96 protein-coding genes, 1 tRNA gene, 2 pseudogenes and 2 riboswitches (1 of these 101 running past the window's edge) are annotated in these 115,343 nt (G+C 67.5%); of the genes and pseudogenes, 60 read left to right on the top strand and 39 right to left on the bottom strand.

Annotated elements, in window-relative coordinates:
• The 21 genes from LGN10_RS22685 to LGN10_RS22585 all read left to right on the top strand — a co-directional run.
• Positions 1-118 carry the 3' end of a branched-chain amino acid ABC transporter permease gene (locus LGN10_RS22685; protein ID WP_059580695.1) on the top strand. Its footprint begins 860 nt before the window's first position, so 118 of the gene's 978 nt are visible here — the last part of the coding sequence; the start codon falls outside the window, past its left edge; its stop codon occupies positions 116-118.
• A 770-nt stretch (positions 119-888) separates the two neighbouring features.
• On the top strand, positions 889-1,170 hold the full coding sequence (locus LGN10_RS22680; RefSeq protein WP_226225090.1) for a hypothetical protein: 282 nt from the start codon (positions 889-891) through the stop codon (positions 1,168-1,170).
• The gene (locus LGN10_RS22675) at positions 1,171-2,328 is read left to right on the top strand and encodes an ABC transporter substrate-binding protein (protein ID WP_059580480.1); all 1,158 of its coding nucleotides are present in this window, start codon (positions 1,171-1,173) and stop codon (positions 2,326-2,328) included.
• A 200-nt stretch (positions 2,329-2,528) separates the two neighbouring features.
• Positions 2,529-3,584 carry a branched-chain amino acid ABC transporter permease gene (locus tag LGN10_RS22670; protein WP_060966452.1) on the top strand — a complete coding sequence of 352 codons (1,056 nt, stop codon included), beginning with the start codon at positions 2,529-2,531 and terminating at the stop codon, positions 3,582-3,584.
• Between the two features lie 4 nt (positions 3,585-3,588).
• Positions 3,589-5,373, top strand: a complete 1,785-nt coding sequence (locus tag LGN10_RS22665; RefSeq protein WP_099315912.1) for an ABC transporter permease subunit — start codon at positions 3,589-3,591, stop codon at positions 5,371-5,373.
• Positions 5,373-6,128: an ABC transporter ATP-binding protein gene (locus LGN10_RS22660; RefSeq protein WP_059580489.1), complete on the top strand. Its 756-nt coding sequence runs from the start codon at positions 5,373-5,375 to the stop codon at positions 6,126-6,128. Before LGN10_RS22665 ends, LGN10_RS22660 begins: the two co-directional genes overlap by 1 nt.
• Before the next feature lie 390 nt (positions 6,129-6,518).
• Positions 6,519-8,489, top strand: a complete 1,971-nt coding sequence (gene mnmG / locus LGN10_RS22655; RefSeq protein WP_226225089.1) for a tRNA uridine-5-carboxymethylaminomethyl(34) synthesis enzyme MnmG — start codon at positions 6,519-6,521, stop codon at positions 8,487-8,489.
• Complete coding sequence (gene rsmG / locus LGN10_RS22650) at positions 8,486-9,172, top strand: 16S rRNA (guanine(527)-N(7))-methyltransferase RsmG (protein WP_099315915.1); 687 nt, start codon at positions 8,486-8,488, stop codon at positions 9,170-9,172. Before mnmG ends, rsmG begins: the two co-directional genes overlap by 4 nt.
• Before the next feature lie 51 nt (positions 9,173-9,223).
• On the top strand, positions 9,224-10,003 hold the full coding sequence (locus LGN10_RS22645; RefSeq protein WP_059580499.1) for a ParA family protein: 780 nt from the start codon (positions 9,224-9,226) through the stop codon (positions 10,001-10,003).
• Between the two features lie 31 nt (positions 10,004-10,034).
• On the top strand, positions 10,035-10,928 hold the full coding sequence (locus LGN10_RS22640) for a ParB/RepB/Spo0J family partition protein (RefSeq protein ID WP_006482728.1): 894 nt from the start codon (positions 10,035-10,037) through the stop codon (positions 10,926-10,928).
• A gap of 10 nt (positions 10,929-10,938) precedes the next feature.
• Positions 10,939-12,069, top strand: a complete 1,131-nt coding sequence (locus LGN10_RS22635) for an SLC13 family permease (protein ID WP_226225088.1) — start codon at positions 10,939-10,941, stop codon at positions 12,067-12,069.
• Positions 12,070-12,625: 556 nt separating this feature from the next.
• The gene (locus LGN10_RS22630; protein ID WP_059580504.1) at positions 12,626-13,150 is read left to right on the top strand and encodes an ATP synthase subunit I; all 525 of its coding nucleotides are present in this window, start codon (positions 12,626-12,628) and stop codon (positions 13,148-13,150) included.
• A 110-nt stretch (positions 13,151-13,260) separates the two neighbouring features.
• Entirely contained in the window at positions 13,261-14,112 is an 852-nt protein-coding gene (gene atpB, locus LGN10_RS22625) for a F0F1 ATP synthase subunit A (RefSeq protein WP_012492242.1), read from the top strand.
• A 75-nt stretch (positions 14,113-14,187) separates the two neighbouring features.
• Complete coding sequence (gene atpE / locus LGN10_RS22620) at positions 14,188-14,457, top strand: F0F1 ATP synthase subunit C (protein WP_006482730.1); 270 nt, start codon at positions 14,188-14,190, stop codon at positions 14,455-14,457.
• 129 nt (positions 14,458-14,586) lie between these two features.
• Positions 14,587-15,057 (top strand): F0F1 ATP synthase subunit B, encoded by a 471-nt coding sequence (locus LGN10_RS22615; protein WP_006477283.1) that lies wholly within the window; start codon positions 14,587-14,589, stop codon positions 15,055-15,057.
• Positions 15,058-15,059: 2 nt separating this feature from the next.
• Positions 15,060-15,599, top strand: a complete 540-nt coding sequence (locus LGN10_RS22610; RefSeq protein WP_034188172.1) for a F0F1 ATP synthase subunit delta — start codon at positions 15,060-15,062, stop codon at positions 15,597-15,599.
• 44 nt (positions 15,600-15,643) lie between these two features.
• The gene (atpA, locus tag LGN10_RS22605; protein ID WP_124658505.1) at positions 15,644-17,185 is read left to right on the top strand and encodes a F0F1 ATP synthase subunit alpha; all 1,542 of its coding nucleotides are present in this window, start codon (positions 15,644-15,646) and stop codon (positions 17,183-17,185) included.
• Between the two features lie 119 nt (positions 17,186-17,304).
• A complete protein-coding gene (gene atpG, locus LGN10_RS22600) occupies positions 17,305-18,180 on the top strand; it encodes a F0F1 ATP synthase subunit gamma (protein ID WP_034209645.1) in 876 nt (291 codons plus the stop codon).
• A 66-nt stretch (positions 18,181-18,246) separates the two neighbouring features.
• Entirely contained in the window at positions 18,247-19,641 is a 1,395-nt protein-coding gene (gene atpD, locus LGN10_RS22595; protein WP_011350527.1) for a F0F1 ATP synthase subunit beta, read from the top strand.
• A 151-nt stretch (positions 19,642-19,792) separates the two neighbouring features.
• Positions 19,793-20,218, top strand: a complete 426-nt coding sequence (locus LGN10_RS22590) for a F0F1 ATP synthase subunit epsilon (protein WP_006477288.1) — start codon at positions 19,793-19,795, stop codon at positions 20,216-20,218.
• A 287-nt stretch (positions 20,219-20,505) separates the two neighbouring features.
• Positions 20,506-22,233 (top strand): AMP-binding protein, encoded by a 1,728-nt coding sequence (locus LGN10_RS22585; RefSeq protein ID WP_226225087.1) that lies wholly within the window; start codon positions 20,506-20,508, stop codon positions 22,231-22,233.
• A 388-nt stretch (positions 22,234-22,621) separates the two neighbouring features.
• Here the strand turns inward: LGN10_RS22585 and LGN10_RS22580 are convergent, their stop codons facing one another.
• Both LGN10_RS22580 and LGN10_RS22575 read right to left on the bottom strand, forming a co-directional pair.
• Positions 22,622-22,951: a hypothetical protein gene (locus LGN10_RS22580; protein WP_226225086.1), complete on the bottom strand. Its 330-nt coding sequence runs from the start codon at positions 22,949-22,951 to the stop codon at positions 22,622-22,624.
• 6 nt (positions 22,952-22,957) lie between these two features.
• A complete protein-coding gene (locus LGN10_RS22575) occupies positions 22,958-23,758 on the bottom strand; it encodes a transporter substrate-binding domain-containing protein (RefSeq protein ID WP_059580514.1) in 801 nt (266 codons plus the stop codon).
• Positions 23,759-23,907: 149 nt separating this feature from the next.
• Here LGN10_RS22575 and hemE point away from each other — a divergent pair, with 149 nt between their 5' ends.
• The 4 genes from hemE to LGN10_RS22555 all read left to right on the top strand — a co-directional run bounded on the left by hemE (position 23,908) and on the right by LGN10_RS22555 (position 33,275).
• Positions 23,908-25,002, top strand: coding sequence for a uroporphyrinogen decarboxylase (gene hemE, locus LGN10_RS22570; RefSeq protein WP_302107369.1), 1,095 nt, complete (start codon positions 23,908-23,910; stop codon positions 25,000-25,002).
• Positions 25,003-25,453: 451 nt separating this feature from the next.
• Positions 25,454-27,715, top strand: a complete 2,262-nt coding sequence (locus LGN10_RS22565) for a primosomal protein N' (protein WP_226225084.1) — start codon at positions 25,454-25,456, stop codon at positions 27,713-27,715.
• A gap of 403 nt (positions 27,716-28,118) precedes the next feature.
• Positions 28,119-32,051 carry a trifunctional transcriptional regulator/proline dehydrogenase/L-glutamate gamma-semialdehyde dehydrogenase gene (gene putA / locus LGN10_RS22560; RefSeq protein ID WP_060310235.1) on the top strand — a complete coding sequence of 1,311 codons (3,933 nt, stop codon included), beginning with the start codon at positions 28,119-28,121 and terminating at the stop codon, positions 32,049-32,051.
• An 84-nt stretch (positions 32,052-32,135) separates the two neighbouring features.
• Positions 32,136-33,275 carry a branched-chain amino acid ABC transporter substrate-binding protein gene (locus LGN10_RS22555; RefSeq protein WP_089464428.1) on the top strand — a complete coding sequence of 380 codons (1,140 nt, stop codon included), beginning with the start codon at positions 32,136-32,138 and terminating at the stop codon, positions 33,273-33,275.
• 213 nt (positions 33,276-33,488) lie between these two features.
• Here LGN10_RS22555 and LGN10_RS22550 read toward each other — a convergent pair whose 3' ends face one another.
• From LGN10_RS22550 to LGN10_RS22525, 6 genes are all read right to left on the bottom strand, one after another.
• Positions 33,489-33,899 (bottom strand): hypothetical protein, encoded by a 411-nt coding sequence (locus LGN10_RS22550; RefSeq protein WP_089464429.1) that lies wholly within the window; start codon positions 33,897-33,899, stop codon positions 33,489-33,491.
• Complete coding sequence (locus LGN10_RS22545) at positions 33,892-34,560, bottom strand: M35 family metallo-endopeptidase (RefSeq protein ID WP_226225083.1); 669 nt, start codon at positions 34,558-34,560, stop codon at positions 33,892-33,894. The genes LGN10_RS22550 and LGN10_RS22545 overlap by 8 nt, the downstream gene beginning before the upstream one ends.
• Before the next feature lie 4 nt (positions 34,561-34,564).
• Positions 34,565-35,110 carry a hypothetical protein gene (locus LGN10_RS22540; protein WP_089464431.1) on the bottom strand — a complete coding sequence of 182 codons (546 nt, stop codon included), beginning with the start codon at positions 35,108-35,110 and terminating at the stop codon, positions 34,565-34,567.
• A 10-nt stretch (positions 35,111-35,120) separates the two neighbouring features.
• Entirely contained in the window at positions 35,121-35,780 is a 660-nt protein-coding gene (locus LGN10_RS22535) for a PAAR domain-containing protein (RefSeq protein ID WP_089464432.1), read from the bottom strand.
• A gap of 170 nt (positions 35,781-35,950) precedes the next feature.
• Entirely contained in the window at positions 35,951-37,459 is a 1,509-nt protein-coding gene (locus LGN10_RS22530) for a class I adenylate-forming enzyme family protein (RefSeq protein ID WP_226225082.1), read from the bottom strand.
• A 50-nt stretch (positions 37,460-37,509) separates the two neighbouring features.
• The gene (locus tag LGN10_RS22525; RefSeq protein ID WP_226225080.1) at positions 37,510-39,162 is read right to left on the bottom strand and encodes an acyl-CoA dehydrogenase family protein; all 1,653 of its coding nucleotides are present in this window, start codon (positions 39,160-39,162) and stop codon (positions 37,510-37,512) included.
• Between the two features lie 118 nt (positions 39,163-39,280).
• Here LGN10_RS22525 and LGN10_RS22520 point away from each other — a divergent pair, with 118 nt between their 5' ends.
• From LGN10_RS22520 to LGN10_RS22505, 4 genes are all read left to right on the top strand, one after another.
• Positions 39,281-39,949, top strand: coding sequence for a TetR/AcrR family transcriptional regulator (locus LGN10_RS22520; protein WP_226225078.1), 669 nt, complete (start codon positions 39,281-39,283; stop codon positions 39,947-39,949).
• 208 nt (positions 39,950-40,157) lie between these two features.
• Positions 40,158-41,312 carry a pyridoxal phosphate-dependent aminotransferase gene (locus tag LGN10_RS22515; RefSeq protein WP_059580538.1) on the top strand — a complete coding sequence of 385 codons (1,155 nt, stop codon included), beginning with the start codon at positions 40,158-40,160 and terminating at the stop codon, positions 41,310-41,312.
• A gap of 48 nt (positions 41,313-41,360) precedes the next feature.
• Positions 41,361-42,149 (top strand): ABC transporter substrate-binding protein, encoded by a 789-nt coding sequence (locus tag LGN10_RS22510; protein WP_059580541.1) that lies wholly within the window; start codon positions 41,361-41,363, stop codon positions 42,147-42,149.
• Positions 42,150-42,163: 14 nt separating this feature from the next.
• Positions 42,164-43,594, top strand: a complete 1,431-nt coding sequence (locus tag LGN10_RS22505) for an FAD-binding oxidoreductase (protein WP_226225077.1) — start codon at positions 42,164-42,166, stop codon at positions 43,592-43,594.
• A 52-nt stretch (positions 43,595-43,646) separates the two neighbouring features.
• On the opposite strand, the gene LGN10_RS22500 is transcribed toward LGN10_RS22505, so the two are convergent.
• Positions 43,647-44,219, bottom strand: a complete 573-nt coding sequence (locus LGN10_RS22500) for a PadR family transcriptional regulator (RefSeq protein ID WP_226225075.1) — start codon at positions 44,217-44,219, stop codon at positions 43,647-43,649.
• A gap of 68 nt (positions 44,220-44,287) precedes the next feature.
• Complete coding sequence (cadR, locus tag LGN10_RS22495; protein WP_006477300.1) at positions 44,288-44,719, bottom strand: Cd(II)/Pb(II)-responsive transcriptional regulator; 432 nt, start codon at positions 44,717-44,719, stop codon at positions 44,288-44,290.
• Positions 44,720-44,800: 81 nt separating this feature from the next.
• Here cadR and LGN10_RS22490 point away from each other — a divergent pair, with 81 nt between their 5' ends.
• Entirely contained in the window at positions 44,801-47,371 is a 2,571-nt protein-coding gene (locus tag LGN10_RS22490) for a heavy metal translocating P-type ATPase (protein WP_226225073.1), read from the top strand.
• Between the two features lie 10 nt (positions 47,372-47,381).
• Entirely contained in the window at positions 47,382-47,738 is a 357-nt protein-coding gene (locus tag LGN10_RS22485; protein ID WP_226225071.1) for a zinc ribbon domain-containing protein, read from the top strand.
• Between the two features lie 168 nt (positions 47,739-47,906).
• Here LGN10_RS22485 and LGN10_RS22480 read toward each other — a convergent pair whose 3' ends face one another.
• Positions 47,907-48,788 carry an AraC family transcriptional regulator gene (locus tag LGN10_RS22480; protein WP_124658514.1) on the bottom strand — a complete coding sequence of 294 codons (882 nt, stop codon included), beginning with the start codon at positions 48,786-48,788 and terminating at the stop codon, positions 47,907-47,909.
• A 276-nt stretch (positions 48,789-49,064) separates the two neighbouring features.
• Here LGN10_RS22480 and LGN10_RS22475 point away from each other — a divergent pair, with 276 nt between their 5' ends.
• From LGN10_RS22475 to eutC, 4 genes are all read left to right on the top strand, one after another.
• The gene (locus tag LGN10_RS22475; protein WP_043888647.1) at positions 49,065-50,528 is read left to right on the top strand and encodes a mechanosensitive ion channel; all 1,464 of its coding nucleotides are present in this window, start codon (positions 49,065-49,067) and stop codon (positions 50,526-50,528) included.
• A gap of 235 nt (positions 50,529-50,763) precedes the next feature.
• Positions 50,764-52,176, top strand: a complete 1,413-nt coding sequence (gene eat, locus LGN10_RS22470) for an ethanolamine permease (RefSeq protein ID WP_226225069.1) — start codon at positions 50,764-50,766, stop codon at positions 52,174-52,176.
• Between the two features lie 100 nt (positions 52,177-52,276).
• On the top strand, positions 52,277-53,674 hold the full coding sequence (locus LGN10_RS22465) for an ethanolamine ammonia-lyase subunit EutB (RefSeq protein WP_059638468.1): 1,398 nt from the start codon (positions 52,277-52,279) through the stop codon (positions 53,672-53,674).
• Positions 53,671-54,468, top strand: coding sequence for an ethanolamine ammonia-lyase subunit EutC (gene eutC / locus LGN10_RS22460; RefSeq protein WP_226225067.1), 798 nt, complete (start codon positions 53,671-53,673; stop codon positions 54,466-54,468). Before LGN10_RS22465 ends, eutC begins: the two co-directional genes overlap by 4 nt.
• Here eutC and LGN10_RS22455 read toward each other — a convergent pair.
• The gene (locus LGN10_RS22455) at positions 54,461-55,345 is read right to left on the bottom strand and encodes a LysR family transcriptional regulator (RefSeq protein WP_059580572.1); all 885 of its coding nucleotides are present in this window, start codon (positions 55,343-55,345) and stop codon (positions 54,461-54,463) included. The genes eutC and LGN10_RS22455 overlap by 8 nt on opposite strands.
• Before the next feature lie 154 nt (positions 55,346-55,499).
• Here LGN10_RS22455 and LGN10_RS22450 point away from each other — a divergent pair, with 154 nt between their 5' ends.
• Positions 55,500-57,113, top strand: a complete 1,614-nt coding sequence (locus LGN10_RS22450) for an MFS transporter (protein ID WP_226225066.1) — start codon at positions 55,500-55,502, stop codon at positions 57,111-57,113.
• A 393-nt stretch (positions 57,114-57,506) separates the two neighbouring features.
• Here LGN10_RS22450 and LGN10_RS22445 read toward each other — a convergent pair whose 3' ends face one another.
• Entirely contained in the window at positions 57,507-57,935 is a 429-nt protein-coding gene (locus tag LGN10_RS22445) for a pyridoxamine 5'-phosphate oxidase family protein (RefSeq protein WP_059580579.1), read from the bottom strand.
• Positions 57,936-58,255: 320 nt separating this feature from the next.
• On the opposite strand from LGN10_RS22445, the gene LGN10_RS22440 reads away from it, so the two are divergent.
• The 3 genes from LGN10_RS22440 (at position 58,256) to LGN10_RS22430 (ending at position 61,755) form a co-directional block, all read left to right on the top strand.
• Positions 58,256-59,782, top strand: coding sequence for an aldehyde dehydrogenase family protein (locus tag LGN10_RS22440; protein ID WP_059580582.1), 1,527 nt, complete (start codon positions 58,256-58,258; stop codon positions 59,780-59,782).
• A gap of 178 nt (positions 59,783-59,960) precedes the next feature.
• Positions 59,961-60,509, top strand: a complete 549-nt coding sequence (locus LGN10_RS22435; RefSeq protein ID WP_124863064.1) for a hypothetical protein — start codon at positions 59,961-59,963, stop codon at positions 60,507-60,509.
• A 229-nt stretch (positions 60,510-60,738) separates the two neighbouring features.
• On the top strand, positions 60,739-61,755 hold the full coding sequence (locus LGN10_RS22430) for a helix-turn-helix domain-containing protein (RefSeq protein ID WP_059638453.1): 1,017 nt from the start codon (positions 60,739-60,741) through the stop codon (positions 61,753-61,755).
• Positions 61,756-61,984: 229 nt separating this feature from the next.
• Here LGN10_RS22430 and LGN10_RS22425 read toward each other — a convergent pair.
• Both LGN10_RS22425 and LGN10_RS22420 read right to left on the bottom strand, forming a co-directional pair.
• Positions 61,985-63,080: pseudogene (locus tag LGN10_RS22425) on the bottom strand (ADP-heptose--LPS heptosyltransferase).
• Positions 63,077-64,780 (bottom strand): thiamine pyrophosphate-binding protein, encoded by a 1,704-nt coding sequence (locus LGN10_RS22420; RefSeq protein ID WP_226225065.1) that lies wholly within the window; start codon positions 64,778-64,780, stop codon positions 63,077-63,079. Before LGN10_RS22420 ends, LGN10_RS22425 begins: the two are co-directional and overlap by 4 nt.
• A 294-nt stretch (positions 64,781-65,074) precedes the next feature.
• Here LGN10_RS22420 and LGN10_RS22415 point away from each other — a divergent pair, with 294 nt between their 5' ends.
• The 4 genes from LGN10_RS22415 (at position 65,075) to LGN10_RS22400 (ending at position 66,574) form a co-directional block, all read left to right on the top strand.
• Positions 65,075-65,536, top strand: a complete 462-nt coding sequence (locus LGN10_RS22415) for a hypothetical protein (RefSeq protein WP_124658521.1) — start codon at positions 65,075-65,077, stop codon at positions 65,534-65,536.
• Entirely contained in the window at positions 65,533-65,817 is a 285-nt protein-coding gene (locus LGN10_RS22410) for a type II toxin-antitoxin system RelE/ParE family toxin (RefSeq protein WP_124658522.1), read from the top strand. The genes LGN10_RS22415 and LGN10_RS22410 overlap by 4 nt, the downstream gene beginning before the upstream one ends.
• A 119-nt stretch (positions 65,818-65,936) precedes the next feature.
• Complete coding sequence (vapB, locus tag LGN10_RS22405; protein ID WP_059580709.1) at positions 65,937-66,173, top strand: type II toxin-antitoxin system VapB family antitoxin; 237 nt, start codon at positions 65,937-65,939, stop codon at positions 66,171-66,173.
• Positions 66,173-66,574: a type II toxin-antitoxin system VapC family toxin gene (locus LGN10_RS22400; protein ID WP_059580596.1), complete on the top strand. Its 402-nt coding sequence runs from the start codon at positions 66,173-66,175 to the stop codon at positions 66,572-66,574. Before vapB ends, LGN10_RS22400 begins: the two co-directional genes overlap by 1 nt.
• A 66-nt stretch (positions 66,575-66,640) precedes the next feature.
• Here LGN10_RS22400 and LGN10_RS22395 read toward each other — a convergent pair whose 3' ends face one another.
• From LGN10_RS22395 to LGN10_RS22360, 8 genes are all read right to left on the bottom strand, one after another.
• On the bottom strand, positions 66,641-68,029 hold the full coding sequence (locus tag LGN10_RS22395; protein ID WP_059638442.1) for an L-serine ammonia-lyase: 1,389 nt from the start codon (positions 68,027-68,029) through the stop codon (positions 66,641-66,643).
• Between the two features lie 30 nt (positions 68,030-68,059).
• Positions 68,060-69,202: an alginate lyase family protein gene (locus LGN10_RS22390; protein ID WP_226225064.1), complete on the bottom strand. Its 1,143-nt coding sequence runs from the start codon at positions 69,200-69,202 to the stop codon at positions 68,060-68,062.
• A gap of 154 nt (positions 69,203-69,356) precedes the next feature.
• A complete protein-coding gene (gene gcvP / locus LGN10_RS22385) occupies positions 69,357-72,284 on the bottom strand; it encodes an aminomethyl-transferring glycine dehydrogenase (RefSeq protein ID WP_226225063.1) in 2,928 nt (975 codons plus the stop codon).
• A gap of 58 nt (positions 72,285-72,342) precedes the next feature.
• The gene (gcvH, locus tag LGN10_RS22380) at positions 72,343-72,723 is read right to left on the bottom strand and encodes a glycine cleavage system protein GcvH (protein WP_059580605.1); all 381 of its coding nucleotides are present in this window, start codon (positions 72,721-72,723) and stop codon (positions 72,343-72,345) included.
• Positions 72,724-72,850: 127 nt separating this feature from the next.
• Positions 72,851-73,969 carry a glycine cleavage system aminomethyltransferase GcvT gene (gene gcvT / locus LGN10_RS22375; RefSeq protein ID WP_089464446.1) on the bottom strand — a complete coding sequence of 373 codons (1,119 nt, stop codon included), beginning with the start codon at positions 73,967-73,969 and terminating at the stop codon, positions 72,851-72,853.
• A gap of 83 nt (positions 73,970-74,052) precedes the next feature.
• A riboswitch (glycine riboswitch) is annotated at positions 74,053-74,186 on the bottom strand.
• Between the two features lie 33 nt (positions 74,187-74,219).
• Positions 74,220-74,322, bottom strand: a riboswitch (glycine riboswitch).
• A gap of 114 nt (positions 74,323-74,436) precedes the next feature.
• Positions 74,437-74,802 (bottom strand): hypothetical protein, encoded by a 366-nt coding sequence (locus LGN10_RS22370; RefSeq protein ID WP_027811833.1) that lies wholly within the window; start codon positions 74,800-74,802, stop codon positions 74,437-74,439.
• Positions 74,803-75,016: 214 nt separating this feature from the next.
• A complete protein-coding gene (locus LGN10_RS22365) occupies positions 75,017-76,069 on the bottom strand; it encodes an oxidoreductase (protein WP_059580610.1) in 1,053 nt (350 codons plus the stop codon).
• 328 nt (positions 76,070-76,397) lie between these two features.
• Entirely contained in the window at positions 76,398-77,105 is a 708-nt protein-coding gene (locus LGN10_RS22360; RefSeq protein ID WP_226225062.1) for an SGNH/GDSL hydrolase family protein, read from the bottom strand.
• 312 nt (positions 77,106-77,417) lie between these two features.
• Between LGN10_RS22360 and LGN10_RS22355 the strand changes: the two genes are divergently transcribed.
• Positions 77,418-79,505, top strand: a complete 2,088-nt coding sequence (locus LGN10_RS22355; RefSeq protein WP_060966419.1) for a UvrD-helicase domain-containing protein — start codon at positions 77,418-77,420, stop codon at positions 79,503-79,505.
• A gap of 111 nt (positions 79,506-79,616) precedes the next feature.
• On the opposite strand, the gene LGN10_RS22350 is transcribed toward LGN10_RS22355, so the two are convergent.
• Positions 79,617-80,504 (bottom strand): c-type cytochrome, encoded by an 888-nt coding sequence (locus LGN10_RS22350; RefSeq protein WP_226225061.1) that lies wholly within the window; start codon positions 80,502-80,504, stop codon positions 79,617-79,619.
• A 251-nt stretch (positions 80,505-80,755) separates the two neighbouring features.
• Between LGN10_RS22350 and LGN10_RS22345 the strand changes: the two genes are divergently transcribed.
• Positions 80,756-80,831, top strand: a tRNA-Arg gene (locus LGN10_RS22345).
• Positions 80,832-80,885: 54 nt separating this feature from the next.
• On the opposite strand, the pseudogene LGN10_RS22340 reads toward LGN10_RS22345, so the two are convergent.
• Positions 80,886-81,044, bottom strand: a pseudogene (locus tag LGN10_RS22340) (site-specific integrase); the annotation flags it as partial.
• A gap of 217 nt (positions 81,045-81,261) precedes the next feature.
• Between LGN10_RS22340 and LGN10_RS22335 the strand changes: the two are divergent.
• The gene (locus LGN10_RS22335) at positions 81,262-81,747 is read left to right on the top strand and encodes a hypothetical protein (protein ID WP_059638428.1); all 486 of its coding nucleotides are present in this window, start codon (positions 81,262-81,264) and stop codon (positions 81,745-81,747) included.
• Between the two features lie 314 nt (positions 81,748-82,061).
• Here LGN10_RS22335 and LGN10_RS22330 read toward each other — a convergent pair whose 3' ends face one another.
• The 6 genes from LGN10_RS22330 to LGN10_RS22305 are packed head-to-tail and all read right to left on the bottom strand — an operon-like array spanning position 82,062 to position 90,193.
• Entirely contained in the window at positions 82,062-85,430 is a 3,369-nt protein-coding gene (locus LGN10_RS22330) for a glycosyltransferase (protein WP_226225059.1), read from the bottom strand.
• A gap of 2 nt (positions 85,431-85,432) precedes the next feature.
• A complete protein-coding gene (gene rffA / locus LGN10_RS22325; RefSeq protein ID WP_060008829.1) occupies positions 85,433-86,590 on the bottom strand; it encodes a dTDP-4-amino-4,6-dideoxygalactose transaminase in 1,158 nt (385 codons plus the stop codon).
• 58 nt (positions 86,591-86,648) lie between these two features.
• On the bottom strand, positions 86,649-87,296 hold the full coding sequence (locus LGN10_RS22320; RefSeq protein ID WP_226225057.1) for a class I SAM-dependent methyltransferase: 648 nt from the start codon (positions 87,294-87,296) through the stop codon (positions 86,649-86,651).
• A 10-nt stretch (positions 87,297-87,306) separates the two neighbouring features.
• A complete protein-coding gene (locus tag LGN10_RS22315; protein WP_089464449.1) occupies positions 87,307-88,029 on the bottom strand; it encodes a WbqC family protein in 723 nt (240 codons plus the stop codon).
• Complete coding sequence (locus tag LGN10_RS22310; protein ID WP_226225055.1) at positions 88,026-89,411, bottom strand: NAD(P)/FAD-dependent oxidoreductase; 1,386 nt, start codon at positions 89,409-89,411, stop codon at positions 88,026-88,028. Before LGN10_RS22310 ends, LGN10_RS22315 begins: the two co-directional genes overlap by 4 nt.
• Positions 89,408-90,193, bottom strand: a complete 786-nt coding sequence (locus LGN10_RS22305) for a class I SAM-dependent methyltransferase (RefSeq protein WP_059638416.1) — start codon at positions 90,191-90,193, stop codon at positions 89,408-89,410. The genes LGN10_RS22310 and LGN10_RS22305 overlap by 4 nt, the downstream gene beginning before the upstream one ends.
• A 405-nt stretch (positions 90,194-90,598) precedes the next feature.
• On the opposite strand from LGN10_RS22305, the gene LGN10_RS22300 reads away from it, so the two are divergent.
• The 3 genes from LGN10_RS22300 to LGN10_RS22290 all read left to right on the top strand — a co-directional run bounded on the left by LGN10_RS22300 (position 90,599) and on the right by LGN10_RS22290 (position 97,309).
• Positions 90,599-92,386, top strand: a complete 1,788-nt coding sequence (locus tag LGN10_RS22300; protein ID WP_059580644.1) for a tetratricopeptide repeat protein — start codon at positions 90,599-90,601, stop codon at positions 92,384-92,386.
• Positions 92,387-92,627: 241 nt separating this feature from the next.
• Positions 92,628-94,826, top strand: a complete 2,199-nt coding sequence (locus LGN10_RS22295; protein WP_226225053.1) for a tetratricopeptide repeat protein — start codon at positions 92,628-92,630, stop codon at positions 94,824-94,826.
• Entirely contained in the window at positions 94,823-97,309 is a 2,487-nt protein-coding gene (locus tag LGN10_RS22290) for a tetratricopeptide repeat protein (RefSeq protein WP_226225052.1), read from the top strand. The genes LGN10_RS22295 and LGN10_RS22290 overlap by 4 nt, the downstream gene beginning before the upstream one ends.
• Before the next feature lie 241 nt (positions 97,310-97,550).
• On the opposite strand, the gene LGN10_RS22285 is transcribed toward LGN10_RS22290, so the two are convergent.
• The 3 genes from LGN10_RS22285 to LGN10_RS22275 form a co-directional block, all read right to left on the bottom strand.
• Complete coding sequence (locus LGN10_RS22285; RefSeq protein WP_059580649.1) at positions 97,551-97,847, bottom strand: flagellar protein FliT; 297 nt, start codon at positions 97,845-97,847, stop codon at positions 97,551-97,553.
• A gap of 33 nt (positions 97,848-97,880) precedes the next feature.
• Entirely contained in the window at positions 97,881-99,299 is a 1,419-nt protein-coding gene (fliD, locus tag LGN10_RS22280) for a flagellar filament capping protein FliD (protein ID WP_089464457.1), read from the bottom strand.
• 194 nt (positions 99,300-99,493) lie between these two features.
• Positions 99,494-100,312, bottom strand: coding sequence for a flagellin domain-containing protein (locus tag LGN10_RS22275; RefSeq protein WP_059580654.1), 819 nt, complete (start codon positions 100,310-100,312; stop codon positions 99,494-99,496).
• Positions 100,313-100,854: 542 nt separating this feature from the next.
• Here LGN10_RS22275 and rpsU point away from each other — a divergent pair.
• On the top strand, positions 100,855-101,067 hold the full coding sequence (gene rpsU, locus LGN10_RS22270) for a 30S ribosomal protein S21 (RefSeq protein ID WP_226225050.1): 213 nt from the start codon (positions 100,855-100,857) through the stop codon (positions 101,065-101,067).
• Positions 101,068-101,236: 169 nt separating this feature from the next.
• Here rpsU and LGN10_RS22265 read toward each other — a convergent pair whose 3' ends face one another.
• On the bottom strand, positions 101,237-103,360 hold the full coding sequence (locus tag LGN10_RS22265; RefSeq protein ID WP_226225048.1) for a TonB-dependent siderophore receptor: 2,124 nt from the start codon (positions 103,358-103,360) through the stop codon (positions 101,237-101,239).
• Positions 103,361-103,589: 229 nt separating this feature from the next.
• Between LGN10_RS22265 and LGN10_RS22260 the strand changes: the two genes are divergently transcribed.
• Positions 103,590-104,825 (top strand): PepSY-associated TM helix domain-containing protein, encoded by a 1,236-nt coding sequence (locus LGN10_RS22260; protein WP_226225046.1) that lies wholly within the window; start codon positions 103,590-103,592, stop codon positions 104,823-104,825.
• 98 nt (positions 104,826-104,923) lie between these two features.
• Here the strand turns inward: LGN10_RS22260 and LGN10_RS22255 are convergent, their stop codons facing one another.
• Positions 104,924-105,526, bottom strand: coding sequence for a DNA-3-methyladenine glycosylase I (locus LGN10_RS22255; RefSeq protein WP_059580665.1), 603 nt, complete (start codon positions 105,524-105,526; stop codon positions 104,924-104,926).
• A 142-nt stretch (positions 105,527-105,668) separates the two neighbouring features.
• Here LGN10_RS22255 and LGN10_RS22250 point away from each other — a divergent pair, with 142 nt between their 5' ends.
• Entirely contained in the window at positions 105,669-106,550 is an 882-nt protein-coding gene (locus LGN10_RS22250) for a BadF/BadG/BcrA/BcrD ATPase family protein (protein ID WP_060008812.1), read from the top strand.
• Positions 106,551-106,853: 303 nt separating this feature from the next.
• On the top strand, positions 106,854-107,678 hold the full coding sequence (locus LGN10_RS22245; RefSeq protein ID WP_059578077.1) for a Cof-type HAD-IIB family hydrolase: 825 nt from the start codon (positions 106,854-106,856) through the stop codon (positions 107,676-107,678).
• A gap of 130 nt (positions 107,679-107,808) precedes the next feature.
• Here LGN10_RS22245 and aqpZ read toward each other — a convergent pair whose 3' ends face one another.
• Positions 107,809-108,552: an aquaporin Z gene (gene aqpZ / locus LGN10_RS22240; RefSeq protein WP_006489324.1), complete on the bottom strand. Its 744-nt coding sequence runs from the start codon at positions 108,550-108,552 to the stop codon at positions 107,809-107,811.
• Positions 108,553-108,851: 299 nt separating this feature from the next.
• Between aqpZ and LGN10_RS22235 the strand changes: the two genes are divergently transcribed.
• Entirely contained in the window at positions 108,852-109,148 is a 297-nt protein-coding gene (locus tag LGN10_RS22235) for an H-NS histone family protein (protein WP_021162849.1), read from the top strand.
• A gap of 103 nt (positions 109,149-109,251) precedes the next feature.
• Here the strand turns inward: LGN10_RS22235 and LGN10_RS22230 are convergent, their stop codons facing one another.
• Both LGN10_RS22230 and LGN10_RS22225 read right to left on the bottom strand, forming a co-directional pair.
• Complete coding sequence (locus LGN10_RS22230) at positions 109,252-110,316, bottom strand: glycosyltransferase family 4 protein (RefSeq protein ID WP_059578080.1); 1,065 nt, start codon at positions 110,314-110,316, stop codon at positions 109,252-109,254.
• A 316-nt stretch (positions 110,317-110,632) separates the two neighbouring features.
• On the bottom strand, positions 110,633-110,983 hold the full coding sequence (locus LGN10_RS22225; RefSeq protein WP_226225096.1) for a hypothetical protein: 351 nt from the start codon (positions 110,981-110,983) through the stop codon (positions 110,633-110,635).
• Here LGN10_RS22225 and flhD point away from each other — a divergent pair.
• The 6 genes from flhD to LGN10_RS22195 form a co-directional block, all read left to right on the top strand.
• The gene (gene flhD, locus LGN10_RS22220; RefSeq protein ID WP_059578082.1) at positions 110,982-111,302 is read left to right on the top strand and encodes a flagellar transcriptional regulator FlhD; all 321 of its coding nucleotides are present in this window, start codon (positions 110,982-110,984) and stop codon (positions 111,300-111,302) included. The genes LGN10_RS22225 and flhD overlap by 2 nt on opposite strands.
• Before the next feature lie 92 nt (positions 111,303-111,394).
• On the top strand, positions 111,395-111,949 hold the full coding sequence (gene flhC, locus LGN10_RS22215; protein ID WP_059578085.1) for a flagellar transcriptional regulator FlhC: 555 nt from the start codon (positions 111,395-111,397) through the stop codon (positions 111,947-111,949).
• 191 nt (positions 111,950-112,140) lie between these two features.
• Positions 112,141-113,001, top strand: coding sequence for a flagellar motor stator protein MotA (gene motA / locus LGN10_RS22210; RefSeq protein WP_060310200.1), 861 nt, complete (start codon positions 112,141-112,143; stop codon positions 112,999-113,001).
• A gap of 13 nt (positions 113,002-113,014) precedes the next feature.
• The gene (gene motB / locus LGN10_RS22205; protein WP_059638390.1) at positions 113,015-114,034 is read left to right on the top strand and encodes a flagellar motor protein MotB; all 1,020 of its coding nucleotides are present in this window, start codon (positions 113,015-113,017) and stop codon (positions 114,032-114,034) included.
• Positions 114,035-114,050: 16 nt separating this feature from the next.
• On the top strand, positions 114,051-114,428 hold the full coding sequence (locus tag LGN10_RS22200; RefSeq protein ID WP_059578092.1) for a response regulator: 378 nt from the start codon (positions 114,051-114,053) through the stop codon (positions 114,426-114,428).
• A 33-nt stretch (positions 114,429-114,461) separates the two neighbouring features.
• On the top strand, positions 114,462-115,343 hold an 882-nt coding region (locus LGN10_RS22195), incomplete at its 3' end, for an Hpt domain-containing protein (RefSeq protein WP_226225045.1).

Here is a 115,343-nt window from a genome sequence, read left to right as displayed (position 1 = left end):
CGGCGAATCGGCGACGATCGTCACCGGACTGATCTTCATCGCATGCGTGCTCGCGTTCCGGCGCGGCATCGTCGGCGAGATGGTCGCGCGGATCAAGCCGCTCAGGGCGACGTCGTGAGCATGCCGTGCGCGTCGCCGCGCGTTGATGCGCAGCACCATCCGGCCCGCCCGGGAAGGGCGGCGCGGCGGCTGGGGCCTGCACCGCGCGGCACGCTGGTGCCCCATTTTCGTGCGGCGATGCACCATAGGGGTAAATGCTAAGTTGTCGTGGTGCTTAAGCCTCTTTAAGATTCAACCTAGTTCTGATGCACCGCGAAACGAATTTGCAGGTGGAGAACGAGGAGACAATCGAGGCACAAAGTGCCCGGACCCTAAAGCGCTGTTGGACGGAATCCAACAGCGCTTTTTCATTTGCGTGCACGGATTCCATCGATGGTGCATCGGCCGGCGTGACGGCCGCTTCCCGCGTTTGCGTTCGCACCGCGTCTTTTCCGCGCTTCGCGCGTCTCCGTTCTTCCTTTCCCGCGATTCGTTCGCCGACGATGCGTAATCCTGCACAGGCGCTTCGGGCTTACCCGGTTGGCGTGCGCGAAAGGCGTCCGTTACACTCGGCTTTCACCGACCGTGCGGTCGGGAAAATCGGTCGGCAGTTCTCCTACAAGCACAATGCAGAAGAGGGAGTACGGTTGGATGAGCAGCGCAGCACGGTGGATCGGGGCAGCAGAGGCGGCGGGCGCCGTTCGTGCGTCACGGGGTGCGCGACGGGGCATCGCGGCATTTCCGAGCCGCTCCGCGGCCTGTATGCGCGTCCCGGCGCCCGTGTGGGTCGTTGCACTCGCATCCGTCTCTGCATCCGTATTCGCATTCGCATGAGCGGCCGGCTTCCCGATGGTGCATCGCTCGCCGCGCGTGCCGACCATCGATGCGCGCGCAACCAGCTTCCGCACGCTTTCTCATTTCTTCGCCTTCTTCATCCTGACGACACCGCTGCTGCGCATCGTGACGGTCGAACGGCCGTTTCGATCGGCATGCGGCGCATGGGTGCGGCGTTTCACGGGAAAACGAGCATGGGCGCGGATGGGCGAGATAATTAAGATATTAACTTGTTTGGGGACCGGGAGCCGCCCGAGCAACCGTGGTTTTTTCGAGCAGCGTTTGGAGACAACGTAAATGAAGATGAATCGATGGATGGAGGCCCTGCTTGCCGCGGGCCTCGTGTGTGCGGCGGCCACGGCGTCGGCGCAGGTGAAGATCGGCGTGACGCTGTCGGCCACCGGGCCGGCCGCGTCGCTCGGGATTCCGGAAAAGAACACGATCGCGCTGCTGCCGAAGGAAATCGCGGGCAAGAGCGTGCAGTACATCGTGCTCGACGACGCGTCCGACACGAGCCGCGCGGTGCAGAACGTGCGCAAGCTGATCGACGAGGATCACGTCGACGCGATCATCGGTTCGTCGGTCACGCCGAACTCGCTCGCGATGCTCGACCCCGTGTCGCAGGGCAAGACGCCGACGATCTCGCTCGCGGCGAGCGCGCAGATCATCGCGCCGATGGACGCGAAGCGCGCGTGGATGTTCAAGGTGCCGCAGAACGACCAGCTGATGGCCGACGCGATCGCCGGCTACATGGCGAAGCACGGCGTGAAGACGGTCGGCTTCATCGGCTTCGCCGATGCGTACGGCGACAGCTGGTACAAGACGTTCGACGCGGCAGCCGCGAAGAACGGGCTGAAGCTCGTGTCGAACGAGCGCTACAACCGGACCGACGCGTCGGTGATGGGGCAGGTGCTGAAGCTGCTGGGCGCGAACCCGGATGCGGTGCTGATCGCCGGCTCCGGCACGCCGGCGGCGCTGCCGGCCAAGACGCTGAAGGAGCGCGGCTACAAGGGCAAGGTGTACCAGACGCACGGCGTCGCGAACAACGATTTCCTGCGCGTGTGCGGCAAGGATTGCGAAGGCGAGATCCTGCCGGCCGGCCCCGTGCTCGTGACCGACCAGCTGCCCGATTCGAATCCGGTGAAGAAGCCGGCGCTCGGCTACAAGGCCGCGTACGAGAAGGCGTACGGCGCGGGTTCGCTGTCGACGTTCGGCGGCCATGCGTGGGACGCGGGCCTGCTGCTGCAGCGGGCGATTCCGGAAGCGCTGAAGAAGGGCCAGCCGGGCACTGAGGCGTTCCGCGAAGCGCTGCGCGCATCGATCGAAAGCGTGAAGGATCTGCCCGTCTCGCACGGCGTGATCAACATGACGGCGACCGATCACAATGGCTTCGACACGCGTGCGCGCGTGATGGTGCAGATCGTCGACGGCAAGTGGAAGCTGCAGGCCGAGTAAGCATCACGTGAAACCGGCATGCACGGCGCGAACGGCGCCGCGCATGCCGTCGGCAGGGTGGCGCGCATGACGGCTCGCACCCGTGCCGCCTGGAACCCCGGGGCCCGCCGCGTGGCGCGCGACGTGCCGATCGTGTCGCGCGCGCCCCGGCCGTTTCCGCCTTTCGTTTCTCCGCAGCATTCTCTCGATACACGAAACGTATGGATCTCTCGATTGCGGCGATCCTCGCGCAAGACGGCATCACGACCGGCGCCATTTATGCATTGTTGTCGCTGGCGCTCGTGCTGGTATTTTCCGTCACGCGGGTGATCTTCATTCCCCAGGGCGAATTCGTCGCCTACGGTGCGCTGACGCTGGCCGCGTTGCAGGCGCAGAAATTCCCCGCCACCTGCTGGCTGCTGTTCGTGATGGGCATCGCATGCTTCCTGCTCGAGGCCGGCGGCCTGATCCGGCATCGCGAACGCCGCCATCAGCTCGGCCGCACGCTCGCGACGCTCGGCAGCCGCTACGTGCTGCTGCCGCTTGCGGTGTTCGCGATCACGCGCAGCTTTGCCGCGCAGCCGATGCCGATGCTCGCGCAGATCGCGCTGACGCTCGCGATCGTCGTGCCGATGGGGCCGTTCGTCTACCGGCTCGTGTACCAGCCGATCGCCGAAGGCACGACGCTGCTGCTGCTGATCGTGTCGGTGGCCGTCCATTTCGCGATGGTCGGCCTCGGCCTCGTGATGTTCGGCGCGGAAGGCTCGCGCACCAACGGGTTCTCGGACGCGTCGCTCGCGATCGGCAGCCTGACGGTGTCGGTGCAGAGCATCCTGGTCGTCGTCACGGCGCTCGTGCTGATCGGCGCGCTCTACGTGTACTTCGGCCGCACGATCGCCGGCAAGGCGCTGCGTGCGACGTCGGTGAACCGGCTCGGTGCGCGGCTCGTCGGCATCGGCACCACCGAAGCCGGGCGGCTCGCATTCACGTTCGCGGCGGGGCTCGGCGTGCTGTCCGGGATCCTCGTCGGCCCGTTGACGACGATCTACTACGACTCGGGCTTCCTGATCGGCCTGAAGGGCTTCGTCGGCGCGATCATCGGCGGGCTCGTCAGCTATCCGCTCGCGGCCGCCGGCTCGCTACTCGTCGGCGTGCTCGAATCGTATTCGTCGTTCTGGGCGAGCGCGTACAAGGAGGTGATCGTGTTCACGCTGATCATTCCGGTGCTGCTGTGGCGCAGCTTCGTGACGCCGCATGCGGAAGAGGAAGAGGAGTGACGCGATGAAGACGATGGTACGCAACAAGGCCTTCTGGCTGTTTCTCGTGGTGCTGTTCGCGCTGCCGGTGCTGCCCGGCGCGCTGCAGGTGCCCGAGTACTGGATCACGCTGCTGAACTACATCGGCCTGTATGCGATCGTCGCGATCGGGCTCGTGCTGCTGACGGGCGTCGGCGGGATGACGAGCTTCGGGCAGGCCGCGTTCGTGGGCATCGGCGCATATGCGACCGCGTTCCTGACGACGCGGTACGGCGTGTCACCGTGGCTCGCGCTGATCGTCGGCGTGGTGCTGACGGCGCTCGTGGCGCTCGTGCTAGGCGCCGTGACGATGCGGCTGTCCGGGCATTTCCTGCCGCTCGGCACGATCGCGTGGGGGCTCGCGCTGTTCTACCTGTTCGGCAACCTCGAACTGCTCGGCAAGTACGACGGGATCAACGGGATTCCAGCGCTGAACCTGTTCGGCATCGTGCTCGAAAGCGGGCGCAGCCTGTATTTCCTGATCTGGGCCGTGGTGCTGGCCGCGATCGTGTCGGTGCAGAACCTGCTCAACAGCCGGCCCGGCCGCGCGATCCGCGCGCTGCGCGGCGGCGGCGTGATGGCCGAGGCGATGGGCGTGAATACCGCGTGGATGCGCGTCGTGATCTTCGTCTACGCGGCTGTGCTCGCGGCCGTGTCCGGCTTCCTGTATGCGCACCTGCAGCGCGCGGTGAACCCGACGCCGTTCGGCCTGAACCACGGGATCGAATTCCTGTTCATGGCCGTGGTCGGCGGCGTGTCGCACGTGTGGGGCGCGGTGCTCGGCGCGGCAATCCTGACCGTGCTGCAGGATTATCTGCAGACGCTGCTGCCGAAGCTGCTCGGCTCGGAAGGCAACTTCGAGATCATCGTGTTCGGCGTGCTGATGGTGCTGCTGCTGCAGTACGCGCGCCAGGGCGTATGGCCGTTCGTCGCGAGACTGTTCCCACGCGGGCCGCGCGCGCACGTGCCGGCGCAGGCCGACCCGCTGCCGCAGCGCGCCAAGCCGGTGGCCGGCGAGCCGCTGCTCGTGGTCGACAACGCACGCAAGCAGTTCGGCGGGCTCGTGGCCGTCAACGACGTCAGTTTCGACGTGAAAGCGGGGCAGATCATCGGGCTGATCGGCCCGAACGGCGCGGGCAAGTCGACCACGTTCAACCTCGTGACCGGCGTGCTGAAGCCGACCGGCGGCGCGATCACGTTCCGCGGCGAGCGTATCGACGGGCTGACGTCGCGTCAGATCGTCCGCCGCGGCATCGGTCGCACGTTCCAGCATGTGAAGCTGCTGCCGGCGATGACGGTGCTCGAGAACGTCGCGATCGGTGCCCATCTGCGGGGTCATACGGGCGTGTGGCGCAGCATTGCTCGGCTCAATGCGCATGAGGAAGCGCAGTTGCTGGCCGAAGCCGCGCGCCAGATCCGCCGCGTCGGGCTCGAGAAGCACATGTACGACGAAGCGGGCAGCCTCGCGCTCGGCCAGCAGCGGATTCTCGAAATCGCGCGGGCGCTGTGCTGCGATCCGACGCTGCTGCTACTCGACGAGCCGGCCGCGGGCCTGCGTTACCAGGAGAAGCAGCAGCTCGCCGACCTGCTGCGGCGGCTGAAGGCCGAGGGCATGAGCGTGTTGCTCGTGGAACATGACATGGATTTCGTGATGAACCTCACCGACCGGCTGGTGGTGATGGAATTCGGCACGCGGATCGCGGAAGGGCTGCCGCAGGATGTGCAGCAGGACCCGGCCGTGCTCGAAGCGTATCTGGGCGGGGTGGAGTGATGACGGACACGACGATGCCGATTCTCGAAGTACGCGGGCTGGCGGTGCGGTACGGGAAGGTGGAAGCGCTGCACGGTGCGGCGATCAAGGTCGGGGCGGGGCAGATCGTCAGCGTGATCGGCCCGAACGGTGCCGGCAAATCGACGCTGCTGAACGCGATCATGGGGGCACTGCCGGTAACGGGGCACGCGTCGGGGGCGGTCGTATATCGCGGCAACGATGTTGGCGCCTTGCCGGTCGAGCAGCGCGTCGCGCGCGGGATGTGCCTCGTACCGGAAAAGCGTGAGCTGTTCAGCACGATGACGGTCGAGGACAACCTCGTGCTCGGCGCGTACCGGCGCAAGCAGGCGGGCGAAGCGAACTTCCTCGATCAGCTCGACCACGTGTTCGCGCTATTCCCGCGGCTGAAGGAGCGCCGCAGGCAGGCGGCCGGCACGCTGTCCGGCGGCGAGCGGCAGATGCTGGCGGTCGGTCGTGCGCTGATGGGCAAGCCCGACCTGCTGATGCTCGACGAACCGAGCCTCGGGTTGGCGCCGCTGATCGTGAAGGAGATTTTTCATATCATCAGCGCGTTGCGCGGCACCGGCGTGGCGACGCTACTGATCGAGCAGAACGCACGGGCGGCGTTGCAGATCTCCGACTACGGCTATGTGCTGGAGACGGGCGAGTTCGCGTTGGAAGGGGCGGCTGCCGAGCTTGCGCAGAATCCGCGGGTGATCGAGACGTATCTCGGGTTGACGAAGAAGACGGCTTGATCGCTGATGCGGTGGGGGAAACGGGCGGCGTGTTTCACGTGAAACACGCCGTTTTTGTTTGTGACGTTGGCGGGGGCGCTCGATGCATCGGTCGCTCGGGATTGGGGGATAAGTCCCGAGGTAATCGAGAGAAATACTGTGTCCTTGCCACGGACGCGGATCAGACGAACCAGCGGGGTTGTGCACATGCACGACAATGTGCGTCGAACCACGCGTCACACCGCCCAAGCAGGTCCGCCACGACAAATTGGCCCGCCCACAGCGAAAAAATCGCGGAAATGCACAGGCCCTACCATTCGGACGGCCTTCGGGCGAAAAGCGAACCCGCTATAATTCGGCCCATACATTTCTCTGATAGGTTCGTGCGCAGCTCTGCGTACGGAATCCACCATGCTTTTTCCCACAGAATTTGACGTCATCGTCGTCGGTGGCGGTCATGCCGGCACGGAAGCCGCGCTGGCGTCCGCCCGCATGGGCGCAAAGACCCTGCTGCTGACCCACAACATCGAAACACTCGGGCAGATGAGCTGCAATCCGTCGATCGGCGGTATTGGCAAGGGCCATCTGGTCAAGGAAGTCGACGCGCTGGGCGGCGCGATGGCCGCCGCGACGGACGAAAGCGGTATTCAGTTCCGGATCCTCAATTCATCGAAGGGCCCGGCCGTGCGCGCGACGCGTGCGCAGGCCGACCGCATCCTGTACAAGGCCGCGATCCGCCACAGGCTCGAAAATCAACCGAACCTGTGGCTGTTCCAGCAGGCCGTCGACGACCTGATGGTCGAAGGCGACCGCGTGGTCGGCGCCGTCACGCAGATCGGCATCCGTTTCCGCGCGCGTGCGGTCGTGCTGACGGCCGGTACGTTCCTCGACGGCAAGATCCACGTCGGCCTGAACAACTACACGGGCGGTCGCGCGGGCGATCCGGCGGCCGTGTCGCTGTCGTCGCGCCTGAAGGAACTGAAGCTGCCGCAGGGGCGCTTGAAGACCGGTACGCCGCCGCGTATCGACGGCCGCACGATCGACTTCTCGAAGCTCGATGAGCAGCCGGGCGACCTCGATCCGATCCCCGTGTTCTCATTCCTGGGCCGCGCGGAGCAGCATCCGCGGCAGTTGCCGTGCTGGGTCACGCATACGAACGAGCGCACGCACGACATCATTCGCGGCGGTCTCGACCGGTCGCCCATGTATACAGGCGTGATCGAAGGCGTGGGCCCGCGCTATTGCCTGTCGATCGAAGACAAGATCCACCGGTTCGCGTCGAAGGAATCTCACCAGATCTTCCTGGAGCCGGAAGGGCTGACGACCAACGAGTTCTATCCGAACGGAATCTCGACGAGCCTGCCGTTCGACGTGCAGCTCGAGCTCGTGCATTCGATGCGCGGCCTGGAAAACGCGCATATCCTGCGCCCCGGTTACGCGATCGAATACGACTACTTCGACCCGCGTGCGCTGAAGGCGTCGCTCGAGACGAAGGCGATCAACGGGCTGTTCTTTGCGGGCCAGATCAACGGTACGACCGGCTACGAAGAAGCGGCTGCGCAGGGCTTGCTGGCCGGCCTCAATGCGGGCCGCTACGTGCAGGAGAAGGATGCGTGGTGCCCGCGTCGCGACCAGGCCTATCTGGGCGTGCTGGTCGACGATCTCGTCACGCGCGGCGTGGCCGAGCCGTACCGGATGTTCACGAGCCGGGCCGAATACCGCCTGAGCCTGCGTGAAGACAATGCCGACATGCGCCTGACCGAGATTGGCCGCGAGCTGGGGCTGGTCGACGACGTCCGCTGGGACGCTTTCAGCCGGAAACGCGACGCTGTTTCACGTGAAACCGAACGCCTGAAGTCGACGTGGGTCACGCCGAAGACGCTGCCGGCGGAAGAAGCGACGGCGTTGCTCGGCAAGGCAATCGACCACGAATACAGCCTCGCAGAGCTGCTGCGTCGCCCGGGTGTCAGCTACGACGGTGTGTGCGGGCCGAAGGGCGGAAAGTGTGGCCCCGCGGAGCCGCTGACGGACGACCCGGTGCTGCTCGAGCAGATCAAGGAACAGGTCGAGATCGGCATCAAGTATCAGGGCTATATCGAGCGCCAGGCATCCGAGATCGAACGCAACGACGCGAACGAGAACACACGCCTGCCGGACGGTATCGATTATCGCGAGGTCCGTGGTTTGTCGTTCGAGGTCAGCCAGAAGCTCAACGAGTTCCGGCCGGAAACGATCGGGCAGGCGTCGCGTATCTCGGGCGTCACGCCGGCAGCAATCTCGCTGCTGATGGTGCACCTGAAGCGTCGCGGCCTGGGCCGCCGTAACGGCATGGCCGCAGAGGCCGCGGAGCAGGGGGACGGCACCGTCCCGACACAACGATGACGGCGCGTCGCGCGCCGGCGGTTAACCGGGACGTACTGGAACAGATGCTCGTCGAAGGCACGACGGCACTGGACCTCGCGCTGACGGATACGCAGCGCAACCAGCTACTCGACTATGTCGCGCTGCTCGGCAAGTGGAATGCGGTCTACAACCTGACCGCGATCCGCGACCCGAAGCAGATGCTGATCCAGCATATCCTCGACTCGCTTTCCATCGTCCCGCATCTGCGTGGCCGTGCGTCGGCGCGTGTGCTCGACGTCGGCTCGGGTGGCGGGCTGCCCGGTATCGTGCTGGCGATCGTCGAGCCGGGCTGGCAGGTCACGCTGAACGATATCGTGCAGAAGAAGTCTGCCTTCCAGACGCAGATGCGCGCGGAGCTGAAGCTCGCGAACCTGTCGGTCGTGACCGGCCGCGTCGAATCGCTGCGGCCGGGTGTCGAAGTGCCGGAAAAATTCGACATGATCGTATCCCGCGCTTTCGCGGATCTGTCCGACTTCGTTAAACTTGCTCGTCATCTGGTCGCGCCGGGCGGATCGATCTGGGCGATGAAGGGCGTTCACCCGGACGACGAGATTGCGCGGTTGCCGGAAGGCAGCCGCGTCAAGCAGACGATCCGGCTGGCGGTACCGATGCTCGATGCGGAGCGGCATTTGTTCGAAGTGGCCGTCGACGACGCGAATTGAAGGCGCGCGGTAGCGCGCCGTTTGTTTGAAGGTAAAGGGAACACACCAACGATGGCAAAGATCTTCTGCGTTGCGAACCAGAAGGGGGGCGTCGGCAAGACGACGACATCGGTCAATCTCGCCGCAAGCCTTGCAGCGCAGGAGCAACGCGTCCTGTTGATCGATCTCGACCCGCAGGGCAACGCGACGATGGGCAGCGGGATCGACAAGGCCGCCTGCGAAGCGACCGTGTACGAAGTGCTGGTCGACGGCGTGTCGGTGACCGACGCGCGCGTGCGTCCGGAAGGCGTCACCTATGACGTGCTCCCCGCAAACCGCGAGCTGTCCGGCGCCGAGATCGAACTGATCAGCATCGACAACCGCGAGCGCCGCCTGAAGGCCGCGCTCGAGCGCGTCGCCGACGACTACGATTTCGTCCTGATCGATTGCCCGCCGACGCTGTCGCTGTTGACGCTGAACGGCCTGTGCGCGGCGCATGGCGTCGTGATCCCGATGCAGTGCGAGTACTTCGCACTGGAAGGGTTGTCGGACCTCGTCAACACGATCAAGCAGGTTCACGCGAACATGAACCGCGACCTGAAGATCATCGGCTTGCTGCGCGTGATGTTCGATCCGCGCATCACGCTGCAGCAGCAAGTCTCCGATCAACTGAAAGCGCACTTCGGCGACAAGGTGTTCGACGTGGTGATTCCGCGCAACGTGCGCCTGGCGGAAGCGCCGAGTTACGGGTTGCCGGGCGTCGTATTCGACCGCAGCTCGCGCGGTGCGCAGGCGTATCTCCAATTCGGTGCCGAGATGATCGAGCGCGTGCGCGCGTTCGAGGTGTCGTGATCCGGACATGAGCGAAGCGAGGAAGAAAGACATGAACGCGGTACCAAAGAAGAAGGGCTTGGGACGTGGCCTCGAAGCGCTGCTCGGCGGCAGTGCCGATATCACCGAAGCGGTGAAGATCGAAGGGGCACCGAACACGCTCGCGCTCGGCAAGCTGCAAGCCGGCAAGTACCAGCCGCGCACGCGGATGGACGAGGGCAGCCTGCAGGAGCTGGCGGCAAGCATTCGCGCCCAGGGCGTCATGCAGCCGATCCTGGTACGGCCCATTTCATCAGACAAATACGAGATCATCGCGGGCGAGCGGCGTTTCCGCGCGGCGCGCCTGGCCGGCCTCGACGAAGTGCCGGTGCTCGTGAAGGACGTATCCGATCAGGCTGCCGCGGCGATGGCGCTGATCGAGAACATCCAGCGCGAGGACCTGAATCCGCTTGAAGAAGCGCACGGCATCCAGCGTCTGCTCGACGAGTTCGGTTTCACGCACGAACAGGCGGCCGAATCGGTCGGCCGTTCGCGCAGCGCGGTATCGAACCTGCTGCGCCTGCTGAACCTCGCGTCGCCGGTGCAGACGATGCTGCTGGCCGGCGATCTCGACATGGGGCACGCGCGCGCGCTGCTGGCCGTCGACGCGGCCACGCAGATCACGCTCGCGCATCAGGTGGTCAACAAGCGCATGTCGGTGCGCGAGACCGAGAAGCTCGTCGCGCACACGACGAAGGAAGCACCGGCCGTGAAGGCGCGTGCGAAGGACGATGGCGGCCGCGATACGCGTCGCCTCGAAGAGGAGTTGTCCGACCTGCTCGCGTCGACGGTGAAGATCAAGCTCGGCCGCCGCGGGCGAGGGCAGGTGCTGATCGACTTCGGCAACCTCGACGCGCTCGAGGGCATTCTCGCGCGTCTGCGCGGCAACGTCGCGACCGAAGAGTAACGGGCAACCCATGACGCAAAAGGGTGCACCGGCGCCGCGCCGGTGGCTCGGCTGGCTTGCGCAGGAACCGGTACTGTCGGTGCTTGCGCTTGGCCTGATCGTGCTGCAATGGGTGCGTCCGCAACCATTTTCGGTGCTCGCGGATCGTGTCGACTGGCAGACGGTCGCGACACTCGCTGGCCTGCTGATGCTGACCAAGGCGCTCGAGCTGTCCGGCTGCCTGATGTGGCTCGCGCATCGCATCGTGCACCACGTGCATTCCGAACGCGGGCTCGCGATGCTGCTCGTCGGCTTCGCCGCGGTGCTGTCGATGTGGCTCACCAACGACGTCGCGCTGTTCGTCGTCGTGCCGTTGATGGTATCGCTGCGCGCGCTGACGCCGCTGCCGTTCCGGCGGCTCGTGATCGTCGTCGCGCTGGCCGTCAACGCGGGGTCCGTCGCGACACCGCTCGGCAATCCGCAGAATCTGTTCCTGTGGCAATTGAGCGGCGTGTCGTTCGGCCGTTTCGTGGTCACGCTCGGCCCGCTCGCCCTCGCGCTGATGGCGCTGCTGCTCGCGCTGACCGCATTGATGTTCCGCGCGAAGCCGCTCGACCTGTCCGGCGACGCCGTTGCGCTTCCCGTCCAGCGCATGCACGCGCTGATCGCGGCCGTGCTGTTCGCCGCGTTCGTGCTGCTCGCCGATGCGCATCATCCGCTGCCGGGCCTCGTCGGCGTCGCCGTCGTGCTGCTTGCCGTCAAACGCGACGCAGTCCTGAAGATCGACTGGCTTCTGCTGCTGATCTTCGTGCTGATGTTCGTCGTGTTGCGCAGCGCGGCCGCGCTGCCCGTCGTGCACGACGCGATCGCGCACGCGCAACTCGATTCGCCGCTGCGCGTCTATGCGGCCGGCGCCGTGCTGTCACAGGTGATCAGCAACGTACCGGCCGCGATCCTGCTGTCGGAGTTCACGCACGACTGGCGCGCGCTTGCATTCGGCGTATCGGTCGGCGGCTTCGGCTTCGCGATCGGTTCGCTCGCGAACCTGATCGCGGTGCGTCTCGCGAAGGAGCCGCGCATGTGGCTGCCGTTCCACCTCGTGTCGATTCCGTTCGCGCTGGTGAGCGCGGCGCTCGGCGCGTGGCTGCTCGTGCACGGTTGAACGCGGCGGCGCGGGGAAGCCGTTCGACCGACGGAGCAGGCGCACGGCATTCACGCTGATCAACGGTTGTTGATAAGTGCTGCCATCCACAGTCGAACATCTGTGGCGGCGCGACAACTGACCGGATGAATTGCTGCGCGAACATCCGGTCGAATTTCGCGCACGGCGTGATGGTTGGGCCGCGGCGTTTCGCTTGTTCCCGGGCATCGGGGCGAATCGTTTCCGCCGGCTGCGTTGCAGCGAATTCCCGACGGCAATCGCGCCGCTTCGTCCTGGCCCGTGTCGGGTATCGTTTCCCGCCGTTTCCCCCGTCACCTGACTTTTTCGCGCAAGAAATACCGGTGCGGAAAACCGACCTTACAACTGTCATCGTACGTCGCCGAATCGCTTGTTTTTTCACATCATGAGGCGTCGTTTTATGCAGGTTTTTGTCGCGTCTAAAGCCTTGAATCACTTGCAACTATCGCTTACAATCGCCCGGATTTGTTAGCTAGGCACCCCTGAAAGCTTTCAGAAAGCTTGGGGTCGGGTTCAGGGATTTCAGCGGAAGATTGCGATGGCGGGTCAGGCGCCGGACGACAGGCACGATGATCAGCGCACGCAACGCACCGCTTCCGCGGCCGGCGAGCGGCGTGAACCCGACGATGACTGGGATGTCGAGCAGCAAGATAACAACATCGTTCCGCTGACGCGGGCAGAGGCCGAAAGGCTGTTCGGCCCGAACGTGAGCAAGCCCTCGCGCGTGACTCCCTACAAGGTGGTATTCGCGCAAGTGGTCCTGTCCCTGGTTGCAACGCTGGCGTGGTGGCTGTTTTCGAAGTCGCCGGGCGCCGCTGCGCAATCCGCGTTTCTGGGCGGAGCGATCGGCTGGGTACCCAGTGCGGTATTCGTGGCACGACTGAAGGCAGGTGGCTCGGCCACCGTGATGAGCTGGGTGATGGGCGAAGCCCTGAAACTCGCTCTGACGATCGGGATGTTCACCGCGGTGGCGTTCGGCTGGGCCGGCGTGCACTGGGTGCCGTTCCTCGTCACGTACCTCGTCGTGCTGAAGACGTACTGGATCGCGCTGGCCTGGCGGTAAGGAACAAGCAGCGTGCGGTTTCGACAACGAACCGCACCGGCCCGTTCCCGCAATAGCGTGTTGCGGAACGGGGCAAAACGATTTTCGACAATTTGGGTGGCATTAACGATATGGCAGCTAGCGAAGGCACGCGCGGTCCGGATCCGTCCGAGTACATTGCGCACCACTTGCAGAATTTCTCCACCTCGCATCAGACGTCGATTTTCGATATCCACGTCTGGAATCTCGACACGCTGTTCTGGTCGATCGTATGCGGCATCGTGACGATCGTCCTGCTGCGTCTGGCCGCCCGCAAGGCGACCTCGGGCGTGCCGGGCCGCTTCCAGTGCGCGATCGAGATGCTCGTCGAAATGGTCGAGGATCAATCGAAGGCCATCGTCCACGGCAATCGCACCTTCATCGCGCCGCTCGCCCTCACGGTGTTCGTGTGGGTCGCGCTGATGAACTCCCTCGACTTCCTCCCGGTCGACCTGCCGGGCCGCGTGATCGGCCTGCTCGGTCTGTCGGACGTGATTTCCCACCATCGCATCGTCCCGACGGCCGACCTGAACGGCACGCTCGGCATCGCGCTCGGCGTGTTCGTCCTGATGATCTACTACAGCATCAAGATCAAGGGCGCGGGCGGCTTTGTGCATGAGCTGCTGTCGGCCCCGTTCGGCGCCCACCCGCTGCTGTGGATCCCTAACCTCGCGCTCAACATCGTCGAATATCTCGCAAAGACCGTCTCCCTCGGTATGCGGCTGTTCGGCAACATGTACGCGGGTGAGCTGTTGTTCCTGTTGATCGCCCTGCTCGGCAGCATGTGGAGCTTCGGTGGCGACGCAACGTTCCTCGGCTTCGTTGGTCACGTGATCGCGGGTAGCGTCTGGGCAATCTTCCACATCCTGATTGTTCTGTTGCAGGCATTCATTTTCATGATGCTGACGCTGGTGTATCTCGGCCAGGCGCACGACAAGCACTAAGCGCGGCGTGCAACAAAGAGTCTTCGTTTTAGTTTTTTAAATCTCAGTTCCAAGTCTTTTCACAAAGGAGTGATCATGCAAGCTTACATCGCCAACATCCAGGGTCTGACCGCCATCGGTATCGGCATCATCATCGGCCTGGGTGCAATCGGCGCCTGTATCGGTATCGCGCTGATGGGTGGCAAGTACATCGAAGCCTGCGCACGTCAGCCGGAACTCATCAACCCGCTGCAAACGAAGATGTTCCTGCTGGCTGGTCTGATCGACGCTGCATTCCTGATCGGCGTGGGTGTCGCAATGCTGTTCGCGTTCGCGAACCCGCTCCTGTCGAAGCTCGCAGGCTAAGGTTCCTCGGAAATATGCGTCCGGCGTGAGCCGGCGCAGGGCGGAACGGAGACTTGGGGCGCTGATCGAATGCAACTCGATGAGCGCCTTACCGTTTCATTTTTCCGGAATAGCAGATAAGGAAACACCGTGAATCTCAACGCAACTCTGTTTGCGCAAATGGTCGTGTTCCTGGTCCTCGCGTGGTTCACGATGAAATTCGTGTGGCCGCCGTTGATCAACGCCCTCGACGAACGTTCGAAGAAGATCGCCGACGGCCTCGCCGCCGCGGAGAAGGGCAAGGCGGAACTCGACGCAGCGCACAAGCGCGTGGACCAGGAACTCGCGCAGGCCCGCAACGACGGCCAGCAGCGCATCGCCGACGCTGAGAAGCGTGCGCAGGCGGTCGCCGAGGAAATCAAGGCCAACGCCCAGGCTGAAGCCGCCCGCATCGTCGCCCAGGCGAAGGCGGAAGCAGAACAGCAAATCGTGAAGGCGCGCGAAGCGCTGCGTGGCGAAGTCGCCGCGCTGGCCGTGAAGGGCGCCGAGCAGATCCTGAAGCGCGAAGTCGATCAAACGGCCCACGCCCAACTGCTGAATCAACTGAAAGCCGAGCTCTGATCATGGCCGAACTTGCAACCATCGCCCGCCCTTACGCAGAAGCGCTGTTCCGCGTGGCCGAGGGCGGTGACATCGCCGCCTGGTCCACGCTCGTGCAAGAGCTGGCCCAGGTTGCGCGTCTGCCGGAAGTGCTGTCGGTCGCGTCGAGCCCGAAGGTGACGCGCACGCAAGTAGCCGAGCTGCTGCTTGCTGCGGTGAAGTCGCCGCTCGCGGCCGGCGCCGAAGCGAAGAACTTCGTGCAGATGCTGGTCGACAATCATCGCATCGCGCTGCTGCCGGAAATTGCCGAGCAGTTCGAGGCGCTCAAGAACGAACGTGAAGGCGCAGCCGACGCCGAGATCGTGAGCGCGTTCCCGCTGAACGGCGCGGATCTCGACAGTCTCGTCTCGGGCCTCGAACGCAAGTTCAAGCGCAAGCTGAAACCGACGGTCGAAGTCGATTCGTCGCTGATCGGCGGCGTGCGCGTGACGGTCGGCGACGAAGTGCTCGACACCTCGGTTCGCGCGCGCCTCGCATCGATGCAGGCTGCCTTGACCGCCTGAGCGCCACGCCGGCACGCAACAGAATTGACTATCAGGAGCGAATAATGCAACTCAATCCCTCTGAGATCAGCGAGCTGATCAAGAGCCGGATCCAGGGCCTTGAAGCGAGCGCAGACGTTCGCAACCAGGGCACCGTGATCTCCGTGACCGACGGTATCGTGCGTATCCACGGCCTGTCGGACGTGATGCAGGGCGAAATGCTCGAGTTTCCGGGCAACACGTTCGGTCTCGCGCTGAACCTCGAGCGCGACTCGGTCGGCGCGGTGATTCTCGGCGAATACGAACACATCTCGGAAGGCGACATCGTCAAGACGACGGGCCGCATTCTCGAAGTCCCGGTCGGCCCGGAACTCGTCGGCCGCGTGGTCGACGCGCTCGGCAACCCGATCGACGGCAAGGGCCCGGTCAACGCGAAGCTGACCGACGCGATCGAAAAGATCGCCCCGGGCGTGATCTGGCGCAAGTCGGTGTCGCAGCCGGTGCAGACGGGCATCAAGTCGATCGACGCGATGGTGCCGATCGGCCGTGGCCAGCGTGAGCTGATCATCGGCGACCGTCAGTGCGGCAAGACCGCGGTGGCGCTCGACGCGATCATCAACCAGAAGGGCAAGGACCTGATCTGTATCTACGTCGCGATCGGCCAGAAGGCTTCGTCGATCATGAACGTGGTGCGCAAGCTCGAGGAAACGGGCGCGCTGGAATACACGATCGTCGTCGCCGCTTCGGCGTCGGATTCGGCTGCGATGCAGTACCTGGCACCGTACGCCGGCTGCACGATGGGCGAATACTTCCGCGACCGCGGTCAAGACGCGCTGATCATCTATGACGACTTGACCAAGCAGGCCTGGGCATACCGCCAGATCTCGCTGCTGCTGCGCCGCCCGCCGGGCCGTGAAGCGTACCCGGGCGACGTGTTCTATCTGCACTCGCGTCTGCTCGAGCGTGCGGCTCGCGTATCGGAAGAGTACGTCGAGAAGTTCACGAACGGCGAAGTGAAGGGCAAGAGCGGCTCGCTGACGGCACTGCCGGTCATCGAAACGCAGGCAGGCGACGTGACCGCGTTCGTTCCGACGAACGTGATCTCGATTACCGACGGCCAGATCTTCCTGGAAACCGACCTGTTCAACGCAGGCATCCGCCCGGCAATCAACGCCGGCGTGTCGGTGTCGCGCGTCGGCGGCGCCGCTCAGACGAAGGTCGTGAAGAAGCTGTCGGGCGGTATCCGTACCGACCTCGCGCAGTACCGTGAACTGGCTGCATTCGCGCAGTTCGCATCGGACCTCGACGAAGCGACCCGCAAGCAGCTCGAGCGCGGCCGCCGCGTGACGGAACTGCTGAAGCAGCCGCAGTACCAGCCGCTGCAGGTCTGGGAACTGGCCGTGTCGCTGTACGCCGCGAACAACGGCTACCTCGACGATCTCGACGTCAAGCAAGTGCTGTCGTTCGAGAAGGGCCTGCGCGACAACCTGAAGACCAGCCACGCTGACCTCATCAAGCGTATCGAAGACACCAAGGATCTCTCGAAGGACGACGAAGGCGCGCTGCGCGCGGCGATCGAAGCCTTCAAGAAGTCCGGTGCCTATTGATCCGCGAGTGACACACCGACGCCGCGCGGGTGCTGATGCGCCCGCGCCGCTTCGGTGAGCGATGCATGAGCCCCGAGTAAAGCGCTAAAGCGCTAACTCGGGGCGCAAAGGAGCAAGCTATGGCTGGAATGAAGGAAATTCGCGGCAAGATCAAGAGCGTGCAGAACACGCGCAAGATCACGAAGGCGATGGAGATGGTGGCTGCATCGAAGATGCGTCGCGCGCAGGAACGCATGCGCGCCGCTCGTCCGTATGCGGACAAGGTCCGTGCCATCGCCGCGCACATGAGCCGTGCGAACCCGGAGTACCGCCACCCGTTCATGGTGGCGAACGACGGCGCGCAGACGGCCGGCATCATCCTCGTCACGACGGACAAGGGTCTGTGCGGTGGTCTGAACACCAACGTGCTGCGTGCGACGGTGCAGAAGTTCAAGGAGCTGGAAGAGAAGGGCCAGAAGGTCGAAGCCACCGCGATCGGCGGCAAGGGCCTCGGGTTCCTGAACCGCTTCGGCGCGAAGGTGATGTCGCAGGTCGTGCACCTCGGCGACACCCCGCACCTGGACAAGCTGATCGGCGCCGTGAAGACGCAGCTCGATCTGTACTCGGAAGGCAAGCTGTCGGCGGTTTATATCGCTTACACGCGCTTCGTCAACACGATGAAGCAGGAAGCCGTGATCGAGCAGCTGCTGCCGCTGTCGTCGGAACACTTCGAAGCCGATGACGGTACGCCGGCGACGTCGTGGGATTACATCTACGAGCCGGACGCGCAGGCAGTCGTCGACGAACTGCTCGTGCGTTACGTCGAGGCGCTGGTGTACCAGGCCGTCGCGGAAAACATGGCGTCCGAGCAATCGGCGCGCATGGTCGCGATGAAGGCCGCGTCCGACAACGCGAAGACGGTGATCAGCGAACTGCAGCTCGTATACAACAAGAGCCGTCAGGCCGCGATCACGAAAGAACTGTCGGAGATCGTCGGCGGCGCAGCCGCTGTTTAAGCGCGCGCCCGGGACGACAACTGCGCCTTTGCGCGAGTAAAGAATCAGGTATTTAAAGGAAAAGCGATGAGTACTGCTGCTTTGGTAGAAGGCAAGATCGTACAGTGCATCGGCGCCGTTATCGACGTGGAATTCCCGCGCGACAGCATGCCGAAGATCTACGACGCGCTCATTCTCGATGGCTCGGAACTGACGCTCGAAGTCCAGCAGCAGCTGGGTGACGGCGTGGTCCGTACCATTTGTCTGGGTGCATCCGACGGCCTGCGCCGCGGCCTGACCGTGAAGAACACGGCGAAGCCGATCTCGGTGCCGGTCGGCAAGCCGACCCTCGGTCGTATCATGGACGTGCTCGGCCGTCCGATCGACGAAGCCGGCCCGATCGAAAGCGAAACGACGCGTTCGATCCACCAGAAGGCACCGGCGTTCGACGAACTGTCGCCGTCGACCGAACTGCTCGAAACGGGTATCAAGGTCATCGACCTGATCTGCCCGTTCGCGAAGGGCGGCAAGGTTGGCCTGTTCGGTGGTGCAGGCGTGGGCAAGACCGTCAACATGATGGAGCTCATCAACAACATCGCGAAGGAACACGGCGGTTACTCCGTGTTCGCGGGCGTGGGCGAGCGTACCCGTGAAGGGAACGACTTCTACCACGAAATGAAGGACTCGAACGTTCTCGACAAGGTCGCGCTGGTGTACGGCCAGATGAACGAGCCGCCGGGCAACCGTCTGCGCGTCGCGCTGACCGGCCTGACGATGGCCGAGCACTTCCGTGACGAAGGCCTCGACGTGCTGTTCTTCGTCGACAACATCTACCGTTTCACGCTGGCCGGTACCGAAGTGTCGGCACTGCTCGGCCGTATGCCGTCGGCAGTGGGCTATCAGCCGACGCTGGCTGAAGAAATGGGCAAGCTGCAAGAGCGCATCACGTCGACCAAGAAGGGCTCGATTACGTCGGTTCAGGCCGTGTACGTCCCTGCGGACGACTTGACCGACCCGTCGCCGGCCACGACCTTCGGCCACCTGGACGCAACCGTCGTTCTGTCGCGTGACATCGCTTCGCTGGGTATCTACCCGGCGGTCGACCCGCTCGACTCGACGTCGCGCCAGATCGACCCGAACGTGATCGGTGAAGAGCACTACTCGATCACCCGTCGCGTTCAGCAGACGCTGCAGCGCTACAAGGAACTGCGCGACATCATCGCGATTCTGGGCATGGACGAACTGTCGCCGGAAGACAAGCTGTCGGTCGCGCGCGCGCGTAAGATCCAGCGTTTCCTGTCGCAGCCGTTCCACGTCGCTGAAGTGTTCACGGGCTCGCCGGGCAAGTACGTGCCGCTGAAGGAAACGATCCGCGGCTTCAAGATGATCGTCGACGGCGAGTGCGACCACCTGCCGGAACAGGCGTTCTACATGGTCGGCACGATCGACGAAGCCTTCGAAAAGGCCAAGAAGATCTCGTAAGGGTTCGAGTGAGTCGCACGGCGCGTGCTAGTCGGGATTAACAGTCGGACTGATAATCCCGGCCGGTCGCGCCGACCGCAATACGCTCAATCCGCCGTGCATGGGATCGGCGCAGGCGCGCAAGTGCCCGCTCCGATCGACAGGAGTCGATATGGCAACCATCAAAGTAGACGTCGTCAGCGCGGAAGAGCAGATCTTCTCGGGCGAGGCGAAATTCGTCGCGCTGCCGGGCGAAACGGGTGAGCTGGGTATTCTGCCGGGTCACACGCCGCTGATCACCCGGATTCGTCCGGGTGCGGTGCGCATCGAAGTCGAGGGCGGCAACGACGAATTCGTGTTCGTCGCGGGCGGCATTCTCGAAGTGCAGCCGGGCGCCGTGACGGTGCTCGCCGATACCGCGATTCGCGGCAAGGACCTCGACGCGGCGAAAGCCGAGGAAGCGCGCAAGCGTGCCGAGGAAACGCTGCAGAACGCGAAGTCGGATCTCGACCTCGCGAAAGCGCAATCCGAGCTCGCGACCGCGATGGCGCAGCTCGAGGCGATCCAGCGTCTGGCGAAGATTCGCAGCCGGCACTGAGCCGCGCCGCGTATCCCGCGAAAGAAAGCAGCCTTCGGGCTGCTTTTTTTTCGCCCGCGTTCCGTCCGCGCTTCGTCCGCGCTTCGTCCGCATTTCGTCGGAGTTTTGCGGGTCCGATCATTCCGTCCGGTCGTGCTATTTCACCCGCCCGTCGCGATTCGATGTCAGAGTATCGTCAGCGGAGCGCGGCATCATCCGCGGTGAGGCCCGCCGTCGCGATCGTTGCGGCGAAGGCGCGCGCAGCAGGCGCGCGCGGGCCGATCAGACAAGAACGGACGGAGACATCGATGGCAGCAGACCTTGGCAAGGGGGCGCTGATCGCGCCCGAGAACGGCTTGTCGTACGTGCGCGGCGCGACCGACGTGCCGCTATCCGACGCGACGATCGGCCGGTTCCTGCTCGACACGGCTGGCCGCTTTCCCGACCGTCCGGCCGTCGTGTTCCGCGAGCAGCAGGTGCGCTGGACCTGGCGCGCGTTCGCGAGCGAGGTCGACGTGCTGGCAGCGGGGCTCGCCGCGCTCGGGATCGTGAAGGGCGACTGCGTCGGCATCTGGTCGCCGAACCGCAGCGAATGGCTGCTCACGCAGTTCGCGACCGCGCGGATCGGCGCGGTGCTCGTCAACATCAACCCGGCCTACCGGCTGTCGGAACTCGAATACGCGCTGAACAAGGTCGGCTGCAAGGCCGTGATCGCGGCCGAGCGCTTCAAGCGCTCCGCGTACGTCGAGATGCTGCAGACCCTCGCGCCGGAGCTCGCGACCGCGACGCCGGGCGACCTGCACGCGGCGCGCGTGCCGAGCCTGCGCACGATCGTGTCGATGGGCGACGTGGCGCCGGCCGGCATGTTCCGCTTCGCGGACGTGATGGCGCGCGGCCGCCAGGCCGTCGATCCCGCGCTGCTCGACGCGCTCGGCGCAACGCTCTCGGCCAGCGATCCGATCAACATCCAGTTCACGAGCGGCACGACCGGCAGCCCGAAGGGCGCGACGCTCACGCACCGCAACGTCGTCAACAATGCGCGCTCGATCGCGATGGCGATGCGCTTCACCGAACAGGATTCGCTCTGCATCCCCGTGCCGCTCTATCACTGCTTCGGGATGGTGCTGGCCGTGCTCGCCTGCGTGTCGACGGGCGCCGCGATGGTATTCCCCGGCGAGGCGTTCGACCCGGTCGCGACGCTCGCGGCGGTGGCCGAGGAACGCTGCACCGCGCTGCACGGCGTGCCGACGATGTTCATCGCGGAGCTCGACCATCCGGAATTCGCCAGATTCGACCTGTCGACGCTGCGCACCGGGATCATGGCCGGCTCGCCGTGCCCGATCGAGACGATGAAGCGCGTCGTGTCGCAGATGCATTTGTCGGAGATCACGATCGCGTACGGAATGACGGAGACGAGCCCGGTGTCGTTCCAGAGCTCGACCGACGATCCGCTCGAAAAGCGCACGACGACGGTCGGCCGCATTCAGCCGCATCTCGAAGTAAAGATCGTCGATGCGGCCGGCGACATCGTGCCGGTCGGCGCGACGGGCGAGCTGTGCACGAAGGGCTATTCGGTGATGCTCGGCTACTGGGACGACGACGCGAAGACGCGCGAGGTGCTGGTCGACGGGTGGATGCATACGGGCGACCTCGCGACGCTCGACGAGGACGGCTATTGCAACATCGTCGGCCGCCTGAAGGACATGGTGATTCGCGGTGGCGAGAACGTCTATCCACGCGAGATCGAGGAATTCCTGTTTCGACATCCGAAGATTCAGAGCGCGCAGGTATTCGGCGTGCCCGATGCGAAGTACGGCGAGGAGCTGTGCGCGTGGATCGTGCTGCGCCCCGACGAGCAGATGACCGAGGACGACGTGCGTGCCTTCTGCCAAGGCCAGATCGCGCACTACAAGATTCCGCGCTATATCCGCTTCGTCGACGAACTGCCGATGACGGTGACGGGCAAGGTGCAGAAATTCGTGATGCGCGAGCGGATGATCGAGGAGCTGAAGCTCGACGTGCAGAAGACGGCTTGAGGGGGGACGGTGCGCGAAAAACGTGGCGGCCTGCAGGTCGCTACGTTTTCGATGGACGAAAAAAAGCGGGCTTATTAGCCCGCTAAAAACCACACGCTACGGGGTTAGCGCGAGGAGACCAAAGATGAAACCGGATCCGGCGGGGGCCGGAAACGACTCCAACAGGGATGCCCCTCGGAAGGGCTTCGGTACGTGACCGACTGGCTCGCAGCGCTTCGCGTCCGCTCACACTTGGCACACGAGACCGCATCCGTGTTGAAACCGTTGAGGCCCATTGTGGGCGAATTAACGACCCCTCGCGGTAACAAAGTGTTTCAGGTTGTAACGCCCGCCAGATAAGGCTTTCCGGGAGTTTTTGCTGTTTTCGGGCTCCTGAAAAAGGTCATTTTTACCCATATTTTCCGCCGCGTTTTCGAGGTATGCGCGCGATGCGTTTTTCACGCGTATCGGGCGCGATGAATTGCCGATTTTCACGCGAGAAAGTGCACGGCACGATCGATACCGCGCATGACGATTCATTCGTCAGAAAGATTTTGAAACGTGATCGGGACGCGTGGAAGTCGGCCATTCGGCCAATTTGGCGGGTCGCGCGCCGCGCATGGGCGCGGCGGCGCGACGCGAAGGTGTAACGGCGACGCATGCCGGCGGCCGACGCAGGCGGGATTTCCGCACTTGGCGGCCGCAGCGGGCGGTGCCCGTCATCGGCCGCCGGTTGCACGCGCGCTTACTTCAGCCACTTGTCCGACAGCGCCTGATATTCACCGGTGGACAGCGCGAGATGCAGCCACTGGTCGACGTATTGCTGGAACACGACGTCGCCGCGCGGCACCATGTACGCCTTCTCGCCGAACTGGAACGGCTTGTCCGGATGCACCGAGCAGAGGCCCGGATTCAGCTTTTGCTGCAGCAGCGTCTCCGACGCATCCGTCACCATCACGTCGGCCTTGCCCGCGAGGATCTGCTTGAAGATCGTCACGTTGTCCGGATAGACGGTCAGGTTCGCGTGCGTGAAGAACTGCTTCGCGAAGCGCTCGTTGGTGCCGCCCGGATTCACGATTACGCGCGTCTCGGGCCGGTCGATCTGCGCGACGCTCTGGTACTTGTCGGCATCCGCGCAGCGCACGATCGGCGTCTTGCCGTCGACCACGTACGGCTGCGTGAAGAACACGCGCTTCTGGCGCTCGAGCGTGGTCGACACGCCGCCCACCGCGATGTCGCACTTCGCGACGAAGTCTTGGGTGAGGTTCGGCCAGCTCGTCTTCACGTAATCGGCCTTCACGCCGAGCGATTTCGCGAGCGATTCGGCCATGTCGATGTCGATGCCCTCGAAGCGGCCGTCCGCGCGGTAGTACGAATACGGCTTGTAGTCGCCCGTCGTACACACGCGCAGCGTGCCGCGCGCCAGCACCTCGTCGAGCCGCGAGCCGGTGCCCGGCGCGCTCGTGGCGGCGCCGGCGGCAGTTTGCGCGTGTGCGGCGGTGCAGCACAGCAACGCGGCCGCGGCCAGCGTGGCGAATGTCTTCATCGGTCTCCTCCTTCGTTCGGTTCGATATGAGCGTCCGATCATAACGGAGCTGTCGCGCGCGTCATATGGCCGCCATTGCATCGGCCTGCGCGGTCCGACCGCGGCTGTCCGGTAAAATGCCGCTTTGCCTTCGCATCGTCGCTCCTACCGTGGCCCATAACCTGCTCAACGACACCTTCCTGCGTGCGCTTCTGCGCGAGCCGACCGACTACACGCCGATCTGGCTGATGCGCCAGGCCGGCCGCTACCTGCCTGAATACAACGCGACGCGCGCGCGTGCCGGCAGCTTTCTCGGGCTGGCCAAAAACCCCGACTACGCGACCGAGGTGACGCTGCAGCCGCTCGAGCGCTTCCCGCTCGACGCCGCGATCCTGTTCTCGGACATCCTGACGATTCCCGACGCGATGGGCCTCGGCCTCGACTTCCAGGCCGGCGAAGGACCGAAGTTCGCGCATCCGGTGCGCACCGAGGCCGACGTCGCGAAGCTCGCGGTGCCGGACATCGACGAGACGCTCGGCTACGTGACGGGCGCCGTGCGCGAGATCCGCCGCGCGCTCACCGACGGCCAGGGCCTCCAGCGCGTGCCGCTGATCGGCTTCTCGGGCAGCCCGTGGACGCTCGCGTGCTACATGGTCGAAGGCGGCGGCTCGGACGATTTCCGCACGGTGAAGTCGATGGCGTATTCGCGCCCCGACCTGATGCACCGAATCCTCGACGTGAACGCGCAGGCGGTGGCCGCGTACCTGAATGCGCAGATCGAAGCGGGCGCGCAGGCCGTGATGATCTTCGATACGTGGGGCGGCGCGCTGGCCGACGGCGCGTACCAGCGCTTCTCGCTCGACTATATCCGCCGCGTGGTGTCGCAGCTCAAGCGCGAGCACGATGGCGAGCGCGTGCCGGTGATTACGTTCACGAAGGGCGGCGGGTTGTGGCTCGAGGAGATCGCGGCGACCGGCGTCGACGCGGTCGGGCTCGACTGGACGGTCAACCTCGGTGCCGCGCGCGAGCGCGTCGCGGGGCGCGTGGCGCTGCAGGGCAACCTCGACCCGACGATCCTGTTCGCGCCACCGGCCGCGGTGCGCGAACAGGCGCGCGCGGTGCTCGACAGCTACGGCAACCATCCGGGCCACGTGTTCAACCTGGGGCACGGCATCTCGCAATTCACGTCGCCCGATCACGTCGCCGAACTCGTCGACGAAGTGCATACCCACAGCCGCGCGATCCGTAGCCGAGCGGCGGGCTGAACGCAAGCGCCGCCATGCTGCGTTGCGGGATGGCGGTGTTTCGTTTTTGAAACTAAACAGGACGCAACCCCGCTCCCGTTGCCGATTCGATGCTTGTCAAGACTTGACTTATACACATTTTCCACGTTGCAGCGCGGTAGAGCCCCGTATCGGTCAATTTGTCTCGCTATGGTTGGGTAATTTGAATAGCAGCCTTATGGAATAAGGCTTCGCGGGACACGGCCGGAAGCGGCGGAAAACAGCGAAAAGCACGGCCCTGCGCGCGTTGCGGCTGTTGAGCGGCGAGTTCTCAACAAAGTTATCCACAGGCTGGGCAGGGTATACGGCGATTCCTAATGCGAATCCAAAACTTAGCGCCGAATCTGAAGTTTTACTTTAAGTTCGCCGTCGCGATGCGGGCGCGGGTGCACGTCGTCCGTCCCCTGCGTGTCGCCGCCGCGGGAGCGTGTCGATGAGCGGCACCTACCTGCGCGTGGCGCTCGACCATCCGCTCGCTACCCTCTTCGACTACCGCTGCGACGTGCAGCCCGCGCCCGTGCCCGGCACGCTGGTGCAGGTGCCGTTCGGCAAGCGGCAGGCCGTCGGGCTCGTCTGCGAAGTCACCACTCACACCGATGTGCCGCCATCGCGGCTGCGCGCGGTCGATGCGATCTGTGCCGACCTGCCGCCGCTGTCGGCGGACTGGCTCGCGCTCGTGTCGTTCGCCGCCGACTACTATCAGCGCGGGCGTGGCGAGGTCGCGTTGCCGGCGCTGCCGCAGGCGCTGCGCGACGCCGGGCGCTGGGGGCGGCTGCTCGCGCCGGAAGTGCGCTACCGGCCGACCGAAGCCGGCCGCGCGGCGCTGCCCGATGCGTTGCCCGCGCGCGGCGCCGCGCTGCGCCGGCTCGCGCAGGCGCTGGTCGACACCGGCTCGCTGACGCTGCCCGACGCGCGCGCGCTGCATCCGAAGGCGGCCGCGACGCTCGACGACTGGGCGGCGCGCGGCTGGGTCGACGTCGAGGAGATCGGCTGGGCCGATGCGCCTGTGGTCAACCCTGTGGATAACCTGTCGACAAGCAGTGGACGGGCTGTGCCGCCGGCGTTGACGGACCAGCAGGCCGAGGCGCTCGACGCGATCCGCGCGGCGCAGGGCTTCGCGCCGTTCCTGCTGCACGGCGTGACGGGCAGCGGCAAGACCGAGGTCTACCTGCACGCGCTCGCGTCGCTGCTCGACGCGCGGCCGGACGCGCAGGCGCTCGTGCTCGTGCCCGAAATCAACCTGACGCCGCAATTCGAGGCCGCGTTTCGCGCGCGCTTCGCGGGCGCGCTCGCCGACGACGCGATCGTCACGCTGCACAGCGGGCTTGCCGAAGGCGAGCGCGCGCGCAACTGGCTCGCCGCGCACACGGGCCGCGCGCGGATCGTGCTCGGCACGCGCCTCGCGGTGCTCGCGTCGATGCCGACGCTCGCGCTGATCGTCGTCGACGAGGAACACGAGCCCGCGTACAAGCAGCAGGAAGGGCTGCGCTATTCGGCGCGCGACCTGGCCGTGTGGCGCGCGAAGCACCTCGGCATCACCGTCGTGCTCGGCTCGGCCACGCCGTCGCTCGAAAGCTGGTGGCAGGCCGAGCAGGGGCGCTACACGCGGCTCACGCTGTCGCGCCGCGCGGTGGCCGACGCCACGCTGCCGACCGTGCGGCTGATCGATCTCGAAGAGGAGCGGCGGCGCGGGCGCGCGTCGATGGGCGGGCTGTCGGGGCCGCTCGTCGCGGCGCTGAAGGCGCGGCTCGAACGCGGCGAACAGAGCCTCGTGTTCCTGAACCGGCGCGGTTACGCGCCGCAGCTCGCGTGCGACGCATGCGGCTGGGTGGCCGGCTGCCCGCGCTGCAGCGCGTACGTCGTGCTGCACAAGCCCGAGCACGCGCTGCGCTGCCATCACTGCGGCTGGGAAGCGCGCATTCCGCGGTCGTGCCCCGAGTGCGGGAACGTCGACATCGCGCCGCTCGGGCGCGGCACGCAGCGCATCGAGGAGACGCTCGCCGAAGCCGTGCCGGGCGCGCGGATCCTGCGGATCGACGCGGACAGCACGCGCCGCAAGGGCAGCGCGCAGGCGCTCTTTTCCGACGTGCACGCGGGCGAGGTCGACATCCTGGTCGGCACGCAGATGATCGCGAAGGGGCACGACTTCCAGCGCGTGTCGCTCGTCGGCGTGCTCAACGCCGATACCGCGCTGTTCTCGCACGACTTCCGCGCGAGCGAGCGGCTGTTCGCGCAGCTGATGCAGGTGAGCGGCCGCGCGGGGCGCGCCGGGCTGCCGGGCGAAGTGATGGTGCAGACGCGCTACCCGCGTCACGCGCTGTACCACGCGCTCGGGCGGCAGGACTACGTCGGCTTCGCGAATTCGACGCTCGGCGAGCGCCGCGACGCGCATCTGCCGCCGTTCGTCTACCAGGCGCTGCTGCGCGCCGAAGGGCGCACGCTCGATGCGGTGCTCGCGTTCCTGCTGCAGGCCGCGGCTGCGTTGCCGGGGCTGCCGGGCGCGGATCGCGTGACCGTGTACGACGCGGTGCCGATGACGATCGTGAAGGTCGCGAACGTCCATCGCGCGCAGCTGCTGCTCGAAAGTGCGTCGCGGGCGGCGCTGCAGCATGCGCTGCGCGCCTGGCAGCCGGAACTGCGCGCGCTGAAGGGCGTGCTGCGGTGGAGCGTCGAGGTCGATCCGCTGGATATCTGAGCGACGCGCCGCGCGACCATCGCGCGACGCGGTGTCCGATACCCCAAGCGTGGGCCGCGCGGCGCCGCCCCGAACGTCTCCAGCGCGTTCCCAACGCGTGCCCAACGCGTGCCCAACGCGGGCGCCGCGGCACGTCACCTCATCCAGTGCAACCTGCTTTCGGCCGCTTTCGCGCATGCCGAAGGTTGCACACGGGTGCCGAACCGGCCCGATCAGGGAAAATACCGATCCCCGGACCACGGGCAACCCCTAGGTTGCAACCGCATAAGTGGCTGATTATATTGACTAACTTATGGGTGCAACCCATCTCTTTATTTGGTTGCACCTTTTTATTGCGTGCCGTAGGATTTCGCGCATCCTCTTACACCACACTGCCGGGCTCGCACCGGCGCACGAACCCACCATGGCAAGCACGACTCTCGGCGTCAAGGTCGACGACCTTCTTCGCTCGCGCCTCAAGGACGCCGCCGCGCGTCTCGAGCGCACTCCCCACTGGCTGATCAAGCAGGCGATCTTCGCGTATCTGGAGCGGATCGAGCACGGCCAGTTGCCGCCCGAGCTGTCGGGCCACAGCGGCGTGACGGAGCTCGCCGACGGTCAGTCCGCGGACGGCGACGACGACAACTCGCCGCATCCGTTCCTCGAGTTCGCGCAGAACGTGCAGCCGCAATCGGTGCTGCGCGCGGCGATCACGGCCGCGTACCGCCGCCCGGAACCGGAGTGCGTGCCGTTCCTGCTCGGCCAGGCGCGCTTGCCCGCGAACCTGCAGGCGGACGTGCAGACGCTCGCGACGAAGCTGGTCGAGGCGCTGCGCGAGAAAAGCTCGGGCGGCGGCGTCGAAGGGCTGATCCACGAGTTCTCGCTGTCGAGCCAGGAAGGCGTCGCGCTGATGTGCCTCGCCGAAGCGCTGCTGCGCATTCCCGATCGCGCGACGCGCGACGCGCTGATCCGCGACAAGATCAGCAAGGGCGACTGGCGCTCGCACGTCGGCCACGCGCCGTCGCTGTTCGTGAACGCGGCCACCTGGGGGCTGATGATCACCGGCAAGCTCGTGACGACCAACAGCGAAGCGGGGCTGTCGTCGGCGCTCACGCGCCTGATCGGCCGCGGCGGCGAGCCGCTGATCCGCAAGGGCGTCGACATGGCGATGCGCCTGATGGGCGAGCAGTTCGTCACCGGCGAGACGATTTCCGAAGCGCTCGCGAACAGCCGCAAGTACGAAGCGCGCGGCTTCCGCTACTCGTACGACATGCTCGGCGAAGCGGCGACGACCGAAGAGGACGCGCAGCGCTACTACGCGTCGTACGAACAGGCGATCCACGCGATCGGCAAGGCGGCCGGCGGCCGCGGCATCTACGAAGGCCCGGGCATCTCGATCAAGCTGTCGGCGCTGCACGCGCGCTACTCGCGCTCGCAGCAGGACCGCACGATGAGCGAGCTGCTGCCGCGCGTGCGCGCGCTCGCGCTGCTCGCGCGCCGCTACGACATCGGCCTGAACATCGACGCGGAAGAAGCCGACCGGCTCGAACTGTCGCTCGACCTGCTCGAGGCGCTGTGCTTCGATCCGGAGCTCGCGGGCTGGAACGGCATCGGCTTCGTCGTGCAGGGCTACCAGAAGCGCTGCCCGTTCGTGATCGACTACCTGATCGATCTCGCGCGCCGCAGCCGCCACCGCCTGATGATCCGCCTCGTGAAGGGCGCGTACTGGGATACCGAAATCAAGCGCGCGCAGGTCGACGGCCTCGAAGGCTATCCGGTCTATACGCGCAAGATCTACACCGACGTGTCGTACCTCGCGTGCGCGAAGAAGCTGCTCGCGGCGCCCGACGCGGTCTACCCGCAGTTCGCGACGCACAACGCGTACACGCTGGCCGCGATCTATCACCTGGCCGGCCAGAACTACTACCCGGGCCAGTACGAATTCCAGTGCCTGCACGGGATGGGCGAGCCGCTGTACGAGGAAGTCACGGGCCGCGACAAGCTGAACCGCCCGTGCCGCGTGTACGCGCCGGTCGGCACGCACGAGACGCTGCTCGCGTACCTGGTGCGCCGCCTGCTGGAAAACGGCGCGAACACGTCGTTCGTGAACCGCATCGCCGATAAAACGGTGTCGGTGAAGGAACTGGTCGCCGACCCGGTCGATGAAGCGTCGAAGGTCGTGCCGCTCGGCGCGCCGCACGCGAAGATCCCGCTGCCGCGCAACCTGTACGGCGACGAGCGTCCCAATTCGATGGGCCTCGACCTGTCGAACGAACACCGTCTCGCGTCGCTGTCGTCCGCGCTGCTCGCGAGCGCGCATCATCCGTGGCGCGCGGCGCCGATGCTCGCCGACGACGCGCTCGCCGACGCACCGGCGCGCGACGTGCGCAACCCGGCCGACCAGCGCGACGTGGTCGGCACGGTCAGCGAAGCGACGGCCGAACACGTGAGCGCGGCGCTCGCGCACGCGGTGGCCGCCGCGCCGATCTGGCAGGCGACGCCGGTCGATGCGCGCGCCGATTGCCTGGTGCGCGCGGCCGACCTGCTCGAAGCGCAGATGCACACGCTGATGGGCCTGATCGTGCGCGAAGCCGGCAAGTCGTTGCCGAACGCGATCGCCGAGATCCGCGAAGCGGTCGACTTCCTGCGCTACTACGCGGCGCAGATCCGCGGCGAATTCTCGAACGACACGCACCGTCCGCTCGGCCCCGTGGTCTGCATCAGCCCGTGGAACTTCCCGCTCGCGATCTTCATGGGCCAGGTGGCCGCGGCGCTCGCCGCCGGCAACACGGTGCTCGCGAAGCCGGCCGAACAGACGCCGCTGATCGCCGCGCAGGCCGTGCGGCTGCTGCGCGAGGCCGGCGTGCCGGCCGGCGCGGTGCAACTGCTGCCGGGCACCGGCGAGACCGTCGGCGCGGCGCTGGTCGCCGATCCGCGCACGCGGGCGGTGATGTTCACGGGCTCGACCGAAGTCGCGCGCCTGATCAACAAGACGCTCGCCGCGCGCCTCGACCCGGACGGCAAGCCGATTCCGCTGATCGCGGAGACGGGCGGCCAGAACGCGATGATCGTAGACTCGTCGGCGCTCGCGGAGCAGGTCGTCGCGGACGTGATGCAGTCGTCGTTCGACTCGGCCGGTCAACGGTGTTCGGCGCTGCGTGTTCTGTGTCTGCAGGACGACGTCGCGGACCGCACGCTGACGATGCTCAAGGGCGCGATGCACGAGCTGTCGCTCGGCAACCCCGACCGCCTGTCGACCGACGTCGGCCCGGTGATCGACGCCGAAGCGAAGCAGACGATCGACGCGCACGTCGCGGCGATGAAGGACAAGGGCCATGCGGTCACGCAACTGCCGATGCCCGACGCGTGCGCGCACGGCACCTTCGTGCCGCCGACGCTGATCGAGATCGGCAGCATCGACGAGCTCAAGCGTGAAGTGTTCGGCCCCGTGCTGCACGTGGTGCGCTACCGCCGCAGCCAGCTCGACAAGTTGCTCGAGCAGATCCGCGCGACGGGCTACGGGCTGACGCTCGGCATCCACACGCGGATCGACGAGACGATCGCGCACGTGATCTCGAATGCGCACGTGGGCAACATCTACGTGAACCGCAACGTGATCGGCGCGGTGGTCGGCGTGCAGCCGTTCGGCGGCGAAGGGCTGTCGGGCACGGGCCCGAAGGCCGGCGGCGCGCTGTACCTGCAGCGCCTGCTCGCGACGCGTCCGTCGGGCCTGCCGCGCTCGCTCGCGCAGTCGCTGGTGGCGGACGGCGCGACCGAAAGCGATGCGCGCGGCAACCCGGCGGCGGCGCTCGCGACGCTGCGCGACTGGCTGATCGAGCAGCGCGAGCCGGCGCTGGCCGCACGCTGCGACGGCTACCTCGCACAGGTTCCGGCCGGCGCGACCGCCGTGCTGAGCGGGCCGACGGGCGAGCGAAACACGTATACACTCGGCCCGCGCGGCACGGTGCTGTGTGTCGCGGCGACGCCGGGCGGCGCGCGTGCGCAGTTCGCGGCGGTGCTGGCGACGGGCAACCGCGCGCTGTTCGCCGGCGCGGCGGGCGAGGCGCTGGCGGCCGCGCTGCCGGCGTCGCTGAAGGCGCACGCGGCCGTGCGCAAGCAGGCCGACGCGCCGTTCGACGCGGTGCTGTTCGAGGGCGACAGCGACGAGCTGCAGACGCTCGTGAAGGACGTCGCGCAGCGGCCGGGCCCGATCGTGTCGGTGCAGGGCGTGTCGGCGGGCGCGTTCGAGAACGGCGATGCGGAAGACTACGCGCTCGAACGGCTCCTGACGGAGCGCTCGGTGAGCGTGAATACGGCCGCGGCGGGCGGCAATGCGAATTTGATGACGATCGGCTGATCATCCTTGCCGTTCGGATCAAACAAAGGAAGCGGCAAGGCGATCCCGAAGCTGCTTCATTTACCCTGGTACCAAGGAGATGCTATGCAACACACGATGAAAAAGGTGGCAGGCGCGACGTTCGTCGCGGTCATGTCGCTGGCGGGGACGGCCCATGCGGATGACGTGAAGATCGGTTACGCAGGGCCGATGACGGGCGCGCAGGCGCACTACGGCAAGGATATGCAGAACGGGATCGTGCTCGCGCTGGAAGACTTCAACGCGACGAACCCGAAGATCGGCGGCAAGCCGGTGAAGTTCGTGCTGAGCACGCAGGACGACCAGGCTGACCCGCGCACGGGCACGACGGTCGCGCAGAAGCTCGTCGACGACGGCATCAAGGGCATGCTCGGCCACTTCAACTCGGGCACGACGATTCCCGCCTCGCGCATCTACGCGAACGCGGGCATTCCGGAAATCGCGATGGCGACGGCGCCGGAATACACGCAGCAAGGCTACAAGACGACCTTCCGCATGATGACGTCCGACACGCAGCAGGGCTCGGTGGCCGGCGCGTTCGCATCGAAGGATCTCGGCATGAAGAAGATCGCGATCGTCGACGACCGCACGGCCTACGGCCAGGGTCTCGCCGACCAGTTCGAGAAGGCCGCGAAAGCCGGCGGCGCGACGATCGTCGACCGTGAATTCACGAACGACAAGGCTGTCGACTTCAAGGCGATTCTGACGAAGCTGAAGGCGGCGAAGCCGGACCTCGTCTACTACGGCGGTGCGGATTCGCAGGCAGCGCCGATGGTCAAGCAGATGAAGGCGCTCGGCATCACCGCCCCGCTGATGAGCGGCGAAATGGTGAAGACGCCGACGTTCCTGAAGATCGCGGGCAACGCGGCCGAAGGCACGATCGCCTCGCTGGCCGGGCTGCCGCTGGAAGAAATGCCGGGCGGCAAGGCTTACGCCGACAAGTACAAGAAGCGTTTCGGCGAAGACGTGCAGACGTACTCGCCGTACGCGTACGACGGCGCGATGGCGATGCTGAACGCGATGAAGAAGGCCGATTCGACCGATCCGGCGAAGTACCTGCCGGTGCTCGCGAAGACCGACATGGCCGGCGTCACGTCGACGCACGTCGCGTACGACGCGAAGGGCGACCTGAAGAACGGCGGCATCACGATGTACAAGGTCGAGAAGGGCGACTGGAAGCCGCTGAAGAGCATCGGCGGGAAGTAAGCAGCTCGATGTGATGTGATGTGACGCGCGGGCGGCGGCGCGATGCGTCGTTCCGCGATTCATGCGAAAAAGCCACCGGGCCGTTGGGTCCGGTGGCTTTTTCTTTGGTGGCCCACGGCCGGCAGGGCATAGGGATCTTGCAGGCCGCGGTGCAGCAGGATCGCCGCATGCGTACGTCCATACCGCGTCGCCGTGATCGGCGGCATTGTGACGCTACTTGCCGTCGCAGCACTTGTTAGGGCAATCGGGCAGGAAGGAAATTTCCACACGCCGCCCATTGTCCACGTCGCGCTGCGAATAGACGCTGGTACTCTTGTTGATGGTCCCGCGCAAAAAACCGAGTTGCTCCAACAGCGCATACGCGGTTTGCAATCTCGATTGCGCAAGGGCCAGTGCTGCCGGTTCACTTTCCTCGGCATGGCCGCTGATCAGTGTCGTTTCCTTGGTTAGGTGATTTGCATAATTGAGTTTTTGATCGGCTACCCATTTTGCAATGCGAACGATCTCCGAGTTCGATATGTACGAGCTGTCTCTCGAAAAATAGATGTCGAAGTTCTCGCTGGCGATGCATGCGAATGCCGGATTGGAGGTGAGAAGGCTTAGACAGACAATAAACTTAAGCATTGTAAATGACGTACCCTGCAATGCTGTCGGCATTGTTGATTGCTCGATTCGGATTTTCGGCTCCAAACGTCAGACACTCCTCCATGAAATATCTGTGATCCTTGGTTCCCATTGTGTCGTCGAAATGACTAACCTCGTGAATCAGAGTGGAAACTACGGAATCTTTTTCCCATGAGAAATCTCGCATTGTACAAAAGTCGAGATGTATTGAAATCGTATGAGTTGCGGTATCCGGCGAACACACTGAGGCCGCGACTCCTGATTTGTTCGGATTTGGAACGCATCCAATATGTTTGAATCGCTCGCTATCCCATCGCGTGAAATTGTATCCTGTGAGTGTCTTTAGTACGCGGACGATTGCGTTCAGGCCTATTAATAGTGTTGCGCGGGTACCTTCGTCAGTTCTACCGAACCACTGTAATACGCGTGCCTTGTCAGCGTTGGACCAACGTTGCAAATCCTTGATTCTTTTTTCGACGAGAGAAACGGCCCGATCGCGTTTACTCAATACCATTTCCCGAAATTCCTTGTTTGTCATGTTGTGACATATTTTTTCGGTATTGATCGTTACTTCCACCATCGACCCAGGATTGGTATTGGTGACTGCACCTGAGTGCACGAGGAACCATTCTCCGCCGTCATTCATATCAAAATTCTTCATTGCCTCAATGTTCCGTCGTATAGATTTTCAGAGTTGCCGAGGCATCGGTGGCGATTCGATGTGTTTGCCCGGCCGCGTCCGTGGTGCCCGTGAAAATCTGCCCGGTGTCGGTAACGATTCGGTAGCGGATGCTCGCGAGCGGGCGGCGGTAGCCATCGAGCAAGGTGAATTGCTCGTCGTGTACGACAGCCGACCGAGCAAATGACCGCTTGGTTGCATCCGGTTGGCGCCCAGTCAGCGTCGCTGCCTCTCCCGCAGTAAAAGTCATCCGCATGCCGCGCTCAGCGTAGAAGACCGGCGGTGGGTTGCATCCGCAGACATTGATATCGCCGCTCAATGCCCACTGTTTGCCGTTTGGGCCGGTACCGGGCCGACGCGGCCCTTGCGGTGCGATGTACCCTTCACGCTTGCAGGCCGAACAGTAGGTCTTCATATCGAGCGTGGCGATATGAACCCTCGGCGGCGGATTGGAACAAGTCACGGTGTCGAGGCCTTCGACAATCACCGCCTCCCCGGCGCGGTCGCCTTTAGCAAGAAAGTAGCGGATCATCGGCGCTACCTCAGCGGGGCATAGATGAGCAGGTGACGACGCTGAATACAACGGACGACGCTACGCCTTGTCGCTCGGGACTATCGGTGATCGTGTCGCCGTTATCGAGTTCGCTGCCAACGAATGCGAGCGGCGCGAAGCCGGGCCCGTCGGCCAGACCCAGACCGGTCGTGACGCGCGCGGTTGAACCGTCCGGATAGTGGATCAGGTCGCCCACCGTGGCAGCTTTGCCCAAGTGCGGCGCTACTTCCCATGTGCTGGACGGCTCGCGCAATGCACCGCCGCGCGCTGTTGTCGCGCCACGTACCGCCAGTCTGTAGGTGGGCGGCGCGGGTGGAGGCACATAGGTCGGATCGAACAGGCCCGCAACGCTTTGCCCATCCCGCACGTGAATGCCCCATGAGGTGCGCAGCGTTTCGGTAATGCGGTCACCGTTGCTCAACCGGCTGCCGACCAGCGCGAACGGCTTGCCTCCGCTATGGTTGTTTCCCGCGCCGTCGATAATCGAGGCTTCGCTGCCGTCGTCATAGGCCACTACGTCGCCGACGCAGGCGACTTCCAATCCAGCCAGGGTCAGGCCACTGGTTGCGGTGGTGATGCGTCCACCGCGTTCCGTGAGTGCGCCAACGGTGGCGAAAAGATGGGTCGGTGCTTTGGGTTCGTTTTTCATCCGGCTTCCCTGTCTCAGTAAATGGAATGGCTGCCTATAGACGCTATTCCAGATAAGAAACGTCGATCAATCGGACGAATATGATTCAGAGCTGTTAACTTCTATTACTTGTTCCGTTCGGCCTGTTGCATTGACCGCGCGCGCGAATGCGCTAGCTCAATCGCGGATGCTCAGTCCCTGCGCCCGCGCAGCAAGAACTTCTGCAACTTGCCCGTCGGCGTGCGCGGCAGCGCCTGCACGAACGTGAATTCGCGCGGGATCTTGTACGCCGCGAGCCGCTCGCCGCAGAACGTGCGCAGCGCATCCGCATCGGGCGCGGCGTTCGCCCGCATCACGACGTGCGCGACGACCGTCTCGCCCCAGTCCGGATGCGGAACGCCGACGACGGCCGCTTCCACGATGTCCGGATGCGCGCCGAGCACGTCCTCCACTTCCTTCGAATAGACGTTCTCGCCGCCGGTGACGATCATGTCCTTCAGCCGGTCGACGATGAACAGATAGCGATCCTGATCGATCCGCGCGATGTCGCCGGTGCGATACCAGCCGCCCGGCGCGAATGCGGCGTGCGTGGCGGCCGCGTCGTCGAGATAGCCGAGCATCATGCTGTCGGCCTTCAACCAGATCTCGCCGGTCTCGCCCGGCCGCGCATCGACGCCGTCCATCCGCACCACCCTCAGGTCGACGCCCGGGCCGCCGTGGCGGCCTATCGAGCCGGCCTTCGCGATCTGCTCGTCCGGATACAGCGTCGTGCCGGCGGGCCCCGCTTCCGTCATTCCGTACACCTGAAAGAACGCGTGACTGCGATACGCACGGGCAAGCCGTTCGGCCTGCGCGGCGCCGATCGGACCGCCGCCGTACAGCCACGCGCGCACGCTGGACAGGTCGAACGCCGCGAAGCCGTCGATCGTGTCGAGCGGCAGCGTGTACGACACCGGCGCGCCGAAATACAGCGTCACGCGCTCGCGCTCGACGGTCTGCAGGAAGCGCAGCGGATGGTATTCGCGCAGCAGCACGACGGTGCCGCCCGCATACAGCGTGCCGCCGAACCAGTTGTTCAGCGGCGACGAATGCCAGATCGGCATCGCCATCAACGTGCGTTCGTCACGGCCGATGCCGGTCGCGAGCGCCGCCTGCATCGCCGCGAGCGTCACCGTGCGATGACTGTGCACGCAACCCTTCGGGCGGCCGGTCGTGCCGGACGTGTAGAGGATCTGCGCGATGTCGCCGTCGGCCGGCTCGATGCCCGCCAGGCCGTCCATCGTCGCGCACATCGTGTCGAAGTTCGGCACGCCGTCGAGCTCGCCCTCGGTCACGAGCCGCCGCGCCGGATGCACGACGCGCTCGACCACCGGCGCGAGCGCCACGTCGAACAGCAGCGCGGTGCTGCGGCTGTGTTCGAGCACGTAGTCGACTTCCGGCGCCTGCAGCTTGTGGTTGATCGGCACGAACGCCGCGCCGAGCCGCCATGCGCCGAACATCAGGTCGACGAAGGCCGGCGTGTTGGAGCACATCGCGGCGACGCGGTCGCCGGCCGCGACGCCGAGCGCGCTCAGCACGGCCGCCGCGCGGTGCGAACGCTCGCGCGCGGCCGCATACGTGATCGTCGCGGATTCGCTGACGAGGAACGGTTTGTCGGGCGTCGCACGGGCGGCGCGGTCGAGGGCGGCGACGAGATTCATCGAGGCTCCGGGCGGGCGAACGGCCGCGAATTCGGGTGAAGGGGCCGGCGTCAGGCCGGGTACGCGCGCTGCAGCAGCGCGGCGACGTCGATCGCATGCGGATCGAAGCCGCCCGCGATGCGTCCCCAGTCGGGCGCCGCGAGCCGCGTCGCGACGAACGCGTCGGCGACCGCCGCCGGCGCATCGCGACGCAGCAGGCACGCCTGCGCGACGAGCGCGAGCCGTTGCGCGAACACGCGGCCCGACGCTTCGAGCGTGTCGGCCGGGGCGGCGAGCATCGCGCGCAGCGCGTCGAGCGCCGCGCGAATGCGCGGTTCACCCGCACCGAGGTCGGCCAGTTCGTCGAACAGCGCGGCGGCCGCGTCTGGCTCGCGCGACACCGCGCGCAGCACGTCGAGGCACATCACGTTGCCCGAGCCTTCCCAGATCGAGTTGACGGGCGCCTCGCGGAAGAGGCGCGCGATCGGGCCGTCGTCGACGTAGCCGTTGCCGCCGAACACTTCCATCACCTCGCCGGTCAGCTCGACCGCGCGCTTGCAGACCCAGAATTTCGCCGCGGGCGTGACGATCCGTTTCCATGCGCGTTCGCGCGGCGAGTCGTCGCGCTCGAACGCGTCGGCGAGCCGCATCGCGAGCGACAGCGCCGCTTCGCTCTCGAGCGCGAGATCGGCGAGCACGGTGCGCATCAGCGGCTGCTCGGCGAGCGCGCGGCCGAACGCATGGCGCTGGCGCGTGTACGCGATCGCCTGCACGACGCCCTGGCGCAGCATCGCCGCGCTGCCGAGCACGCAGTTCAGCCGCGTGTACGTCGCCATCTCGATGATGGTCGGAATGCCGCGGCCTTCGTCGCCGAGCATGATTCCCCACGCGTCGTTCAGCTCGATCTCGCTGCTCGAGTTGCTGCGGTTGCCGACCTTGTTCTTCAGCCGCTGGATCTCGACCGCGTTCTTCGTGCCGTCCGGCCGCCAGCGCGGCACGTAGAAGCACGACGGGCCGCCGGCTTCGGTGCGCGCGACGACGAGGTGCGCGTCGCACATCGGCGCGGAGAAGAACCACTTGTGGCCGCGCAGCCGGTATTCGCCGCCGCGCCCGCCCGCGCCGACCGGCGTGGCGAGCGTCGTGTTCGCGCGCACGTCGGAGCCGCCCTGCTTCTCGGTCATGCCCATGCCGAACCAGATCGCGCGCTTGGCGGCGATCGGCACGTCGCGCGGATCGTAATCGTCGCTGTAGAGCTTGTCGCGCAGCAGGTCCCACAGCGCGGGTTCCTTTTGCAGCACGGGGATCGCGGCCTGCGTCATCGTCGCCGGGCACAGCGTGCCGGCCTCGATCTGGCCGTGCAGATAGAAGCCGGCGGCCGTCGCGGCCCAGCGGCCGCGGCGCGACTCGCGGAACGCGAGCGACACGAAGCCTTCGCGGCGGTACTGGCCGAGCAGCGCGTGCCAGGCGGGGTGGAAGTCGACGCGATCGATGCGCCGGCCGCGCCGGTCGAACGCGTTCAGCTCCGGTGTGTGCCGGTTCGCTTCGTCGGCGAGTTGCGCGGTGTCGGCGCTGCCGAGCCGCGCGCCGTACGCGTCGAGCTGCGGCACGGCCCAGTCGGCGCCGGCCCGGACGAGCGCGTCGCGCAGCGCGAGATCCGTCGCGAAGAGGTTATAGTCGACGAGTTCGTCGAACTGGTTCGTGACGGCGTGAGTCGGGTCGGTCATCGCGGTTGTCTCCGGTCTCGTGCTTCGCGGTCAGCCGGCGTCGTGCCGCGCAAGGCGCTTCGGCGCGGGTTCCGGCTGCCGGTAAAACGTGTTCCCTGCTGAATTCAGAGTAGCAAATATGCCGCCGCGACATGTTCAGGTTCCGGCGCCGCCCGGCTCGCCGGCGGCGCAACCCGCGCCCGCGTTGCGCCGCCGGCCGCGCCAGTCGCGCGCGCAGGCGAGCTCCGACGCGCTGCAACAGGCGTTCGTTCAGCTTTTGCTCGAACGCGGCTACGCGAAGGCGACGATCCGCGAGATCGCGGCCGTCGCGGGCGTCAGCATCGGCACCTTCTACGAGTATTTCGGCGACAAGCAGAGCCTCGCGGCGCTCTGTATCCACCGCCGCGTGCTGGCGCTGGCCGACCGGCTGCGCGACACGGCGCAGCGGCTGCGCGGCGCGCCGCGGGCGGCGCTCGCCGCCGCGCTGGTCGACCTCCAGGTCGATGCGGTCGCCGCCGACGCGGCGCTCTGGGGTGCGCTGTTCGCGCTGGAGCGGCAGGTGTCGCCGCTGGCCGCGTATCGCCGGCATTACGACGCCTATGTCGCGCTGTGGCGCGATGCGCTCGCGCACGCGGCCGATCCGCCGCCGGCCGAACGGCTCGACGGGATCGCGCGGATGGCCCAGACGATCTGTTACGGCGGGCTGTCGCAGGCGCTGCTGACGCTCGGGCCCGCGCTCGATTTCGCCGCGCAACGCCGCGAACTGCGGGCCGTGCTGCTCGCGTATCTCGCGGCGGCCGACGCCTAGCCTTTCATAGGGAAAATGCCGGATTTGCATGTCGGCCCGTCGAGCCGGCCGTGCCGTTGCGTGCTTTTCCCGGCGAGCCATGAGAAAAATGCATGGCCGCCATGACGAACTTTCGATTGTCCGCCGATATTGGCTCGGGCTAAATCATGCGGCAGATGCGGTGCCGCGCATGGCGCCGCCCGCCCGAAGGACATCAGGAGGAGGAGTCATGCGAAGCGCCACCGCGCCCCGTTCGAAACTGCCCGACGTCGGGACGACGATCTTCACGGTGATCGGCCAACTGGCTGCTCAACACGACGCGTTGAACCTGTCGCAGGGCGCGCCGAATTTCGCGCCCGATCCGGCGCTCGTCGAAGGCGTCGCGCGCGCGATGCGCGACGGTCACAACCAGTACGCGCCGATGGCCGGCGTGATCGCGCTGCGCGAGCGGCTCGCCGAGAAGACAGAGGCGCTGTACGGCGCGCGCTACGACCCGGCGACCGAGATCACGGTGATCGCGAGCGCGAGCGAAGGGCTCTATGCGGCGATCAGCGCGCTCGTGCATCCGGGCGACGAGGTGATCTATTTCGAGCCGTCGTTCGACAGCTATGCGCCGATCGTGCGGCTGCAGGGCGCGACGCCGGTCGCGATCAAGCTGTCGCCCGAGCATTTCCGCGTGAACTGGGACGAGGTGGCCGCGGCCATCACGCCGCGCACGCGGATGATCATCGTCAACACGCCGCACAACCCGACCGCGACCGTGTTCTCCGCCGACGATCTGGAGCGGCTCGCGCAGCTCACACGCGACACGGGGATCGTGGTGCTGTCCGACGAAGTCTACGAACACGTCGTGTTCGACGGCGCGCGGCACCAGAGCGTCGCGCGCCACCGCGAGCTGGCCGAGCGCAGCGTGATCGTGTCGTCGTTCGGCAAGTCGTTCCACGTGACCGGCTGGCGGGTTGGCCATTGCCTCGCGCCGGCCGAACTGATGGACGAGATCCGCAAGGTGCATCAGTTCATGGTGTTCTCGGCCGACACGCCGATGCAGATTGCGTTCGCGGAAATCCTCGCGCGGCCGGACAGCTACCTCGGCCTGTCGGCGTTCTACCAGGCCAAGCGCGACCTGCTCGCGCGCGAGCTGGCCGAGTCGCGTTTCGAGCTGCTGCCGAGCGAAGGCTCGTTCTTCATGCTCGCGCGCTTTCGCCACTTCTCGGACGAAAGCGACAGCGACTTCGTGCTGCGCCTGATCCGCGACGCGCGGGTCGCGACGATTCCGCTGTCGGCGTTCTATACCGACGGCACCGACGCCGGCGTGATCCGGCTCAGTTTTTCGAAGGACGACGCGACGCTGGTCGAAGGCGCGCGGCGGCTGCGTTCGCTGTAGGACAACCGGCGGCGGAGACGTCGCATCGACCCGACCCAGGAGATCACAATGAAACACACGGCTACCCTCAAACTCGCGTTCGCACTCGCGTGCGCAAGCGGCGCCGGCGCGGCGCTCGCCGATGCGCCGACGCTGCGCTTCGGCCTCGAAGCGCAATACCCGCCGTTCGAATCGAAAGCGCCGAACGGCGACCTGCAGGGCTTCGACATCGACGTCGGCAATGCTGTCTGCCAGACGGCGAAGCTGTCGTGCAAATGGGTCGAGACTTCGTTCGACGGGCTGATTCCGGCGCTCAAGGGCCGCAAGTTCGACGCGATCAACTCGGCGATGAACGCGACCGAGCAGCGGCGCCAGGCGATCGACTTCACGACGATCATCTATCGCGTGCCGACCCAGTTGATCGCGCGCACCGGCAGCGGCCTGCTGCCGACGCCGGAATCGCTGAAGGGCAAGCGCGTGGGCGTGCTGCAGGCGTCGATCCAGGAGACCTTCGCGAAGGCGCACTGGGAGCCGGCCGGCGTCGCGGTCGTCGCGTACCAGGACCAGAACCAGGCGTATGCGGACCTGGTCGCGGGCCGCCTCGACGCGACGCTCGTGCTCGCGCCGTCCGGCCAGCGCGGCTTCCTGTCGCGCCCGGACGGCAAGGGCTTCTCGTTCGTCGGCCAGCCGGTGCACGACGACAGGATCCTCGGCAGCGGCATCGCATTCGGCCTGCGCAAGGGCGACGACGCGCTGAAGGCGAAGCTCGACGCGGCGATCGACAAGCTGAAGGCGGACGGTACGGTGAAGTCGCTCGGCCTGAAGTATTTCGGCGATATCGACATCTCGACGAAGTGAGCGGGCCGCGCACGATGCCGACCCCGAACCCGGGCGCCACGGGCAGCGAACCGGGCGGCAGGCCGCCGCCGGACGAGGCCGTCGATGCCGTGCTCGCCGCCGAACTGGGCGACGCGCTCGTCACGCGCGCGGCCGATATCGATCCGCGCTACTTCTCCGCGTACAACGAGCCGGCCGGCGTGCGGCCGCGTGCGCTGGTGCGCCCGCGCAACGTCGACGACGTGTCGCGCACGCTCGCGCTGTGCACGCGGCTCGGCCAGCCGGTCGTGCCGCAAGGCGGACTGACGGGGCTCGCGCGCGGCGCGGTCGCGCTGGGCGGCGAGGTCGTGCTGTCGATGGAGCGCTTCGCGGGCGTCGACGCGCTCGACGCGGCGGCCGGCACGATCACCGTGCGCGCGGGCACGCCGCTGCAGACGGTGCAGGAAGCCGCGCACGCGGCGGGTTTCACGTTCGGCGTCGATCTCGGCGCGCGCGGCTCGTGCCAGATCGGCGGCATGCTCGCGACCAATGCGGGCGGCACGCGCGCGATCCGCTACGGGATGATGCGCGAGCAGGTGCTCGGGCTCGAGGCCGTGCTCGCGGACGGCACGGTCGTGTCGTCGATGAACCGGATGCTGAAGAACAACGCGGGCTACGACCTGAAGCAGCTCTTCATAGGCAGCGAAGGGACGCTCGGCGTCGTCACGCGCGCGGTGCTGCGGCTGCATCCGTTGCTGGCGGCGCCGGCCACGGCGCTCTGCCGCGTGCGCGACTACGAGGCGGTGGTCGCGCTGTGGAATCGTGTCCGCACGCTGCCGGAAGTCGTCAGCTTCGAGGCGATGTGGCCGGCGTTCTACGACTACGTCGCGCGCCATACGCCCGGTGTGTCGGCGCCGTTCGTCGGCGCTGGCGGCTTCGTGGTGTTGATCGAATGCGCGACGAGCGCGCCGGGCGGCGATGCGCACGAGGCGCTCGAAACCGAGCTGGGTGCGGGGTTCGATGCGGGGCTCGTCGACGATGCGGTGCTCGCGACTTCCGAGCGGCAGGCGCGGGACTTGTGGACGCTGCGCGAAGGCCTCGCGATCGATGCGCTGCCCAATCTCGTCAACTTCGACGTGAGCTTGCCGACGGGCGAACTCGGCGCGTTCGCCGAACGCTGCGAGGCGGCGTTGCGGGCGCGCTGGCCGGCGCTCACGTGCCTGTTCTTCGGCCATGTCGGCGACGGCAACGTGCATATCGGCGTGTCGCTGACCGACATGACCGACGCGGACGCCGACGCGCTCGATCACTGCGTGTATGCGGTGGTGCGCGACATGGGCGGCTCCGTGTCGGCCGAGCACGGGATCGGCGCGCTCAAGCGTCCTTATCTCGCGCACACGCGCAGCGACGCGGAAATCGGGCTGATGCGGCGCCTGAAGGCCGCGCTCGACCCGCGCGGCATCCTGAATCCCGGCAAGGTGCTTTGACGCGGCCGGCGCCCGCCGCCCGCCGCCGGCGGAAAACGGCCGGCGCGACGCGTCAGCCGTCCACCCAGCGCAGCGCGCCGATCTTCAGGTGTTCGACGACGCTGCGCGCCCAGTCGAGCTCCGCATTGAGCAGCACGAGCGCATGTTCGTTCTGCAGCAGGAACAGGCGCGGCACCTGGTCGGCCTGCGCGGCGGCGCGCAGCGCTTCCAGCCGCTCGCGCTCGGCGTCGAGCCGCGCGATACGCAGCTCGAGCTGGTGGCGCGCATCCTCGGCATCGAGCAGCGGCAGGAATGCGAGACCGGCGCCGAATGCCGGAAATTCACGGGCGGGCTCCGCGAGCAGCGCATGCAGCCACGCCTGCCCCGCCGTGTGCCCGGCTTCGGTCAGCGCATACACGGTGCGCTCCGGAAACGCGCCGTCGCGCTCGGTGTCGTGCACGGCGATCAGCCCGTCGCGCAGCAGGCGGTCGATCGTCTGGTAGAGGCTCGTGCGCTGCCGCACGTTGACGACTTCGTCGTACCCGCGGGCCTTCAGTTGCTGCAGCATCCCGTACGGATGCATCGGCGCTTCGGTGAGCGCCGCAAGGACGGCCAGCGCGAGTGGGGACGGGCGGCTCGTGGACATGAATAGTTAAAGTATGTCTAGTAATAATATAACTATTCTCGAGGAGACTATCTTGTTTGACAAGGGTTTCAGCCGAGGTGCGAGCGCTTCGCGGCCGGCGCGACGGTTTCCATCGTCGCGAGACCGTGCACGATGCCGCAATCCTCGACCGAATGCTCGCCCACGCACTGGCGGCGCAATTCAGTGAGCTGGTCGCGCAGATGCGTGAGTTCGGCGAGGCGCGCATCGACGTGTCCGATGTGATCGTCGAGCAGCGAATTGATCGAATCGCAGCGGTCGGCCGGCGTATCGGTGAGCCGCAGCAGCGCGCGGATTTCGTCGTGCGCCATGTCGAGCGCGCGGCAGTTGCGGATGAAGCGCAGCCGCTCGACGTGCACGTCGGTGTAGTTGCGGTAGTTCGAATCGGTGCGCTCCGCGTCCGGCATCAGACCCTCTTTCTCGTAGAAACGGATCGTCTCGGGCGTGCAGCGGGCCGCTTTGGCCAGTTCGCCAATCTTCATGCCTTTCTCCCGTGCAAGGGTTGACCTTGTAGTGGCTTCAGGGTGTTAACTCTACACCGTCAAGCCACAAAGGAGGTTGTCATGACCGACGCCAAGCGCACCCCCGACCCACGACACCGTCATGCCGGCGGCGCCGATGCGTGCTGCGCCGATGCGCGCGACCCGCAGACGGCGGCCGTGGCCGATGCGGTGCCGGCGGCCGGCGCGCGCGCGCACGGCCATGACCGCGATCACGATCATGGCCACGACCACGGGCACGATCACGCCGCACACGGCGACGCGGGTCATGACCACGATCACGACGAGGCGCGTGACGATACGCACGAGCATGGCGCCACGTGTTCGCACGACCACGCCGCGCATGACCATGTCGGCCACGGCCACGGCCACGGCCACGGCCACGGCCACGACCGCGGCCGCGGCCGCGGCCACGACCACGCTGCCGGCGACTGCTGCGCGCCGGCCGCGCTGACGCTCGCGCCGCTGCCGGTCGCGCAGGCGACCGCGTCGGGCCACGTGCGCTCTGCGTTCCGGATCATGCAGATGGACTGCCCGACCGAGGAAACGCTGATCCGCAAGAAGCTCGGCGGGATGAGTGAAGTGTCGGCGCTCGAATTCAACCTGATGCAGCGGATGCTGACCGTCGAGCACGTGCCCGGCGCGCAGCCGGCGATCGAAGGCGCGATCCGCACGCTCGGGATGACGCCGGAGGCCGCGACGGCCGATGCGCCGTCGGCGCCCACCGCGCCGCCGCCGGCGAAGCCGTGGTGGCCGCTGGCGCTCGCCGGCGTCGCCGCGATCGCGTCCGAAGGCGCGACCTGGGCCGGGCTGCCGGTGCGGCTGTCGGCGGCGCTCGCGCTCGCCGCGGTGCTCGCGTGCGGGCTCACCACGTACAAGAAGGGCTGGATCGCGATCCGCAACGGCAACCTGAACATCAACGCGCTGATGAGCATCGCGGTGACGGGCGCGATGGCGATCGGCCAGTGGCCGGAAGCCGCGATGGTGATGGTGCTGTTCACGATCGCCGAGCTGATCGAGGCGAAGTCGCTCGACCGCGCGCGCAATGCGATCCAGGGGTTGATGCAGCTCGCGCCGGACACCGCGACCGTGCAGCAGGCCGACGGCTCGTGGCGCACGATCGAGGCCGCGCAGGTCGCGCTTGGCGCCGTCGTGCGCGTGAAGCCGGGCGAGCGGATCGGGCTGGACGGCGAAGTCGTCGCGGGCCGCTCGACGGTCAACCAGGCGCCGATCACCGGCGAGAGCCTGCCCGTCGAAAAGGCGAGCGGCGATGCCGTGTACGCGGGCACGATCAACGAATCCGGTTCGTTCGAATACCGCGTGACGGCCGTCGCGGCCCACTCGACGCTCGCGCGGATCATCCACGCGGTCGAGGAAGCGCAGGGCGCGAAGGCGCCGACGCAGCGCTTCGTCGACCAGTTCGCGCGCGTCTACACGCCGATCGTGTTCGCGGTCGCGCTGCTGGTCGCGGTGGCGCCGCCGCTCGTGATGGGCGGCGCGTGGCACGACTGGATCTACCGCGCGCTCGTGCTGCTCGTGATCGCGTGCCCGTGCGCGCTGGTGATCTCGACGCCGGTGACGATCGTGTCGGGGCTCGCGGCCGCGGCGCGGCGCGGGATTCTCGTGAAGGGCGGCGTCTATCTGGAAGAAGGGCGCAAGCTCGCGTGGCTCGCACTCGACAAGACTGGCACGATCACGCACGGCAAGCCGGTGCAGACCGACTTCGACGTGCATGCGGACGACGCCGATGCGGCGCGCGTGCGGCACCTCGGCGCGAGCCTCGCGGCGCGCTCCGATCACCCGGTGTCGCAGGCGATTGCGGCCGCGGCCCGCGACGCCGGGACGACGGCATTCGCCGACGTGCAGGACTTCGAAGCGATCGTCGGGCGCGGCGTGCGCGGCACGATCGACGGCGCGCGCTATTGGCTCGGCAATCACCGGCTCGTCGAGGAGCTCGAGCGCTGCTCGGCGGCACTCGAGACGAAGCTCGACGCGCTGGAGCGGCAGGGCAAGAGCGTCGTCGTGCTGGTCGACGAAACGCGCGTGCTCGGTATCTTCGCGGTGGCCGACACGATCAAGGACACGAGCCGCGCCGCGATCGCCGATCTGCATGCGCTCGGCATCCGCACCGCGATGCTGACGGGCGACAACCCGCACACCGCCCAGGCGATCGCCAAGCAAGCGGGCATCGACGACGCGCGCGGCAACCAGTTGCCGGAAGACAAGCTCGCGGCGGTCGAGGAACTGTCCGCGGGCGGCGCGGGCGCGGTCGGGATGGTCGGCGACGGGATCAACGATGCGCCGGCGCTCGCGCGCGCCGACATCGGCTTCGCGATGGGCGCGATGGGCACCGACACGGCGATCGAGACGGCCGACGTCGCGCTGATGGACGACGACCTGCGCAAGATTCCCGCGTTCGTGCGGCTGTCGCGCGCGACGCACCGCGTGCTGGTGCAGAACATCGGCTTCGCGCTCGGCGTGAAGGTCGTGTTTCTCGGGCTCACCGTCGCGGGGCTCGGCACGATGTGGATGGCGGTCTTCGCGGACGCGGGCGCGAGCCTGATCGTCGTGGCCAACGGCTTGCGGCTGCTGTCGTCCTCCGGGGCGTTCGGCGGCGCACCGGCCAAGCGTTGAGGAGCGGGCGATGAGCTTTCTGAAACGGATTCTCGGCGGCCACGGCAGCGGGCACGGCAATAGCGGCCACGGCGGCGGGCATCACGGCGGGCCGCGCCAGGGCGGAAACGGCGGCCACGATGCGCGCGGCCGCGATCGCCACGGCTGGGGCTGGCAGGCGCCGGCCGACGCGGGCAACGGTGGTCAGGGCGGCAAGCTGGCGCTGAGCCAGCTTGCCTGCGCGGGCTGCGGCGCACTCAACGCGGCCGATGCACGCTTCTGCGCGCAGTGCGGCGCGGCGCAACGCGGCAAGGCCTGCAGCCGCTGTCACGCGGCGCTGGCGACCGACGCGCGGTTCTGTCCCGGCTGCGGAACGCAGGTGGCTTGAAGATATCCGCGCGTTCGTGCCGGCCGTGCATGAGCACAGGCCGGCACGCTTCGTTCGACGGCCGGCGCACCGGCATGGCCGATGTCGTCCCGGGCATGCTCGCGCCGGCAATATCGTCGCGGTCCGTCCAGATACGGCTCAGCGACGCACCTTCTACGCACCCTTTACTCAGCGCAACGGCAGGTGAATTTCGGTGCGCAGGTCGGCCGGCGCCGCGTCCATCGGCGTATTGAGGTACAGCTCGAACGGCGGCGCGTCGGCGGCTTCGCGGCCCGAGTGACGCAGCCAGTCGCCGTAGAGCCACTGGTAGGCCGTCTTCAGGTCCGCATACGGCCCGGTATGCAGCAGCACCGCGTATTCGCCGCCTGCGATCGTCGCACGCTCGACCGGCGGCACGGGCGCGACGTCCGGCACGCCGTCGGCCGGCATGATGCACGCTTTCGCGCGCAACTGTGCTTCGGGCGTCGTGTCCGGATCGTCGTAGAAAATCCCGATCATCTTCGCGCCCGGGCCGATCAGCCCGTGCTGCCCGGCCCACGCGCCGATCCGGCCGAACGCGTCGCCGACCTTCAGGTACGCGCCGGTATGCGCGACCGCGTAGCCGCGCAGTTCCGGCAGACGCCGGATCTCGACTTCATGCTTGAACATGTCTTCCTCTCCTCGCTGTAGTGGATAAATCGGCCGGTGTGTGCCCGTGCGGCGATGCTCCGCCGGCAACACGCCGTACGCGTCGCGAAACGCCCGCGCGAACGCGTGCGTCGACCCGTAGCCCGCGCGCCGCGCGATCTCGTCGAGCGGCCGCGCCGTGCAGACCAGATCCTCGGACGCCCGCACGATCCGCATCCGCCGCACCGTCAGCACGATCGATTCGCCGTACAGCGCGCGGTAGACGCGCTGCCAGTGATACGGCGACAGGCACGCGACTTCGGCGAGCCGGTTCAGGTCGAGCGGGCCGTCGAGATGCGCGCCGATGTACGCGTGAACACGCGCCACGCTGGCCGCGTAGCGAGCCCACGCGGGCGGATCGGTTTTCGTGTCGGCTGGGGGCATCGGCGTGTCCGAGCTGGAACCGACGCCACGGTAGCACGGGCCGAATGGACAAATCTTGCGGAAATGCGTAGCCGCCCGAAGTCCGTCCCCTTTTTATTTCACCGAAATGGGGTCTTGTCCCTCCGCGATCTATGACTAAAGTTAAAGACGGTGAAATCGGATGAACGCGTCATTTTTCTCGGGTAAGTTGCTCGCACGGGGCAGCACGCATTTCGAAGTACGCAGGTAGTTCGTCGATGTTCAATCGCAACGCCACGTTTTTCGGGAGAAGAAGAAATGGATGCTTCCAGCTTCATCACGTCGCTGCAGGCCACGCTAGGCGGATACCTGCCGAAGATCGCCGGCGCGATCGGCATCCTGGTGATCGGCTGGCTGATCGCCGTCGCGGTGCGGGCCGGCGCGCTCCGGCTGCTCAACGCGCTGAAGGTCGATCAGCGGATCACCGACAGCACCGGCCAGGGCGCGTGCGTCGAACGCATCATCGCCGGCGGCCTGTTCTGGCTCGTGCTGCTCGTCACCGCGGTGGGCATCTTCAACGTGCTCAACCTGTACGCGGTATCCAATCCGTTCTCGCTGCTCGTCACGCACATCGTCAACTACCTGCCGAACCTGATCGGCGGCGCGGCGCTGACGCTGATCGCGTGGCTGATCGCGTCGCTGCTGCGCAGCCTCGCGAACCGCGCGCTGAAGGCGAGCAAGGTCGACGCCACGCTGTCCGAAAGCGCCGGCATGCAGCCGATGAGCGGCTATCTCGGCGACGTGCTGTTCTGGCTCGTGATCCTGATGTTCCTGCCGGCGATCCTCGGCTCGTTCGCGCTGTCGGGCCTGCTGTCGCCGGTGCAGGGAATGGTCGACAAGCTGCTCGCGATCGTGCCGAACCTTTTCGCGGCCGCGGTGATCGGCTTCGTCGGCTGGGTCGTCGCGCGCGTGCTGCGCGGCCTCGTGACGAACCTGCTGGTCGCCGCCGGCGCGGACCGCCTCACGCAAGGAATCGACAGCCCGACGCCCGTGCGCGTGTCGAGCCTGGTCGGCACGATCGTCTACGTGTTCGTGTTCGTGCCGACGCTGATCTCCGCGCTCGACGCGCTGAAGATCGACGCGATCTCGATCCCCGCCACCAACATGCTGAACCAGTTCCTCGGCGCGGTGCCGGACATCGTCGCGGCGATCGTGATCGTGCTGGTCACGTTCTACTTCGCGCGCTTCGTCGCGTCGCTCGCGCAGAAGCTGCTGGAAGCCGCCGGCGTCGACGGGCTGCCGGCCGTGCTCGGCGTCGAGCGCGTGTTCTCGGGCATCCTGCAGCCGTCGGTGCTGGTCGCGCGGCTGATCGTGTTCTTCGCGATGCTGTTCGCGTCGGTCGAAGCCGCGAACCGGCTCGGCTTCACGCAGGTGCGCGACGTCGTCACGCTGTTCATCGAATTCGGCGGCCACGTGCTGATGGGCGGCGTGATCCTCGTGATCGGCGTGTGGCTCGCGGGCCTCGCGCGCCGCGTGATCGAGCAGGCCGATCGCGAGCACAGCGTGCTGTTCGCGCGCATCGCGCAGTTCGCGATCCTCGGCCTCGTGTTCGCGATGGGGCTGCGCGCGATGGGCATCGCGAACGAAATCGTCCAGCTCGCGTTCGGCCTCGTGCTCGGCGCGATCGCGGTGGCCGTTGCGCTGTCGTTCGGCCTCGGCGGCCGGGAAGCGGCCGGCAAGCTGCTCGACCGCTGGTTCAACCAGCGCGGCGGCGGCCAGTAAGCATGCGCGATCCGGCCCGCATCGGAAGGGCCGGACCGGCGTTCCAGCCCGCGCGGCCGGCGTTTCCGCAAGCCTTCGGCAACCCGCGCGGCTGGCGTTTCAGCGAGCATTTCCGCAAGCGAAATGTCAGCCGCGATCTTTGCCGAATTTCGATAACACGTCGTTTAATGACTCTCTAGCATCGATTCTCAGTCGCGCGGGCCCGCAGGCCCGGCGCCCTTGAGGAGAGAGTCCGATGAAAGCAGAGTCGAATGGCCGGCCCGCCGCCGGCGCCAAGTCCTCCGGCCAGCCCGCGCTGCAGCAGACGCTCGGGACCTGGCAACTGTGGGGCATCGCGGTCGGCCTCGTGATTTCCGGCGAATACTTCGGCTGGAGCTACGGCTGGGCGAGCGCGGGCACGCTGGGTTTCGTGATCACCGCGCTGTTCGTCGCGGCGATGTACACCACCTTCATCTTCAGTTTCACCGAGCTGACGACGTCGATCCCGCACGCGGGCGGCCCGTTCGCGTATGCGCGCCGCGCGTTCGGCCCGACCGGCGGCTATCTGGCCGGCGCGGCGACGCTCGTCGAGTTCGTGTTCGCGCCGCCCGCGATCGCGCTCGCGATCGGCGCGTACCTGCACGTGCAGTTTCCGGGGCTCGAACCGAAACACGCGGCGATGGGCGCGTATCTCGTATTCATGGCGCTTAACATCGTCGGCGTGCAGATCGCGGCGACCTTCGAGCTCGTCGTCACGCTGCTCGCGATCTTCGAGCTGCTGGTGTTCATGGGCGTCGTGTCGCCGGGCTTCGCGTGGAGCAATTTCACGAAGGGCGGCTGGTCGGGCGCCGACCATTTCAGCCTGGGCGCGTTCCACGGGATGTTCGCGGCGATTCCGTTCGCGATCTGGTTCTTCCTCGCGATCGAGGGCGTCGCGATGGCCGCCGAGGAAGCGAAGAACCCGAAGCGCTCGATTCCGATCGCGTACGTGGCCGGGATCCTGACCCTCGTCGCGCTCGCGATCGGCGTGATGGTGTTCGCCGGCGGCGCGGGCGACTGGACCAAGCTCGCGAACATCAACGACCCGCTGCCGCAGGCGATGAAGTACATCGTCGGCGCGAACAGCGGCTGGATGCACATGCTGGTGTGGCTCGGGCTGTTCGGGCTCGTCGCGTCGTTCCACGGGATCATCCTCGGCTATTCGCGCCAGATCTTCGCGCTGGCCCGCGAAGGCTATCTGCCCGAATGGCTCGGGAAGGTGCATCCGCGCTTCAAGACGCCGCATCGCGCGATCCTCGCCGGCGGCGTGGTCGGGATCGCCGCGATCTACAGCGACGAGCTGATCCAGTTCGGCGGGCAGACGCTCACCGCGAACATCGTGACGATGTCGGTGTTCGGGGCGATCGTGATGTATATCGTCAGCATGGCGGCGCTGTTCAAGCTGCGCCGCTCGCAGCCGAACATGGCGCGGCCGTTCCGCGCGCCGCTGCACCCGATCTTCCCGGCGTTCGCGATCCTGGCGGCGCTCGTCTGCCTCGGTACGATGGTGTATTTCAACGGGCTGGTCGCGCTGGTGTTCATCGGCTTCCTCGCGGTCGGCTACGCGTACTTCCTCGCGACCCGTTCGCAGCGCGCGAGCGCCCCCGGCGACGCGCTGCTGGAGGAGTGAGCAGGATGACGACGGCGAACGTGAAAGGCCGTTCCTGACGGCATCCGGCGCGCCCCGTCGAACGGGCGCGCCGTCGGCTTTTGGCAAGGAGATTCGAACGATGTCCTATACGGAGACGATCGGTCCGCGCACGTACCGCTTCGCGGACCTGAAGACGCTGCTCGCGAAGGCGAGCCCGCTGCGTTCCGGCGATCAGCTCGCCGGCGTCGCGGCGGCGAGCGAGGAGGAGCGCGTCGCCGCGAAGATCGCGCTCGCGGGCGTGCCGCTGAAGGCGTTCCTGAACGAAGCGGTGATCCCGTATGAAGACGACGAGGTCACGCGCCTGATCATCGACGATCACGACGCGCACGCGTTCGCGGAGATCTCGCACCTCACCGTCGGCGATTTCCGCAACTGGCTGCTGTCGCCCGCGGCCGACGGCGCGGCGCTCGAACGGATCGCGCCGGGCCTCACGCCGGAGATGGTCGCTGCCGTGTCGAAGCTGATGCGCAACCAGGACCTGATCGCGGCCGCGAGGAAGCGCCGCGTGGTCACGCGCTTTCGCAACACGGTCGGGCTGGCCGGCCGGATGTCGGTGCGGCTGCAGCCGAACCACCCGACCGACGACGTGAAGGGCATCGCCGCGTCGATGCTCGACGGGCTGATGTACGGCTGCGGCGACGCGATGATCGGCATCAACCCGGCCACCGACAGCCTCGCGGCGATCGTGAAGCTGCTCGCGATGATCGACGGTTTCCGCGAACGCTACGGCGTGCCGACCCAGTCGTGCGTGCTCACGCACGTGACCAACACGATCGCGGCGATCGAGAAGGGCGCACCGGTCGATCTCGTGTTCCAGTCGATCGCGGGTACCGAGAAGGCGAACGCGAGCTTCGGGATCTCGCTCGCGCTGCTCGGCGAGGCGCGCGAGGCCGCGTTGGCGCTCAAGCGCGGCACGGTCGGCAACAATCTGATGTACTTCGAGACGGGACAGGGCAGCGCGCTGTCGGCGAACGCGCATTTCGGCGTCGACCAGCAGACCTGCGAAGTGCGCGCGTATGCGGTCGCGCGCAAGTTCGAGCCGTTCCTCGTGAACACGGTGGTCGGCTTCATCGGGCCCGAATACCTGTACGACGGCAAGCAGATCATTCGCGCGGGGCTCGAGGATCACTTCTGCGGCAAGCTGCTCGGCGTGCCGATGGGCTGCGACATCTGCTACACGAACCACGCGGAAGCCGACCAGGACGACATGGACACGCTGCTGACGCTGCTGGGCGCGGCCGGCATCAACTTCATCATGGGGATTCCGGGCGCGGACGACGTGATGCTGAACTACCAGAGCACGTCGTTCCACGACCAGCTCTATGTGCGCGAGGTGCTCGGCCTGCGCCGCGCGCCCGAATTCGAGGAATGGCTGGAGACGATGGAGATCGCCGACGCGCACGGCGCGCTGCGCGCGGCGTCGGCACGCGTGCCGCTGCTCGCGGGCGCGAACGACTGGATGGGGATTTCCGCATGAGCGACGCCGTCGAGAAGAACCCGTGGGCGCAACTGAAGTCGTTCACGAACGCGCGGATCGCGCTCGGCCGGGCGGGCAACAGCCTGCCGACCGCGCCGCTGCTGGCCTTCAACCTGTCGCATGCGCAGGCGCGCGACGCGGTGCACCAGCCGCTCGACGCGGATGCGCTGCGGCGCGAGATCGAGGCGGCCGGCCTGCTGCCGACGCTGCGCGTGCAGAGCGCCGCGCCCGATCGCGACCATTACCTGCGCCGGCCCGATCTCGGCCGCAAGCTGTCGGACGACAGCCGCGGGCTGCTGGCCGGCTACGGGGCGGCGCTCGACGAGGCGCCCGACGTCGTGTTCGTGGTCGGCGACGGGCTGTCGGCGTTCGCGGCCGCGAAGCAGGCGCTGCCGCTGTTGCAGGCCGTGCGGCCGCGGCTCGACGCGGACGGCTGGCGGATCGGCCCGGTGGTGGTCGCGACGCAGGCGCGCGTCGCGCTCGGCGACGAGATCGGCGAGCTGCTGCGCGCGAAGGTGGTCGCGGTGCTGATCGGCGAACGGCCGGGGCTCAGCTCGCCGGACAGCCTCGGCGTGTACCTGACGTGGGCGCCGAAGGTCGGCTGTCACGACGCGCTGCGCAACTGCATCTCGAACGTGCGGCCCGAAGGGCTGCCGCACGCGGCCGCCGCGCACAAGTTGCATTACCTGATGACGCATGCGCGCAGGCTCGGGCTGACGGGCGTCGGGCTGAAGGACGACAGCGACGCGCTGCTGCCGCCGGTGCAGGCGGAGCGGATCGGGGCGACTACCTGAACAGCCGTTCGCACAGGAAATCGACGAACACGCGCAGCTTCGGCGACAACTGCCGGCTCGACGGCCACACGATCGAGAACTGCCCCGGCGCGATCCGGTAGGCGTCGAGCACGGTGACGAGCGCGCCCTGCTCGAGCGCGTCGCGCGCGAGGAAGTCGGGCATGTAGCCGATGCCGAGCCCCGCGAGCACGGCGCCGCGCAGCGCCTCCATGTTGTTGCAGGTCATCGCGGTGCGCAGTGCGAGCGGCGTGCCGTCGTCGGCCGCGAGCGCCCAGTCCTGCAGCTTGCCGGTGGTCGGGAAGCAGTAGCGCACGCAGTCGTGCGCTTCGAGTTCGCGCGGCGTGCGCGGCGTGCCGGCCTGCGCGAGATACGCGGGCGTCGCGCATAGCACGAACGCGAACGGGCCGAGCCGCCGCGACATCAGGCTCGAATCGGACAGCGGGCCGCTGCGGATCACCGCGTCGAAGCCGCCTTCGACCACGTCGACCATTCGGTCGTTGAAATCGAGATCGAGCTCGACGTCCGGATAGCGCCGCCGGAATTCGGGCAGCACCGGCAGCAGGAAGCGGTAGCCGATCACCGGCAGGCTCACGCGCAGCTTGCCGCGCGGGCGCTGCGCGGACGCCGTCACGGTCGCCTCCGCGTCGCGGAAATCCTCGAGGATCCGCTGGCAGCGCTCGTAGAAATGCCGTCCCTCGTCGGTGAGCGTCACGCGTCGCGTCGTGCGGTTGAACAGGCGCACGCCGAGCGACTGCTCGAGCTTCGCGATCGTCTTGCCGACCGCCGACGCCGAGATACCGAGCGTGCGGCCGGCCGCGACGAAGCTCAGCGCTTCGGCGGTGCGGACGAACGCGACGATGCCGGTAAGGTTTTCCATCGAATGAAGGGCGTGCGGCGACGCACGCCAGCGGGTCAATTGCGGAATTTTAGTCCGTTATATGCGGAGCTTTGCGTGGTTTTTCGCGAATTGAATCCGATTTATCTTCTGTCGCTCTGATGGCGCATCCGCGCCGGCTTTTCGAGGAGCGATGATGGATCACCCGGTTTCAACTGCTTCAGCGCTGGCCGCGCGCCGCAGGGCATGGGTGCTGGCCGCCGTCTGCATGGCCGCCGTCGCGCTGCCGCTGTCGTTTTCCGGCGGCGCGGTCGCGACGCCGGCGATCGGCCGCGACCTGCACGGCAGCCCGGTCGCGATGAACTGGATCACCAACGCGTTCATGCTCGCGTTCGGCAGCTTCCTGATGGCGTCGGGCGCGCTGGCCGACCAGTTCGGCCGCAAGCGCCTGTTCGCGATCGGCGTCGGCGGCTTCACGCTGATGTCGGTCGCGCTCGCGTTCGCGCCGTCGATGCTCGCCGTTGACTTGCTGCGCGCCGCGCAAGGGCTCGCGGCGGCCGCGGCGCTGGCCGGCGGCACGGCCGCGCTCGCGCAGGAATTCGACGGCGCGGCGCGCACGCGTGCGTTCAGCCTGCTCGGCACGACCTTCGGGATCGGGCTCGCGTTCGGGCCCGTGCTCGCCGGCGGGCTGATCGGGCATTACGGCTGGCGCGCGATCTTCGTGACGAGCGCGGTGGCCGGCGTGCTGTCGCTCGCGTTCGGGCTGCCGCGCATGCGCGAGTCGCGCGACCCGCACGCAACGGGGCTCGACTGGCCCGGCACGGCCGCGTTCACGGCCGCGCTGACGCTGTTCACGTTCGGCGTGATCGAAGCGCCCGCGCGCGGCTGGTCGAGCGCGCTCGTGATCGCGTTGCTGGCCGGCGCGGCGCTCGGCGCGTGCGCGTTCGTGACGATCGAGACGCGCGTCGCGCGGCCGATGCTCGACCTGTCGCTATTTCGCATCGCGCGCTTCGTCGGCGTGCAGGTGCTGCCGGTGTCGACCTGCTGCTGCTACATCGTGCTGCTCGTCGTGCTGCCGCTGCGCTTCATCGGCATCGACGGCTTCAGCGAGATCGACGCCGGCTGGCTGATGCTCGCGATCTCCGCGCCGATGCTCTTCGTGCCGCTCGTCGCGGCGACGCTCACGCGCTGGCTGTCGGCCGGCGTGATTTCGGGGCTCGGGCTGCTGGTCGCGGCGGGTGGGCTCGTGTGGCTCGGCATCGCGCTGCGCGGCGGCGCGGGGCCGGCGGCGATCGCGCCGATGCTCGCGATCGGCGTCGGCGCCGGCATGCCGTGGGGGCTGATGGACGGGCTGTCGGTGAGCGTCGTGCCGAAGGAGCGCGCGGGGATGGCGACGGGCATTTTCAGCACGACGCGCGTGGCCGGCGAGGGGATTGCGCTGGCGATCGTCGGCGCGGTGCTGGCCGCGCTCGCGCAAACGGGCCTCGTGCAGGCGGCAGGAGCTGTCGGCGCGCCGGACGCGACGCTGCGCGCCGCCGCGCGGCTTGCGACCGGCGATCTCGCGGGCGCGGCTGCCGCGTTGCCGGGTGTCGGCCGTGCCGCGTTGATCGCGAGCTACACGCACGCCTTCGACCGGCTGCTGACCGGGCTGGCCGTCGTCACGGTGCTGTGCGCGGTGGTGGTGTTCGGGTTCCTCGGCGGGCGGGCGGCGGGCGAAGAAACGGGTGACGAGGCGGACGGCCACGCGCAGGCCGATATGTCGGCGCGCGGCCGCGTCGCGCCGGCCGGTGCGGAGACGCATGGGCGGTGAGCGTTGCAGCGCGGTGATTCGGCGGGTCGGCGGGTCGGCCCATCGACTCATCGGCGCATCGGCGCATCGGCACATCGGCACATCGGCACATCGGCACATCGGCACATCGGCACATCGGCACATCGGCGCATCGGCGCATCGGCGAATCGGCCCATCAGCCCATCAGCCCATCAGCCCATCAGCCCATCAGCCCATCAGCCCATCAGCCCATCAGCCCATCAGCCCATCAGCCCATCAGCCCATCAGCACATCAGCACATCAGCACATCAGCACATCAGCACATCAGCACATCAGCACATCAGCACATCAGCACATCAGCCCATCAGCACACCGGTCGACGCAGCCGCCGTACCCGCATGGTCCTCCGTCGATGAGCGCGTCACCCGCCGCGCATCACGCCAGCACGAGCGGCGGCAAGTCCGCATCCGTTCGCGCCTGCGCGCATTCCACGTCGATCACCAGACACCGCAGCGCATCCGGCCACAGGTCCGCGTGGCGTCGCGCATCCTCGTCGAGCGTCGCGCGGCCCTGCACGAGCCAGGTCGTCTGGCGCACGAAATCGACGAACAGCAACGCGATGGCCGGATTCACCAGCAGGTTGCCGATCGTGTTGAGCAGGTTGTTGCCCGCGAAGTCGGGCAGCACCAGCGTGCGGCGGTCCGGGATATCGACGAGCGGCGTGAACGAACCGTCGGCGCGCGGCTGGCGGCCGCGATACGAACAGTCGCCGTTGCCGGCCGCGTCGGCGGTCGCGACGATCAGGAAAGCCTGCTCGCGGATGAACGCGATGGCGTCGTCGGTCAGGGGGCCGCGATCGTTCATGGTGTCGGTCGGCGCGTGCGCCGTGGCGTGTGGATCCGCAACAAGCACGCAAGCGACATGCCACGCGACGCGGCGTTCTGCGCGTGCAGCGCCCAGCCGCGCACTGTGGAAATTCCGAACACCGGCCGCAGCGCTGCGCAACCGCGGTGTTCAGAATCGGTACACCCGTCGTGTTGCGTGCATGAACACCGCACGGTGCGCACGCGCGCCGGCCGCGATCGACATGCTCCCGTTCCGTTTGGCACGCATGTTGCGTAAACGGGATCAGCGCATTCCAACCGGCGCTGTACTCACACAAGCACGATGAACAGGAGACATGTATGAACCCGTTTGACCTGAAACAACTGGGCCTCGACGTCGAATACCCGTACCGCCAGCAATACGACAACTACATCGGCGGCAAGTGGGTGGCGCCCGTGAAGGGCGAGTATTTCGAGAACGTGTCGCCGATCAACGGCCAGCCGTTCTGCCGCGTGCCGCGCTCCGGCGCCGACGACATCGAGCTGGCGCTCGACGCCGCGCATGCCGCGCGCCGCAAGTGGGGCAAGACGTCGGTTGCCGAACGCGCGAACCTGCTGCTCGCCGCCGCCGACCGGATGGAAAAGAACCTGAAGCTGCTGGCCGTGGCCGAGACGATCGACAACGGCAAGCCGCTGCGCGAGACGATGGCGGCCGACCTGCCGCTCGCGATCGACCACTTCCGCTACTTCGCGGGCTGCATCCGCGCGCAGGAAGGCGGCATCTCCGAAATCGACGACAACACCGTCGCGTACCACTTCCACGAGCCGCTCGGCGTGGTCGGCCAGATCATCCCGTGGAATTTCCCGCTGCTGATGGCCGCGTGGAAACTCGCGCCCGCGCTCGCGGCCGGCTGCTGCGTGGTGATGAAGCCGGCCGAGCAGACGCCCGCGTCGGTGCTCGTGCTGATGGAACTGATCGGCGACCTGTTCCCGGCCGGCGCGATCAACATCGTGAACGGCTTCGGCAAGGAAGCGGGCGAAGCGCTCGCGACCAGCAAGCGGATCGCGAAGATCGCGTTCACGGGCTCGACGCCGGTCGGCAAGCACGTGCTGCGCGCGGCGGCCGAAAGCCTGATCCCGTCGACGGTCGAACTGGGCGGCAAGAGCCCGAACATTTTCTTCGCCGACGTGCTCGACCAGGACGACGCGTTCCTCGACAAGGCGCTCGAAGGGCTCGCGATGTTCGCGCTGAACCAGGGCGAAGTGTGCACGTGCCCGTCGCGGATCCTGATCCAGGAATCGATCTACGACCGCTTCATCGAGAAGGCCGTCGCGCGCGTCGAGCGCATCAAGGCCGGCCACCCGCTCGACATGCAGACGATGATCGGCGCGCAGGCGTCACAGCAGCAGCTCGACAAGATCCTGTCGTACATCGACATCGGCCGCGGCGAAGGCGCGCAATGCCTGACGGGCGGCGAGCGCACGGCGCCGGCCGCCGAACTCGGCACGGGCTACTACGTGAAGCCGACGATGCTGCTCGGTAACAACAAGATGCGCGTGTTCCAGGAAGAGATCTTCGGACCGGTCGCGTCGGTGATGACGTTCAAGGACGAGCAGGAGGCGATCGAACTCGCGAACGACACGTTCTACGGGCTCGGCGCGGGCGTGTGGACCCGCAACGGCACGCGTGCGTACCGCATGGGCCGCGAGATCGAGGCCGGCCGCGTGTGGACCAACTGCTATCACCTGTATCCCGCGCATGCGGCGTTCGGCGGCTACAAGCAGTCGGGCATCGGCCGCGAGACGCACAAGATGGCGCTGTCGAACTATCAGCAGACGAAGTGCCTGCTGGTCAGCTATCAGGCCGAGGCGCTCGGGTTCTTCTGATCGCCGAAGCCGTGGCGACGTGTCGTGGCCGGTCGGGCCCGGCACGTCGCCCGGTTCGATTTCCCTGTTCGACAGTCGGCGCCGGTTGCGTTTCCCTGCACGGCCGGCGCCGGCAACGCCGCCGGGTGCCGCCTGTTCGCGGCGGCACGGTGCGCCGATGCATGCAACCGCTCCCAGCATGGCAGAACCGCCCCGATCCTTTCCGCGCCACCCGGTATTCCATCCGGGCGAACTCGACGCGCAGCACCGCTTCGGCGTCGCCGACGAAGCCGAGCGGATGAGCGACGCCGTGACCACGCGGCTGAGCGTCGGCGTGCGGCAGTTCGTCGAATCGCAGCCGTTCATGTTCGTCGGCATGGCATCGGGCGCCGGTGCGTCGATGACCTGCGACATCGTGCAGAGCCGGCGTGACGCGAACGGCGATCTGCTGCCGGTGGTGCGCGTGATCGACACGAAGACGCTGCGCTTCGCGCTGCCCGCCGCGCATGACGGCGACGGCAGCCGGATCGACGCGGCCGCCTGCGACGGCCGCGGCGTCGGATTGCTGTTCGTCGATTTCGTGCGCGGCCTGCGCTACCGGATCAACGGTCGCGCCACGCTGCGCGCGGGTCCGCCGGAAGCGGACGCGGCGCCGTGGGCGGCCGGCAGCGCGATCGTCGAACTGGCGATCGCGCAGGCATACGGCAATTGCGGCACGCGGGTCGTGCGGCTGAAGCCGGCCCCGTAGCCCGCCCCGTAGCCGGCCCGGTACCCGGGCTGCATATGCGGGCGGCGGCGCGTATGCGCGGCGGCCGCGCGGAGCGCACCGGCGGCGTGCGCGGCATGCCGCGTTCGGGTGCGCCCGCATGGCGCGCATCGGCCGGACAGCGTGCAATGGCGGATGGTTCGCCGGGCCGTGCGGTTCGGCACGGGACTTGCGTGATACGCAGGGTTCCGCGCAGGTGAGGGAGGACACGATGAATCGACATGTGGCGTGTACGGAGGAGCCGACCGCCGAAGACACGCGGCGCAGCGCGCAGGGCGACGACGCGTTCGCCGGGCAGGCCGTCGTCAGCGTCGCGCACGATGCGGACGAGCAGGCGCGCAACCTGATCGGCTGGCGGCAGACCTACGACCAGCTCGCGGCCGGCCGCTTCGTCGGCACGCTGACCGAGCTGCCGCTCGACACGATGAAGCTGTTCCGCGAATCGACCAGCCACCTGCTGCGCCAGGCCTGCGAAGTGCGCGGCGATGCGTACTGGTTCGGCATCCCGCTCGTGTGCGACGGCTCGGCGCGCGTCGATGCGTGCCGCATCGGCCCCGGCGCGCTCGCGTTCCGGCCCGGCAACGTCGAATTCGAACTGGTGACGCCCGCGCAGTTCTCGATCTACGGCGTCGTCGTGCGCGGCGACGTGCTGCGCCGCTATGCGGAGGAAGTCGAGCACCGTGCGCTCGACGAGCGGCTGTTCACGCAGCGCGTGATGCAGGTCGGCGACGCGCGGCTCGCGCGCCTGTGCGCGCTGCTCGGCCGCCGGCTCGACGGCGCGGTGGCGATGGCCGGCCCGCTGCCCGATGCGCAGCGCGACGATCTGCAGGCCGAAGTGCTGGCTGCGCTGTTCGATGCGTGCGCGCAACCGGCCGACGGCGGCAGCGGCGCCGCGCCGTCGACGCGCCGCTGGATCGTCGACCAGGCGCGCGACTACGTGCTCGCGCACCGCACGCGCCCGGTGGGCGTGCCCGAGCTGTGCGAACAGTTGCACGTGAGCCGGCGCACGCTGCAGTACTGCTTCCAGGACGTGCTCGGGATGGCACCCGCGACCTACCTGCGCACGCTGCGGCTGAACGGCGCGCGGCGCGACCTGTGCGGGCGCGCGGCCGGCTCGGTGCAGGACGTCGCGGAGGCGTGGGGCTTCTGGCATCTGAGCCAGTTCGCGACCGATTACCGGCGCCTGTTCGGCAAACGGCCATCCGAGACGCTGCGCGATCGCGCGTGACGCGTTCGGCGCGGTGAGCCGGGCGGCCGGCGCGGCGCTCGCGGCGGTGGGGGTGCCGTGCGCGCGCTGTTGCCGGTTCGATCGTTCCGCTCGCCGCCGCGCCGGCTTCGCTCAGGCGGCCGGTGCGAGCCTGGCGGGATCAGCCGGGCAGCCGAAGCGGCGCCCGTGCCGGCGCAGTGCGTGTGCCGCTGCCGATTCGACCGCCACGCTCGCCGACGCGCCGACTTGCTCAGGTGGCCGCTGCCGCCGCGTCGCGCGGCGCGGGCCACGCCTGCGCGTCCCAGTCGATTGCACGGTAAGCGGCGTCGACCGCCGCCAGATCGTCCGGCTGTTCGCTGCGATGCAGCCCGTGCAATTCGGCCGGCACGTCGAGCGTGACCGGCACGCAATGCGGATAGTCGCGCACGCGCAGCGCCGGCCCGATCGTCGTGAAGCACGCGAGCGTCGGCACGTCGAAACCGTCGGCGAGATGCAGCGCCGCCGTGTCCGGCGCGAACAGCAGGCTCGCGCCCTTGATCCACGCGATGAAGCGCGCGGTGTCGGTCGCGTGGCGGCTCACGTCCACGTAAGCCGGATGCGCGATCGGGCCGAAGCCGACCACCGGCAACCCGTAACGTTGCGCGAGCCGTTCCACGAACGCGACGCGCAACGCGGGCGGCACGCTGCGCACCGCGGTGCTCGCATTCGGGCAGAACAGCACGTAAGGCCGCCGCCACTCGGCCGGCAGCGCGGGCAGCGATAGCCGCGCGAGCCAGCGGTTGCGTTTCGCGGCGGCCGGCACGGCGGCCGGATCGACGCCGAGCGCGTCGAGGAAGAAGTCGATCATCGGCAGCCGCGCGAATGCGGGCCAGTACAGGTGATTGCCAACGTCGATGCAATGCGCGTCGGCGGGCAGCGCTTCCGCGGGGCACGGCAGCGCGCGCGACGGCGCGACGACGTCGGCCGCGAGTGCATACAGCGCCTCGACATAGCGCGGCGCGCGCGGGCCGGTACAGCGTGAAGCGCAGGCCCGGATGGGCCGCACGCAGCGCGGCGACGGCCGTCAGCCCGATCACCGAATCGCCGAGCGCGACGCCCATCCCGTTGATCACGTGCACGTGCCGCGCGTCGCCGTAATCGAGCCGGAACGGCCGGTGCGCGGCGTGCAGCAGGCCGAGTGAGGATGCGGCAGGCACGTAGCCGTCGGCGCGCTCGTCGCCATGCTCGAGATCGTACGGCGCGACGAGCGTGCCGTCGGGCGAGAGCAGCGTGCCGGGGCAGGCCAGTGCGTCGTCGTGCGACAGCACGGCGGCGGGCGGTGCGGCGTGCATGTCCATCGCCGTCATGCGCCGCGCGCGCGGCGGCCTTGCTCGCGGATCTGCTCGAGCGTCGCGGCCGGCGTGCTCGCGTCCTGCGGGATGCGGATCTCGATCACCGCGGGCAGCCCGCACGTCAATGCGCGTTCGAGCGCGGGCGCGAAATCGGCGGTGCGCTCGACCGTCTCGCCATGCGCGCCGAACGCACGCGCATAGGCCGCGAAATCCGGGTTCGTGAGCCCGGTGCCGTGCACGCGGCCCGGGTAGTTGCGCTCCTGATGCATGCGGATCGTGCCGAAATGGCCGTTGTTGACGACGATCGCGACGATGTTCAGCCCGTATTGCATCGCGGTCGCGAGCTCGTTGCCGGCCATCATGAAGCAGCCGTCGCCGGCGAGCGCGACGACGGCGCGCTGCGGATACAGCGACTTCGCGGCGAGCGCGGCCGGCAGCCCGTAGCCCATCGCGCCGCTCGTCGGCGCGAGCTGCGAACGGAAGTGCCGGTACGCGAAGTGGCGATGCAGCCAGATCGCATAGTTGCCCGCGCCGTTGGTCAGGATCGCGTCGTGCGGCAGGCGCTCGCGCAACTGCACCATCACGTCGCCGAGCTGCACGTCGCCGGGCATCGGCAGCGGCGCATGCCATTCGCGGTATGCGCGGTGCGCGTCGGCGGCCGTACCGGCCCACGCGGGCCGCTCGGGCGGTTCGAGCGCGGCCAGCGGCGCGGCGATCTCCGGCATGCCCGACACGATCGGCAGGTCGGCGGCGTACACGCGGCCGAGTTCGTCCGCGCCCTGGTGCACGTGGACCAGCGTCTGGCGTGTCTTCGGGATGTCGAGCAGCGTGTAGCCGCCGGTCGTCGCTTCGCCGAGGCGCGGCCCGATCACGAGCAGCAGGTCGGCGTCGCGGATGCGTTTCGCGAGCGCCGGGTTGATTCCGAGTCCGACGTCGCCCGCGTAGTTCGGGTGCGCGTTGTCGATCGTGTCCTGGAAGCGGAACGCGCACGCGACCGGCAATTGCCAGCGTTCGACGAAGGTGCGCAGGTTCGCGCAGGCGTCCGGCGTCCAGCCGCTGCCGCCGACGATCGCGAACGGCCGTTCCGCGCGCGCGAGCCGCTCGCGCAACTCGTCGATCTGCGCGGCCGACGGCGCGGCCGCGATGCGTTTCGCGGCCGGCGCGACGGGCTGCGGCGCGCACGCGTCGGACAGCACGTCCTCCGGCAGCGCGAGCACGACCGGGCCGGGCCGGCCGGACGTCGCGACGTGGAACGCGTGGCTCAGGTATTCGGGAATGCGGCGCGGATCGTCGATCTGCGCGACCCATTTCGCCATCTGGCCGAACATCCGGCGGTAGTCGATTTCCTGGAAGGCTTCGCGGTCGAGGTGCTCGCGTGCGCACTGGCCGACGAACAGGATCATCGGCGTCGAATCCTGGAATGCGGTGTGCACGCCGATCGACGCATGGGTCGCGCCGGGCCCGCGCGTGACGAATGCGATGCCGGGGCGGCCGGTCAGCTTGCCGACCGCTTCGGCCATGTTCGCGGCGGCCGCCTCGTGGCGGCAGACGACCGTCTGGATGCGGGCGGTGTCGTCCGCCAGCGCATCGAGCACGGCGAGGAAGCTCTCGCCCGGCACGCAGAACACGCGTTCGACGTGATTGGCGAGCAACGCATCGACGAGCAAGCGCGCACCGGTGGTGGCGCGCGGCTCGAGATCCTTGGAATGCGACATGGGCTGCCGTCTCCCTGGGTAGCGGGACGTACAGCTTACGCCGGTTGGCGGCGTGCCGGTACGGTGGACGATGAAAAGTGTCGGAACGCTGGGCGGTTCCGCGAGGGCGCACCGCCTTCGGTTGGCCGACCGGCCAGCTTGTGCAGACTGGCGCGACGGCGGAAAGTGAGTGCTATGGATGGCGGGCGGACGCTTGTCTCGATCCGGAGCGGGCATCCCAAATAACAATAAATTGGGATGCCACTCAATAGTAAAATTTCAGCGAATGCGTGGAGAAAGGGGGCGAGAATCGCCATGACGACCGAAACGATTGATCAAAAGACGCTGACGGAACTGGCCGCAGCCGGCGCGGTGCGTGCGGCCCGCGTGGTCGGTTGCGGCAACGGTTGGGCGTTCTCGGCCCGGTGCGGCGCACACGAACGTTTCCTGTCGGCCAAGCGCGGCGACGTTCGGGTGTTTCGCCGTTTTGAAACGCTGGTCGGCTTTCTGCGCGATATCGGTATCAACCGATTCGATGTGGACGCGTCGGCATTCGACCCGGATGCGGCCGGCCGGGCGACCCGGCCCGATCGCGCGGCGGCGCTGAAGGCGGCACACGAGGCGGCGGCCCACGATCGCTGGTTTCGCGAGCAGGTGCAGCAGGCGCTGGACGACCCGCGTGCGTCGATTCCGGACGCCGAAGTCAGCGCCGACTTCGCGTCGCGACGTGCGGCGCTGCGTGACCGGCTTGCCGGCAAGCGCGGGGATGCTTCTTGACCCTTGCGTTGCACTGGAATCCGAAGGCGCACGAGGATCGCGCCGCCATCATGGACACCATCGCCGAGGACGACCCGCTGGCCGCCCTCGAACTCGACGAACTGCTGGAAGAAAGGGCGGCGGCGTTACCGGCCCATGCCGAGTTGTATCGGCGAGGGCGGGTGGCCGGCACGCGTGAGCTGGTGGTCGCGCCGAACGATGTGTTCGTGTATCGCATCCGGCCGGCCGAGGGCATCGTGGAGATCCTCCGCGTGCTGCATGCGCGACGGCAATGGCCGTGACGCGCGCATTCACTGCCGGCTCGTCAGCCGAAGGAACACCTGTTATGTACACACATGGATTTACATCTCGGCCCGCATCGGATAATGTACATACAATGTACATCCGGGCGGAGATCGACATGCATACTACGAGGGTATTCAGAAACGGCAACTCGCAGGCCGTGCGTATTCCTGCGGACCTTGCCTATGAACGCAGCGATATCGAGCTGGAAATCGAGCGCGTCGGTGACGAAATCCGCATTCGGCCGATGCGGCGGCCTCTGACCAACGTACTCGAGAAATTCGCGAAATTCGGGCCGGACTTCATGACCGAAGGGCGTGGCGACCATGAACAGGCCGAACGTGAGGGCTTGTGATGCCGCGCTTCATGCTCGACACCAACATGTGCATCTATCTGATGAAGAATCAGCCGGAGCAGGTCGCGAGACGATTTGCGCAGTGCTACACGGGCGACGTCGTCATGTCGGCGGTCACTTATGCGGAGCTCGAGTACGGCGTGACCGCATGCACGAGCCCTGCCCGGGAGCGCCGCAATCTCGCGGCGTTGATCGAGGATATTCCCGTCGCGCCTTTCGACGCCCCGGCCGCGCAAGCGTATGGTCCGATCCGCGAGGCCACCCGCGAACGGAAGAAGGATCACCTCGACAAATTGATCGCCGCTCATGCGGTGTCGCTCGATGTCGTCCTGGTGACCAACAACGAGCGGGATTTCGTCAGCTATCCGGGATTGCGCGTGGAGAACTGGCTGAACGATTAGTGCCGGGTGTCGAGCCCGGCGGCAATACGTCGGCCGACCGGCCTCGCATTGCCGCCGGGTCCCGCATCAGCACTCGACGATATTCACCGCCAGCCCGCCGCGCGACGTTTCCTTGTACTTGGTCTTCATGTCGGCGCCCGTCTCGCGCATCGTCTTGATCACCGAGTCGAGCGACACGTAGTGCGAGCCGTCGCCGCGCAGCGCCATGCGCGCCGCGTTGACGGCCTTCACCGACGCCATCGCGTTGCGCTCGATGCACGGAATTTGCACCATCCCGCCGACCGGGTCGCAGGTCAGGCCGAGGTTGTGCTCCATCCCGATCTCGGCCGCGTTCTCGACCTGCTGGGGCGTGCCGCCGAGCACGGCCGCGAGCGCGCCGGCCGCCATCGAGCACGCAACGCCCACTTCGCCCTGGCAGCCGACTTCCGCGCCCGAGATCGATGCGTTGAGCTTGTACAGGATGCCGATCGCGGCGGCCGTCAGCAGGAAGTCGATCACGCCCTGTTCGTTCGCGCCGGGCGTGAAGCGCGTGTAGTAGTGGAGCACGGCCGGGATGATGCCGGCCGCGCCGTTGGTCGGCGCGGTGACGACGCGGCCGCCGGCCGCGTTTTCCTCGTTGACCGCGATCGCGTACAGGTTGATCCAGTCGATCATCGACAGCGGATCCTGCAGCGCGCGTTCGGGGCTGCCCGTCAGCGTGCGGTACAACTGCGGCGCGCGGCGCTTGACCTGGAACGGGCCGGGCAGGTTGCCGTCGGCGTCCGGGTTGCCGATCCCGCACCCGCGCGACACGCACGACTGCATCACGGCCCAGATCTTCAGCAGCCCGTCGCGCGTTTCTTCCTCGGTGTGCCACGCGCGCTCGTTTTCCCACATCAGTTGCGCGATCGACTTGCCGGTCGACGCGGTCAGCGCGAGCAGCTCCGCGCCGGTGCGGAACGGGTGCGTCATCTGCTCGGCCGCGCTCAGCACCTTCGTGTTCGGCGCGCCGGCCGTCACGACGAAGCCGCCGCCGACCGACAGGTACGTGCGCTCGACCAGCACCGCGCCGTTCGCGTCGCTCGCGCGCAGCTTCATCCCGTTCGGATGTTCGGGCAGCGCCTGGCGGTAGAACGCGATGTGCTCCTTCAGCACGAACGGCACCGGGTGCGTGCCGAGCAGCGCGAGTTGCTTCGTCTTGCGGACGTCTTCGAGCCGCGCGTCGATCGTGTCGGGATCGACGGTGTCGGGCGCGTCGCCGAGCAGGCCGAGCATCACGCCGCGGTCGGTGCCGTGGCCCTTGCCGGTGGCGCCGAGCGAGCCGTACAGCTCGACCTTCACGTGAGCCGTCGCGTCGAGCAGCCCGTCGCGCTCGAGGCCCTGGACGAACATCAGCGCGGCGCGCATCGGCCCGACCGTGTGCGAACTGGACGGACCGATGCCGATCTTGAAGAGGTCAAACACGCTGACTGCCATTTCGATACCTGCCTTGCTGTAAGAATGGTGCTAGCGCGCCTGCAATGGCAGGCACGCGGCGAGCCATGCGGGCGGCGTTGGGGAAAGCTGCTGCGCGACGCGGGCATAGCGCCCGTCGAGCCGCACGGCCAGATGAAAGAGTTCGGTGGCGTTTTTCGGGTCCCACTGCCCCGTATAACCCGGCAAGCCGGCCTCGCGGCGCTTCGCGTCGAACGGCACCGGCGAATTCACGAATTCCTCGTGCGTCTTTTCGCCGAGCGCGTACGGCACGAGCCAGTCGAGCGCGGCCGCGAGCGTCGCGCCGTTCGCACCGCGCTCGCGCAGCCAGTTGCGGTTGAAGCGGCGCGCGGCGAGCGCGGCCGTCACCAGCGGCTGGAGATCGTAGACCGCGTAATGCAGCGCATCGCGTTCCTCGAAATCCCAGGTCTTGCCGTCCGGGCCGATGTTGTCGGCGAGATGCTCGACGAACAGCCGCTGCGCGGCGTTCATCATCTTGCGGTCGCCGAGCGTGAACGCGGACAACGCGATCAGCTTGATCCGGTGGCTCTGCCAGTTGTTGCGCCAGGTGCCGGTGAGCGGGCGTTTCTGCGCGTCGACCTGCGCGACGTAGCCGGCGCCGAGCTTCGCGATGAACGCGGCCGTCGCGTTGCGCGTTTTCACCGGCAGCGCGCTCGCGGTCATGTCGTACGCGACGATCAGGCTGTCGAAGCGCGTCTCGTCGATCGGGTTGAAGCTCGGCTGGTAGGTCGAGACCCACGCGGACAGGAAGCGGTCGACGAGCTGCAGATAGCGCGGCGCGTTCGTCACGCGCCACGCGAGCGCCGCATCGCGCATCAGGTCCATGTCCTTGAGCGCGGCTTCACTCTGGTCGTGGATGCCTTCATGCGGCAGCGTGCCCTCGGTATGCACGCGCGCCATCGCCTTCGGCTGCTCGCCGATGCGTGCGTCGACGCTGCGGATCAGCGCCTGCACGCCCGGCTCGGCCTGCGTCGTCTCGCTTGCCTGCAGTGCGGGCGCCGCGCAGAAATTCATTGCCGCGCGCGCACTGCCGGACACGCCGAGGCCGGCGGCGGCCAGCGACAACGATGCGACGAGCATCGGCACGTAGCGGCCTGCGCGCACGCGCGGCCGCCGCGCGGTTGCGCCATGGCCCGGAAACATCGGACGCACCATGCGGAACTCCTTCATTGGCTGGATCGCGTGTGATGTTAGCCGGATTGGCGCGCAAGCGTGAAACGGTTGGCCGGGCGGCGAACGTAAAAACCGCACGCAACCGGTGGCTGCGTGCGGGGTGGTCACGGTCGGACGCTCCGGTGCGAGACGTGCGTTATGCGTAGTCCGACATCGGCACGCACGAGCAGAACAGGTTGCGGTCGCCATAGGCGTTGTCCGCGCGGCCGACCGGCGGCCAGTACTTGTTCGTGCCGAGCGACGCGACTGGGTACGCGGCCTGCTCGCGCGAGTACGCGTGCGGCCATTCGTTCGCGGTGACGACGGCCGCCGTGTGCGGCGCGTGACGCAGCGGGTTGTCCTCGCGATCGGCGCGGCCTTCCTCGACCGCGCGGATTTCCTCGCGGATCGCGATCATCGCGGCGATGAAGCGGTCGAGTTCTTCCTGCGATTCCGATTCGGTCGGCTCGACCATCAGCGTGCCCGGCACCGGGAAGCTCATCGTCGGCGCGTGGAAGCCGTAGTCCATCAGGCGCTTCGCGACGTCGTCGACGGTGATGCCGCTCGTTTCCTTGATCGGACGCAGGTCGAGAATGCACTCGTGCGCGACCAGCCCGCCCGGGCCCGAATACAGCACCGGGTAATGCGGCGCGAGGCGCTTCGCGATGTAGTTCGCGTTGAGGATCGCGGTTTCGGTCGCGGCGGTCAGGTTCTTCGCGCCCATCATCGCGATGTACATCCACGAGATCGGCAGGATCGACGCCGAGCCGTACGGCGCGGCCGACACCGCGCCGATGCCGTCTTCCGCGCGGGCGTAGCCGGTCGAGCGCTGGTTCGGCAGGAACTTCGCGAGGTGCGCGCCGACCGCCACCGGGCCGACGCCCGGGCCGCCGCCGCCGTGCGGGATGCAGAAGGTCTTGTGCAGGTTCAGGTGCGACACGTCGCCGCCGAACTGGCCGGGCGCGGTCAGGCCGACCATCGCGTTCATGTTCGCGCCGTCGACGTACACCTGGCCGCCGTGCGCGTGGACGATCTCGCAGATCTCGCGCACGTTCTGCTCGAACACGCCGTGCGTCGACGGATACGTGATCATGATCGCCGCGAGGTTCGCCGAATGCTGCTCGGCCTTCGCCTTCAGGTCGGCGATGTCGACGTTGCCCTGCGCGTCGCACGCGACGACCACGACCTTCATGCCGGCCATGTGCGCGGACGCCGGGTTCGTGCCGTGCGCGGACGCCGGGATCAGGCACACGTCGCGATGGCCTTCGCCGCGCGACGCGTGGTACGCGTGGATGATCAGCAGGCCCGCGTACTCGCCCTGCGAGCCCGCGTTCGGTTGCAGCGACACGGCCGCGTAGCCGGTGGCCGCGACGAGCATCTGTTCGAGCTGGTCGATCATCTCGCGGTAGCCGACGGTCTGCTCGGCCGGCGCGAACGGATGGATGCCGCCGAACTCGGGCCACGTGACGGGCAGCATTTCCGACGTCGCGTTCAGCTTCATCGTGCACGAGCCGAGCGGGATCATCGAGCGGTCGAGCGCGAGATCCTTGTCCGACAGGCTGCGCAGGTAGCGCAGCATTTCGGTTTCGGAATGGTGGCGGTTGAACACCGGGTGCGTCAGGTACGCGCTCGTGCGCTCGAGGCCGGCCGGCAGCGCGGCGACGCCGGCGAGACCCGCGTCCAGCGCGTCGACGGCCGGTGCCGTGCCACCCGCGGCCTGCGCGAACACGTCGAGCAGATCGGCGAGGTCGTCGCGCGTCGTCGTTTCGTCGACCGACACGCCGACTTGCGTGTCGCTCACGCGGCGCAGGTTGATGCGCTTGGCTTTCGCGAATGCGTGGATCTGCGCGGTGCGCGTGCCGGTGTCGATCGTCAGCGTGTCGAAGAACGTGTCGTTGACGGTCGCGAAGCCGAGCTGCTTCACGCCGGCGGCGAGCAGCGCCGCGATGCGGTTCACGCGCAGCGCGATCGTCTTCAGGCCGTGCGGGCCGTGGTAGACCGCGTACATGCTCGCCATGATCGCGAGCAGCGCCTGCGCGGTACACACGTTCGACGTCGCCTTCTCGCGGCGGATGTGCTGTTCGCGCGTCTGCAGCGCGAGACGCAGCGCGGGCTTGCCCTGCGCGTCGACCGTCACGCCGACGAGGCGGCCCGGCATCTGGCGCTTGAATTCGTCGCGCACGGCCATGTAGGCGGCGTGCGGGCCGCCGAAGCCCATCGGCACGCCGAAGCGCTGCGTGTTGCCGATTGCGACGTCGGCGCCCCATTCGCCGGGCGGCGTCAGCACGGTCAGCGCGAGCAGGTCGGCCGCGACGACCACGTGGCCGCCGGCCGCGTGGATCGCTTCGGTGAGCGCGCGGTAGTCGCGCACGTCGCCGTTCACGCCCGGGTACTGCAGCAGCACGCCGAACGCGTTCGCCTGCGCGGCGTCGGCAGCCGGGCCCGTCTTGACCTCGATGCCGATCGGCAGCGCGCGCGTGCGGATCACTTCGAGCGTTTGCGGCAGCACGTCGTCGGCGACGTAGAACACGTTCGACTTCGGCTTGCCGGTGCGCTGCAGCAGCGTCATCGCTTCGGCCGCGGCGGTGGCTTCGTCGAGCAGCGATGCGTTCGAGATCGCGAGGCCCGTGAGATCGGCCACCATCTGCTGGAAGTTCAGGAGCGCCTCGAGGCGGCCCTGGGAAATTTCGGGCTGGTACGGCGTGTAGGCCGTGTACCACGCCGGGTTTTCGAGCACGTTGCGCAGGATCACGGCCGGCGTGTGCGTGTCGTGATAACCCTGGCCGATATACGAGCGGAACACCTGGTTCTTGTCCGCGAGCGCACGCAGCGCGGCGAGGGCTTCGGCCTCGCTCTTCGGCTGCGCGAACGGGCCGAGCGGCAGCGTGTCGGCGCGGCGGATCGACGCCGGGATCACGGCGTCGATCAGCGCGGCGCGCGACGCGAAGCCGAGCGTGTCGAGCATGGCCTGCTGGCTGGCGGCATCGGGGCCGATGTGGCGTTCGGCGAACGCGTCGTGCGTTTCGAGCGCGGCGAGCGAGAGGGGCGTGCGGTTCATCAGACGGTCCGGGTGTTCGAGCTTCATGGCGTGACTCTGGTCCCGCGCGCGCCGAGGCCGGCGTCGCGCGGTTCGGGTAGGGAAATTAGTCGATCAGCTTGCTGTAGGCGTCGGCGTCGATCAGCTTGTCGGTCGAGGCGCCGGCCGCGAGCTTGATCTTGAAGAGCCACACGCCGTACGCGTCGCCGTTCACTTCTTCGGGCGCATCGGTGGCGGCTTCGTTGATGGCGACGATCTCGCCGGACACCGGCGAGTAGATGTCGGATGCCGCCTTCACCGATTCGACGACGCCGACGGCGTCGCCCGCGCTCACCGACTTGCCGACTTCGGGCAGCTCGAGGAAGACGATGTCGCCGAGCGTGCTCTGCGCGTGATCGGTGATGCCGACCGTCAGCGTGCCGTCCGCCTCGGTGCGGATCCACTCGTGTTCGTCGGTGTACTTCAGATCGGCCGGGACGTTGCTCATCGGATGCTCCTGGATAAAAGGGTTTGTTCGTTCTGCTGGCGCGCCGCCATGGTGCGCCGGATGGGGTTGCGCCGGGCGCCATCTCCCGGCTTGCCGGGAGGCGGCCTGCCGGGCCGCTTCTCGGTCGTTACGCAGCGAGGACCTTGCCGTTGCGCACGAACGGCAGTTTTACCACGCGTGCGGGAAGATGCTTGTCTCGAATTTGCACCTGGACGGTGTCGCCGATCTGGACGGCTGCCGGCACGCGCGCGAACGCGATCGATTCCTGCATCGACGGTGAGAACGTGCCGCTCGTGATCTCGCCTTCGCCATGCGGCGTGACGACCTTCTGGTGCGCGCGCAGCACGCCGCCCGCCTTGCCGTTTTCCTTCTGCAGGATCAGGCCGACGAACGCGGCGCGCGTGCCGTTGGCTTCCAGGGCGGCGCGGCCGACGAAGTCGCGCGGCGCGGTGAGGTCGACCGTCCACGCGAGGCCCGCGTCGAGCGGGGACACGGTGTCGTCCATGTCCTGGCCGTACAGGTTCATGCCGGCCTCGAGGCGCAGCGTGTCGCGCGCGCCGAGCCCGCACGGGCGCACGCCGTTTTGCTGCAGCGCATGCCACAGCGCTTCGACGTGCACGGCCGGGACGATCACCTCGAAGCCGTCCTCGCCGGTGTAGCCGGTGCGGGCGACGGTGAGATCGCCGAACGGCGTGCCGGCGACCTGCGCGGCGTTGAACGGCTTGAGCTCGCTGGTGGCGGCGCGGGCGGCGGGCACCGTCGCCCAGACCTTTTCACGGGCGTTCGGACCCTGGACGGCGATGATCGCGAAATCGCGGCGCGGCGCGATCGTCAGGCCGTAGCCGCCTTGCTCGTTCAGCTGGTTGAACCACGCGATGTCCTTCTCGGCGGTGCCGGCGTTGACGACCACGCGGAAGAATTCTTCGGTGAAGTAATAGACGATCAGATCGTCGATGACGCCGCCCTGCGGGTTGAGCAGGCAGGAGTAGAGCGCCTTGCCGGGCGTCTTGAGCTTGCCGACGTTGTTCGCGATCGCATGCTCGAAGAACGCGCGCACGCGGCTGCCGGTGAAATCGACGACGCACATGTGCGACACGTCGAACATGCCGGCGTCGGTGCGCACGGCCGCGTGTTCTTCGATCTGCGAGCCGTAGTTGACGGGCATGTCCCAGCCGCCGAAGTCGACCATGCGGGCGTTGAGCGCGCGGTGCGCGGCGTTGAGCGGGGTGTGATTCAGTGCAGTCATCGAGGCCTCAGGCAAGGCGCTTGCGCGCGGATCAGAACGGCCATGTGCCGACCGCCGCGGCCGATGGCCTCGAGCGATCCGGTACATGCCCCTCTGTCCTCGATACCTGAGAGATTGCGCTGCGGGCCAAGCCCGGCGAACGCGCGCCCCTTCGGTGGGCAGCTTGCCCGCGCAGCCGATGCGCTGCGGGCTACTGCCGCTCTCCAGAGTGCGGGGAGCGTATGGCCCGCGCAGTGCGCGGACGCGATTCCCCGACGCGGTCGGTCCTTTTGCCTGAGAGTTTGCGGGTGTGCCCCTTCGGCGGCGCAACCGGTGTCGGAACACCCGGTCACACGCTCTCCCGACGCGTGCGGGCGACTGTACGCGAGCGGGTGGGCGTTGTCAATTTGAGCAAAAGAATGTCGCTTCGCGACAAGCGGCGGCAACGGGCGCCGCCGCTTTTCTTTGCTCCGGCAAGCGCCGGCGCGTTATTCGCCGATCGCGCGCGCGGCCGTGTCGAGTTCCTGGTTCAGCACGCGCTGCTCGTCGCCGGACAGGCCGCCGTTGTGCTGGGCCGACATGTCGTTGGCTTCCTGGCGGATCACGTCGAGGCGGTGGTGAAGCTGCGCGCCGTAAGGCGGCGGGTAGTAGCCGCCGTTCACGCGCGCGTCGATGCGGCGATGCAGGTTATCGATCCGGCCCTGGACCTCCTGCATGCGGTCGTTCGCGACGACCTGCGGATTCGGTCGCGGCGGCGGCGGCGCCTGCCGGGCCGGCCGCTGCGGCTGAACAATACATGCCGCGAGCGAGGAAACCAGGACGCAGCATGCCGCTGCGCGAATCAACCGTTGCATCACATTCTCCTGACGGATAGGTGTCGAATCGACTTTTTGAGAAACGCGTCAGACCGGACGACCGCTGACTTTCGTTCCCGCACCATTTGTAACGGAATGTTCCGGCCGTGCCGGCGGGGCGGGGCGGGGCGCCGGCAGACGGCAGCGCCGCCGCCGGCGCGTGGCGGCGTGGCGCGATGGGCGGCCGGGCCGGTGCCGCCCCGGCCGGCGCCCGTCAGACGATGCGGCGGACGAACGGCAGGCGGCGGCCGTCGTGTTCGCTCTGCGCGGCGAGCTCGATGATCGTCATCACGTCGACCGCGTCCTGCGCGGTGACGGGGAAGGGTGCGCCGTCGCGGATCGACGCGGCGAGCGCGCGGTAGAACTCCGCGTACTGGCCGTCGAGCGTCGGCACCGGACGCTCGACCTCGACCTCGCCGTCGAGCACGCGCAGCAGGCCGGGCGGATTGCCGCCGCCGAATTCGACGTCGTCCGCGGTGAGGCCGGCCTTGAGCTGGTCTTCCTGCGTGTCGAGCCCGAATTTCTGATAGCTGCCGCGCGTGCCGTGCAGCGTGAAGCGCGCGGGCTCGATCGCCGACAGCGCGCTCGCATGCAGCGCGACGTCCTTGTCCGGATAGCCGAGCAGCAGGTGCACGAAATCGGGCGCCGTGCCGTTGTCGCGGCGCGTCTTGACGGTGGCGCTCACCGTTTCCGGCGTGCCGAACAGCGCGAGCGCCTGGTCGATCAGGTGCGGGCCGAGGTCGAGCAGCAGGCCGCCGCCGCGGGCCGGTTCCTCGCGCCAGCGCGTGCGTGGCGTCGGCCGGAAGCGGTCGAAGTGCGATGCAAAGTAGGTGAGGCGGCCGAGTTCGCCCGATTCGACGATGCGGCGCACGGTGAGGAAATCGCCGTCCCAGCGGCGGTTGTGGAACGGCGCGAACAGCCGGCTGCGCGCGTTAGCGAGCCGCGCGAGCGCGAGCGCCTCGTCGGCGGTGAGCGTCACGGGCTTGTCGACGACCACGTGGCGGCCGGCTTCGAGCACCTGGCGCGCGAGCGTGAAGTGGGTGTCGTTCGGCGTGGCGATCACCACGCATTCGATGTCGTCGAGGCCGAGCAGCGCGTCGAGGTCGGGGACGATGCGCGCGCCCGGATACGCGGCGTGCGCGCGATCGGGCTGACCCGTCGCGATCGCGGCGACTTCAGTGCGGCCGCTCGTGGCGATCACGGGCGCGTGGAACGTCGCGCCGGCGAAACCGAAACCCATCAAACCAATCCTGAGCAATGACGACATGGCAATTCCTGGCTGCGAAGGAAACTAAAGGATGGCGCGCCGGAGCGGCGCGAAGACGACCGGCTATTTTGGCATGGCGGCGCCGCTTGCACAGACGTGTCGGGCGAAACGCGCGAGGCGGAGCGGCGCTTGCGCAAGGAATGCCGGCATTTTGCGCGGGACGGGGCGCAGTGCGGTACGGTTGACCGGGTCGTGGCTGCCCGCTTCCGCTCCCAGCTCCAGCTCCAGCTCCGGGCTCCGGGCTCCGGGCTCCGGGCTCCGGGCTCCGGGCTCCGGGCTCGGCGCGGCTCGGCGCTCCGAGCCGCCAGCGGCCCCAGCGCGTGCCACATCATCCGCCCACCCGTTGGCGCACGGCGGCCGCGACCTGCGCGGCCCACACCGCGCACGCGGATGCGCCGGGATGGAAGCCGTCGGCGGCCATCAGATGGCGTTCGAGCGGCAGGTCGACCCGCAGGAACGTGCAGTGCGGCTGCGCGCCGGCCCAAGCCGCGAGCGCCGCGTTGAGCCGCCGCGCGCGCCGCCCGAGATACCACGCGAGCGGCTGCGGCAGCGCCGGGAAGCGCTCCATCGGCGGCACTGCCGACAAGATCGCGTGCCCGACCTGGAAGCGCGTGCCGAGCAGCCGGACCAGCTCGGCCTGCTGCGCGACCCAGCGTGCGGGCGGCACGCCGCCCGTCACGTCGTTGACGCCGAGCGACGTGACCGCCACGTGGAACGGCTCGGCCGGTTCGGTGGCGAGCCAGTCGACCAGCTCCCGCGTGGTCAGGCCGGTGCGCGCGAGCAGTTTCCAGCTCACGCGGTGCGTGGCCGCCAGCGCGTTCGCCAGTTGCCCGGCGAGCGCATCGTGCTGCGTCGCGACGCCGACGCCCGCGGCGGCCGAATCGCCGACCACCAGCACGCGCAGCGGCGGGCCGTCGCCCGCCACGCCGCTGCGCGGGCCGGCCGCCTCGGGCAGCCGCGGCGTGACGCGGCGCACGTAGCGCCCCTGCGCGAACAGCAGCGGGCCGAGTGCGGCGGTGGCGAACGGGTATCCCATGAAGTCGATCCGGTGAGGGTTCAAGTGCGTCGAAGCGGCGCGACGCGAGGTGGCGCCGGAGAAGGGCCTATTGTGTCCGATCACGGCGTCGACAGGGCCCGATTGGCCGAGCGGCCAGCCACGACCACGCCGAACGGACAGGGGGCGCCCGCCCGGCAAGCCCGCGCGCCCCCGTCCGGCGGCGCGCCCGAAATACACGCCGCCGACGTGTTAACATGCGCGTCCTGCCTGCGTGTCCGCCTGCTTCGCCAGCCTGCCGCGCACGGCATCCTCCCGGCGTTCCGCCGTCAACCCGCAACACCATCCGCCACCATGTCAGCAGGCCTCAATCCCGCTCAGAACGAAGCGGTGCGCTATCTCGACGGTCCCTGTCTCGTGCTCGCCGGCGCGGGCAGCGGCAAGACCCGCGTGATCACGCAGAAGATCGCGCACCTGATCGAGGCGAAAGGCTTCGAGCCGCGCCACATCGCCGCCGTCACGTTCACGAACAAGGCGGCCGCCGAAATGCGCGAGCGCGTGTCGAAGCTGCTGGAAGGCAAGACGCTCACCACGCCGGGCAAGGAAGGCCGCAAGGTGCCCGTCAACCAGCTCACCGTCTGCACGTTCCACTCGCTCGGCGTGCAGATCCTGCGCCAGGAGGCCGAGCACGTCGGCCTGAAGCCGCAGTTCTCGATCATGGATTCGGACGACTGCTTCGGGATGATCCAGGAGCAGCTGGGCACGACCGACAAGGGGCTGATCCGCAAGATCCAGAGCATCATCTCGCTGTGGAAGAACGGCCTGATCATGCCCGACGAGGCGATGGCGATCGCGGCCAACGAGGACGAGCATCAGGCCGCGCTGGTCTACCGCAACTACGTGGCGACGCTGCACGCGTACCAGGCGGTCGACTTCGACGACCTGATCCGCCTGCCGGCCGAATTGTTCGCGAAGAACGAGCAGGTGCGCGACCGCTGGCAGAACAAGCTGCGCTACCTGCTGATCGACGAATACCAGGACACCAACGCGTGCCAGTACGAGCTGCTGAAGCTGCTCGCGGGCCCGCGCGCCGCGTTCACGGCGGTCGGCGACGACGATCAGGCGATCTACGGCTGGCGCGGCGCGACGCTGGAGAACCTCGCGCAGCTCGGCAAGGATTTCCCGAAGCTGCACGTGATCAAGCTCGAGCAGAACTACCGGTCGACGGTGCGGATCCTGACCGCCGCGAACAACGTGATCGCGAACAACCCGAAGCTGTTCGAGAAGAAGCTGTGGTCCGAGCACGGAATGGGCGATTCGATCACCGTCACGGCGTGCAACGACGAGGAACACGAGGCCGAATCGGTCGTGTTCCGGCTGTCCGCGCACAAGTTCGAGCGGCGCGCGCAGTTCCGCGACTACGCGATCCTGTACCGCGGCAACTTCCAGGCGCGCATCTTCGAACAGGTGCTGCGGCGCGAGCGGATCCCGTACGTGCTGTCGGGCGGCCAGTCGTTCTTCGACAAGGCAGAGATCAAGGATCTGTGCGCGTACCTGCGCCTGATCGCGAACGCCGACGACGATCCCGCGTTCATCCGTGCCGTCACGACGCCGCGCCGCGGCATCGGCAACACGACGCTCGAGGCGCTCGGCTCGTTCGCGGGGCAGGCGAAGGTGTCGCTGTTCGAGGCCGTGTACATGGGCGGGATCGAGGCGCGGCTGTCGGCGCGCCAGGTCGAGCCGCTGCGGATGTTCTGCGACTTCATCCAGCGCTTGACCGAACGCGCGGACAAGGAGCCCGCGACCGTCGTGCTCGACGACATGATGGAGGCGATCCACTACGAGGCGTACCTGTACGACGCGTTCGACGAGCGGCAGGCGCAGTCGAAGTGGCAGAATGTGCTCGAATTCCTCGAATGGCTGAAGCGCAAGGGCACCAAGCCGGAGACGGAGGCCGTCGACGGCGAGGCCGAAGGTTTCCACAACGCGGACGGGCTCGCCGATACGGGCAAGAACCTGCTCGGCCTGATCCAGACCGTCGCGCTGATGTCGATGCTCGAGGGCAAGGACGAGGACCCGGACGCCGTGCGGCTGTCGACCGTCCATGCGTCGAAGGGCCTCGAGTATCCGCACGTGTTCCTGGTCGGCGTCGAGGAAGGCATCATGCCGCACCGCGGCGGAAGCGAGGACGACGGCCCGATCGACAACGAGCGGATCGAGGAGGAGCGCCGGCTGATGTACGTCGCGATCACCCGCGCGCAGCGCAGCCTGCACCTGAACTGGTGCAAGAAGCGCAAGCGGGCGCGCGAGACGGTCGTGTGCGAACCGTCTCGCTTCATTCCCGAGATGGGGCTCGACGAAGCGCCGCCGCCGACGCCGGAAGAGGCGCCGATGTCGCCGAAGGATCGGCTCGCCAGCCTGAAGGCGTTGCTGCAGAAGTGACGCGGCGGCGCTGCCGCGCGCACGAGGGCGCGGCGAACCGGCAACCCGAAAACGAAACCCCCGCGACGCGCAGGCGCCGCGGGGGTTTTTTACGGATGGCCGGGTGAGGCGTTACTTCGACGCGTTGACCATGTAGTCGACGGCCGCCTTCACGTCGGCATCCGACGCGTTCGACCCGCCCTTCGGCGGCATCGCGCCCTTGCCGTGCAGCGCGTAGTTGTAGACCGTATCCATCGATTCCTTCAGGCGCGGCGCCCAGTCTTCCTTGCTGCCGAACTTCGGCGCGCCGAGCACGCCGGCCGCGTGGCAAGCCTGGCACACCTGCGTATACAGCGCCTTGCCGGCCGATGCGGCGTCGGCGCTGGTCGGCGCGGCCGCGGGCTTGTCGCCGGCCTTCGGGATCGCGGCGATCGCGGCCATGGCCGCGGCGGCCTGTGCGTTCGATGCGTCGGCGCCCGACGCGGGTGCGCCGCTGGCGGGTTGCGCCGCGTTGGCGGCCGGCGCGGCCGGTTCGGGGAAGTTCGCGCCGTCGTTGTTCGCCATGTAGACGATCGCGCGGGCGATTTCATAGTCGCTGACGTCGTCGGGGCTCGTGCCGCCGCGCGGCGGCATCGCGCCCTTGCCCGCGAGGGCCGTCTTCAGCAGCGTGTCGAAGCCTTGCGAGATGCGCGGCGCCCAGTCGTCCTTGTTGCCGAATTTCGGCGCGCCGGCGGCGCCGGTGCCGTGACAGGTCACGCAGACGGCCTTGTAGACTTCCTCGCCGGTCTTGTACGTGCGGGGTGCGTTGGCGTCCTTCACGTCGACCTTCGCGATCGGCGCGATACGGGCGGCGACCTGCTCGTCGGATAGCGCGTCCGTGCCGGCGCCGGAACGGAATGCATGGTTCGCGTAATTGGCGAACAGGACGATCAGGACGATCGGAATCGCGAACGACGCGATGATGACGGCAATCAACTGCCCGGGGGTTTTGACGGGAGATTCGTGGGGTGCTTCGCTCATGCTTGCCTCGTCTCCGTGAATAGGAATTGTGAGCGCGGTGCAACGGCAAAATGGCAGTCCAATGAAGCACGGACGATTATAGACGGAACGTTTACATCACGGCGAGCGGCGCGATGGCGCGTGTTTACCCGCACGGATCGCGCTCTGACGCCGATTCGTCGGGCAAGGTGGACGCGTCATGGGAAACCGGGTATCCTTGCCGTCTTGCCAATCGTGGACGGCCTGTATATGGGGTCGTTTCACTGTCTCACGCGCCCGTAGCTCAATGGATAGAGTACTGCCCTCCGAAGGCAGGGGTTGCTGGTTCGATCCCAGCCGGGCGCGCCAAGCCTAGTCAGGCTCTCAGCGGTTTCCTTCCTTCGTCGTGCATTACCGTTGCAGCTAGATTGCAGCCGGAATCGGCGCGGGCTCGGCCGTGGGCGGCGCGACGCTGTGCGCCAGATGATCGACTGATAGGTGGGCGTACCGCTGTACCATTTCCATCGTCTCCCATTCGCACGGTCCCTTCAGCACTCGCAGCGGCGTGTCGCGTCGCACGTGGTCGGCATCGAATATTCAATCGATCTCGATTTTCGTCCATGTGTAATCAAGTGTAATTGAGCTCGAGAGGCCATTTGTCTATTTTATATCCAGGTGAGAACCGATAAGGGTGGCTTGCCGATACCTTTGGATTGCGGGGCGCTCTGGCCTTGCAATTCAAGGGGGTTTTAAGAAGGACGAGGCCGATTATTTTCTCAATTATCTTAAGGAAAATATCATGAGTGACGTGATCATTGAATTCGCCGCGGATCGGAGCCGCTGCATCGGCGTTGTGCCCGATTCTGGCCAGAGCGGCTTTGTAGGTCCCAACTCGCCGTTGGCACTACGCTATCTGACCGAACAGGATGTACTAAACGTGTGGCATTTTCGTGCCAGCCCAGGGTTCTTCATTCTCGATTTCACCAGTCCTGACTCTCCAGCGGACCAGTTGGCGATCGATTTTAAGGACGGAAAGGTTGCTGCCGAGACACCGCTCGTCGTGCGTAAATTTACCGGTGCGGTATCTCAGCGGTGGAGCCTGACTATGCGCCCGGGATATATCACGTCGGTGGCAAATCCGAATCTCGTGATCGACGACCACTTCGACAGTTTGCAAGGCAACAACGTCATTTGGGCGTTTGCCTATAACGGGACTCAGGCGCAGCACTGGAGAGTCACCAAGGTGCTGGATGCGTTAGCCGCCAAAGCGCCCCAATACGCGTAATTGATTTTTCGGGCCACGGTCGTCGCCGTTCCGGCCGAAATTGCTATCGCATCACATCGAAGGGGCTCTTGGGCCCCTTCGATGCGAGTGAATTAATCGGCGAGCCTCCATTTGGGCGAGGCTTTGCGCTTTCATCGACACGTTGCAAGGAGTGGTGCGTCGAACTCGGTCAGGCGCGAGCTGCGCGGGCCTCTCCGTCATCTGACGCTTCGGATGGCCTTGACCTTGGCCTGGGTTTAACTGAGCACCGGGCGCACTGCCGGGATAGCGCGCCGTGCCGCCAGCGTCAGACAAGCGGCACGGCGCGCGCCGAACTACGCGATCTCGGCATCCGCAGGCGTTCGTGCCTGCGCAGCGCGCCCGTCCCCCGCCTCGACGATCAGCGTCCAGTCGAACGCCGGCAGTGCGCAGAGATGCTCGACGGTGGCCGTGTACTCGTGCAAGGGCGCGTGCAGATAGCGCACCTTGTCGGTCCATTCGGGAAGCGGCGCCTGCGACGTCGTCAGCACGACCGCCAGCAGATCCTGTTCCGGCCGCCTTGCGATTTCCTGCAGGCTCAGCCGGACCTTGTCGAGGTCGCCTTCGGCATCCAGAATCAGCGCGCCGGCGATCGGCGCATCCGGCCGGCCGGGCGGGTGGCCGACCGCGCCTTTGTCGATGCACTGCTGATACACATGGCGATAGCGCGGCAGCGCCTGCTGCAGCGCGTGATGCTTGCGGACCTTCGCCTGTGCCGTGCGCGCGAGCCCGCGGCGTAGCGCCGGGTTCGCGATCAGCCGGTCGAGCGCGTCGACCCACGCCTGCGGCGCATCCGGGACCAGCAGGCCGTCGCAGCCGTCGTGCAGCGCGAAGCGATAGGCTGGCCGGTCGCTGACGATCGACGCGATGCCGGCCGCCGCGTATTCCTGCCACTGGATCGTGCTCGTGCAGGCGTTGTAGTCATGGTCGGCGAGCGGCAGCAGCGCGATGTCCCAGCGCCGTTCCGGCAGGCGTCGTGCGTGCGCGTCGTAGTCGTGAAGCTCGGGCTCGCACCCGGCGGCCGGGTGGCCAGCCCAGCCCGGCGGGACGTCCGCGCCGACGAAACTCACCCTGACCTTGCCGGGATGGCGTGCGCAGATCGCGTGCAGCGCCGCGTCGACGAGCGCGAAGTTGTCGGCGCGCAGCGACGCACCGGCGATGCCGATCGTCACGCAGTCGTCGTCGCGCGCCGTCACGGGGCGGTAGAACCGGTCGAAGTCCACGCTGTCGGGCAGCACGTGAACGCGCGGGTGCGACAGCCGGTAGCGGCTGGCGATGGACGGCGTGGATACGATCACGGCGTCTGCGTTGCGCAGCATGAGCTCGATCCCCGCACGGGCCATCCCGCCTTGCGCGGCGAGCGGATGCGCGGGCGGCAGGTCGGTCAGCAGGTCGTCGGTCGCGTAGATCACCGGCTTTTCATGCTTGAAGATCGTGTACAGGTCGTTGCCCGTCAGCAGGCCGGGCGTCAGCCGGTGCAGCAGGATGGCGTCGGCCGTGGCCAGCACGCTGCTGTCGATCTGGCCGTCCCGGATGCCCGGGACGAGTTCCCATTCGTCGCTCAGCAGACCGAACGGCAGCGTGAGGCGAATTCGCGACGACGCGCATGCGTCCGGATCGATCGAATACACGATCAGGCGCTTGCGGCGCGGTGCGGCGTCCGCGGTCGCGGCGACGGGCGCCAGCGTGCGGTTCTCCGCCAGCAGCCGCGCGTACAGCGCACCGTGGCGGGCAGCGTTGCGGCCGATGTCGTGCTGCGCGCGGATTGCATCCTGCGCGGCCGCGGCGAGTTGCGCGCGGGTGTGCGGATGCTCGATCAGGTGCGCGATCGCGTCGACCCACGCGTCGGCGGTGTCGGCGACGAGCCAGCCCGTGCGGCCGTGGACAACCGGGCAGCCTTCGGCCGGCGTGGCGACGAGCACCGTGGCCGCGCCGGCCGCCGAACATTCGAGCCATGCGCGCGGCGGCGCATCGTCGCGCAACGTGACCGGCGCCGCGACCAGCGCGATGTCGAGGTCCGCGCGCTTCAGCGCGTCGGCGTAGCTGTCGTAAGGGGCAGGCTCCGCGATCAGCGTGACGTCCGGTTCGCGGTCCCAGCCGGCCGGCAGCGCCGCGCCGACGAACGACACCCGGAGCTTCCCCGGAAATCGGCGGCGCAGCTCGGCCAGCGCCAGGCGGACCTGCTCGAGACGCACGCCGTCGAGACCGGTGCCGGAAACCGCGAGGTTCACGTGGTCGCGCACGCCGGGCGCCGCGCGGTGCAGACGTTCGAGATCGACGCCGGTCGGCAGCACGTGGACCGATGCGTTGACGTGACGGTATTCCCGCACCAGCGTTTCCGACGGCACGACGAGCGCATGCGCGCGCTGCACGGCGCTGCGGATGCCCGCCTTGCGGCGCGCGTTGTCGGCCGCGCCGGGGATGTCGGCGAGCAGCGTGTCGAGCGGCGCGTCGATCTCGAGGACGACCGGCTTGCCGAGCGAGAACAGGTGTTCCAGCGTGGCGGCGGACAGCAGGCCCGGCGTGTCGCCCTGCAGCACGATCAGGTCCGCGCGCTGCAGCGCGTCGGGATCGATGCCGGCTGGCGTGACAGGGAACGTCAGTGCCCATTCGCGGTCCAGCCGCGCGAACGGCTGCGTGAAACGCAGGCTGGCGCGCGCGTGGTCGGCCGGTTCGGCGGTGACGACCGCGATGCACGAGCGCGGCGCGGACGCGTCCTGTTCCCGGGCGGCGGCGCCCGGCGCGACGGCCCGCGCATCGAGCTTGTCCGCGTGGGCCTGGGTTCGCTCGACGAAGTTCTGCAACTGCTGCCAGAACGTCTCCTCTTCCTTCAGGTAGACGCTGCGCGCTTCGTGAACCGTGGCCTTCGCGTGGGCGATCTCATGTTCGTCGAGCCCCCACGCGATGCCCTTGCCGTCCATCACCCACCGGGTCGGCTCCGACAGCGACGCGTCATTCATGATGCACACGACCGGGCAGCCGCACAGCAGTGCCTCGAACACGGCGGTGGACCATTCGTACGTGTACAAGCACTCGACCTGCCGGAACAGCGCCGCGAGTTCGTGCGCCGAACGTTCCGGCACGCGGGTCGAGATTTCGATCGACTCGGCGGTGACCGGATGCAGCGTGCCGCCGCGCCGCAGGTGGCGATTGATGAAGACGGCCGTGCCGTTGCGGCGGGCGTCGTCGACACCGTCGCTGTTGAAGATGCGCGTGTCGACCAGCGGCATGCGCAGCAGGTCCGCGTTCCATTCTTCGGGCACCAGCGACGGCCCGAACGTGAAGATGAGGTCGTCCGGCTGCAGGGCGATCGGTTCGCCGTTGATGCGGCCGGGCTCGGCCAGCAGGTAGCGCACGACGCAGCGCGCATTGAACGGATTGCCGGTGACGACGTCCGGGTAGACGACGATCGGGCTGCGATTCGCGCGGGCGTGCGCCTGCACGATGTCGTTGGTCAGCGGCGGCGTGCGCAGGTCGGGATGCACGACCGGCGTGCAGACGTACGCTTCGTGGCCGAGCAGGTTCAGCACGTGGCACAGGTAGTGCATCGCGCGGATCCCGCCGGAGGTTTGCCGGAAATTCGGCGCGAGTATGTAGTACGGGTGGTCGAGTCGCGTAAAGATGCGCGAACCGCCGTGCGCCAGGCCAGATTGGGGAATCGTCATCGTTATCGGGTGCGGTAGAAATCGAAGACCACGTCGAGGATGCGATCCTGTTCGGCTTCGGTCATGTCGTGGTACAGCGGCAGCCGGACGAGCCGGTCGGCGACGAGGTCCGTCACCGCCATGCCGGACCCGCAGCGCCCGTAGCGCTGGCCGGCCGGCGAACTGTGCAGCGGCACGTAGTGGAACACCGCGTTCACGCCCACCGCGCGGATCTGCTGCAGCAGCGCGGTGCGTTCGGCGAGGTCGCGTGCGAGGAAATAGAACATGTGGCCGTTGCCGCGCTCGGCGAGCGAAATCGCGGGCAGCTCGATCAGCCCGTCCGCGTGCAGCGGCTGCAGCGCGTCCTGGTAGCGCTGCACGGTCGCGCGCCGCTGCGCGGTGATCACGTCCGCGTGCTCGAACTGCGCGTACAGGAACGCCGCGATCAGCTCGCCCGGCAGGAACGACGAGCCGACGTCGACCCAGGTGTACTTGTCCACCTGCCCGCGGAAGAACTGACTGCGGTTGGTGCCCTTCTCGCGGATGATCTCCGCGCGCTCGACGAGGCGCGGGTCGTTGACCAGCAGCGCGCCGCCTTCGCCCGAAATCACGTTCTTGGTCTCGTGGAAGCTGAGGCACGCGAGGTGGCCGAGGCCGCCGAGCGGCTTGCCGTTCCACGTCGACTGCAGCGCCTGAGCGGCGTCCTCGATCACCCACAGGTCATGGTCCGCCGCGAGCTGCCCGATCACGTCCATGTCGCATGCGACGCCCGCGTAGTGCACCGGCACGATCGCGCGCGTGCGCTTGGTGATCGCGGCGGCGATCTGCGTCTCGTCAAGGTTCAGCGTGTCGCGGCGAATGTCGACGAACACCGGCGTCGCGCCGCGCAGCACGAACGCGTTGGCGGTCGACACGAACGTGTAGGACGGCATGATCACTTCGTCGCCGGGCTGCACGTCGGCGAGGATCGCGGCCATCTCGAGCGCGGCCGTGCACGAGTGCGTGAGCAGCGCGCGCTGGCAGCCGATGCGCGCTTCCAGCCAGCGGTGGCAGAGCTTCGTGAACGCCTGGTCGCCGGCGAGGCCGCCCTGCTCGACCGCTTTCGCGATGTAGTAGAGCTCCTTGCCGACCACGAACGGGCGGCCGAACGGAATGCTGTCGAGATTGGGTGGGCCGAACATGGTCAGGCTCCGCGGTAAGGGTGGGACGTTCGGCCGCGCAGCTTGCGCGCGGCACCGCTCAGATGTCCTTGCGGACGAGAATCGTGAATTCGTACAGGCCGTAGTCGTGCAGCAGCGCGACGTGGCGCGAAAAGCGGCGCTTGCAGCGATCGAACAGCGCGCACGGGTCCGCGTAGTACAGGAGGTCCGGGCGCATGAACGGCGGATCGGAATACGACGTCAGGCAGTTGAACGCGAAGCCCAGCCGGCTCGTCGCGTGCAGCGTGTCGAGCGTCGCGTGGATGTAGTCGAGCCACGCGTCGTCGTCGTGACCGCGCCTGACGTTGAAGATGCCGGATGCGATCCCGTAGTCCGACGGGGCCTGCGGCTGCGCGCCGACATGAAACGTGACGTTCGCGTCGTCGCGGTAGCGCTGCCGCGCGGCGTCGACCATGTCGGACGAGATGTCGTAGCCCGCATACGCGAAGCCGTCCGGCAGCGCGCGCGCCTTCAGGAAATCGACCAGCGCGCCGTAGCCGCAGCCGATATCGTTCACCGAGTGTCCGCCGGACGCGGGCAGGATTCTGGTCAGTTGTTCGAAGCGCAGGAACTGGCCGGATTCGCCGTTCCAGTCGACCCCACGCGCGGTCGCGCCGTGCTCCGCCAGCCGCGCGCTGTAGTACGCGGCCACTTCTTCCAGCAGGCTCGCATGCCGGGATTCGCTCATGGACATCACCTCAATCTTTCGAGGTCAGCGCGTACCGGCGCGCTTCGGGACCGCAGTTGAACAGCACGTCGAGCACCGTCACGCCGTGGACGAAATCGCCCCACTGCTGCGGATACTCGGGATAGGCCGGATAGTCGAACCAGCGCACCGCGATGCCGGCATCGGCGAACAGGTTCTCGTCGAGGTAGCTGCGCGCGGCCGGGCCGGACAGGTACTCGGTCGCGCCCGCCTGCACGCACAGGTTCAGCAGCTTCTCGGTGCGGTCGCCGTGCAGCGCATAGTCCGACGTCGACGACACGCGCGTGCCGATCTCCAGTTGCCGGAGGACCCACGTCAGCATCGCGACATTCAGCTCGCTCAGCATCCCGTAGGTGCGGCCGGTGTAGAGTGCCTCGAGCTCGTCCGCGTAGCGCGCGAAGTGCGGCGCGCGCGCGTAGTTCTGCTGCAGGGCCTTCCAGTGCAGCGGCGCCCAGTCGGCGCCGTCGATCTCGGTTTCGCGGATCGACTGGTGATACTTGCCCTTCACCTTCACCGGCACGCTCAGCCATTGCACGCCCTGCGGCGTCTTGATCTGGTTGCGGTTGCGCCAGTCGCGGCGCGTGTACTGCGCGTCGTCGTAGAGGATGAACTCGTCGCTGGCGGCGATCAGGTCGAAGTAGCCCTTCCACGGAATGTAGTTGGACTGGACGATCGCCACCCGCTTCGCGTCGCGGTTCATGGTCGCACCGCTCATGCCGGAATGTGGCCGTACCGGTACATGTCGACGAGCTCGGGCGGAATGCCCCAGTCCGTTGCGCCCAGCTTGTCGTGCAGCGCCTCCAGGTCCGCGCGCATCGCGTTCCGGAGCTGGTCGACCATGCGGTTGCGCGCCGGCACGAAGTCGTGCTGGTACGCGGCATTGATCTGATGGCGCACCGTCTTCGCGATCGCGGCCTCGCGCGTCATGTTGCGGATCAGCGGCCGTTCGGGCGCCAGTTCCGCGTAGCGCGGATCGATCGGCTCGCCGCGCATCGCCGCGACGAGATCGCGGCACAGTACCGGCGACAGGTGGAAGCCGTCGCGCTTGGTGCCGCCGAGAATCCACAGGTCGCGCACGCTGGTTTCGCCGAACAGCGGATACAGGTCGGACGTCGTCGGCCGCCAGCCGACGTTGACGTTGACCAGGTTCGCGCGCGAGAAGCGGGTGTTGATCTGGTCCATCGCCGACTTGAGCAGCGTGTACGCGCTGCCGGCGTGGCCGTGCTCGTGCGGCACCGGGCTGATGTAGTTGCTGGCGCCGACGAGGGTCCGGTCAGGCCCGTACGGCGCCGAATACACGCCGCACGCGAGGCCGCGGTTGGTCGTGCGCACGCAGTGCGTGTGCGCGTTCTCCGCGCTCTGCAGTTCGATCGACATGCCGATGCCATAGAACATCCGCTGCACCGGCAACTCGGGCAGGCTCGCCTGCAGCACGCGCGTCACGTTGGCGCCGTTGCAGAGGATGAAGCGGTCCGCGCCGAGCACGCCGCCATCGGACAGGCGCGCCCCGGTGATGCGTCCGGCCGCGGTCTCGAGCCGCTCGACCTCGGCGTCGATGAAGCGCACGTTGCCGGCTCGTGCGACCGACTCGGTCAGCGCGTCGAGAAACTGTTTCGGATTGACCCAGCCTTCGCGCTTCAGGAAGACCGCCTTCAGCGCGCGATAGCGCGGGTCCGGATGATAGTTCGGGATGCCTGACGGATCGACCGCCTCGCAGGGCTCCTCGAATTCGCGGCAGAACCGCTGCATGGCCGCGAAGTTCTCGTCGTCGAGCGCGTCGGTCGCCGCGTTGTTCAGCACGAAAGTGCCGAAGCCGTACGCGATCGCGCGCTCCGGCGTGCAGATTTCGGCGAATACGGCGGGCCAGGCCGCCGTCGCACCGCGGCTCAGTTCGAACTTGAAGCGGTCGATCGGCGTGCCGAGCGAATCGCCTTCCAGTTCGGTGAACGAATTGAGCATCGCCGCCGCGGCGCGCGTGGCCGAGCCGGGCCGATGCGCGTGGCCGACGATCACGAGCTCGACGCCCGGGTCGGCCTGCTGCCATGCGCGGGCCGTCATCAGGCCAAGAATGCCGTTGCCGAGGATCGCGATCTTCATTTGCGTGTGCCCCCGCCTTCGGGGAATGACAGGTAGCAGAGCGACGGATAGGCCGCTGCCTTGTGGATCTGGTGCGGACGGTTGCCGAGCAGGTCGCGCAGGTAATGGATACCTTCCGCGGGCAGCTGGCCGCCGCGGGTGAGCTGCCAGAACGCGACGACGCCGCCGGGCACCAGCCGCTTCATCACCGCGTCGAACGCGTGCCGGGTCGGCTCGATCACGTTCAGGTCGAACCACGCGAGCGCGACCATCTCGCCGGGATGCGCTTCGTCGAACGCCGCCAGCGTGTCGCGGCAATCGCCTTCCCACACGTGGTGCTTGTCATGCACGTGCCCCATCGCGTTGCTGCGCTCGTGCAGGTTCAGCAGCTTGCGCAGCAGGTCGGCGTACTCGCCGGACAGCGAATACGTGCCGTCGGAGAACAGCTTGCGGTCGCGCGTGTCGTGCTCGGCGAAGCCCGTGTAGCCCGTGAACGTATCGAATGCGTGGATGCGGCGCTGGAAGTTCAGCGGTTCGAGAATCGCGCGGAAGTTCTCGCACAGCACGGCGGTCTGCCCGCGCCACGTGCCGAGATCGAGGATCGCGCCCGGCAGCGGCACGATTTTTTGATAGATCTCGAAGGTCGCGAGAATGCGTGCGAGGAGCGAGCCGCGCACGAACAGGCCGAGCGACCGTTCCAGTTCCTCGCGCGTCGCGGGGTAGGTCTGCATCAGGTCGAACAGTTCGCGGCGCGCCGCGAGCTGATCGCCATCTGCGTTGGTGATGATCGCTGATTCGTGCATACACAGGGCTCCAGGCACAAAGGGTGTGACCGGACGAGCGCGCGTCGGCGCGGCGGCATCGGAATGCGCAGCCGTCCGAGCGTCGCAGGTCGGACATCTTTCTGCGATCAAGTCTAGCGAGCGCCGCCAGGATCGAATGTCGGATTAGCGGGTGGTTTCACCCCGCATTTCGATGGATTCGCGGCTGTCCGGCGCGAATTCGGGGCACCCGCGGGTGCGGCTCGCAGTAGCGGGAATAGCGACCAATTCCAGCACTTGCTCGCCAGATTGGAACGCGGCGTGCGCGAGGAGAATTCGGACACGTCGGAGACCGTCGGTGCGTGCGTCCGCGGGCGAAGGCGTGCGCCGACGCAGCGGAGCCGGCCGCGATTCGAATCCGTATTGGCTACCAGGACGACATAGCTCATGATGCCCACCTCCCCCGCCGCCGCCACGATCGAACAGGCGCTGGCACACCATCAGGCCGACCGGCTGGAAGAGGCCGAGACGCTGTACCGGCAGATCCTCGACACCGATCCCCGGCACGCGGACGCGCTTCACCTGCTCGGCCTGATCGGCCATCGGTACGGGCGCTATCAGGAGGCATCCGACCTGATCATGGCGGCGATCGAGATCAGGCCGGACGCGATGTACTACTACAACCTCGGCAACGTCATGCAGGCGGACAATCGTCACGCCGCCGCCGCCGAGTGCTTCCGTCTCGCAATCGAGCTGCGGCCCGACTACGTCGATGCGTACAACAACCTCGGCAACGCGCTGCGGCTCGCCGGCGACGCCCGCGCGGCCGTCGATGCGTTCTGCCACGCGATCTCGCTGAAGCCGGACAACGGCCAGGCCTACAACAACCTTGCGAATGCGCTGTTCGACGTGAACGAGATTCCGGCCGCGCTCGAGGCTTACCGGCACGCGGTGGCGCTGCGCCCCGAGCTGCCGGAGCCGCGCAGCAACCTGCTGTTCGCGAGCCACTGCAGCGAAGCGTTCGACCACGACGCCTATCTCGCCGAGGCCGCGCGCTACGACGAAGTCGTCACGCGGTGCGCGACGCCGTGGACGGACTGGCTCGTCGACCTGACCCCGCGCGCCGGGCGGCCGCTCAAGGTCGGCATCGTGTCGGGCGACCTGAAGGCGCATCCGGTCGGCTATTTCATCGAGAGCATGCTCGAGCATCTCGACGCGAACCGGATCGAGATGCATGCGTACCCGACGCGCGACGTCGAGGACGACGTGACCGCCCGCATCAAGCCGGCCTTCGCGACGTGGACCTGCATTGCCGGCCTGAGCGACGAAGCGGCGGCCGCGCGCATCCGTGCGGACCGCATCGACGTGCTGCTCGACGCGGCGGGCCACACGGTCTACAACCGCCTGCCGCTGTTCGCGTGGAAGCCGGCGCCGCTGCAGGCGAGCTGGCCCGGTTATTTCGCGAGCACCGGCGTGCGCGCGATCGACTACGTGATCGGCGACCGTCACGTGCTGCCGCCCGCCGAGGCCGCGCATTTCACCGAGCGGCCGTGGCATCTGCCGGACAGCTATCTGTGCTTCACGCCGCCGGCCGAGCCTGTCGACGTCGGCGCGCTGCCGATGCTCGCGAACGGCCATCCGACCTTCGGCTATTTCGGCAAGCTCGCGAAGATCACCGCTCACGTCGTCGCGGTCTGGTCGCGCGTGCTGCAATCGGTCGCGGGCGCGAAGCTGTTCGTGAAGGCGGAGCATCTCGACGATCCGCGCGAGCAGCAGGCGCTTGCCGCACGTTTCGCGGCGCACGGCATCGATGCGCGGCGCCTGATCCTCGAAGGCCGCTCGCCGCGCGCCGAATACCTGGCCGCCTACCGGCGCGTCGACCTGATGCTGAGCCCGTTCCCGTATCCGGGCGGCACGACGACCGCCGAAGCGCTGTGGATGGGCGTGCCCGTTCTTTGCCGGCGCGGCGAGCGCTTCCTGTCGCACATCGCCGAGAGCCTGCTGCATTCGGCGCGGCTGCCCGAGTGGATCGCGGACGACGACGACGCGTATGTCGCGAAGGCCGTCGTGCAGGTCGGCCAGCCCGCCGGGCTGGCGGCGCTGCGCACGACGCTGCGCGCGCAGGTGCTCGCGTCGCCGCTGTGCGACGCGCCCCGCTTCGCGCGCCACTTCGAGGACGCACTGCACGGCATGTGGGCGCAGCACGTCGAAGCCGCGGCGGGCGCATCCGTGTGAGGCCGCGCACGACGTGACGTGCGGGGTCATTTCCACGCCGGCGGCAAGCGGAACATGGCGCCCGTCGCGCTGAACGCCGCGTCGGCCGGCGTGATCGTCGTTCCGACCGGCGGCGCGTGCGCGACGCCGTCGTCGGGATGGCGCGCGACGGGATGGCGGCGCCGGCCGTGACGATCGGGCACGGCGGCAGGCTGATCGACTTCGGACGCGCACCGCATCCCTATTGAGTAGAGCAGACGAGATGGACGGAACAGGACAGGCATTGCAGGCGGCGCTCACGCATCATCAGGCGGGGCGTCTCGCGGAAGCGAAGACGCTGTACGACGCGATCCTCACCGCGCAGCCGGGCCAGCCGGACGCGCTGCATTTCCTCGGGCTGCTGGCGTGCCAGTTGAAGCAGTACGACGCGGGGCTCGCACTGATGGAGCAATCGCTCGTCGAGCGGCCGGACGCGTCGTACTTCAACAATCTGGGCAACATGCTGCGCGAAAGCGGGCGGCTCGACGACGCCATCGCGCACTATCGGCGCGCGGTGGCGCTGCGGCCGGACTATCCGGAAGCGCACAACAACCTCGGCAACGCGTTGCGCGACGCACGCGAACCGACGGCCGCGATGGAAAGCTGCGCGCGCGCGATCGAGCTGCGCCCCGGTTACGCGCAGGCGTACAACAACCTCGGCAACGCGCTGCAGGATCTGGGCGACCTCGACGGCGCCGCCACGCATTACGGCCGCGCGATCGAGCTGGACGCGTCGATGGCGATGGCCCACGCGAACCTGAGCGCCGTGCGTCACAAGCAATTGCGCTGCGCGGAGGCGCTCGCGCACGCGCTGGACGCGATCCGGCTCGCGCCGAACCTCGGCGACGCACACAACCACGCGGGCAACGCGTACCACGGACTGAACCGGCTCGACGACGCGCAAGCGTGCCATCGCACGGCGGTCGCGCTGAATCCGGCGGACGCCGGCGCGTGCCACAACCTGTCCGTCGTGCTGCTGAAGCTGCAGCGGCTCGACGAGGCGCTCGTGTATTGCCGGCAGGCGTTGCAGGCCGGCCCGCCGGCCGTGTTGATGCACGTCAATCTCGGCGACATCCTGCGCGCGCAGGGCAACGTCGATGCCGCGGTCCACGCGTATCGCGATGCGCTTGCGCTGGTGCGCGACGACGCCGACGACGTCGCGGCGACCGTGCTGAACCGGCTGCTGTTCAGCGCGGCGGCGTCCGCTTGCGTGAACCCCGCCGACTATCTGGCCGACGCGCGGCGCTACGGCCGGCACCTGGCCGCGCGTTCGACGCGCCATGCGCACGATCCGCGCGAGCGGGCCGCGCGCGCGCAAGGGCGGCAGCTGCGCGTCGGCTTCGTGTCCGGCGACCTGCGCCTGCACCCGGTCGGCATTTTCCTGGAAAGCGTGCTTGCGCACCTCGAGCGCACGCGCATCGACCTGCGCGTGTACGTGACCACGGACGACGAGGACGCGATCACCGCGAAACTGAAGCCGCACGCGAACGGCTGGCGCTCGATCGCCGCGCTGAGTCCGGAGGCGGCCGCGCGGATGATTCACGACGACGAGATCGACGTCCTCGTCGACCTCGCGGGCCATACGCAGTCGAGCGGGCTTCCCGTGTTCGGCTGGAAACCCGCGCCGGTGCAGGCGAGCTGGCTCGGCTTCTTCGCGTCGACCGGCTGCGACGCGATCGACTACTTCATCGGCGACCGCTACACGCTGCCGGATGCCGAAGCGCATCACTTCGTCGAGAAGCCGTGGCGGCTGCCGGACAGCTTCCTGTGCTTCACGCCGCCGGCCTGCGACGTCGAGGTCGGCCCGCTGCCGATGGCGGCGAGCGGCCATCCGACGTTCGGCTGCTTCGGCCAGCTCGTGAAGATCGGCGACGACGTCGTGCGCGCGTGGTCGCGCATCCTGCTCACGCTGCCGGACGCGCGGCTGCTGCTCAAGGCGCACGAGCTCGGCCGCGAGGGCGTGCGCGATGCGACCGTCGCGCGCTTCGCGCGGCATGGCGTCGACGCGGACCGGCTGATCCTCGAGGGCGGTTCGCCGCGCGCGCAATACTTCGGCGCATACAACCGCATCGACGTCGCGCTGAGCCCGTTCCCGTATCCGGGCGGCACGACCACGGCCGAAGCGCTGTGGATGGGCGTGCCGGTGCTCGGGATGAAGGGCAGCCGGTTCGTCACGCACATTTGCGAAAGCGTGCTGCACGCGGCGGGCATGGGCGAATGGGTCGCTGACGGCGAGGACGCCTATGTCGCGAAGGCGATCGCGGCGATGCGCGATCGCGAGCAGCTCGCGGCGCTGCGCGCCGGGCTGCGCGCGCAGCTGCTCGCATCGCCGTTGTGCGACGCGCGCCGGTTCGCCGCGCATCTCGAAGCGGCATTCGTCGCCATGTGGCAACGCTATACGAACTCGGAGCAGGAAGCATGAACGATATCCACGACACGCTGCAGTCCGCGCTGGCGCATCATCAGGCGGGGCGTCTCGCGGAAGCGAAGACGCTGTACGACGCGATCCTCACCGCGCAGCCGGGCCAGCCGGATGCGCTGCACTTCCTCGGGCTGCTGGCGTGCCAGTTGAAGCAGTACGACGCGGGGCTCGCACTGATGGAGCAATCGCTCGTCGAGCGGCCGGACGCGTCGTACTTCAACAACCTGGGCAACATGCTGCGCGAAAGCGGGCGGCTCGACGACGCCATCGCGCACTATCGGCGCGCGGTGGCGCTGCGGCCGGACTATCCGGAAGCGCACAACAACCTCGGCAACGCGTTGCGCGACGCGCGCGAACCGACGGCCGCGATGGAAAGCTGCGCGCGCGCGATCGAGCTGCGCCCCGGCTATGCGCAGGCGTACAACAACCTCGGCAACGCGCTGCAGGATCTGGGCGAGCACGAGGCGGCGGCGGCGAGCTACGCCAAGGCGGTCGCGCACCAGCCGCAATACGCGGAGGCGTACTGCAATCTCGGCAACGCGCTGCATGCGCAGGAGAAATTCGACGAGGCCGCGGACGCCTATCGTCGCGCCATCGCGCTGCAACCGGGCTTGCGCGTCGCGCACCAGGGGTTGAGCGCGACGCTGCGCGCGGCAGGCGATCTGCGGGGGGCGGTCGACCATGCGCGCGAGGGACTCGATCCGGGCGACGCGGACGCGCACTGCGTACTGGCAAGGCTGCTGCAGCGCATCGGCGATTTCGACAAGGCGCTCGAACTGCTCGAGCAGGCGATCGCGATCGACCCCGCGCATGCACGGGCATGGGCATGGCTCGGCGATTTGCGCAACCAGCAGGGCGAATACGGGCAGGCGGTGCAGGTGTGCCGGCACGCGATCGAGCTTGATCCCGAACTGGCCGACGCATACAACTTCCTTGGCTTCGCGTATCACAACCTCAACTTGCTGGCCGCCGCGGAGTTGAGCCACCGGCATGCGATCGACCTGAACCCGGACGATGCCGACGCGCATCACAACCTCGCCGCCGCGCTGTTTCGGCTCGAGAAGCTCGACGAGGCGATGAAGCATACCGAGATCGCGCAGAAGCTCGGCATCGATCCGCTGAAGGTGCAGATGACGCTCGGCGACATCCTGTGGGCGAAAGGGGATCTCGCCGGCGCGCTGGATGCGTTCCGCTCGGCGATCCGGCACGACCTGCATCGCGCGTACTCGCGGATGCTGTTCAACATGTCGAGTTCGCCCGCGTTCGAGCCGCAGGAGTGGGTCGCCGAAGCGCGCCGCTACGGCGAGCATCTCGAGCGCGACGCGCGTCCGTTCGAGCACGACCGCGCGCAGCGCGTCGCGCAGGCGCAGGGGCGCCCGCTGCGCGTCGGCTTCGTGTCGGGCGACCTGCGGCAGCACCCGGTCGGCATCTTCCTTGAAAGCGTGCTCGCGCGGATCGACCGGTCGCGCATCGAGCCGCATGCCTATGTGACGTTCGTCGGCGAGGACGATGTGACGGCGCGGCTCAGGCCGAACTTCGCGAGCTGGAAGAAGGTGGTCAGTCTGGGCCGCGAGGAGGCCGCGCAACTGATTCGCGACGACGGCATCGACATCCTGATCGACATGGCGGGCCATACCAACTGGAGCGGCCTGCCGATCTTCGGGCACAAGCCCGCGCCGGTGCAGGCGAGCTGGCTCGGTTTCTTCGCGACGACCGGGTGCCGCGCGATCGACTATTTCATCGGCGATGTGTATACGCTGCCGGCCGACGAGGCGCATCACTTCACCGAACGGCCGTGGCGACTGCCGGACAGCTACCTGTGCTTCACGCCGCCGCCGTACGATGTCGCGGTCGGCCCGCTGCCGATGGCGGCTCATGGCGGCGTCACGTTCGGCTGCTTCGGCAAGCTGATCAAGATCAGCGACCAGGTCGTCGCGCTGTGGTCGCGCATCCTGCACGCGCTGCCGGACGCGCGCCTGCTGCTGAAGGCGCATGAGCTCGGCGCCGGCGACGTGAACCAGGCGACGCTCGACCGCTTCGCGCGGCACGGCATCGGCGCGGACCGGCTGATCCTCGAAGGCGGCTCGCCGCGTGCGGAATACTTCGCCGCATACAACCGCATCGACATCGCGCTGAGCCCGTTCCCGTACCCGGGCGGCACGACCACGGCCGAAGCGCTGTGGATGGGCGTGCCGGTGCTCGGGATGAAGGGCAGCCGGTTCGTCACGCACATTTGCGAGAGCCTGCTGCACGCGGCGGGCATGGGCGAATGGATCGCGGAAGACGAGGCGGCGTACCTCGAGAAGGCCGTCGCGTTCGCGCGCGACCGCGACGGGCTGGCGACGCTGCGTACAACGCTGCGCGAGCGCGCGCTGGCGTCGCCGCTGTGCGATGCGTCGCGCTTCGCACGCAACCTCGAGGACGCGCTGCACGGCATGTGGGCCCGCTACGCCGGCGGCGACACGGCGCCCCGGGACGCGTGACGAGCGGGATCGCGCCGCGGCGGGAAGCCGCGCTCGCGCATCGTCGGGCCGGCCGCCCGGGATGATCGAGGCGGCCGTCGGGCGGGCGACGCGGGCGTGGCCGGCGCGATCCGGCTCGCACGCCCGCCTGCAGGCGAAAAAAAAGCCGCATTGAAGCGGCTCGACGGTACGGCGACGACGGACCGCTCGACTGGCGGCGTCTTTTAATTCGAAATGCGCGGCGAGCGAGACGCCCGGCCGGTCACAGCATGCCGGCTTTCTGGTACTGGCTCGCTGCCTTGATCCGCTCCTGGGACTGCGCAAATTCCGCGGCCAGGCGGTCACGGTCGGTCTGCGCATGCTCCGTGATCGACGCGTCGATGGCCATGATCTGCCGCACGCGGTCCAGCGCGTCTGGCGTCTGCTCGCCGGACAGGTTCATCAGCAGCGGCGAGCGTTCGTCGGCGAGGGCCGCGACGCGCACCCAGTCGCGTGCGTCGGCCGCCGACTGCATGGCACGGGTCAGGTCGAAGGCGCGGGACAGGGTGTCGTTCGTCATGGTTCGGCTCCGAAGGGGCGGTGCGGCCAAGGCTTACTTGTTGTTGGCCAGCGCGCCGGCGCTGTTCTGGCCGCCGAACAGCTGGGTCAGGTAACGGGTGTTGTTCGCCATCGTCGCCATCAGCGTGTTCAGCGCGGTGAACTGCGCATTGTATTGCGTGGTCAACTGGTCCGAGTAGCTCTGCAGCTGCGTCGCCTGGGCCTGCACGCTCTTCAGGTCGGCGTTGATCGCGTTGGTGCGCTGATCGATCAGGCCGGACGTCTGCGTGTACGAGTTGATGTTCGCATTGAGCGCCTGGGCGACGCCATTCGTCTGGTTGAAGATCGCCGCCACCGCGGAGCCGTTCGACTTGAGCGCGGTGGTCAGCGCGGCGGTGTCGACCGACATCGCGCCGGTCGAGTCCACGTTGATGCCGATGCTGCCGAGCGCATAGGTCGTGCCGCCCGTCGTGACGCCGCTGCTGAGCGTCGTCGCGAGCGTGTTCCTGATCGTGTTCAACATCGCGTCGCCGAGCAGCGGGCCGGCGGTCTTCGCCGTCGGGTCGTAGCTCGACAGCGATTTCGCGGTAGTCACGAAGTTGGTATACGCGGTCGCGAAATTGTTGATCGCGGTCGTCGCCGCGGCCGTGTCCTGCGACAGCGTGATGGTTTGCGTCGTGCCGACAGCGGCCTGCGACAGCGCCAGCGTGACGCCCGTCAGCGCGCCCGACACGTTGTTCGACGCGCTCGACACCGGCGTGCCGTCGATCGTCAACTGCGCGTCGGCGGCCGGCGTGACCGTCGTGTACCCCGACGTCAGTTTCGAATTGACGCCCGTGCCCGTGATCGAGATCGTGTTGGCCGCACCGGTGAGGTTCGACTGCATCACGAGATGCTGGCCGTCCGAACCGGTGATGACCGATGCGGTGACGCCGGCATTGCCGGACGCGGAGTTGATCGACGACGCGATGTCGGACAGCGACGCGCCGGCCGCCACGTTGACGTTGAACGCGGGGTTGCTGCCGAACGTGATGCTCAGCGAGCCGGCCGAGATCGTGTCCGCCGCCGTCACGCCGGCCGACGACAGCTTGTTGGCGGTCGCGAGCTGCGTGACATTCACCGAATACGAACCGGCCACCGCGCCGCTGCCGCTCTTGATCGACGTCGTGATGCCCGTGCCGCTCGCCGTCGCGGCGAGGCTGCTGAGCGTGGTGCCGTTCGAGAGGCCGGTGAGCGCGGTCTGCAGCGCGGACAGCGCACCCTTCAGTTGGCCGATGGCGGACAGCTGCGTATTGTCGTTCGTCTGCCGGGTCTGCAGGGTCTGCAATTGCCCGGCCGTCTTCGCGTTCACCAGTGTCGTGACGAGCGTGTTGACGTCGAGCGACGAATTGGTCGCGCCGCTGATGATCGATTGACCTGCATTCGCCAGGATGGTGCTGATGTCCGTGCTGCTGACGGGGGTCGTGGTGGCCATGCCGTTGCTCCGGTCGTCCGCGCAGTCGACGTGCGCGATGCGGCGGGGCGCCGCGGTTCAATGCAAAGAGGGAGGCGCGCCTCCCTGGAGAATTCTGATCAGGGCGGTTGCGGCGGAGTCGCATCGAGTGCCGATGGCGACGCCGCCGTGCCCGGAGGCGGACGGGCACGTGGCCCGCCGCGGGTGCTGCTCGATTAGCCGAGGAGCTTCAGGACTTGCTGCGGCAGCGAGTTCGCTTGCGCCAGAACCGAGATACCGGCTTGTTGCAGCACTTGCGCCTTGCTCAGGTTCGCCGTTTCCGTCGCGAAGTCCGCGTCGGTGATCTGCGAGCGAGCCGCGGTCATGTTGGTTGCCTGGGTTTGCGTCGTCGAGATCGCAGCCTGGAACGTGTTCTGTGCTGCGCCGAGCGTTGCCTGGAACGTGTTGACTTGCTTCAGTGCCGCGTCGATCGCCGTGATCGCCGATTGCGCGCCCGACTGGGTGGCGACGCTCAGGGTGTTCACGCTCATGCCCGTGCTGTTCCAGTTCGCCGTGCCGAAGTCGACGGTCACGACCTGGTTCGCTGCTGCGCCGATCTGGAACGTGACGCTGCCGGCGCCGCCCAGGATGGTCTGGCTGTTGAACGTCGTTTGCGATGCGACACGGTCGATTTCGCTGAGACGCGTCGACACTTCAGCTTGCAGGTTCGCGCGAGCGCCCGAATCCAGCGAGCCGTCGCCCGCTTGTTGCGCCAGCGTACGGATACGCTGCAGGTTGTCGACCGTCGATTGCAGCGCGCCGTTGGCGGTCTGGATCATCGAGATGCCGTTGTTCGCGTTTGCAACACCTTGCGTCAGCGCATTGATTGCCGCCGTTTGCGACGTCGAGATCGCCAGGCCTGCTGCATCGTCGGCAGCGGTGTTGATGCGCTTGCCCGACGACAGGCGGTTGATTGCTTGCGACAGTGCGCTTTGCGAGCCCGACAGATTCGTCTGCGTCGTCAGCGAAAGGATGTTGGTGTTGATGTTCAGCATTTGCTTCCTCGTTTTGGAAAATGCCTGGGATACAGACAGGTTCTGATTTCGGCGTTGCGCTTTATCGCGACTGGCGCTGCCCGCCTTTCCTGGTTGACGGCGGCACCCGGCGAAAACTTTAGAGGGATGCGCAAGGAAATTCGGGACCGAAGGCGCGGTTCGCCGCGACGTCCTCGCCCGGCATGGCCCGCAGCGATTCCCGGCCGATCGCGCGCGGGCCTCGCGGGGCGGCATGCGCGGCCGCGTCGCACGGGGCGACGAGCCGGGATCAACAAAAGGATGGTTTTGTCTGTGATTTCCTGCTATGATGGCGGGCTGAATTGAGATTTCTGTCACGCCTTTGCCGTTTTCGGCATGTCTGCTGGCAGTCAAACGCGGCGCTGCACGCGGTTGTGAAGCGTACTCGCGGTGCTTTCCGCCTCTCTTTTCCGGCCTCCGAGGCCGTATTTCCGCTCGTTTCGCCTGTTGTGGGAACGCTCGGATGGCCGGTGCGTGGCGCTTGGCCGCTACGTTTTTGACCGTTTAAGCAATTTAGGAACGACATGACGACGATTCTTCTGAAAGAAAACGAGCCGTTCGAAGTGGCGATTCGCCGCTTTCGTCGCGCTATCGAAAAAAATGGCCTGATCGCTGAACTGCGTGAGCGCCAGTCTTACGAAAAGCCGACCGCAGTCCGCAAGCGCAAGAAGGCAGCAGCCGTCAAGCGTCTGCGCAAGCGCCTGCGCAGCCAGATGCTGCCGAAGAAGCTCCACTAAGCGCTTCTGACGGTTCGCCGCGAAACGGCGGAGTGTGCCTCGAAAGAGGCCGCTCCGCCGTTTTGCTTTTGCCGGTCGGGAAAATCCCGAGGCCGGGGCGGTGAGGTTCCGCCCCGGCCGCTGCCGACGCACGGCGGCGGGCGGGCCTTGCGGCTGCCCGCCGCGGCGTTCAGAAGTCGATCTTCGCGCTCAGGCTGACCGTGCGCGGGTCGCCCGGCTTCACGTAGTCCGCGTACTGGTATTCCCAGTAACGACGGTTCAGCACGTTGTCGATCGATGCGCGCAACGTCACGTCGTGGCGGCCGACCCGCGTCAGGTAGCGCGCGCCCGCGTTGACGACGAGAAAGCCCGGCGCGTCGAGGCCGCCGGCCGCGCGCAGCGGCGTCGCGCCGGTGAATTTCGCGTCGACGCCGAGTGTCAGCCCCGGCACGCCAGGCACCGCATAGCCGACTTCACCGGCGAGCACGAAGCGCGGCGCGCCGGCAACCCGGTTGCCGTTGTTGCCGATCCCGTTCGCGTACCACGCGTCGAGCAGCATCGCGTCGAAGCCTGCATTCCAGTGCGCGCCGAATCGCGCGCGCGCGCCGACCTCGATCCCTTGAATGATCGATTCGCCATCCTGCACGTAGACGTTCGCGGCATTCGCGTATTCGGCGCTGCGCTCGATCCGGAACAGCGCGGCCGTCGCGCTCCAGCGCGCGTGCTCGCTCTTGATCCCGAGCTCGTACTGCTTGCTGCGCAGCGGCTTGAGTACCTCGCCCGCGTTCGCATAGACGTCGTTGACGCGGCTGCCGGGCTCGAGCGATTCGGCGTAGCTCGCGTACGCGGTGGTGGTCGGCGCGAGCTTGAACATCACCGCGAAGGTCGGCGTCACCACGCCGTTCTGGCGATAGCCGGGATCCTCGGCGCCGTTCGCCTGAAACGAGCGCTGCTCGTAGTTCATGTAACGCACGCCGGCGAGCACCGACCAGCGCTCGGTCAACCGCACGGTATCGCTCGCGAACAGCGATTTCTGCACGATCTCGCTCGTGCGGTACTGGACGAAGCCGTGCGGGCTCTCGTAGCGGTACGGGTTCGGCGCGTAGAGATTGCCGGCGCCGAGCGGCACGAACACGCTGTTCGCCGAATAGTCGTTCGCCTGCTTCTGCCACGACGCGCCGAGCACGATCTGGTGGCTGAACGGGCCCGTGCGCACCTTGCCCTCGACCATCGCGCGCCACTGGCTGAAGCGGTGATCCTCCATGCCGACGTAGCGGCTGTCGGTGTAGTTGCCGGCCGCGTCCTGCAGGTACAGCGTGCTTTCGTTGCGCCGGCGCGTCGCCTTGCTGTAGCTGTACGCGACGTCGAGCTGCCAGTCGGGCGCGAGCTGGTATTGCAGCCCGGCCGTGTAGAGCTGCAGGTTCGTGTTCAGGTACTGGTCCTTGCCGCCCAGGTTCGTCGACCCGCCGCTGATCGTGGCGGGCAGTGCGCCGCCCGGATAGCTGCCGGTGAAGATCGACGGCGTCTGGCCGGTCGTGCGGCGGTCCTGGTACAGCGCGCCGAACGACACGGAGAGGTCGCGCGTCAGGTTCGCCTGCAGCGCGAGCGACACGCTGTCGCGGCGGATGTTGCCGTCGTTGTACGTCTTGCCTTCCTCGTGCGTCGCATTCAGCCGCGCGCCGAACATGTTGCCGGGCCCGAAGCGCTGGCCGAGATCGACATGCTCGGTCCAGACGTTGGTGCTGCGGTAGCCGATGTCGACGCTGCGCACCGGTTCGGCGCCCGGCTGCTTCGTCACGTAGTTGACGACGCCGCCCGGCGTCACGAAGCCGTACAGGAAGCCGCCGAGCCCCTTCAGCAGCTCGACGCGCTCGAGCTGCTCGTAAGGCATCGTGATGCCGTACGTGACGAACGGCAGCCCGTCGATCTTGTAGCCGTTCTGCCAGTCGAGCTGCATGCCGCGCACGGTCAGGTAGCTGGCCCACGCGCTGTACGCGCCGCTGTTGTCGGACACCGACGCGTCGTTCGCGAACACGTCGCCGAGCTTGTATGGCTGACGCGCCTCGAGCTCTTCCGACGTGACGATCGTGGTCGAGAACGGCGTGTCGAGCTGCCGGCGTGTGCCGAGCGCACCGGTCGAGATCGTGTCGGTCAAGTGTTGCGGCGAATCGTGCGCGGCCGTGATGTTGAGGGCAGGCAGCAGCGCGGCGTCGCCCGGCGAATCGTCCGCATGCGCGAGCGAGGCGGCAAGGCAGGCGAGGGCGGCGACGACGCGGCGTGGACGGACGGGAGGGCGGGCAAGGCTGACGGTCATGGCGAGCGAGTAAAAATGCGAGTAAGAATCATTCGCATTGCGTTAAAATGTCGCGCATCGTATCAAAACCCGCCGAACGCGCAACAATTCCATGCCGCGCACAAGGGCATCCGGCCTCGTCCGACTGGGCCGGATGGCCGTTGCGCGGTGCCCGACCTGAAATGAACCGCATCCCGTCGAATCGGGGCCGCCGCTCGTGCCGGCCCGCTTTCCTTTCGCTGCGCACGCGATGAATGCGCTCCTGCGACCGTTGCTCGTGCGCCTGCACCGCTGGTTCGGGCTCGCCATCGCGCTGTTCCTGTTCGTCGCGGGGCTCACCGGCGCGCTGATCGCGTGGGACCACGAGCTCGACGCGGCGCTGAACCCGGATTTCTATACCGCGCGCAGCGGCGCGACGCCGCTTGCGCCGCTCGAACTCGCGGCGCGCATCGAGGCGGCCGATCCGCGCGTGCAGGTGACCTATCTGCCGCTCGCGGTCGAACCGGGGCACACGCTGCAGGCGGGCGTGACGCCGCGTACCGATCCGGCGACCGGCCAGCCGTACGCACTCGGTTTCAGCCAGATCGCCGTCGATCCCGCGACCGGCGCGGTGCAGGGCCGCCGCGAATGGGGCGCGCCGTCGCTCGCGCGGCTCGACCTGATGCCGTTCATCTACCGGCTGCACTACTCGCTGTTCCTGCCCGTGTACGGCGGGATCAACTTCGGGTTCTGGGTGATGGGCGTCGTCGGCATCGTGTGGGCGATCGACAGCCTGATCGCGCTGGTGCTCGCATTTCCGAACCCGAAAAGCTGGCGCAAGTCGTTCGCGTTCCGCGTGCGGCGCGGCGGCTATCCGCTCGTGTTCGACCTGCATCGCTCGGGAGGCGTGTGGGTGTGGGGGCTGCTGCTGGTCGTCGCGGTCACGTCGATCTCGATGAACCTTGCCGTTCCGGTCGTGCGCCCGCTGGTCTCGCTCGTTTCGCCGCTCGCGGAAACGCCGTATACGAATCCCGAGCATTTCCCGCCGGCCGCGCCGGGCAGCCAGGTGCTGCCGCGCGAGCGGATCGTCGAGATCGCGCGCTCGGCCGGACGCGACGCGGGCCTCGCCGCGCCGCCGGGCGCGCTGTTGTTCGCGCCGGCGATGAACGCCTATGCGGTCGGTTTCTTCACGCCGGGCAACGACCATGGCGACGTCGGGCTCGGCAATGCGTGGCTGTACTGGAATGCGGTGACCGGCGAGCCCGTGGCGGCTCAGGTGCCGGGCCGCGGTTCAGCCGGCGACCTGTTCATGCAGGCGCAGTTTCCGCTGCACTCGGGGCGGATCGCCGGTGTCGCCGGACGGGTCGCCGTGAGCGTGCTCGGCATCGTGATCGCGATGCTGAGCGTGACGGGCGTCTGCATCTGGGTGAAGAAGCGCAGCGCGCGCGTGCGGGCTGCGCGGAGTGCGCGGCCGGGCGTGCCGGCGTCGTCGCGGGCGGCGCGGTAAGGGCTGAGCGGCAAGGGCCAAGCGTCAAGCAGTACGCGGACGGTGCAACCAACGCGGGCCAGCGGCGCGGCGCCTGCGCCCAGCGTGTGCCTGCGCCGTCAGCCCGCCTTGCGCCGGCGTGCCGGCTGCTTGCCGCCGAGCGCCGCGCATTGCGCATGGCACGGGCAGCCGGCTTCGTGATCGTTGACCATGCCGGTCGCCTGCATCAGCGCATAGCAGATCGTCGAGCCGACGAACTTGCAGCCGTACGCCTTCAGCGCCTTGCTGAGCGCGTCGGACTGCTCGGTCGAGGCGGGCGCGTCGCGGTACGACTGCCACGCATTCTGGATCGGCGTGCCGCCGACGAACGACCACAGGAACGCGGCGAGCGACCCGTGCTCTTCGCGGATGCGCTGCACCGCGCGCGCGTTGGTCACCGCCGATTCGACCTTCGCGCGGTTGCGCACGATGCCCGGGTTTTCCAGCAATTTCTCGATGTGCCGGGGCGTGAAGCGCGCGACGGCGTCGACGTCGAAATCGGCGAACGCCTCGCGATAGCCCGCGCGCTTGTTCAGGATCGTCGACCACGACAGCCCGGCCTGCGCGCCTTCCAGGATCAGCATTTCGAACAGGTGGCGATCGTCGTGCGACGGCACGCCCCACTCGGTATCGTGATAGTGAGCGTCCGCTTCCGTCTTCACCCAGTTGCACCGCTGCGACATCGTCTGCCTCGTTTTCAGTGTCGATTCGATCGCGCCAGCATAGCGGAAGCCCTTTTGGCGGGATAGCCGGCCGAACGGCAGATGGGCGCGCGGCGCCGATCCGGTTAAGCTTGGCGCCTGTTCGAATCAGCGGGATGAAGGCATGGCGGCATTACTTTTTGCGATCGGCATCGACGGCGGCGGCACGGGCACGCGCGCGGTGCTGGCTGACCGGGCGGGGCGCGAGCTCGCGCAGGGGCGCGGCGGCCCGTCGGGGCTCGGGCTCGGCATCGAGCGGGCATGGGCGTCGATCGGCGCGGCCTGCGCGGATGCGTTCACGCAGGCCGGTCTCGCGTTCGACTGGTCGCAGTGCGCGCTCGGTTGCGGGCTCGCCGGCGTCAACAACGCGGCGTGGCTCGCCGCGTTCCGCGCGCAGGCGCCGCTTGGCGCACTGGCGATCGAGAGCGACGCGTACACGACCGTCGTCGGCGCGCATGGCGGCGCGCCCGGGCTCATCGTCGCGCTCGGCACCGGCAGCATCGCGGCGGCGCTCGATGCGGCCGGCGCGTGCCGGATCGCGGGCGGCTTCGGCTTTCCGTCCGGCGACGAGGCGAGCGGCGCGTGGCTCGGCGTGCGTGCGCTCGCCTACGCGCAACAGGCGCTCGACGGCCGCGTGCCGCGCGACGCGTTCGCCGCGGCGCTCCTCGCGGAAACGGGCGCGCAGGATCGCGACGCGCTGGTCCAGTGGTCGTGCGACGCGAACCAGACGATCTACGCGCGTCTCGCGCCCGTCGTATTCGCGCATCGCACGCATCCGGTTGCGCGCGCGCTGATCGCGCAGGCCGGCGACGAGATCGGCAAGATGATCGACGCGCTCGATCCGCAGCAGGCGCTGCCGGTCGCATTGTGCGGCGGGCTGGCTGACGCGCTCGCGCCGGCGGTGCCGGCGCGGCACGCCGCGCGGCTGCGCGCGCCGCTCGACGATTCGGCGCACGGTGCGCTGCGGCTCGCGCTCCAGGCGTTGCGGGCGGCGGAGGGCGGCTAAGGCGAGTGGCTAAGGTGAGCGGCTAAGGCGAGCGGCTAAGGCGAGCGGCTAAGGCGAGCGGCTAAGGCGAGCGGCTAAGGCGAGCGGCTAAGGCGAGCGGCTAAGGCGAGCGGCTAAGGCGAGCGGCTAAGGCGAGCGGCTAAGGCGAGCGAGGCGCGCGGCGGATGCCGCGCCGCAGCAGCCCGCAGCAGCCCCGCCTCAGCCCCCCCAGGGCGGCGCGTGCCCGGCAACGACCCGGCGCGCTGCCGGGTACGACGTTAAAATGGCGCTTCCTCCGTGCCGCGCGCGCCACTCTCCCGCCCCATGTACAAAGTCATCGCCACCGATCTCGACGGCACGCTGCTGAACAGCGACCACCAGCTCGACCCGTACACGATCGACACCGTTCGCCGGCTCGACCGCGACGGCGTGCAGTTCGTGATCGCCACGGGGCGCCACTATGCGGACGTCGCCGGCATTCGCGACGTGCTCGGCATCCGGCCGTACCTGATCACGTCGAACGGTGCGCGCGTGCATGCGCCGGACGACACGACGATCCACGCGCAGGACGTCGACGCGGCGATCGTTCGCCGCCTCGTGCAGCCCGAAGTCGCCGGCGCGCACGGCCGCGTGATCGTCAACCTGTTTACCAACGACGGCTGGCTGATCGACCGCGAAGCGCCGCACCTGCTCGAATTCCATCAGGATTCGGGCTTCCGGTACGAGGTGATCGACATGGCCGCGCATGACGGCGCCGCTATCGCGAAGGTGCTGTATATCGGCGAACCGGCCGATCTGGCGGTCGTCGCCGAGCAGATGCGCGTGCAGTTCGGCGATGCGCTGTACGTCACGTACTCGCTGCCCGACTGCCTCGAGGTGATGACCGCGAACGTGTCGAAGGGGCGCGCGCTGCGCACGGTGCTCGCGCGGCTCGGCGTCGATGCCGGCCACTGCATCGCGTTCGGCGACAACATGAACGACATCGACTTGCTCGAAACCGCCGGTCATGCGTTCATGATGAACAACGCGAATCCCGACCTGATCGCGCGGTTGCCTCACATTCCGCGGATCGGCAACAACTTCGACGCGGGCGTCGCCCGCCACCTGCGCACGCTGTTCTCGCTCGAAGACGACGTCGTCGCGTCCTGAGCGCCGGCCCCGTGCGCGTTTGCCGCGTGGAAATGAAAAACGGGCGCCAGGGGCGCCCGTTGAAATTGCCTGCCTCGATGTTCTTCGACAGCGTGAGGCTCGCTGCTCTGCTCGCTTGACCCCGTAGTGTTTATTCGCTTGTGCGAGCTGATGCGGGCAGCAGGTCGACGGCGTCGTCACGCCCGGCGACCAGCGGATAGATGATTCCGGCGAGCACCGCGCCGATCAGCGGCGCGACCCAGAACAGCCAGAGCTGGCCGATCGCGTCGCCGCCCACGAACAGCGCGGGGCCGGTCGAGCGCGCCGGGTTCACCGACGTGTTGGTGACGGGAATCGAGATCAGGTGAATCAGCGTCAGGCACAATCCGATCGCGATCGGCGCGAAGCCGGCCGGCACGCCGCGCTTGTCGGTCGCGCCGAGGATCACGAACAGGAAGAAGCCCGTCATCACGACTTCGCAGATGAACGACGCGGCGAGCGAGTAGTGGCCGGGCGAGCGATCGCCGAAGCCGTTCGTCGCAAAGCCGCTGCCGACCACGTCGAAACCCGGCTTGCCGGTTGCGATCAGGTACAGCACGAACGCGCCGAGCGTGGCGCCCACCACTTGCGCGACGATGTACGGCGCGAGATCGCGTGCCGGAAAGCGGCCGGCGACCGTCAGGCCGACGCTCACCGCCGGGTTCAGGTGGCAACCGGAGATGTGGCCGATCGCGAAGGCCATCGTCAGCACGGTCAGGCCGAACGCGAGTGCGACGCCGGCAAAGCCGATACCGAGGCCCGGAAAGGCGGCGGCCAGCACGGCGCTTCCGCATCCGCCGAGCACCAGCCAGAACGTGCCGAATACCTCTGCAGCGAGACGCTGAGAAAGATTCATGTAGGGACCTCGTTCGAGTGGGTTGAAGACCCGGGGCGACGCAACGGATTTATTCGGTCGTCCGGAATTGGTCTGGATTATAGGAAATGAATCGGGCCCGGGAGGGTAAACGATTGTTAAATTTGAATGGCTGACGAATGCCTTTTATTAGAATAAGTCCGCATTCTCGATATAGGCGATTCGGTTAAAGATGGCAGCATTAATTTCGAAGGGCAGGGCGGCAGTGCGGATGACGTAACGGATGTTGGTGTCCCGGCCCGATTCGCCGGGGCCGCATCATCGAAAAGGGGAGTCGAAAAATGTCTCAATACGCGAAACTCAAGGCGCAGATCGCCGATCTGCAGGCTCAGGCGGACGACGTGCGCCGCCAGGAAGTGGCGGCGGTGATTGCCGAAGTCCAGCAGAAGATTGCGGAATATGGGCTGACCGCCCAGGATCTGGGCTTCGCGGAGCGGGCGAAGCGCGGGCGCCCGCCGAAGAAGGCGCCGCTGCCGCCGAAATACCGTGATCCGAAGTCCGGTGCAACCTGGAGCGGGCGTGGCAAGCCGCCGAATTGGATCGTCGGGAAAAACCGCGATCGTTTCCTGATCGAATGACCGCAAGCCAAATAGAAAGAGCCGCATCGTCGATGCGGCTCTTTCGTTTTACGCGCCGATTTCGGCGCGGTTTTTACCGCGCATTTCCCGGCGGATTTCCGTGTCAGGCGCCCGCAACCCGGCGCAATGCCGGCTGCTTGGCGGCCGCGCAAAGCGATTCGTAGGTTTCGACGTAACGCCGCGCCATCGCCTTCGCGCTGAAGCGCGTGTCGAACCGTTCGCGGATCGCGGTGCGCGACAGGCTGTCGATCCGGTGCAGCGCGCCGACCGCGCCCTGCACGTCCTCGACGATGAAGCCGGTCACGCCGTCCTCGATCACTTCCGGCACCGAGCCGCGGTTGAACGCGACGACCGGCGTGCCGCAGGCCATCGCCTCGATCATCACCAGGCCGAACGGCTCCGGCCAGTCGATCGGGAACAGCAGCGCCTTCGCACCGGACAGGAACGCGGGCTTTTGCGCTTCGTTGATCTCGCCGATGAATTCGACGTGCGCTTGGTCGAGCAGCGGCTCGATCACTTCCTTGAAGTAGTCGGCGTCGGCCTTGTCGACCTTCGCGGCGATCTTCAGCGGCAGCCCGCTTTGCGCGGCGATGCGGATCGCGGTGTCGACACGCTTTTCGGGACAGATCCGGCCGAGGAACGCGAGGTATTCGGGCTTCACGTCGGGCTGCGGCGTGAGCAGCGTGTCGGGCAGCCCGTGGTACACGGTGCCGGCCCACGCGGCCTGCGGCAGCGGCTTGCGCTGGTTGTTCGAGATCGACACGACCGGCGAATCGGGGAACGCGTCGAACACCGGCTGCAGCTCCGGAAGGTCGAGGCGGCCGTGCAGCGTCGTCACGTACGGCGTGTCGAGGCGCGACATCAGCGGGAATGGCAGGTAGTCGAGGTGGAAGTGCAGCACGTCGAATTCGTGCGCGACCCGGGCGACCTGCTCGAGGAGCCGCATATGGGGCGCCATCGAGTCGCGGACCGACGGGTCGAGCCGCAGTGCGCGCGGCCACGCCGCCTCGAGACGGGCCGACGTGACGGAGTCGCCGCTGGCGAACAGCGTCACGTCATGGCCGAGTTCGACGAGCGCCTCGGTGAGATAGGACACGACCCGCTCGGTGCCGCCGTAGAGTTTCGGCGGGACGGCTTCGTAAAGCGGCGCGATCTGGGCAATTCGCATGGCTGTTCTCCAGTGTCGATCCGGGGGGCGCGCTGGCGCCGATGGGGATCCCGTACAAGGTGGCGGAACTCGCCGACGCACGCGCTTCGCGGTACGTGGCCGGGCCCTGGGCGGGTGCGCGGGGCGCCGGACGGCAAGCTGCGGGGCGGGCCGGCACGGCTCGCGCCGCCGCCCATTGGAGTCCATTATCGATATCGCCCTGAGGGGTTCGAGTGTTTTTTCAAACACTTAAGGCTTGTTACACGATGAAATACGCGAAAACCCCGAGAAAAAGGGCACGGAATCATGAACCGAGATAGCCTCGACTATTGTTGCGCTATCGTGAAAAACCACTATAATTTTTACCGATCCGATTGCCGGCGGCCCTGCTGGCGAGCCTTCCGCCACCGGCGCGGCGGGCATCGGCCTCCTCGCAACCGAATCCGCGTTGCAACCCGTTTTTCCAATAGCGCCTTTCAATCGGCCTTGTCAGAAAAATTCCTACACGGTTTACAGACAAATCCTGCATGGCATACGCCACTTCGCTGATACCGACATAAATCCCGTTTGGCCAAAATTCGCCCTGTAAGACTATAAACGAGCCGACTGAGCGCCTGGTGCGCACTGATCGAGCAAACGTTTTCATAACATGAATGGCCAAAGCAACGCTCTTTAACGGGGGAATCATGGGCACCACCAGCGAAATGCTCAGTGAGATCAAAGAGGTCAACCTGTCGTACCTCCTCCTCGCGCAACGACTGCTGCGGGAAGACAAGGCGATGGGTATGTTCCGCATGGGCATTTCTCAGGAACTCGCCGACGTGCTCGCCAACCTCACGCTCGCGCAGACCGTGAAGCTGGCCGCGTCCAACCAGATGCTGTGCCGCTTCCGCTTCGATGATCACGCGCTGCTGTCGTCGCTCGCCGACAAGGGCCGCAGCGATGTCGTCGCGCACGCCCACTCGGCCATCCTGATGGCCGGGCAGCAGGTCGAAGGCGTCCGCTGATCCATTCCGCCTTGCGTTCGTCCCGGCGCGCCGCGCCGGCCGGCAGCGTATTGGCCATTCATTCGAACAACGTCAAGCGGACGGTTATCACCATGGCAAGCAAAAGCGTCGTGATCGAGGTGAAGGAAATCACCCTCGCCATCGAACTGATCGAACTGGGCGCCCGGCTGCAACTGCTGGAGGCGGAGACGAGCCTGTCGCGGGACCGTCTGATCAAGCTGTACAAGGAACTGAAGGGCGTGTCGCCGCCGAAGGGGATGCTGCCGTTCTCGACCGACTGGTTCATGACGTGGCAGCCGAACATCCACTCGTCGCTGTTCTACAACATCTACCGGTTCATGCAGGACCACGGCCGCTGCGAGCCGATCCAGTCGATCGTGAAGGCGTACCGGCTCTACCTGGAGCACGTGAACCTGTCCGGCGACGAGGCCGCGCTGAGCCTCACGCGGGCATGGACGCTGGTGCGCTTCTTCGATTCCGGGATGCTGCAGATGACCCCGTGCACGCGCTGCGGCGGCCATTTCGTCGCGCATGCGCATGATCCGCATCAAGGTTTCGTGTGCGGCCTGTGCCAGCCGCCGTCGCGCGCCGGCAAGACGCGCAAGGCCGCCGCCGCGCGCGCCGAACTGGCCGCCGCCCTGGCCTGAGCGCCGGGCCGGGCAACGCCGGGCGGGGCGCGAGCGTCGCTCGGGCGGCGCCCGTGGGCCGCGCGAATCGTCCGCGCACTGCTGGTAAACACCGTCGGGCCGCCGCCGGGCGGCCGCGAAAGTTTTCCTGCCGACTGCCGTAAACCTGTTTAACGGCGGTCTTCCCGCCGGTCTTTCGTGAGGGACAGGCAGTGCTGATTATCGTGGGAACACTCGTGACGCTGTTGTCGGTCTTCGGCGGTTATGCGCTGGCGGGCGGGCATCTGGGCGCCTTGATCCAGCCCATCGAGGTCCTGATGATCGTGGGCGCCGGCGTCGGCGCGTTCATCCTCGGCAACGGCGGCAAGACCATCAAGGCCACGCTGCGCGTGCTGCCGACGCTCTTCAAGGGCTCGAAATACACGAAGGACGTCTATATGGAGCTGATGGCGCTTCTTTACGTGCTGCTCGCGAAGGCACGCAAGGAAGGCACGCTGACGCTCGAGGCCGACATCGACGATCCGGAAAAGAGCCCGATCTTCACGCAATACCCGAAGATCCTCGCCGATCACCACATCGTCGAATTCCTGACCGACTACCTGCGCCTGATGGTGGGCGGCAACATGAACGCGTTCGAGATCGAGAGCCTGATGGACGAGGAGATCGAGACGCACCACGCGGAAGGCGAAGGCCCGGCGCATGCGCTGATGCGCGTCGGCGACGCGATGCCGGCGTTCGGGATCGTCGCGGCCGTGATGGGCGTCGTCCACACGATGGCCTCGGCCGACAAGCCGCCCGCGGTGCTCGGCGCGATGATCGCGCAGGCGCTGGTCGGCACGTTCCTCGGGATCCTGCTGTCGTACGGGCTGATCGGGCCGCTCGCGAGCCTCGCGGAGCAGCGCGTGGCCGAGTCGACCAAGATGTTCCAGTGCATCAAGGTGACGATCCTCGCGACGCTGAACGGCTATGCGCCCGCGATCGCGGTCGAGTTCGGCCGCAAGGTGCTGTTCTCGACCGAGCGCCCGTCGTTCTCGGAGCTCGAAGAGCACGTGCGACGCGTGAAGGCGAAGTGAGGCGGAGCGACCGATGAGCAAGAGCAAGGATCGCGCGATCGTCGTCAAGCGGGTGGCCCCGGCGAAGAAGGGCCATCACGGCGGCGCATGGAAGCTCGCGTACGCGGACTTCATGACCGCGATGATGGCGTTCTTCCTGCTGATGTGGCTGCTGAGCTCGGTCACGCCGGTGCAGCTGAAGGGGATCGCCGAATACTTCAACATGCCGCTGAAGGCCGCGATCCTCGGCAGCGGCGACCGCAGCTCGCAGGATTCCAGCATCATCAACGGCGGCGGCCGCGACCTGTCGAGCGCGGACGCCGGCACGCTGCGCCGCACCGACGGCACGACGCCGCTTGCCGAGCGCCTCGCGAAGGCGGGCGACGAGCATTCGCGGTCGCAGGCGCAGGGCGCGCAGGACCGGCTCGAGCAGACGCGCCTGCACGACCTGCAGATCAAGCTGATGGCCGCGATCGAGGCCAATCCGACGCTGCGCCAGTTCAAGCAGCAGATCCGCATCGATTCGACGCTGATGGGGCTGCGCATCGAGATCGTCGATTCGCAGAAGCGGCCGATGTTCGCGATGTCGAGCGACCACGTCGAGCCGTACATGCGCGACATCCTGCGCGAGATCGGCAAGACGCTGAACGACGTGCCGAACCGGATCATCGTCCAGGGCCACACCGACGCCGTGCCGTACGCGGGCGGCGAGGGCGGCTACAGCAACTGGGAGCTGTCGGCCGATCGCGCGAACGCATCGCGCCGCGAGCTGATCTCCGGCGGCATGGACGAGGCGAAAGTGCTGCGCGTGCTCGGCCTCGCGTCGACGCAGAACCTGAACAAGGCCGATCCGCTCGATCCGGAAAACCGCCGGATCAGCGTGATCGTGCTGAATCGCAAATCCGAAGAAGCGCTGATGCGCGACGACGCGACGACGACGACGCTGTCCGCCGACGCGGCCGGTTCGAAGCTGCTCGCGCAGCAGCTCGGCGGCCCGACGCCGGCGGCGCGTCCGGTCGTGGCGAGCGCCGTGGCCGTGGCGCCGAAACCCTGACGTTTCCGAGACAGACATGATCCGAACCATTCTCGCCATCGACGACTCCGCGACCATGCGTGCGCTGCTGCAGGCGACGCTTGCGCAGGCCGGCTACGACGTGACGGTGGCGCCGGACGGCGAAGCCGGCTTCGACATGGCGGCGACGGCGCCGTACGACCTGGTCCTGACCGACCAGAACATGCCGCGCAAGAGCGGGCTCGAGGTGATCGCCGCGCTGCGCAAGCTGAGCGCGTACGCGGACACGCCGATCCTCATCCTGACGACCGAGGGCAGCGACGCGTTCAAGGACGCGGCACGCGACGCGGGCGCGACCGGCTGGATCGAAAAGCCGATCGACCCGGGCGTGCTGGTCGACCTGGTCGCCACGCTGTCCGAGCCGGCTGCCTCCTGACATGAACGCGACGAATTCAACCGGTGACCGGGCATGACTCTCGACATCACTCAGTTCTACCAGACCTTTTTCGACGAAGCGGACGAGTTGCTCGCGCAGATGGAGCAACTGCTGCTGAACCTGGACGTCGATTCGCCCGATCCCGAGGATCTGGCGGCGATCTTCCGCGCCGCGCATTCGATCAAGGGCGGCGCGGCGACGTTCGGCTTTTCCGCGCTGACCGATACGACGCACATCCTCGAATCGCTGCTCGACCGCGCGCGCAACCATGAGCTGACGCTGACCAAGGAGATGGTCGACGCGTTCCTCGAAACGAAGGACGTGCTGTCCGACCAGCTCGTCGACTACCGCGCGAGCGCCGAACCGGACGCGGCCGCCGCCGCGGCGATCTGCGCGAAGCTCGAACGGCTGAAGGCCGAAAGCGGCTCGGGCGCGCCCGCGGCAGCCGAGCCGGCGCCGGCCGCGCCTATGCCGGTCGCCGCCGCCGTGGCGCCGGCCGCCGAGCCCGTCGCAAGCGGCGATCGCGCGCCCGACCATGTGGTCGAGCAGGCCGTCGCGGCCGCGCATCCGGCGGCTGACGCCGATGCCGACGGCCCGCACCTGAAGATCACGCTGGTCGGCGTCGACGCGAAGGACCAGGCGCTGCTCACCGAGGAACTCGGCAACCTCGGCCGGATCGTCGGCCGCGAGGAAGCGGGCGCGGACCTGTCGCTGTGGGTCGAATCGGAGGTGCCGTCCGACGACATCGTCGCCGTGTGCTGCTTCGTGATCGACGAAAGCCAGATTCGCGTCGCACGCGGCACGGCGCCGGCCGCCGCCGGCGATGCGAAGGACGCCGCTGCCGTGGCCGCCGCCCCGGCCGCCCCGGCCGCCGCGGCCGCGCCGCCCGCACGCGTCGAGGTGTTCGCGCTGCAG

The organism is Burkholderia sp. AU32262, assembly GCF_020419985.1.
GTDB lineage: Bacteria > Pseudomonadota > Gammaproteobacteria > Burkholderiales > Burkholderiaceae > Burkholderia > Burkholderia semiarida.
Note: the sequence above shows the minus strand (reverse complement) of the source record. Positions and strands in the feature narration are given on the sequence as shown.

Bases quoted from the DNA above. Each gene is read 5' to 3' on its own strand.
- LGN10_RS22290 (WP_226225052.1), top strand. From the start codon at position 94,823: ATGAACGATATCCACGACACGCTGCAGTCCGCGCTGGCGCATCATCAG.
- LGN10_RS22310 (WP_226225055.1), bottom strand. From the start codon at position 89,411: ATGAAGATCGCGATCCTCGGCAACGGCATTCTTGGCCTGATGACGGCC.
- LGN10_RS22335 (WP_059638428.1), top strand. From the start codon at position 81,262: ATGAGTGACGTGATCATTGAATTCGCCGCGGATCGGAGCCGCTGCATC.
- LGN10_RS22450 (WP_226225066.1), top strand. From the start codon at position 55,500: ATGGATCACCCGGTTTCAACTGCTTCAGCGCTGGCCGCGCGCCGCAGG.
- LGN10_RS22275 (WP_059580654.1), bottom strand. From the start codon at position 100,312: ATGCTGAACATCAACACCAACATCCTTTCGCTGACGACGCAGACGAAT.
- cadR (WP_006477300.1), bottom strand. From the start codon at position 44,719: ATGAAGATTGGCGAACTGGCCAAAGCGGCCCGCTGCACGCCCGAGACG.
- LGN10_RS22660 (WP_059580489.1), top strand. From the start codon at position 5,373: ATGACGGACACGACGATGCCGATTCTCGAAGTACGCGGGCTGGCGGTG.
- LGN10_RS22630 (WP_059580504.1), top strand. From the start codon at position 12,626: ATGGCGGGTCAGGCGCCGGACGACAGGCACGATGATCAGCGCACGCAA.
- LGN10_RS22540 (WP_089464431.1), bottom strand. From the start codon at position 35,110: ATGATCCGCTACTTTCTTGCTAAAGGCGACCGCGCCGGGGAGGCGGTG.
- LGN10_RS22535 (WP_089464432.1), bottom strand. From the start codon at position 35,780: ATGAAAAACGAACCCAAAGCACCGACCCATCTTTTCGCCACCGTTGGC.
- LGN10_RS22365 (WP_059580610.1), bottom strand. From the start codon at position 76,069: ATGTCGTCATTGCTCAGGATTGGTTTGATGGGTTTCGGTTTCGCCGGC.
- vapB (WP_059580709.1), top strand. From the start codon at position 65,937: ATGCATACTACGAGGGTATTCAGAAACGGCAACTCGCAGGCCGTGCGT.
- aqpZ (WP_006489324.1), bottom strand. From the start codon at position 108,552: ATGAATCTTTCTCAGCGTCTCGCTGCAGAGGTATTCGGCACGTTCTGG.
- LGN10_RS22640 (WP_006482728.1), top strand. From the start codon at position 10,035: ATGAACGCGGTACCAAAGAAGAAGGGCTTGGGACGTGGCCTCGAAGCG.
- LGN10_RS22445 (WP_059580579.1), bottom strand. From the start codon at position 57,935: ATGAACGATCGCGGCCCCCTGACCGACGACGCCATCGCGTTCATCCGC.
- eutC (WP_226225067.1), top strand. From the start codon at position 53,671: ATGAGCGACGCCGTCGAGAAGAACCCGTGGGCGCAACTGAAGTCGTTC.
- LGN10_RS22610 (WP_034188172.1), top strand. From the start codon at position 15,060: ATGGCCGAACTTGCAACCATCGCCCGCCCTTACGCAGAAGCGCTGTTC.
- LGN10_RS22350 (WP_226225061.1), bottom strand. From the start codon at position 80,504: ATGAGCGAAGCACCCCACGAATCTCCCGTCAAAACCCCCGGGCAGTTG.
- LGN10_RS22420 (WP_226225065.1), bottom strand. From the start codon at position 64,780: ATGTCGCATTCCAAGGATCTCGAGCCGCGCGCCACCACCGGTGCGCGC.
- LGN10_RS22235 (WP_021162849.1), top strand. From the start codon at position 108,852: ATGTCTCAATACGCGAAACTCAAGGCGCAGATCGCCGATCTGCAGGCT.
- LGN10_RS22525 (WP_226225080.1), bottom strand. From the start codon at position 39,162: ATGACCGACCCGACTCACGCCGTCACGAACCAGTTCGACGAACTCGTC.
- atpE (WP_006482730.1), top strand. From the start codon at position 14,188: ATGCAAGCTTACATCGCCAACATCCAGGGTCTGACCGCCATCGGTATC.
- LGN10_RS22545 (WP_226225083.1), bottom strand. From the start codon at position 34,560: ATGAAGAATTTTGATATGAATGACGGCGGAGAATGGTTCCTCGTGCAC.
- LGN10_RS22225 (WP_226225096.1), bottom strand. From the start codon at position 110,983: ATGATTCCCCCGTTAAAGAGCGTTGCTTTGGCCATTCATGTTATGAAA.
- LGN10_RS22645 (WP_059580499.1), top strand. From the start codon at position 9,224: ATGGCAAAGATCTTCTGCGTTGCGAACCAGAAGGGGGGCGTCGGCAAG.
- LGN10_RS22590 (WP_006477288.1), top strand. From the start codon at position 19,793: ATGGCAACCATCAAAGTAGACGTCGTCAGCGCGGAAGAGCAGATCTTC.
- LGN10_RS22455 (WP_059580572.1), bottom strand. From the start codon at position 55,345: ATGGAAAACCTTACCGGCATCGTCGCGTTCGTCCGCACCGCCGAAGCG.
- mnmG (WP_226225089.1), top strand. From the start codon at position 6,519: ATGCTTTTTCCCACAGAATTTGACGTCATCGTCGTCGGTGGCGGTCAT.
- motB (WP_059638390.1), top strand. From the start codon at position 113,015: ATGAGCAAGAGCAAGGATCGCGCGATCGTCGTCAAGCGGGTGGCCCCG.
- LGN10_RS22490 (WP_226225073.1), top strand. From the start codon at position 44,801: ATGACCGACGCCAAGCGCACCCCCGACCCACGACACCGTCATGCCGGC.
- LGN10_RS22465 (WP_059638468.1), top strand. From the start codon at position 52,277: ATGTCCTATACGGAGACGATCGGTCCGCGCACGTACCGCTTCGCGGAC.
- LGN10_RS22665 (WP_099315912.1), top strand. From the start codon at position 3,589: ATGAAGACGATGGTACGCAACAAGGCCTTCTGGCTGTTTCTCGTGGTG.
- atpD (WP_011350527.1), top strand. From the start codon at position 18,247: ATGAGTACTGCTGCTTTGGTAGAAGGCAAGATCGTACAGTGCATCGGC.
- LGN10_RS22435 (WP_124863064.1), top strand. From the start codon at position 59,961: ATGGCAGAACCGCCCCGATCCTTTCCGCGCCACCCGGTATTCCATCCG.
- LGN10_RS22245 (WP_059578077.1), top strand. From the start codon at position 106,854: ATGTACAAAGTCATCGCCACCGATCTCGACGGCACGCTGCTGAACAGC.
- gcvH (WP_059580605.1), bottom strand. From the start codon at position 72,723: ATGAGCAACGTCCCGGCCGATCTGAAGTACACCGACGAACACGAGTGG.
- LGN10_RS22680 (WP_226225090.1), top strand. From the start codon at position 889: ATGGTGCATCGCTCGCCGCGCGTGCCGACCATCGATGCGCGCGCAACC.
- LGN10_RS22430 (WP_059638453.1), top strand. From the start codon at position 60,739: ATGAATCGACATGTGGCGTGTACGGAGGAGCCGACCGCCGAAGACACG.
- LGN10_RS22670 (WP_060966452.1), top strand. From the start codon at position 2,529: ATGGATCTCTCGATTGCGGCGATCCTCGCGCAAGACGGCATCACGACC.
- gcvP (WP_226225063.1), bottom strand. From the start codon at position 72,284: ATGAAGCTCGAACACCCGGACCGTCTGATGAACCGCACGCCCCTCTCG.
- LGN10_RS22285 (WP_059580649.1), bottom strand. From the start codon at position 97,847: ATGACGAACGACACCCTGTCCCGCGCCTTCGACCTGACCCGTGCCATG.
- fliD (WP_089464457.1), bottom strand. From the start codon at position 99,299: ATGGCCACCACGACCCCCGTCAGCAGCACGGACATCAGCACCATCCTG.
- atpA (WP_124658505.1), top strand. From the start codon at position 15,644: ATGCAACTCAATCCCTCTGAGATCAGCGAGCTGATCAAGAGCCGGATC.
- eat (WP_226225069.1), top strand. From the start codon at position 50,764: ATGAAAGCAGAGTCGAATGGCCGGCCCGCCGCCGGCGCCAAGTCCTCC.
- LGN10_RS22440 (WP_059580582.1), top strand. From the start codon at position 58,256: ATGAACCCGTTTGACCTGAAACAACTGGGCCTCGACGTCGAATACCCG.
- LGN10_RS22370 (WP_027811833.1), bottom strand. From the start codon at position 74,802: ATGCAACGGTTGATTCGCGCAGCGGCATGCTGCGTCCTGGTTTCCTCG.
- LGN10_RS22255 (WP_059580665.1), bottom strand. From the start codon at position 105,526: ATGTCGCAGCGGTGCAACTGGGTGAAGACGGAAGCGGACGCTCACTAT.
- LGN10_RS22475 (WP_043888647.1), top strand. From the start codon at position 49,065: ATGGATGCTTCCAGCTTCATCACGTCGCTGCAGGCCACGCTAGGCGGA.
- LGN10_RS22295 (WP_226225053.1), top strand. From the start codon at position 92,628: ATGGACGGAACAGGACAGGCATTGCAGGCGGCGCTCACGCATCATCAG.
- LGN10_RS22555 (WP_089464428.1), top strand. From the start codon at position 32,136: ATGCAACACACGATGAAAAAGGTGGCAGGCGCGACGTTCGTCGCGGTC.
- LGN10_RS22565 (WP_226225084.1), top strand. From the start codon at position 25,454: ATGAGCGGCACCTACCTGCGCGTGGCGCTCGACCATCCGCTCGCTACC.
- LGN10_RS22500 (WP_226225075.1), bottom strand. From the start codon at position 44,219: ATGTCCACGAGCCGCCCGTCCCCACTCGCGCTGGCCGTCCTTGCGGCG.
- LGN10_RS22415 (WP_124658521.1), top strand. From the start codon at position 65,075: ATGACGACCGAAACGATTGATCAAAAGACGCTGACGGAACTGGCCGCA.
- LGN10_RS22575 (WP_059580514.1), bottom strand. From the start codon at position 23,758: ATGAAGACATTCGCCACGCTGGCCGCGGCCGCGTTGCTGTGCTGCACC.
- LGN10_RS22505 (WP_226225077.1), top strand. From the start codon at position 42,164: ATGCCGACCCCGAACCCGGGCGCCACGGGCAGCGAACCGGGCGGCAGG.
- LGN10_RS22520 (WP_226225078.1), top strand. From the start codon at position 39,281: ATGCCGCCGCGACATGTTCAGGTTCCGGCGCCGCCCGGCTCGCCGGCG.
- LGN10_RS22480 (WP_124658514.1), bottom strand. From the start codon at position 48,788: ATGCCCCCAGCCGACACGAAAACCGATCCGCCCGCGTGGGCTCGCTAC.
- rffA (WP_060008829.1), bottom strand. From the start codon at position 86,590: ATGTTCGGCCCACCCAATCTCGACAGCATTCCGTTCGGCCGCCCGTTC.
- LGN10_RS22360 (WP_226225062.1), bottom strand. From the start codon at position 77,105: ATGGGATACCCGTTCGCCACCGCCGCACTCGGCCCGCTGCTGTTCGCG.
- LGN10_RS22315 (WP_089464449.1), bottom strand. From the start codon at position 88,029: ATGAGCGGTGCGACCATGAACCGCGACGCGAAGCGGGTGGCGATCGTC.
- LGN10_RS22230 (WP_059578080.1), bottom strand. From the start codon at position 110,316: ATGCGAATTGCCCAGATCGCGCCGCTTTACGAAGCCGTCCCGCCGAAA.
- LGN10_RS22390 (WP_226225064.1), bottom strand. From the start codon at position 69,202: ATGGTGCGTCCGATGTTTCCGGGCCATGGCGCAACCGCGCGGCGGCCG.
- LGN10_RS22265 (WP_226225048.1), bottom strand. From the start codon at position 103,360: ATGACCGTCAGCCTTGCCCGCCCTCCCGTCCGTCCACGCCGCGTCGTC.
- LGN10_RS22585 (WP_226225087.1), top strand. From the start codon at position 20,506: ATGGCAGCAGACCTTGGCAAGGGGGCGCTGATCGCGCCCGAGAACGGC.
- LGN10_RS22485 (WP_226225071.1), top strand. From the start codon at position 47,382: ATGAGCTTTCTGAAACGGATTCTCGGCGGCCACGGCAGCGGGCACGGC.
- atpB (WP_012492242.1), top strand. From the start codon at position 13,261: ATGGCAGCTAGCGAAGGCACGCGCGGTCCGGATCCGTCCGAGTACATT.
- LGN10_RS22675 (WP_059580480.1), top strand. From the start codon at position 1,171: ATGAAGATGAATCGATGGATGGAGGCCCTGCTTGCCGCGGGCCTCGTG.
- LGN10_RS22250 (WP_060008812.1), top strand. From the start codon at position 105,669: ATGGCGGCATTACTTTTTGCGATCGGCATCGACGGCGGCGGCACGGGC.
- LGN10_RS22330 (WP_226225059.1), bottom strand. From the start codon at position 85,430: ATGACGATTCCCCAATCTGGCCTGGCGCACGGCGGTTCGCGCATCTTT.
- rsmG (WP_099315915.1), top strand. From the start codon at position 8,486: ATGACGGCGCGTCGCGCGCCGGCGGTTAACCGGGACGTACTGGAACAG.
- LGN10_RS22530 (WP_226225082.1), bottom strand. From the start codon at position 37,459: ATGAATCTCGTCGCCGCCCTCGACCGCGCCGCCCGTGCGACGCCCGAC.
- LGN10_RS22395 (WP_059638442.1), bottom strand. From the start codon at position 68,029: ATGGCAGTCAGCGTGTTTGACCTCTTCAAGATCGGCATCGGTCCGTCC.
- LGN10_RS22260 (WP_226225046.1), top strand. From the start codon at position 103,590: ATGAATGCGCTCCTGCGACCGTTGCTCGTGCGCCTGCACCGCTGGTTC.
- LGN10_RS22200 (WP_059578092.1), top strand. From the start codon at position 114,051: ATGATCCGAACCATTCTCGCCATCGACGACTCCGCGACCATGCGTGCG.
- gcvT (WP_089464446.1), bottom strand. From the start codon at position 73,969: ATGACTGCACTGAATCACACCCCGCTCAACGCCGCGCACCGCGCGCTC.
- LGN10_RS22550 (WP_089464429.1), bottom strand. From the start codon at position 33,899: ATGCTTAAGTTTATTGTCTGTCTAAGCCTTCTCACCTCCAATCCGGCA.
- LGN10_RS22320 (WP_226225057.1), bottom strand. From the start codon at position 87,296: ATGAGCGAATCCCGGCATGCGAGCCTGCTGGAAGAAGTGGCCGCGTAC.
- LGN10_RS22300 (WP_059580644.1), top strand. From the start codon at position 90,599: ATGATGCCCACCTCCCCCGCCGCCGCCACGATCGAACAGGCGCTGGCA.
- flhD (WP_059578082.1), top strand. From the start codon at position 110,982: ATGGGCACCACCAGCGAAATGCTCAGTGAGATCAAAGAGGTCAACCTG.
- LGN10_RS22515 (WP_059580538.1), top strand. From the start codon at position 40,158: ATGCGAAGCGCCACCGCGCCCCGTTCGAAACTGCCCGACGTCGGGACG.
- putA (WP_060310235.1), top strand. From the start codon at position 28,119: ATGGCAAGCACGACTCTCGGCGTCAAGGTCGACGACCTTCTTCGCTCG.
- atpG (WP_034209645.1), top strand. From the start codon at position 17,305: ATGGCTGGAATGAAGGAAATTCGCGGCAAGATCAAGAGCGTGCAGAAC.
- LGN10_RS22510 (WP_059580541.1), top strand. From the start codon at position 41,361: ATGAAACACACGGCTACCCTCAAACTCGCGTTCGCACTCGCGTGCGCA.
- LGN10_RS22400 (WP_059580596.1), top strand. From the start codon at position 66,173: ATGCCGCGCTTCATGCTCGACACCAACATGTGCATCTATCTGATGAAG.
- LGN10_RS22355 (WP_060966419.1), top strand. From the start codon at position 77,418: ATGTCAGCAGGCCTCAATCCCGCTCAGAACGAAGCGGTGCGCTATCTC.
- LGN10_RS22635 (WP_226225088.1), top strand. From the start codon at position 10,939: ATGACGCAAAAGGGTGCACCGGCGCCGCGCCGGTGGCTCGGCTGGCTT.
- LGN10_RS22305 (WP_059638416.1), bottom strand. From the start codon at position 90,193: ATGCACGAATCAGCGATCATCACCAACGCAGATGGCGATCAGCTCGCG.
- flhC (WP_059578085.1), top strand. From the start codon at position 111,395: ATGGCAAGCAAAAGCGTCGTGATCGAGGTGAAGGAAATCACCCTCGCC.
- rpsU (WP_226225050.1), top strand. From the start codon at position 100,855: ATGACGACGATTCTTCTGAAAGAAAACGAGCCGTTCGAAGTGGCGATT.